The following is a 115,343-nucleotide window of genomic DNA, read 5'->3' on the forward strand; positions in this document are numbered from 1 at the left end:
GCGATCCCATGGAGGATCTCGGCTGGGTCTGTGTGAACTCCTGGCGCTTCGGCGAGATCGACAAGCCCGTCGGCGGTTTTGGCACACGCGAAGAGCTGTTCGCCGGTTACGAGGCCGCGGGCCGCAAGGTCGATCCGGCGCGTGTGAAGTTCTGGGAGGTGATGGGCACGCTGCGCTGGGGCATCATGTGCGGCGGCATGATGCAGCGGTTCCGCGAGGGGCCCGACCATTCGATGGAGCGCGCCATGATCGGCCGCCGCGCCAGCGAGACCGAGATCGATCTGTTGCGGCTCTTGGCGCCGCGCGGGAGCTGACACATGCAGGACGAGCCGACCCCGATCGAGCTGACCAAGTCCGTCGCCGATTTCCTTCGCAGCGACATCACGCCGCTGATCTCCGGTCACCAAGCCTTCAAGCTGCGCGTCGCCATCAACATCCTCGATCTCGTGACGCGGCAGCTGACGCGGGAGCAGGGCAGCGACGCTGCGGAAGTCGAACGGCTGCGCGCGCTGCTCGGCGAGGACGGTTCGGTCACCGAGCTCAATCGCGCGCTGGCCGAGCGGATCGCCAAAGGCGAAATGGATATCGCAACGCCGGGTCTTGCCGAGCATCTCTGGGCGACCACGATAGACAAGCTCGCCGTCGACCAGCCGAACTATGCATCGTACAAGCGCGAGCTGGGGCGCAATTCGTAGGATGGGTAGAGCGCAGCGAAACCCATCATCTCACATCTCGCTTCACCATTGATGGGTTTCGCTGCGCTCTACCCATCCTACGCGCTCCCTCCGCCGTCATTCCGGGACGTCGCGAAGCGGCGAGCCCGGAATCCATCTATCCATTGTCTCTGACGCTTAATGGATTCCGGGCTTGCGCTCCAAGCGGGGCGCGCCCCGGAATGACCACGCAGAGCGCGGTCACTTCCCCAGCCATTTCGGCGGCCGCTTCTCCGAGAACGCCTTCGGGCCTTCGATGTAGTCCTGCGAGGCCACCATCGCCTGCACCGCCGGATAGTCCCGCTGCTCGGCGATCGCCTGCTCCAGCGAGACGCCGAGGCCTTTCTGAATCGCCTGCTTGGACGCCCGGATCGACATCGGCGAGTTCTTGGCGATCATCTCCGCCCAGCGCAGCGCGGCCGAAAGCGCCTCACCCTGCGGCACCACCTCGTTGACGAAGCCGAGCTCAAGCCCTTCCTTGGCGCTGACGTGACGCGCGGTCAGGATCATGCCCATGGCGCGCTTCAGCCCGATCTGCCGCGGCAGCCGATGCAGGCCGCCAGCGAGCGCGGCAAGACCGACGCGCGGCTCGGGCAGGGCGAAGGTGGCATTCTCCGAGGCGATGATGAGGTCGCAGGCGAGCGCGATCTCGAAGCCGCCGCCCATGGCGACGCCGTTCACCGCCGCGATAACAGGCTTGTCGCAGTCGAATCGCGCCGTGAGGCCGGCAAAGCCGCCCTTGTCCCAGCCCCGCTTGCCGCCGGCCGCCTGCCATTTCAGATCGTTGCCGGCGCAGAACGCCTTGTCGCCGCTGCCGGTGACGATCGCGATCCACTGCTCGGAATCGCCGGAGAAATCGTCGAACACCTTTTGCAGCTCGAAATGCGCATCGGTGTGCAGCGCGTTGTAGACCTCGGGCCGCGACAGCGTCACGATCGTGATCGGTCCCTTGCGTTCCACCTTGGAAAATTTCAGCTCCATCCCGTGCTCCCTGCATTTTCTCGTGAAGGAAAATTGGCGTCATACTACCGCGCCTCAGTGCCCCGGCACCATCGAATTGCGCTGGTGCGCCTTGCGTAGCCGTCACGTCTCGCCTTGCTTGACTTGCACGCGGTCTTCTCCGCTTAATCGCGCGAAGCAAGAATGCGCCCAGCGCCTTAACGCAAAACGATAAAATCAATCCGGGAGAGAACCTGTGGATTTCTCATTGCCTGCCGATCTCGTCGCCTATCTCGCGGAGCTCGACCGTTTCATCGCGCGCGAGATCAAGCCGCTGGAGCAAGCCGACGACAACATCCGCTTCTTCGACCATCGCCGCGAATGGGCACGTACCGACTTCGAGAACGGCGGGCTGCCGCGGCATGAATGGGAAACGCTGCTGCGCAAGGCCAAGGATCTCGCCGACGCCGCCGGCCATCTGCGCTTTCCGGTGCCGAGGCAATACGGCGGCAAGGACGGCTCCAACCTCTGGATGGCCGTGATCCGCGAGCACTTCGCCGCGCAAGGCCTCGGCCTGCACAACGACCTCCAGAACGAGCACTCCATCGTCGGCAACTTCCCCGTCGTCACCATGCTCGACCGTTACGGCCGCGACGACCAGAAGGCGATGATCGACGGCTCGATCAGGGGCAAGTATCGCATCACCTTCGGCCTGACCGAGCCGCACCACGGCTCGGATGCGACGCACATGGAGACGCGCGCCGTGCCCGCCACGCGCGACAACGTCAAGGGCTGGATCATCAACGGCGAGAAGATGTGGACCACCGGCATGCATGTCGCGACGCACTGCGCGCTGTTCGCGCGCACGTCCGACAATGACGGCGATGCCCGCGGCATCACCTGCTTCCTGGTGCCGGCCAAGAGCCACGGCGTCAAGGTCGAGGAATACATGTGGACCTTCAACATGCCGACCGATCATCCCCGCGTCAGCTTCACCGACGTGTTCGTGCCGGAGGATGCGTTGTTCGGCGAGGTCGGCCGCGGCCTGTCGCTGGCACAGTGCTTCGTGCACCAGAACCGCATCCGGCAGGCAGCGAGCTCGCTTGGCGCCGCCGTTTACTGCATCAACGAGAGCGTCAAATACGCGCGCGAGCGAAAACCGTTCGGCAGGGCGCTCGCCGAGAACCAGGCGATCCAGTTCCCGCTGGTTGAGCTCGCCACGCAGGCCGAGATGCTGCGGCTTCTGATCCGCAAGACCGCCTGGGAGATGGACCAGCTCACCGAGGAGCAGATCGAGCGCACGCTCTCAGACCGCGTCTCGATGTGCAACTACTGGGCAAACCGCCTCTGCTGCGAATCCGCCGACCGCGCCATGCAGGTCCACGGCGGCATGGGCTATTCACGCCACAAGCCGTTCGAGCACATCTACCGCCATCATCGCCGCTACCGCATCACCGAAGGCAGCGAGGAGATCCAGATGCGCAAGGTGGCGGGATTCCTGTTCGGCTATATGGGGCCGGGGAAGCATTAGCGGCTTGCACGACTGTCGTAGGGTGGGTTAGCCGTAGGCGTAACCCACCTCTTTCGCTTCCACGTGGAGGGAGGTTGGTGGGTTACGCGCCACATCGCGCTTCGCGCAATCGCAGCGCTAACCCACCCTACGGCACCGCGGATCAATTCACCCGCCGGTCCTTCCCCGCCCAATACGGCTCGCGCAATTGCCGCCGCAGAATCTTGCCTGAGGGATTCCTTGGCAGCGCCGGCAGGAACTCGACGCTCTTCGGCGTCTTGTAGCCGGCGATGCGGGTCCGGGTGAAGTTGATGATGTCGGTGGCGGTCGCCTGCTTGCCCGGCTTCATCACCACCACCGCCTTCACCGCCTCGCCCCATTTGTCGTCGGGCACGCCGATCACCGCAGCTTCCGCGACATCAGGGTGATCGCACAGCGCGCTCTCGACCTCGGCCGGGTAGATGTTCTCGCCGCCGGAGATGATCATGTCCTTGATGCGATCATGGATGTAGAGGTAGCCGTCCTCGTCCATGTAGCCGGCATCGCCGGTGCGCAGCCAGCCGTCGCCGCGCAGCGTCGCGGCGGTGGCCTCAGGCAGGTTCCAGTAGCCCGCCATGTTCGAGCCCGATCGCGTCGCGATCTCGCCGACCTGGCGCGGCGGCAACGGCTTGCCGTCAACGTCCAGGATCGCGATCTCGACGCCCGGCAGCGCCTTGCCGGCCGAGCGCATCCGCTCCAGTCCCTCGACGTGATCCTCCGGCGGCAGCGCGACGATGGTGCCCGTCGTCTCCGTCATGCCGTAGAGCTGCACGAAGCCGCACTTGAACACCTCGATGCATTCCTTCAGCAGCGCAGCGGGAATCGGCGAAGCTCCATACAGCATGTATTTCAGCCTGGAGAAATCCACCGTCCTGGCGCGCGGCTGCCGCACCACGAACTGCATCGCCGCCGGCACCATGAACAGTTTGGTGATGCCCGATTGCTCGAAGAAGTCCAGCACCCTGGTCGGATCGAACTCGCGTGCGATCACGCCGCGGGCGCCGTGATAGAGGCCCATCACGCCCCAGCCCGAACCGCCGATGTGGAACACCGGCATCGCCACCAGCGAGACGTCGTCGTGCGACCACCGGTTCCACTCCGGCTTGTCCTCGGCGTTGCCGGATTGCACCAGGTTGAGGAAGTTGGCGTGGCTCAGCATCGCGCCCTTGGGCTTGCCTGTCGTGCCCGACGTGTAGAGCTGGATCGCGACGTCTTTTGGGTCGATCGGCAGCTTCGGATCGTCGCCGCTCTGCGCATCGCGCCAGACCGTAAAGTCCGGCCATTCCGGCGCGCCGCCCTCGGTGGTGACGATGGTGCGCACGCCGGGAATCTGGTCCCTGATCTGGCGGACCTGCGTGAGGAACTCCGGTCCGACGAACAGCACCGGCGCCTTGCAATCCGAAACGATGAAGGCGACCTCGGGTCCCGCCAGCCGCCAGTTCACCGGCGCCATCACGACGCCGGCCTTCATGGCGCCCATCAGCAGCTCGAAATAGAGGTCGCTGTTCTTGCCGAGATAGGCGATGCGGTCGCCCTTCTTCACGCCCATCGCGATCAGGGCATTGGCGACCTTATTGGTCTTGATGTCGAACTCGGCAAAGCTGGTGGTGCGGCCCTCGAACTCGTAGGCGACGGCATCGCCGCGGCTCTTGGCGCGTTCGCGCACCATGTCGGCGAGGTTGGCCAGTTTCTGTGTGGACATGCTTCTCCCGTGGCGTTTTGTTTTTATGCGGGGGAGTGTGGCGTCATCCGCGTGGGATGACAAGACGATAGGCAATCGAGGGTTCGTGTCCCGGGCGCGCTGCAGCGCTTGCGCTGCTGCGCAGAACCGGGACCCATTCTATCCACGTGCAAGAATCTGGGCCCCGGCTCAGCAGCGCACCGCGTCGCGCTGCGCTGCGTCCGGGGCACGAGACTACCCCCGCTTGGCGCGGTCCTTCTCGTTCTGCGCCATGATGCTCCCGCGAGCGGTCTTCCAGTCGTCGTCGCTCCAGTCGCGGAGCTGGTAGAAATTGCCGCCCATCGCCAGCGCCTGGGCGCCGTCCATCGCGATGGTCTCGCCGTTGATCCAGTCGCAGCCGCCGGAGATCAGGAACACGGCAAGGTTCTGCAATTCCTCCATGGTGCCGACGCGGCCCATCGGGTTCCACGCCTTGGTGCGCGCGCCGGCCTCGTCGCCGGGCTTGATGCGCTTGCTCATGCCCTCGGTCGGGATCTCGCCCGGCGCGATGGTGTTGAGGCGGATGCCGTAGCGGCCCCATTCGGTGGCGAGCGACATCGTCATGGCGTGGATCGCCGATTTGCTCATCGCCGAGGGCACCACGTAAGGCGAGCCGTTGCGCACCCAGGTCACCGTGATCGAGACGACGTTGCCGGGTTGCTTGTCCGCGATCCAGCGCTTGCCGACCGCATGGGTCACGTAGAACGTGCCGTGCATGACGATGTTGGCGACCGCATCGAAGCCGCGCGGCGACAGCTCCTCGGTCCGCGAGATGAAATTGCCGGCGGCGTTGTTGATGAGGTCGGTGAGACCGCCGTCGCGAAAGATGTTCTCCACCATCTCGTCGACCGCGAGCGCGTTGCGGATGTCGACGCCGTGGCTGGTGACGCGGCCGCCGTACTCGGCCATCAACTCGGTCGCCGTCTCGTCGCACACGATCTTGCGGCGACCGCAGATGTGCACCTCGGCGCCGAGCTGGAGGAAGCGCGCCGCCATCGACTTGCCGAGACCGGTGCCGCCGCCGGTCACGAGAATGCGCCGACCGGCGAGAAGATTTTCCTTGAACATGGCTGTTTCCCCCGTAGGGATTGTCAGTTAATTGGTCGATTGACTAAATCCGGCTGCCAGCGTCCTGTAAAGCGGCAACCGGTCAAGAACAGGGGAGAATTCGTCCATGGAAGAGCGCGTCTCGATCTCGATCTCGGAAGGCGTCGCCGACGTGCGCCTGGTGCGCGCCGACAAGATGAACGCGCTGGATCAGGCCATGTTCGAGGCGCTTGTCGCCGCAACCGAGCGGCTTTCGAAGGAGAAAGGCCTGCGCGCCGTCGTGCTCTCCGGCGAGGGCCGCGCCTTCTGCGCCGGGCTGGACATGGGACGTTTTGCCGCCATGAAGGAGAAGGGCGGCAACGGAATTCCGGGTGGCGAAAATCGCGATCTCACCAAGCGTACGCACGGCCAGGCGAACTTTGCGCAACAGGCGGTGTGGGGCTGGCGCCAGCTTCCCGTGCCTGTGATCGCGGCCGTGCACGGCGTTGCCTTCGGCGGCGGCTTCCAGCTCTCGCTCGGCGCCGACATGCGCTTTCTGTCGGCGGATGCGCGGATGTCGATCATGGAGATCAAATGGGGCCTCGTGCCTGATATGGCGGGCACGCCGATCCTGGCCAGCCTCGTGCGCGACGACATCCTGCGTGATCTCACCTATACCGGCCGCATCTTCTCCGCGCAGGAGGCGATGACATACGGCCTCGCCACGCGCATCTGCGACGATCCGCGGGCGACAGCGCTCGAGGCCGCGCGCGAGATCGCGGGAAAAAGCCCCGACGCGATCCGCGCCGCCAAGCGGATGCTGAACAATCTGTCGGTGGATCCGGGTCCGGCGCTGCTCGCCGAGTCCGTCGAGCAGCAGAAGCTGATCGGCAGCCCGAACCAGACCGAGGCGGTGCGGTCCAATCTGGAGAAGCGCGCGGCGAAGTTTGCGGATTAGCAATTCCCGTCATTCCGGGTCGATGCGAAGCATCGAGCCCGGAATCCATAACCACGATCGTGAGTATGGATTCCGGGCCTGCGCCTACGGCGCATCCCGGAATGACGAGCGAGCTTGTGCCCTGACTGGTCAACCCGACGAAAGATCGGAAAAACAACAATGAGAGAAACGTCTGACTTCCTCGGCATCGTCTCCGGCGACCGCCGACGCACCCACACCGAGGTCGCCGTCCGCGCCGACCGCATCGCCTCCGGCCTCGCCAAGATCGGCGTCCGCCCAGGCGATTGCGTCTGCATGCTGATGCGCAACGACATCGCCTTCCTGGAGGCCGCCTATGCCACGATGCGGCTGGGTGCCTATGGCGTGCCGATCAACTGGCACTTCAAGCCAGAGGAGATCAACTACATCCTGAATGACACCGGCACGTCCGTCCTGATCGGACATGCCGACATGCTGCACGCCCTGCGCGACGCGATTCCTGCGGGCGTCACCGTGCTCAGCGTGCCGACCCCGCCGGAGATCCTGTCCAGCTACAAGATCGATCCCGATCGTCTGAGGACGCCGGACTTCGCGACCGACTTCGAATCCTGGCTCGCGCAGCACCCGCCCTATGACGGGCCTGTCGTGCCGCAGCCGATGAACATGATCTATACGTCAGGCACCACAGGCCATCCCAAAGGGGTGCGGCGCAACGCCCCGACGCCGGAGCAGCAGGCGGCCGGCGAGCGCATGCGCGCGATGATCTACGGGCTCAAGCCGGGCGCGCGTGCTCTGCTGCCGGGCCCGCTCTATCATTCCGCGCCGAACTCGTTCGGCATCCGCGCCGGCAAGCTCGGCGGGGCTCTGGTGCTGATGCCGCGCTTCGAAGCGGAGGAATTCCTGGAGGCGATCGAGCGATACAAAATCGACACCATCTTCATGGTGCCGACCATGTTCATCCGCCTGATGAAGCTGCCGGAAGAGGTGCGCAGGAAATACGACGTCTCTTCGCTGCGCCACGTCATTCACGCCGCAGCTCCCTGTCCAGCCGACGTCAAGCGCGCCATGATCGAATGGTGGGGGCCGGTGATCTACGAATTCTACGGCTCGACCGAATCCAGTGCCGTCACCTTTGCGACCTCGGAGGACGCTCTGAGGAAACCCGGCACGGTCGGCAGGATCTCGCCCGGCGCCGAGCTGCTCTTTCTGGGCGAGGACGGCCGCGTGCTGGGCGTCGGCGAGATCGGCGAGATCTATTCCCGCATGAGCGAGCTCGCCGATTTCACCTATCACAACAAGCCAGAGAAGCGCGCCGAGATCGATCGCGAAGGCTTCATCACCTCCGGCGACGTCGGCTATATCGACGAGGACGGCTACGTCTTCATCTGCGACCGCAAGCGCGACATGGTGATCTCGGGCGGCGTCAACATCTATCCGGCCGAAATCGAATCCGTTCTGCATGCGGTGCCGGGTGTGCACGACTGCGCCGTGTTCGGCATCCCCGATGCCGAGTTCGGCGAGGCGCTGATGGCCGTGGTCGAGCCGCAAGCCGGCGTCACGCTCGAGGCCGCCGATGTCCGCGCCGCGCTGAAGGCGCATCTGGCCGACTACAAGGTGCCCAAGCACATCGAGATCCGCTCCTCGCTGCCGCGCGAAGATTCCGGCAAGATCTTCAAGCGCCGCCTGCGCGATCCCTATTGGGAGCAGGCGGGGCGGAAGATTTGAGCGCCTTGTAGCCCGGATGGAGCGAAGCGAAATCCGGGGCGGTGCTTTGCGGTCGAAACCCCGGATTGCGCTTCGCTCCATCCGGGCTACGAACACAGGGATGGAATGATCATGACCGACGCCGCCAACGAAGTCCTCTACACAATCGCCGACCACATCGCGACCATCACGCTCAATGCGCCGGAGCGCATGAATACCATCTCCGGCCGGATGCTGAACGATTTGGCCCGACTGCTGACCGAAGCCAACGAGGACAAGAACGTCCGCGTCGTGATCCTCACCGGCAAGGGCAGGGCGTTCTGCGCCGGGCTCGATCTGCGCAAAGAGCGCGACGGCAACGGCCTGAGCGCCGCGTCGTCGCCAACCACGATCAACCTCCGCAACACGCCGCCGACAGTGCTGCAGGCGATGGACAAGCCGACCATCTGCGCCGTCAACGGCGGCGCCGCCGGCTACGGCATGGACACCGCGCTCGGCTGCGACATCCGCATCATGGCGGAGTCAGCCAAGCTCGCCGCCGCCTTCGTCAAGCGCGGCGTGGTGCCGGAATCCGGCGGCACCTGGCTGCTGCCGCGCATGCTCGGCTGGGCCAAGGCCTCCGAGCTGATCTTCACCGGCCGCACGCTCAGCGCGCGGGAATGCCTGGACTGGGGCCTTGCCAACGAGGTCGTACCGGATGCCGAGCTGATGAATCGCGCCATGGCCGTCGCGCGCGAGATCGCCGCCAACGCGCCGCTCGCGGTGCAAGCCTCGAAGCGCATGATGCGGATGGGCCTGAACGAGAATTTCCATGACCATGTCCACCACGTCTATCTTCAGCTCCTGCCGCTGTTCAGAACCGCGGACATGGCCGAGGGCATGAAGGCGTTCATGGAGAAGCGCGAGCCGAAGTTCGAGGGAAGGTAGCGGGTTGCCCGTAGCCCAGAGCAATCGCATGTGGGAGCGATTTCGCCTGCGGCCATCCTTCGAGACGCCCGCCGTCGGCGGGCCCTCAGGATGAGGAGCCGGTGTGCGGTATCAGTTTCGACTTGCGTCAATGCTGCTTAGCCTCATCCTGAGGAGACCGCGAAGCGGTCGTCTCGAAGGACGAGGCGCGCGCTCCGCTCGCGGAAAATGCGATATGCGCTCAATCCGGCTACGCCATCTTAGCACAGACAGATTTCGTGCCTATATAGACCGGGTCATCCACCTGCGGATCATCCCATGACCCCCGTCTCCATGCTCCTCAACATCCTCTGGATCCTCTTCGGCGGCGCCTGGATGGCGTTCGGCTGGGTGATCGCCGCGGTCATCATGGCCATCACCATCATCGGGCTGCCTTGGGCGCGGGCGGCGTTCAACATCGCCGTCTACACGCTGCTGCCGTTCGGCTCGCGGGCAGTCAACCGCTACGACGTCACCGGCGTCGAGGATATCGGTACCGGCCCGCTCGGGGTGATCGGCAACATCATCTGGTTCGTGCTCGCCGGCTGGTGGCTGGCGCTCGGCCACCTCCTGACCGCGCTGGCGCTCGCGATCACCATCATTGGCATCCCCTTCGCCTGGGCCCATCTCAAGCTCGCCGGCATCGCGCTGTGGCCGATCGGCAAGGTGATCGTGCCGGCGTGATACGACCTCGTAGGATGGGTAGAGCGCCAGCGAAACCCATCACCGTCCGCCGATGACGATGCATGATGGGTTTCGCAACGGCTCACCCCATCCTACGCGTGCTGGTTCGTGCTTGCCGGCTGGTGGCTGGCGCTCGGCTGCCCCGGTGCTTGCGGTCACCATCAATCGGTCTTCCCTTCGCCTGAGCGCATCTCAAGCTCGCCGGCATCGCGCTCTGGCCGATCGGCGAGGTGATCGTGCCGGCTTAAGAGCCATCCCAGTCTCAGCGGTTGCTGGTAGGTAGAGCCCAATCGAATTGATCTTTCGGATGCTGACAAGACATGATGAGTTCCGCAAGGACTCAACCGGTTCTGCGCGGTGTGCGGAAAGGAAGCAGGTCTCGCTCCTTGTTCACATCGCCCGAAAAACCACAGGCGCGTTTGAGGAGTCTTCCCGAAGAGTGCAGTTGATTAATACAACTACAAAGTGTTAATTTCAGCGCGTTTCATCACTTTTGGAGGCGAATAGATGCGCAAACTACTCGTTCTTCTCTTCCTTTGCTTGACCGCCAGCTCAGCACTCGCGGCACCGATGTCGAAGAAATCAATCGTTTGTCCCTTTGGCTATAGCGCTTGCATCGGTGCCTGTGGCCAAACTTGCTACAAGCCCTCGGCCGGCGAGAGTTGTTCGAACGGGCAGGTCTGCTCGTTTGGTTATACTCAATGCGGCTGTAGTTGTTACAGGCCGTCTGCTGGTGAAACTTGTCACCGTGGAAAAGTGGTCTTTCCCCAATAGAGCCGTGACTTCTTCCCAGGCGGCTCGCCACTGGCGAGCCGCTCCGTACCTTACGGAGTGCGTGCAAAGCAGGCCAGAGCTTGATCTTTTGCTATTGCCCGATAGCGAGCAAGTCTACATGCTTCGTGTAGGCAAGGGCAGCGCATTGCACAAGCGAGCACCCTCACGCCCAATCTCGTGCTACCCGTCGGGCAAAACACGCCATATGCAGGTCAAGGGACAGAGCTGTAAATATTCTGATTGACCGAATTCTTAGTTTCGGCTAAACCGCATTCCATTCCGGCCCGTCGAAGGGGCGTTTCGCGATCGTCACGATACGTAGGCCGGGATGCGATGGACGCGGCAGCGCCGGCGCGTGAGGTGATGGCAGGGCGGGCAAACCCGTGAGCCATCACGATCCGCGGCACGACACGGCGCGGTCACAGCGTTTCTTTTCGGCATCGGGGGCGAGCACGCGCGAGCTTCTGGCTGTCCGGGGAGGGACGTCCGCGGACGGCAAAAGCGTGTGGTCCTGACGCCCGGGGTCTGTGCGTCAAGGCTTGCGGTGGTGAAGCGGCCCGACCGGGTGCGCGCATCAGTGATCCGCAAGGCGACGGGGGCAATAGTGCATCGCTCCCCGGGGAGAGCGCGCCATAAGCCGTAACACCATTGCGCAGGGAAGGCCGGGCGTTCGGCATCACCTGTGGTCAACCCCGCGTGCGTCTTGTCGCGTGCGGACCCTGGGTGCCTGCCGGCGCCCGGCCTTCCCTGCGCCCTTTCTTCTCGATGAGGGCGAAACGGACAGCAAAGCTCGGGCGGAGCACGCCGCGAGATCGTGAAGGTATGTTTACAGAGATAGACCGGGCAGCTCTCGTGCCCCGGACGCAGCGCAGCGCTCTCCCGGCGATGCGCAGCATCGTCCGGTTAGCGGTGCGCTGCAGAGCCGGGGCCCATATCACGGCGTGTACCCGGTGGCTTCCTGGATCCCGGCTCTGCGCAGCAACGCTCAGCAGCGTTGCTGCTTGTCCGGGACACGCACCCGGGAGCAGTGTGCACCGCCACCAACTTCATCTTGCGCTGCGGTAGAAAAATATCGCACACTCGGCTGTGCCGGGCATCCAAGCGAGCTCGAACCAAGGAGCGAGCCATGTCCCTCCAGACCGTATCATCCGACGGCACCGATCGCGCCAACCGCCCTGACGACGTCCAGGTCACGGAAGCCGAGGCGCGGCTGCGGGACGACATCCGCCTGCTCGGGCGCATCCTCGGCGACACCGTGCGCGACCAGGAGGGCGCCGAATTGTTCGACCTGGTCGAGCGCATCCGCCAGACCTCGATCCGCTTTCACCGCGACGAGGACCGCCTCGCTCGCCGCGAGCTCGAGCAGATCCTCGACAGCATGTCGACGTCGGAAACGGTGCGCATCGTCCGCGCCTTCAGCTATTTCTCCCACCTCGCCAACATCGCCGAGGACCAGAACAACATCCGCCAGATGCGCGCCCGCAGCGCCGGCAATGGCGGCAGCTCCGGCATGCTGGCGGAAACGCTGGCCCACGCCAAGGCGGCGGGCATCAGCGCCGACGGCTTGCGCGACTTTTTCAAGACCGCCCTGGTCAGCCCAGTGTTGACCGCGCATCCCACCGAGGTGCGCCGCAAGAGCACCATGGACCGCGAGATGGAGGTCGCGCACCTGCTCGACCGCCGCGAGCGCGTGGCGCTGACCGCGGAGGAGGCGGAAGCCAGCGACGAGCAGCTTCGCCGCGAGGTGCTGACACTGTGGCAGACCAATCTGTTGCGCCGGACCAAGCTCACCGTGCTCGACGAGGTCGCCAACGGCCTGTCGTTCTACGATTACACCTTCCTGCGCGAAGTGCCGCGGCTGATCAACGCGCTGGAAGACCGGCTGGAGCAGGGCGGCGAGCAGGCCGCCGGCGAGCTCGCCTCGTTCCTGCGCATGGGCAGCTGGATCGGCGGCGACCGCGACGGCAATCCCTTCGTCACCGCCGACGTGATGCGCGGCACGCTGCGGCTGCAGTCGAGCCGGGTGATGCAGTTCTATCTGGAAGAGCTGCATGTGCTCGGGTCGGAATTGTCGATCGCGGCGCATCTGGCCGACGTCTCGGAGGAGCTGCGCAACCTGGCGGAGCGCTCGCCGGACACCTCGCCGCACCGGAGCGGCGAGCCTTATCGCCTCGCGGTCTCCGGCATCTATGCGCGCCTGACCGCGACGGCCGAGAAGCTCGAGGTCGAGATCACCCGCCGGCCGGTCGGCAAGGGTGCGCCTTACGCCAGCGTCAAGGAGCTGCAGGCCGATCTCGACGTGCTGCACCGTTCGCTGATCTCCAACAACGCGCGCGTCATCGCCCGTGGCCGGCTGCGGCTGCTCCGCCGCGCGGTCGATTGCTTCGGCTTCCACCTCGCTCGGCTCGACATTCGCCAGAACTCGGCGGTGCACGAGCGCACCATCGCCGAGCTGATGGACGCCGCCAATCCCGGCATGTCCTATCTCGCGCTCGGCGAGGATGCGCGCATTTCGCTGCTCACCAATGAGTTGCGCTCGACGCGCGCGCTGGTCTCGCCCTTCGTCAAGTACAGCGACGAGACCATGGGCGAGCTCAACGTGTTCCATGCCGCAGCGGAGGCACATGCGAAGTTCGGCTCGGACGCCATTCCCCAATGCATCATCTCGATGTGCAAGGGCATGTCGGACATGCTGGAGGTGGCGGTGCTTCTGAAGGAGGTCGGCCTCGTCCATCCCTCCGGCCGCAGCGCCATCAACATCGTGCCGCTGTTCGAGACCATCGAGGACCTGCAGGCCTCGTCCGGCATCATGGATCGCATGCTGTCGCTGCACGATTACCGGCGTCTCGTCGACAGCCGCGGCAGCGTGCAGGAGGTCATGCTCGGCTATTCGGACTCGAACAAGGACGGCGGCTTCGTCACCTCGGGCTGGGAGCTCTACAAGGCCGAGATCAACCTCGTCGAGGTGTTCGAGCGCCACCACGTGCGCTTACGCCTGTTTCACGGCCGCGGCGGCTCGGTGGGGCGCGGCGGCGGGCCGAGCTACGACGCCATCATCGCGCAGCCCGGCGGCGCGGTGAACGGCCAGATCCGCATCACCGAGCAGGGCGAGATCATCTCGTCGAAATATTCCAACGCGGAAGTAGGTCGCAACAACCTGGAGATCCTCGCCGCGGCGACGCTGGAAGCGAGCCTGTTGCATCCGCGCCGGAGCGCGCCGCGCCGCGAATATCTGACCGCGATGGACGAATTGTCGAACCTCGCCTTCAAGGCTTATCGCGGCCTCGTCTACGAGACCGAGGGCTTCGTCGATTACTTCTGGTCATCGACCGTCATCAACGAGATCGCGACGCTGAACATCGGCAGCCGCCCGGCCTCGCGCAAGAAGACCCGCGCCATCGAGGATCTGCGCGCGATCCCCTGGGTGTTCTCCTGGGCGCAATGCCGGCTGATGCTGCCGGGCTGGTACGGCTTTGGCAGCGCGGTCGAGCAGTGGATCGCCGCGCACCCCGACAAGGGCATGCCGTTCCTGAAAGAGCTCTACAGGGAATGGCCGTTCTTTCGCATGCTGCTGTCGAACATGGACATGGTGCTGGCGAAGAGCTCGATCGCGATCGCCTCGCGCTATGCCGAGCTCGTGCCCGACGAAGCGCTGCGGGAGAAGATCTTCGGCCGCATCCGCCGCGAATGGCACGCCTCGATCGAGAGCCTGCTCGACATCATGGGCCAGGACCGGCTGCTGCAGGGCAATCCGCTCTTGGAGCGCTCCGTGCGCCACCGCTTCCCCTATCTCGACCCGCTCAACCACGTGCAGGTCGAGCTCCTGAAGGAGCATCGCGCGCAGAACCCCGACGAGCAGGTGCTGCGGGGCATTCAGCTGACGATCAACGGGATCTCGGCGGGGTTGCGGAATACGGGGTAGGCGACGCCGTCGCCACATCCTCAGTCGTCATGGCCGGGCTTGTCCCCCCCATCCACGTCTTACCCCGCAGCACCAAGAACGTGGATGCCCGGGACAAGCCCGGGCATGACGAGGAACTGCGCATGACCTCAACAGAAATGGGCGCCCTGCGTCTCCACATAGACCGCATACAGCGATTGGCTCGCGGTCATGAACAGGCGGTTGCGCTTTTTGCCACCGAAGCAGACGTTGGCACAGGTCTCCGGCAACAGGATCTGCCCGATCCGCGCCCCGTCGCTCGGTGCGAACACCTGCACGCCGTCGTAGCCGGGACCGACCCAGCCGGCGCCGACCCAGATGTTGCCCTCGGTGTCGACGCGCAGGCCGTCGGGGAAGCCCGATTTGCCGTCGAGCTTCATGTCGATCAGCTTCTTCGGGTTCGACAGCTTCGCTCCGTCGATGTCGTAAGACCACACCACATTCTCCGCTTGCGGATAATGCGTAACCCCGGTGTCGCAGACATAGAGCTTCTTGTAATCCTGGCTGAAAGCGATGCCGTTCGGCTTGAACGGCTCGTCGGCGACCTTCGCGACCTGCCCGGTCTGGGTGTCCAGCCGATACACGGCTTCCTTCTGATGCGGCTGCGGCGAGCCGGTCTTGGCAAGCTTGCCTTCATAGATGCTGATCGCGCCATAGCCGGGATCGGTGAACCAGATCGCCTTGTCGTTGGGATGCACGACCATGTCGTTCGGCCCATTGAGCGGCTTGCCATTGGCCTGTTCCGCCAGCGTCGTCAACGAGCCGTCATGCTCAAAGCGGACGAGGCGGGTGCGCTCGGCGGTGAGCTGGCGCCCCTCGGTATCGAACGAGTTGCCGTTCGACTCGTTCGAGGGCTTGCGGAACTGCTCGGAGATGTGGCCGTCGTCATCGAGATAACGGAGTTGCCGGTTGGCGGGGATGTCGCTCCAGACGAGATATTGTCCCTGTGCGTTCCATGCCGGCCCCTCCGCCCACAGGCAGCCGGTGTAGAGCCGCTTGATCGCGGTGTTGCCGACCTTGGCCTTGAAGCGCTTGGGGTCGATCACGACGATGTCGGGGTCGGGATAGCGCTGCGGCTCGGCATTGGCGCCGAAGTCGCGGGCGTCGGCCTGTGATGCCAGGAAGGTCGAGGTGGCGAGTGCCGCCGCGCCCTTGAGGAGCGTGCGGCGGCCAAGGCCGTCGCCGACAGTCGTGTCGTCGGAGTTGGTCAGTATCCTTGTCATGGTTTCCTCCCAAAGTTTCGTTGGAAGGCGACCATCCGCCCGTATTCGGGCGTAAACCGGGGCGATCTCTGGCTGAGACAACCAGAGATCGCAGGGCAGGGATGCCGGAAATGCGGCTCGACGAAACCCCCTTACACCGGGTCCCAGGTGAAGATGTCGGCGGAGCGGTCGAGCTTGTAGAACGAGCCCGCCAGCGCCGGCATGCCGTGCTCGGCGATCGATTGCGGCGTCCAGCCTTCGCTCCGCTGCACCGAGCGGATCGGACGGTTCTGGCTGAACAGGAAGATCTCGTTCATGCGCACGCCGAAGATCTGCCCGGTGACGTCCTTGGCGGAATCTCCGAGCAGATAGCCGCAGAGCGGGGCGATCTTCTCAGGCCCCATCTGCTTGATCTTCTCGACGCGCGCCTTCTCGGCCTCGGTCTCGGTCGGGATGGTGCCGATCATGCGGGTCCAGGCGAACGGCGAGACGCAGTTGGAGCGGACGTTGAAGCGTCCCATGTCGAGCGCGATCGACTTCGAAAGACCGACGATGCCGAGCTTGGCGGCCGCGTAGTTGGCTTGTCCAAAATTGCCGATCAGTCCCGAGGTCGAGGTGAAGTGCACGAAGGAGCCCGACTCCTGCTCGCGGAAGATCCGTGCCGCGGCGTGGCTGACATAGAACGAGCCCATCAGATGCACCTTGATGACGGCCTCGAACGCCTCCACGCTCATCTTGTGGAAGATCATGTCGCGCAGGATGCCGGCATTGTTGACGACGCCGTCGAGCCGGCCGAAATGATCGGTCGCGGTCTTCACGATCTTGCTCGCCGGAATCGCTTCCGCGACGCTCTCGAAGTTCGCAACGGCCGTGCCGCCGCGCTTCTTGATCTCCTCGACCACCTCCTCGGCGGGCGCCGCGTTCGAGCCGGCGCCGTCGGACGCTCCGCCGGGATCGTTGACCACGACCTTGGCGCCTTCGCCGGCGCACAGCAGCGCGATCTCGCGCCCGATGCCGCGGCCTGCGCCGGTGACGATGATGACCTTGTCCTGCAGTGATTTGCTCATGGGGATTCTCCTGTTGTCCGTCATTCCGGGATGGTGCGAAGCACCAGACCCGGAATCTCGAGATTCCGGGTTCGCGCTGCGCGCGCCCCGGAATGACGGTTAGCTACCTCTCGTTCGTAAACACGATCGTGCCACTTGCCGCGAACATGCCGCCGACGCCGTGGCATACCGAAATCTTCGCGTTGGCTACCTGCGCCGGCGCAATCCCGCGCATCTGCCGCACGCTCTCCTGCAGCGCGTACATGCCGTACATGCCCGAATGCATGTAGCTCAATCCGCCGCCATTGGTGTTGAGCGGCAGCTTGCCTCCGGGCCGCGTATTGCCGTCCGCGATGAACTTTCCGGTCTCCTCATAGGGCATGAAGCCGAGGTCGCCGAGGCCGAACAGCGGCAGATGCGCAAACGCATCATAGATCATGAGATGGTCGACGTCCTCATGCGCGATGCCGGCCTCCTTGAAGGCCAGGGACCCCGCGGTCTTGAACGCGCGCGAGGAGTTGAAGGTCTCCATCTGGCTGACCATCGGCGTCTCCACGCTCTCGCCGGTGCCCATGATGTAGACCGGTTTCCGCGGAAAATCCCTGGCGCGGTCGGCCGAGGTCAGGATCAGCGCGCCGCCGCCGTCGGTGACGAGGCAGCATTGCAGCAGGCGGAACGGGTAGGCGATCATGCGCGAATTCAGGACGTCGGCGACCGTGATCGGGTCCTTCATCATCGCGCGCGGATTCTTCGCCGCCCATTCCCGCTGCACCACCGCCACCGAAGCAAGCTGCTCGTGGGTGATGCCGTAGGTCTTCATGAAGCGCAGCACGGGGATCGGGAACATGCTGGGCGGGCCGTAGACGCCGAAAGGCGCCTCGAACTGGCCGTTGAGGCTGTCGGCCGGCGTCGAGCGCGGCAATTTGCCGATCATCGACTTGCCGCTCTCGGCATGGGTGATCAGCACGGTCTTGCACAGGCCGGCCTCGATCGCGGCGGCGGCGTGGCGGACATGCAGCATGAAGGAGCAGCCGCCGACGGAGGTGCCGTCGACCCAGGTCGGCTTGATGCCGAGATAATGGCAGACCTGCTGCGGCGTTTCGACCGCGGTGGCAAAGCCGTCGATGTCGGAGAGCTTCAGCCCGGCATCGGCGATGGCGTTGAGCGCGGCATCCGCGTGCAGCTGCAGCTGCGAGGCGTTGGGGATTACCCCGAGCTCGGTTGTCTCGGCCGCGCCGACGACGGCAACCTGGTTCCTGCGCATGGCCTACCCCTTCGCCGGACGGAAGACGGGAAGGGTGATCTTGTCGTCGAGCGCCTCGAAGGCGACCTCGAGCTTCATGTCGAGCTCGAGCGCTTCGGGGGTCTGCGGGCAGTCGATGATGTTGCTCATCATCCGCGGGCCCTCGTCGAGCTCGACCACGGCGATCGCGTAAGGCGGCGTGAAGCCGGGCGCAGCGGGACGGTGGTTGATCACGTAGCTGTAGAGGAAGCCCTTGCCGCTCGCCTTGAAGATACTGACCTTGCGCGAGGCGCAGGACGGGCAGAACGGGCGCGGCGGGAAGTAGACATGCGCGCAGGCGTCGCAGCGCTGCAGGCGCAATTCGCCGGCTTTGGTGCCGTCCCAGAAATGCTGGGTCTCCGGCGTCGGTTTCGGTCGCGCGCGCTGCGGTTCGGCCATTTGGCGGCTCCTCCAAGACGGGCTTGGCGCCCGCCTGTTTCGATCTTGATGCGACAATCGACCATGGTGCGTCAACGGTCCAGCAATACGCATGCATGCCATCATGCGCACAATGCTTGTGTCGAACTGAGCCAGCGCTATAGATTGCGCGCGCCAATATTCCGTGAGACAGACATGCCCGATTTTCCGACACTGGCGAAGCTCGCCGAGGACCTCGAAAGCGGCCGCACCACCGCCCGCAAGCTGGTCGAGGCATGCATCGCCAGGATCGCCGATCCCGCAGGCGAAGGCCAGCGCACCTTCCTCCATGTCGACAAGGACGCCGCGCTCGCGGCTGCGGACGCGATGGACGGCCTGCGCAAGGTGAAGGCCGCGCCGTCGCGCTACGCCGGCATCCCGGTCTCGATCAAGGATCTCTTCGACATCAAGGGCCAGGTGACGCGCGCCGGCTCCCGCGCCCTCGACGATTCCCCGCCGGCCGAGCAGGACGCGGCGACGGTGGCGCGGCTGCGCAAGGCCGGCTTCGTCGTGATCGGCCGCACCAACATGACCGAGTTCGCTTATTCCGGCATCGGCATCAATCCACACTACGGCACGCCGAAGGGGGCCTGGAACCGGGCCGAGGGACACGTGCCCGGCGGCTCCTCCTCGGGCGCGGCGGTGTCCGTGCTCGACGGCATGGCGCATGGTGCGCTCGGCACCGACACCGGCGGCTCCTGCCGGATTCCGGCGGCCTATAACGGCATCGTCGGCTACAAGCCGACGCAGCGTCGCGTGCCGCTCGACGGCTCGGTGCCGCTGTCGTTCTCGCTCGACAGCATCGGGCCGCTGGCGCGATCGGTCAGCTGCTGTGCCATTCTCGATGCCGTGCTCGCGAACGAGCCGATCGCCGCGCTGAAGCCGCGTCCCGTGAAGGGCATGCGGCTGGCGGTGCCGACCACGATCGCGCTCGACGATCTCGACGCAGCGGTCACTGAAACCTTCGAGCGCGCGCTGAAGTCGCTGGCCGATCACGGCGCTATCATCGAGCGCATCGAGATGGCCGAATTCCACGAGATCGGCCCGATGAACGCCAAGGGCGGCTTTGCCGCATCCGAGAGCTACGCCTGGCATCGCTATCTCATCATCGCCAAGGGCGACGTCTACGACCCCCGCGTCTCCGTTCGCATCATGCGCGGCGAGGCGCAGAGCGCGGCCGACTACATCGATCTCCTCAACGAGCGTCGCTCGCTGATTGCCCGCGTCAATGCGCGCATCGCGCCTTATGACGCGCTGGTGCTGCCGACCACCGCGAACACGCCGCCGAAGATCGCCGACCTCGCCGACGACAAGGCCTTCACCACGCAGAACCTGCGCGCGCTGCGCAACTGCACCCTGATCAACATGATCGACGGCTGCGCCATCTCGATCCCTGCGCATCGCCAGGGCGACGTTCCGGTCGGCCTGATGCTGGCGGGCGCGGGCGGGTCGGACCGCCGCATCTTCGAACTTGCCGCCGGCATGGAGGCCGTCATTCGTGTTTGACCTCACTTTCACCGTCGATGCCCAGGACACCACCACGCCGCTGACGCTGCCGATCGACCAGATGGTCATCGCCGGCTGGACCGGCCGCGATCCCATCGCGCGCGACAAGCACATCAAAGAGCTGCAGGAGATGGGCATCGCCCCGCCGGCCTCGACCCCGATCTACTACCGCGCCTCGGCGCGGCGGCTGACCCAGGACGACAGCATCGAATGCACCGGCGGCGATTCCAGCGGCGAGGTCGAGTTCGTGCTGATCGGCTGGCAGGGCCGCATCTTCGTCGGTTGCGGCTCCGACCACACCGACCGCAAGGTGGAGGCCTATAACGTCACCGTGTCCAAGCAGATGTGCGACAAGCCGATCGCCTCGACGCTGTGGGAGCTGGAGGACGTGATCGGGCACTGGGACAAGATGATCCTGCGCTCCTACGCCACCATCAAGGGCGAGCGCGTGCTCTACCAGGAGGGCACGCTGGACGCGATGCTGCCGGTCACTGAGCTCATCGCGCGCGGCTTTGACGGCGGCAAGTTCCCCGACGGCTGCGCCATGTTCGGCGGCACCTTCGCCGCCAAAGGCGGCATCCGCCCCGCCGACCGCTTCGACTTCGAGCTGGAAGACCCCGTGCTGAAGCGCACGATCAGGCACGGCTATGACGTGACAACGCTGCCGGTGAGGGGCTGACCGGCGCAGTCATGGATTGATCGGCTGGGATTGTGCGCCCGGCATGTCCGTGAGGGGCAGCGGCCGGCCTTTCGCCGCTGCAGCCTGCGCCTCGTCGATCAATCCGGCCGTCTGCATGCGATCGATGACGTAGTCTCGGGAGCGCGTGTCGAAATATCGGCTCGGGTACGGTAGTCGCGCGCGCAGCAAGAGGAACGCGATTTCGTCGACATCGAGCTCCGCGAGCGGCTTGCCAAAGTAGGCCTCCGCTCCGGCTGCCACGCCGTAGGCGCCACGACCGAGGTAGCTCTCATTGAGATAGATCTCGAGGATCCTATCCCGGGGCAGGCTGTGGGTGACGCGCTGCATGAAGAGGATCGAGGCGATGGGGTCGATCTGCCGGTTCAACCCAGGTGAAAGAGACAGCAGGCAGCGCCCGACAGATTGCGTCAAGCCGCCCGCTCCGGGGCGACGGCCGGTGATCAGGGCAGATGCGATCACCACAACCGGATTCAACGACCAGGCTTCGTAGAAGTCGGGTTGCTCATAAGCAATCGCGGCGTCCCGGAGCAGGGGCGGGATTGTCGCGAGAGGCATGATGGCCTGCTTGGAATCGGTCCTGCACGCCGGGCCCGTCGGCGAAATCGCCGCGAGCTGGGCTTGAGTCGGAAGTCCGATGCCATATTCATAGTGCCAGACCAGCCAGCCGGCGAAGACGAACAGGCCTATGCCCGCAAGCGAGAGCACAGCCAGTACGGTCTTGGCAGTAACGGCGAGGAATTTGCGCATCAGGCCGTCTGAAGGTGCGGGGCGCGACAACCTCGCGTTGGAACCGGACGAAATTGGGGCCGTTGGCCCGCACGGAAATCGGGTGGCGCCCAGCGCGCTCCGGAGCGAAAATCCGTCCATGACAGCAATCGCCAAGACCGCCGCCCGTGCGGCAGCTCCCGACGTCGCCGCCCACGTCGACGCCCTCGACTGGCCGCAGATCACCGCCGAGCTCGATGCGCAGGGCTGCGCCGTCCTGAACAACCTGCTGACGCCGGACCAATGCCGCGCCGTCGCCGCGCTCTACCCGGACGATGCGCACTTCCGCAGCCGCATCGTCATGGGCCGCCATGGCTTCGGCCGCGGCGAGTACAAATATTTCGCTTATCCGCTGCCCGATCTGATCGCGCAATTGCGGCCGGCCCTGTACGCACATCTTCAATCCGTCGCCAATCGCTGGAACGAGGCAATGGGGATCGACATCCGCTATCCTGACAGCCATGCTTCGTTCCTGAAGCGCTGCCACGAGGCGGGGCAGGCGCGGCCGACGCCGCTGCTGCTGCAATACGAGGCGGGCGACTACAATTGCCTGCATCAGGACCTCTACGGCGAGCACGTGTTTCCGATTCAGGTCGCGATCCTGCTTTCTGAGCCCGGCCGCGATTTCACCGGCGGCGAGTTCGTGCTGACCGAGCAGCGACCGCGCATGCAATCGCGCGCCGAGGTCGTGCCGCTGGCGCAGGGCGATGCCGTCGCCTTCGCCGTGCACCATCGCCCGGTGCAGGGGACGCGCGGCATCTATCGCGTTAATCTGCGTCATGGTGTCAGCCGCATCAGGTCCGGCCAACGCCACACGCTGGGTGTGATCTTTCATGATGCGAAATGAGCGCAGGCCTTGACGTCTGATCTGTTCGACAGCGCCGCCGAGGCGCAGCCGTCGCGCGAGGAGATCGCCGACGGCGCCGTGCTGCTGCGCGGCTTCGTCGCGCCGATCGAGCGCGAGCTGATCGACGCCGTGCGCGCCATCGTGGCGCAATCTCCGTTCCGCCGGATGACCACGCCCGGCGGACACCTGATGTCGGTGGCGATGACCAATTGCGGCGAGCGCGGCTGGATCACCGATCACACCGGCTACCGCTATGATCCCGTCGATCCGCGCACCGGCGCGCGCTGGCCGGCGATGCCGCCTGTCTTCCGGGATCTCGCCCGCCGTGCGGCGGAGCAGGGTGGCTTCCAGGACTTCGCGCCCGACGCCTGCCTCGTCAACCGCTATGAGCCCGGCACCCGATTGTCGCTGCACCAGGACAAGGACGAGCTGGACTATTCGGCGCCGATCGTCTCGGTCTCGCTCGGCCTGCCCGCGACCTTTCTGTTCGGCGGAATGGCCCGCAGCGACAAGCCGCGCCGTTTCCGCCTGGTCCACGGCGACGTCGTGGTCTGGGGCGGGCCGAGCAGGCTCGCCTATCACGGCGTGGCGCCGCTCGCCGAAGGCGAGCACGCGCTGCTCGGACGGCGGCGGATCAATCTGACCTTCCGCAAGGTGCTCTGAGCCATTCCCAAGAGGCATCGCTGTCGTCTAAGCTTCCGCGAGGGGGGCGGCGACATGACGACTGCACAGGTCTCGAGCGGGGCGAGCACGAGCGCATCGCGCACCGGGGTCTATCTGGCCGTGCTGCAACTCCTGTTCACGCTGGGCTGGACCACCTATGTCGTCTACCTGCCGAAGCTCGCCGCCGAGGTCGGCATCGCGCCATCAGCCGTGATCCTCATCCTGATGCTGGACCAGGCGATCTTCACCATCGCCGATACCGCGATGGGGATCGCAGCCGACAAGCTCGCACCCGTCATCGGCAGGCTCGGCCTGTTCGTCGGTGTGCTGGCGGCGATCTCTTGTGCCGCCTTCGTCGCGCTGCCCTTCGTCGCCGGCATCGGTGCAGGCGCACAGGTCTGGTTCATCGTGCTGATCGTGGTCTGGTCAATCGCATCGTCCGCGCTGCGCGCGCCGCCGCTGACCCTGCTCGGCAAATACCGCGCCAAGCCGCAGGTGCCGTTCCTCGCAGCGCTGGCGATGCTCGGCTACGGCGTCGCCGGCGCGGTCTCGCCCTATCTTGGCGTCGTGCTGCGCGAGCACGATGCGCGGTTGCCGTTCGTGATCTCGAGCGTGGTGCTGCTGTTGACGGCGCTCGGCCTGTCCCGCATCGAGCATGACGTGGCGCGCGATACCGCGCCGCCGAAGCCGGACGAGGCGGCAAAGCCGCTTGGCCTCGTTCCGATCGCCTTCATCGTCGCGATGGTCGCGCTCGCCCTCGGCTACCAGCTGCACTTCGCCGTGAACAGCGGGCCGTCCTATCTGCGGTTCGTCGCCCCCGCTGAATTGCAATGGCTGATGCCGGTGTTCTGGATCGGCTTCAACATTGCGATGTTTCCGGCGAGCCTCGTCGTCAGGCATCGCGGCGGCCTGATCGTGATGGGCGCCGCCGGATTGCTCGGTGCGGTCGCGGTCGCGGCGGCGGAGCTTGCCGGCAGCCTCAACACGCTGATCGCGGCGCAGTTTCTCGCCGGCGCCGCCTGGGGCTGCATGCTCATGAGCGCGGTCTCGGCGGCGCTCGCGATCGGCTCGACCGGCGCGGAAGGCAAGGTCACCGGGCTGGTCTTCTCCGCGCTCGCGCTCGGCACGTTTGCGCGCATGGCGGCCGTCGCCGGCGGTCTGCAGAAGATGCCGGAATATGCCCCGTTGCTGCACTGGACGCCGGTCGCCTGCTGGTCGGTCGCAGGCGCCGGCCTGCTGGTGATCGCAGCGGCGCGACTGCAGGGCCGGTCCGGTCTCAAGGCTTCGGCGGGTGGATGAACGCCCAGGGACTGACTTCCGAATCCCGCGGCACTTCCACCGAGATCAGATACGGTCCGCCGTGGCCGAGCGCCTTCTCCAGCACGGCCTTGAACTGATCCGGCGCGGTGACGCGCGCAGCCGCAACGCCGAACGATTCCGCGAGCTTGACGAAATCCGGATTGACGAGGTCGGACGCCACCACGCGGCCGTCGAAGCGTTCGCGCTGGTCGCGGCGGACATTGCCGTAGGCGTTGTTGTTGAACACCAGCGTCACCACGCCGATATTGAACTGCACGGCGGTCGACAGCTCCTGCACGCCGAACATGAAGCCGCCGTCGCCGGTGATGGCGACCACGGGCTTGTCGGGATTGGCGACTTTCGCGCCGAGTGCGGTTGGAAAGCCCGAGCCGAGCGTGCCCTGGTAGCCCGAGGTGATGAAGGTCCGCGGCTGGTAGACCGGAAACCCGTACCAGGAAGCGAAACCGACCTGCGACAGTTCGTCGGTCACGATCGCATTCGCCGGCAGCACCTCGCGCAGGATGTCGAGATACGCCATCTGCGGCTGGATGCGCTGGATCTCGGCTTGCGCGGTCGCGGTCGCCTCGCGGATCGCCTCCCGCCGGCCCCGGGTCCGCGCGCAGCCGGCCTTTTTCACCGCCGTGACGAGATCTGCCGTTCCGGCCTTGGCATCGCCGACGATGGCGGCATCGACCACGACCCGGCGCATCTCGACCGGGTCGATATCGATCCGAATGGATTTCAGCCCACTCGGCTGGTAGGGCCAGCGGAAACCGGATGCCGGCAGCTCGGCGCGGGTGCCGATTGCGATCATCAAATCTGTTGCCGGCCAGAGCTTGTAGGCCGCGGCCATGGTCAGGCCGAGCTCGTGCGCGTTGGAGACGATGCCCCGCCCGCTGCGGAAGGCCACGACGGGCGCGTCGATCATCTCGGCGAGCTCGAGGATCTCCTCGCCGGCCTCGATCGCGCCGCTGCCGACGAAGATCATCGGCGCCTTGCTGGCCTTGATCAGCGCGGCCGCCTGCTTCACCAGATCGGGGTCAGGTTGCGGGGCGGGCAGAGGCTCCAGCACCTGCGCAGCGCCGGTGTCCGCGCGCTGGGTAAATACGTCCCAGGGCATCTCGACCGAGGCGGGGCCGCGCCGTCCCGACATCATCTCCTGGAACGCGCGCGCGACGATTGTCGGCGCGTTGCCGGGATATTCGATCCGGTCGGCCCATTTCACATAGGTGCGCAAGGTCGCGAGCTGATCCGGCATCTCGTGCAGATGGCCGCGGCCCTTGCCCAGAAACTGCGTCGGCACCTGGCCGGTGACGCACAGCACCGGCTCGTTGCAGCCGAACGCGGTCAGCATCGCCGCGCTGGCGTTGAGCACGCCGGGGCCGGGCACCACGCTGAACACGCCGGGCCTGCCGCTGGAGCGCGCATAGCCGAACGCCATGTAGCCGCAGGCCTGCTCGTGCCGTGCACCGATCACCTTGAGCTGGGCCTGGTGGAAGGCGTCGAACAGGCCGTAGACCTGCGCGCCGGGCAGGCCGAACACGGTATCGACGCCATGGGCGACCAGGCCGCTTACGATTGCTTCGCCGCCGGTGAGGGTGGTCATTGCGCTCATCCACTTCAATTGAGGTTCAGGAATCCTCGCCGCCGCCAGTTTGGCAGAACTCGCCCGCGGCTTCGAGCAACATCAGCCCGCCTGGGCTTCCGCCTTCAGAGCGTCGTGAATGTTGTTCCGCTTCCAGCTGGTATCCTTGTCGTTGATCTGCATGTCGAACGACAGGGCGAACTTGCCGGCGGCAAAGACCGGATCGAGATGGCGGGAAAGCGCCTGGAAAACGTGCTCGCCGGCCTGTTGCCGCGTCTTGAGATCGCGGCCCTCGCCGATGCGCAGCACCATGTCGAGAAAGGCGTAGTTCTGCCTGCCGTCGGCGACCGCATAATGCTCGCAGCGGATGGCGCGCACGCGGATGCCGCCGAGCGGGAAGATGCCGGTCTCGCTGGCTGCCTTGCGCACGACTTCACACACCAGCTTCATGTCGAGACGGCCGTCGAGATTGGCCGAATATTCGATCGTGAAATGCGGCATCGCGGTTTCCTCGTTATGCCTCTTAAGCGAAGTAGCAGCTGACCGAGCCGTAGGCGCCATAATCGGCCTGAATTGTGTCGCCCTTGCGGGTCTCGATCGGACGGATGAAGGAGCCCGCAAGCACGACCTGACCTGGTTCGAGCGCCAGCCCGAGCGGCGCGATCTTGTTGGCGAGCCAGGCGACCGCGGTCGCGGGATGATTGAGCACGCCGGCGGCGAGGCCGGTTTCCTCGAGCTGACCGTTCTTGAAACACAGCGCCCCGATCCAGCGCAGGTCTGCCTCGAGCGGGCGGATCGGTCGGCCCCCGAGCACGATGCCGGCATTCGCCGCGTTGTCGGCGATGGTGTCGAAAATCTTCCGCGTCGCCTTCGTCTTGGGATCGACGCGCTCGATCCGCGTGTCCAGGATTTCCAGTGCCGGCACGACGAAGTCGGTGGCGTTGAGCACGTCGAACAGCGTGCAGTCCGGGCCTGAAAGGCGCTTGCTCATGACGAAGGCGAGCTCGGCTTCGACCCGCGTCGCGATGAAGCGCCCGGTCGGAACGATCCCGCCGTCGGCAAAGAACATGTCGTCGAGCAGCACGCCGGAATCCGGTTCGTCGATGTTGAGCGCGCTCTGCATCGCCTTCGAGGTCAGGCCGATCTTGTGGCCCCTGACGATCCGCCCCTCCGCGATCTTGACGTCGACCCAGGCCTTCTGAATCGCGTAGGCGTCGGCGATGGTGATATCAGGGAAATCCTGTGAGAGCTGCCGGATCTGCGTGCGGGTGCGCTCCGCCTGGTGCAGACGCCTCGCGCAAGCTTGGATATCGTCGTCGGAAAGCGCCATTGCCATCTCACAAATTGGGATGCGGGGAGATGCTTAACATGTTAAATGAATGCGTCAAACCCCGTTCCGGTTTGCTGCACCGCAAACTTGCCGCGGTTTGAAAGGGCACCATGGTGAAAAAGCCGGTTGATCCAGCGAGCGGAAGCGCGCCCGCCGCACGACAGGTGCCGATGCGCGATTTCTCGCGCTCGCTGCCGATGTCGCTGCTGCGAGCCCGCGAGGCCGTGATGCGCCAGTTTCGCCCCTCGCTGCGCCAGCACGGCTTGACCGAGCAGCAATGGCGTATCCTGCGCGCGCTGGCGGCGATCGAAGCGGTGGAGGTCACGGAACTCGCGCGGACGGCGTTCCTGCTCGGACCGAGCCTGTCGCGCATCCTGCGCGATCTCGAAGCGCGTCATCTGATCGAGCGCAAGACGGCGAAAGCGGACCAGCGCCGCAGCATGGTCTCGATCTCGAAAGAGGGGGTGAAGCTGATGGCCGCGGTGGCGCCGAACTCGGAGGCGATCTACGCCGAGATCACGCGACGCTTTGGGGCACACAAGCTCGCCGAATTGCAGGACATGCTGGGCGAGCTCGAACAGAGTCTTGCCGGGCTCGGAAGCGCGGACGATACCCTCGCGGAGGGATGACCCCAGATATGCGTGCGTGCGCGGCGAGAGCCATGGACATTCACGCTTTTTTTCGCTCAAAGTGCGGCCCAACCCGATCGGGCGCAACAGGGAAGGAAAGGCAACGTGGCGAACAAGGTCAAAGAAATCTGGAAGTCGGGCAAGGCGGTCGTCAACGCTTGGCTTGCGATTCCCTCCGGCTTCTCGGCCGAGATGATCGCGCAATGCGGCTTCGACAGCGTCACCGTCGACATGCAGCATGGCGTGCAGGATTATCTGTCCATGGTGCAGTGCTTCCAGGCGATGGACAAGCATCCGGTCACGCCGATGGTCCGCGTACCCTGGAACGAGCCCGGCATCATCGGCAAGGTGCTCGACGGCGGCGCCTATGGCGTGATCTGCCCGATGGTCAACACGCCGCAGGAAGCCAGAAACCTCGTTTCCTATGCCAAATATCCGCCGAAGGGCGTGCGCTCCAACGGTCCGATCCGCGCCGGCATGTACGGCACCGCCGGCTCCTACCAGAAGACGGCCAACGACGAGATCGTGCTGCTGCCGATGATGGAGACGCGGACCGCGGTCGAGAACATGGAAGCGATCCTCGATGTCGAGGGCATCGACGGCGTCTACATCGGCCCGTCCGATCTCGGCTTCTCCTACGGCCTCGAGCCCAAGCTCGACCGCAGCGAGCCCGAGATCCTCGCGATCTACGAGAAGATCATCAAGGAATGCGGCAAGCGCGGCCTCAACCCCGGCATCCATTGCAGCGGCGCCGAAGGTGCAGCGCGCGCCATCAACATGGGCTTCAAGCTGGTGACGCTCTCAAACGAGGTCGGCCTGATGACGACCTACGCCAAGATGCAGGTCAATGCGACCCGCAAGGATGCGGGCGGCAAGGCCTGATCTCTCGTGTCCCCGGACGCGATGCAGCGCGTAGCGCTGCTTCGCAGAGCCGGGACCCAGCTGCTTGCCTAACACGTGGGCCCCGGATCTGCAGCGCACCGCTACCGCGCTGCGCAGCGTCCGGGGCACGATACTTTCAAGACCCAAGGAGACCCGCCATGACCATCAGTCCCGTCATCCGCCTGCATCCCGATGATGGCGTGGTGATCGCGCGCGCCAGCCTGCCGCCGGGAACGATGGTGGCCGACGGTGTGACCACGGTCGAGCGCATTCCCTCCGGCCACAAGGTCGCGATCAAGCCGATCGCAACGGGCGAGCCGGTCAAGCGCTACGGCCAGATCATCGGCTTTGCCACGCAGGCCATCGCGCCGGGCCAGCACGTGCACGTGCAGAATTGCGGCATGGGCGATTTCCCCAAGGACTACGCCTATTGCGTCGACGTCAAGCCGACGCCGAATTTCGACCTGCCGGCGACGTTCGAAGGCATCCGCCGCCCGGACGGCCGCGTCGCCACGCGCAATTATATCGGCATCCTCACCTCGGTGAATTGCAGCGCGCATGTCGCAAGCCTGGTCGCCGACGTCTTCAAGAAGAATCCCTTCACCGGCGGCAACCCGCTGGCCGATTTCCCCAATGTCGATGGCGTGGTCGCGCTGACCCACAAGACCGGCTGCGGCATGACGCAGAACGAGCCGCTGACGCTGCTCCGCCGCACGCTCGGCGGCTATGCGCGCCACGTCAATTTCTCTCACGTCATCGTGCTCGGCCTCGGCTGCGAGGTGAACCAGATCGGCGGTCTGATGGAAGAGCAGAAGCTCGCCGGCCGCCTGCGCGCGATGGACATCCAGGAGGTCGGCGGCACCCGCAAGACCGTCGAAGCCGGCATCGCCTTCGTGCGCGAGGCGCTGGCCGATTCCAACAAGGTCAAGCGCGAAACCGTGCCGGCGAGCGAGCTCACCGTGGCCCTGCAATGCGGCGGCTCGGACGGCTATTCCGGCGTGTCGGCCAATCCTGCGCTCGGCGCCGCCAGCGATCTCATCGTCCGTCACGGCGGCACCGTGATCCTGTCGGAGACACCGGAGACCTACGGCGCCGAGCATCTCTTGACGCGCCGCGCCGTCAGCCGCGAGGTCGGCGAGAAGCTGGTCGATCTGATGCGCTGGTGGGACGAATACACGGCGCGCGAAGGCGCCGAGATGAACGCCAATCCGAGTCCCGGCAACAAGGCCGGCGGCCTCACCACCATTCTGGAGAAGTCGCTCGGCGCGATGGCCAAGGCCGGCACCACCAACCTCGTCGAGGTGCTGCGCTACGCCGAGCCCATCACCAAGAAGGGCTTCGTGTTCATGGACACGCCCGGCTACGATCCGGTCGCCGCCACCGGCCAGGTCGCAGGCGGGGCCAATCTGGTCTGCTTCACCACGGGCCGCGGCAGCGTGTTCGGCTGCAAGCCGGCGCCCTCGATCAAGCTCGCCACCAACACGCCCATGTACAAGCGCATGGAAGAGGACATGGACGTCAATTGCGGCACCATCCTCGAAGGCGAGGAGAGCGTCGAGCAATGCGGTCGGCGCATTTTCGATCTCATCCTCGAGACGGCTTCGGGGCGGCCGACCAAGAGCGAGAGCTTCGATTTCGGCGGCGCCGAGTTCGCGCCCTGGGTGCTTGGCGCGACGATGTAATCGCGCCGGGCGTGCCGCGCGGCGCCGACGCAATCACAAGATGCAGGCGGACGTTCGCGACGGCTTCAGCAACGCGTGTGGTTGTCGGTATTGTAATGACGCTAAGTAATGATCCGGAGGCAGAAGACTTTCCCGGCTCACATCTGGTTAACATTGTTGGCCTAGACAGGAGGCGATGCGGTTCCACAACGTGGTGGGGCCCGCCTTTTGTCGAGGATCGAAGTGATGCAGGCGATACGTCCTACTGGGGTGGAACATCTCCTCGGTGAGGAGGAACTGATCGTATCGAAGACCGACCTCAAAGGCCGCATCACCTACGCCAATGACGTCTTTCTCCGCATGGCAAAATACCCCTGGAAGGAGCTGATGGGTGCGCCCCACAGCCTGATCCGCCATCCGGACATGCCGCGCTGCGTGTTCAAGCTGCTGTGGGACACGCTCCAGGCCAAGCAGGAAATCTTCGCCTACGTCGTCAATCTCGCCGGGGACGGCAGCCATTATTGGGTGTTCGCCCACGTCACCCCGACCTTCGACGATCGCGGCAACATCATCGGATATCATTCCAATCGACGCAGGCCCGATCCGGCGCCGGTCGAGAAAATCAAGCCGATCTACAAGGCGCTCTGTGCGGAAGAGGCGCGCCACGCCAATGCCAAGGACGGCATGCGTGCGAGCTTCGACATGATGGTCGGCCTGCTCAAGCAAAACGGTGTCGCCTACGATGAATTTGTGCTCTCTCTCTAAGGCGCAGGGAGCGACCGCGCTCGCCTGTGTTGTTGCCGCCGTCGCGTTCATCGTCTCGCTGCTCGGTTGGAACGGAATCACCAGTGCCGCGCTGCTTGGCGCGACGCTCGCGCTGCTGGGCTACGCCCTCTGGTGCCAGCATCGCGCCGCGGTGGCCGTCGATGAGGTCGCCGATGTCTGCCGCAAGGCGGCGCGCGGCGATCTCGAAGCGCGGATCCTGAGCGAGCGGCAGGCCGGGCGGATCGGCGCCATCCAGAAGTCGGTCAACGACATGCTCGACATCACCGACGCCTTCGTCCGCGAGGCTTCGGCATCGATGGACTATGCCAGCCGCGGCAAGTATTTCCGCAAGATCCTCGCGCGCGGATTGCCCGGCTCGTTCCGCCGCTCGGCCACCGTGATCAATGCCGGCACCGACAGCCTCGGCCGCCGCGTCGTCGAGATCGCCGGTCTCGCCAATCAGTTCGGCACGCATCTCGACGAGGTTGCCGGCAGCCTCATGAGCGCCGCGACCGATCTGGAATCCGACGCCGGCCAGATGGCGGCCGCGGCGGAGGTGACCAGCCGCCAGACCTCCGGCATGCGCAGCGCGTCCGAGCAGGCCTCGAGCAACGTTGCGACCGTGGCGAGCGCCGCGGAGCAGCTCGCATCTTCGATCGCGGAGATCAGCCGCCAGGTGGCCGGCTCGACCGCGAGCACCGGTCGCGCCGTCGAGGAAGCCAATCGTGCCGGCAACGAGATTCGCTCCCTCGCGGAGGCCGCGCTGCGGATCGGCGATGTCGTCAAGCTGATCAGCGAGATCGCCTCGCAGACCAACCTTCTGGCGCTCAACGCCACGATCGAGGCGGCGCGGGCAGGCGAGGCCGGCCGTGGCTTCGCGGTCGTCGCCTCTGAGGTCAAGAGTCTCGCCAACCAGACCGCGAAGGCGACCGAGGAGATCAGCGCCAAGGTCGGCGAGATGCAGCAATCGACGACCAACTCGGTCGCGGCCGTCGAGGCGATCGCCCAGACCATCGCCGAGATCGACGGCATCACCGCGAGCATTGCGGCCTCCATCCAACAGCAGGGCTCCGCGACCCGCGAGATCGCCCGCAGCGTCCACGAGGCCTCCACCGGCACCTCGCAGGTCTCCTCCAACGTGTCGGGCATCAGCGAAGCCGCCGCCGATACCGGACGCGTCGCCGCCCGAGTCAACAGCGCCTCCGATCGCGTCCACGGCGAAGTCGAGACGCTCCGCCGCGAGGTGACGCAGTTCCTGCAGCGGTTGACCTCGGCGGCGTAGCATTCCGCAAGTAAGGTCGTCATGCCCGGGCTTGTCCCGGGCATCCACGTCTTTCGTGCTGCGGCAAAGGGCGTGGATGGTCGGGACAAGCCCGGCCATGACGCCGTGGAAGCATCACCGCGCTAACTCTAACGTCGAATGCAATCGCTTCCACGGTGAAGAGGATACTTCCTAGGCAAGCGCTGCCCGTTGTTAGTGCTTGATCGCACTCACATCAGGTGTTCTGCTCAAAAAAGCTGCTGGAGCACCGCACCCCGTGTCGATCTACGTCGCTTTGCATCACGTCACGCACTACAAATACGACCGTCCGATCGACCTCGGTCCGCAGACCATCCGCCTGCGCCCGGCGCCGCATACGCGCACGCCGGTCCTGAGCTATTCGCTCAAGGTCACGCCCTCCAATCATTTCGTGAACTGGCAGCAGGATCCGCAAGGCAACTGGCTCGCCCGCTACGTCTTCCCCGAGAAGACCACAGAATTGAAGATCGAGGTCGACTTCACCGCGCAGATGACGGTGGTCAATCCGTTCGACTTCTTCGTCGAGCCGTACGCCGACAGCTTTCCGTTCGAGTACCCGAAGGATCTCAAGACCGAGCTCGCGCCGTATCTCGAGACGGTGAAGCCCGATCGCCTGTTTGCGAAATATCTGGACTCGATCCCGCAGGAGGCTCCGAACACCGTCAACTTCCTGGTCGAGCTCAATCGCGAGCTGCAGAAGAAGATCCGCTACATCATCCGGATGGAGCCGGGCGTGCAGACGCCGGAGGAGACGCTGGCCTCGTCCGCCGGATCGTGCCGCGATTCCGCCTGGCTGCTGATCCAGACCTTCCGTCATCTCGGGCTCGCCGCGCGCTTCGTCTCCGGCTATCTCGTCCAGATTCGCCCCGACATCGATCCGATCGAGGGGCCGCCGGAAGTGGAGAACGACTTCACCGACCTGCACGCCTGGGCCGAGGTCTATCTGCCCGGCGCCGGCTGGATCGGCTTCGACGCGACCTCCGGCATGCTCGCGGGCGAGGGCCACATCCCGGTCGCCGCCACGCCGCATTATCGCTCGGCCGCGCCGATCTCCGGTGGCGCCGGCTTTGCCGAGGTCGAGTTCGCCTTCGACATGAGCGTGAAGCGCATCCGCGAGGCGCCGCGCATCACCAAGCCTTTCTCCGACGAATCCTGGGCGCGGCTGGACGATCTCGGCGAGCAGGTCGACGGCGACCTCGCGAGCGCGGACGTACGGCTCACCATGGGCGGCGAGCCGACTTTCGTCTCGGTCGACGATCTCGAAGCGGCGGAGTGGAACACGGAAGCCGTCGGCCCGACCAAGCGCGCGCTTAGCGACGATCTGATCCGCCGCCTGCGCGCGCGCTTCGGCTCCGGCGGTCTTCTGCACTATGGCCAGGGCAAATGGTACCCGGGCGAGAGCCTGCCGCGTTGGGCCTTTGGCTTGTACTGGCGCAAGGACGGCGTGCCGATCTGGAACAACGCCGACCTGATCGCCAGCATCGAAAATCCGCGGCGCGCCGAAATGAGGCAAGCCGCAACCTTCATGGAGGCCACCGCAGCACGGCTCGGGCTGGATCCGGGCTACATCATCCCGGCTTACGAAGACACGGCCTACTGGCTCCAGAAGGAAGCCGAGCTTCCCGTCAACGTCGATCCCACCGATTCCAAGTTATCGGATCCGGAAGCCCGCGCGCGGATGGCGCGCGTGTTCGACGAAGGTCTCGGCACACCGCGCGGCTTCGTGCTGCCGGTGCAGCGCTGGAACGCGCCGCCGCGCTGGCGCAGCGAGCGCTGGCAACTTCGGCGCAGTCATCTGTTCCTGATGCCGGGCGATTCTCCTCTCGGTTTGCGCCTGCCGATCGGCTCGCTCGGTTACGTCCCGCCCAACCAATATCCCTACATCGTCGAACAGGACCCGATGGAGGCGCGGGACAAGCTGCCCGTGTTCACGCTTCCCGCACGTCCGCAATCGCCGGTGCGGACCGCGCCCGAGCAGCTCAACACGTCCGTCCCGGTGCGCACGGCGATGTCGGTCGAGATCCGCGACGGCGTGATCTGCGCCTTCATGCCGCCGGTCGAGCGCATCGAGGATTATCTCGAGCTGGTGGCCGTGCTCGAAGCCACCGCGGAGGAGATGCAGCTCCCCGTCCATGTCGAGGGCTACCCGCCGCCGTTCGATCCGCGCATCGAGGTGATCAAGGTGACGCCCGATCCCGGTGTTATCGAGATCAACATCCAGCCGGCGAAGAGCTGGCGCGAGGCGGTCGAGATCACCACCGGTCTCTACGAGGATGCCGGCAAGGTGCGCCTCGGCGCCAACCGCTTCCTGGTCGACGGCCGCCACACCGGCACCGGCGGCGGCAACCACGTCGTGGTCGGCGGCTCGAGCCCGCAGGACTCCCCGTTCCTGCGCCGGCCGGATCTGCTCAAGAGCCTCGTGCTGTATTGGCAGCGGCATCCCTCGCTGTCCTACTTCTTCTCCGGCCTGTTCATCGGCCCGACCAGCCAGGCGCCGCGCATCGACGAAGCCCGGCACGACAGCATCTACGAGCTCGAGGTCGCGCTCTCGCATGTGCCGCCGCCGGACACGCAGGCGCCGCTGTGGCTGGTCGACCGCCTGTTCCGGCATCTGCTCGTCGACATCACCGGCAATACCCACCGCGCCGAGATCTGCATCGACAAGCTTTATTCGCCGGAGGGGCCGACCGGCCGGCTCGGCCTCGTCGAATTCCGCGCGCTCGAAATGCCGCCGGACCCGCGCATGTCGCTGGCGCAGCAGCTCTTGATCCGCGCGCTGATCGCAAAATTCTGGCGCGAGCCGCAACACGGCAAGTTCGTGCGCTGGGGCACCGCGCTGCATGACCGCTTCATGCTGCCGCATTTCATCTGGGACGATTTTCTGGACGTGCTCTCCGAGCTCAGGCAGTTCGGTTACCCCTTCGAGCCGGAATGGTATCTGGCGCAGCTCGAATTCCGCTTTCCCGCCTTCGGCCGCGTCCATCATGGCGGCGTGACGCTGGAGCTGCGCCAGGCGCTGGAGCCCTGGCACGTGCTGGGCGAGGAGGGCTCGGCCGGCGGCACCGTGCGCTATGTCGATAGCTCGGTCGAGCGGCTCCAGGTCAAGGCGGAGGGGTTCGTCGAGGGCCGCCACATCATCTCCTGCAACGGCCGCCGCCTGCCGATGACCTCGACCGGCCGCTCGGCCGAGGCCGTGGCCGGCGTCCGCTTCAAGGCCTGGCAGCCGGCTTCCGGTCTGCATCCGACCATTCCGGTCCACGCGCCGCTGACCTTCGACCTGATCGACAGCTGGAACGGCCGCTCGCTCGGCGGCTGCGTCTACCATGTCGCCCATCCGGGCGGGCGCAGCTACGACACCAAGCCGGTCAACACCTATGAGGCCGAGGCGCGGCGTCTGGCGCGCTTCCAGGACCACGGCCACACGCCGGGGCCCATCCAGCCGCCGCCGGAGGAGCGCACAAATGAGTTCCCCCTGACCCTCGACTTGCGGACCCCGCTCCTGCAATGAGTATGATGGTGGGGCAGGGAGAGGCGGATGGCCGAGGGCGCAGCCGAACAGGACGACAAGGCGGGTAGGGCGCCAGGACCTCGTGAGGGCCAGCGCCGCTTCGCGCAATGGGTCCGCGACTATCGCCGCCTGCCCGGCATTCCCGACGAGTTCTTAGGGCCCGACGGCGCCCCGCGCGCGGTCTGGAGCCGCTTCTTCGAGGCCTTCGGCGCGCTCGCGCCCGACGAGATCGAGCGGCGATTCGGCATGGCCGACCGCCACCTCCGCGAGGCCGGCGTCACCTACCGGGCCCCCGGCGACAGCGCCGACCGGCCCTGGTCGATCAGCCACCTGCCGCTTTTGATCGACGAGGCCGACTGGCAGCAGCTCTGCGCCGGCATCAGCCAGCGCGCCGAGCTGCTCGAACGCGTGCTGCGCGACCTCTATGGCGAGGGACGCTTGGTCGCCGAGGGCGCGCTGCCCGCGGCCGCGATCGCCGGCAGCCCCGAATACCTCCGTCCCGTCTGCGGGGTGCCGCCGCCGGGCGGGCGCTATCTGTCGCTCTATGCCGCCGATGTCGGCCGCGGGCCCGACGGCCGCTGGTGGGTGCTCGGCGACCGCACCCAGGCGCCGTCGGGCGCGGGCTACGCGCTGGAGAACCGCCTGGTGCTCTCGCGCGCCTTTTCCGATCTCTACAAGTCGATGAACGTGCCGCGTGTCGCACCGTTCTTCGAAGCCTTTCGCGACAGTCTTCGCGCGCGTGCCGACCGTGACGAGCCGCGCATCGGCGTGCTGACGCCGGGCAGCTTCAGCGAGACCTATTTCGAGCATGCGACGCTGGCGCGCTATCTCGGCTTCCTGCTGGTCGAGGGCGACGATCTCGCCGTCAGCGACAACCGCATCCACATCCGCACCGTCGCCGGACTCAAGCGGCTCGACGTGCTGCTGCGCCGGGTCGATTCCAACTCGCTCGATCCGCTCGAGCTCGATGCGTCCTCGCATCTCGGCGTGCCCGGCCTGATCGACGTGCTGCGCAAGGACGGCGTCGTCGTCGCCAACATGCCCGGCTCCGGCGTCCTGGAGGCCCGGGCGCTGCTCGGCTTCCTGCCGGCGCTCAGCCGCCGCCTGCTCGGCGAGGAGCTGAAGATGCCGCATATCGCGACCTGGTGGTGCGGCCAGCGCGTCGCGCGCGAGGAGGTGCTGGCGCGGCTCGACGAGGTCGCGATCGAAGGCGCCTATGGGCGCGGCGTGCCCGGCTTCGACCAGAGCGGTCCGGTGCTCGCGAGCGAGCTCGATGCGAGCGGCCGCCAGCGCCTGATCGATGCCATCACCGCGCGCGGCATGGATTATGTCGGCCAGGAGGTGGTGCGGCTCTCGACCATGCCGGTGTGGGAGCAGGGCCAGATCACGCCGCGTCCCTTCGTGCTGCGCGTGTTCGCTGCGGCGACGCCGGACGGCTGGGCCATCATGCCCGGCGGCTTCTGCCGCATCGCCGAGCAGCCGGACGCGCGCGCGGTATCGATGGGCGACGGTGCCCGTGCCGCCGACGTCTGGGTCGTCTCCGACAAGCAGGTCCCGACCGCGACCTTGCTGCCGGCGACCGACAAGGTCCGCATCCGCCGCATCGCCGGCGTGCTGCCGAGCCGCGCCGCCGACAATCTGTTCTGGCTCGGCCGTTATCTCGAACGCGCCGAGGCGACGCTGCGCCTCGTGCGCGCTTTGGGCTCGCCGAGCGGGCCCAACAAGGGCACGGCGGCCTCGGTGCAATCGGCCGAACGCATCCAGCGCCTGCTGGTGGCCTGGGGCGCGGTCTCGCAGACCTCGCGCGCGGCCGCAGGGCGCATCGTGGCCGAAGCGCTGCAGAGCGAGGCGCGTTTCGGCTCGGCGCTGTCGCTGGTGCGCGCGGCGCAGCGCACGGCGACATCCTTGCGCGAGCGGCTATCGCCGGATGCCTGGCAGGTCATCACCGAGATGGCCGAGCGCCTTGCCTACGAGGTCGAGGACGACGACAGCGTGCTGAGCGCGGCCGAGCTGACCTTGCAGGAGCTGGCGAGCTTCGCGGGCCTGGCGCAGGAGAACATGAACCGCGCCGCCGGCTGGCGCTTCCTCGACATCGGCCGCCGCATCGAGCGCGCCATCAACACCACGCGCTTCACGCGCCAGTTCGCCTATGACGAGGCCGGCGACGAGGATCTCGACATCCTGCTGACGCTGGTGGATTGCCAGATCACCTATCGCTCGCGCTATCTGCTGGCGCCGATCCTGGCGCCGGTGCGCGACCTCGCCGTGCTCGATCCCTTTAATCCGCGCTCGGTGGCGTTCCAGGTGGCGACGCTGAACGAGCACATTGAAGCGCTGCCGAGCCTGAAGGAGCACGGCCTGATCGAGAAGCCGCAGCGGCTCGCGATAGCGATGCAGGCGATGCTCGCGACCGCGGAGGCCGAGAAGCTCGAGGTCAAGATGCTGTTTGCGCTGGAGCAGGACCTGCTCGGCCTCGCGGATGCGATCGGGCAGCACTACTTCCCGCATGGCCCCAATGCTGCCCGGCCGGAAAAGCTGACGGGGCTGGCGTGATCTACGACATCCGTCACGTCACCACCTACGAATATGAGAGTCCCGTCAGCTTCGCCCGCTGCACGCTGCGGCTGGAGCCGCGCAGCGGCGGCGGCCAGGAGCTGATCTCGCACAAGGTCGAGATCCGTCCGCGCCCTGCCGAGCGCAATGCGCGGCACGATTTCTTCGGCACGCTGACCGAGAGCATCGTGATCCAGGCCGCGCATCGCAACTTACGGATCGATTCGCGCTCGCGCGTCTCGGTGTCGCGTCAGCCGCCGCCGCGCGATGCCGCGAGCCCGCCCTGGGAGAGCGTTCGCGACATTGCCTTCGAAGCGACGAGCCTCGGGCCGGCCTCGCCGATCGGTTATGTCTTTGCCAGTCCGCTGGTGCCGGTGTTGCGCCCGGTCAGCGCCTATGCTGCCGAGAGCTTTCCACCGGGCGCTGGCGTCCTCAAAGGTGCGGTCGACCTCATGCATCGTATCCGCAACCAGTTTCGCTACGACGCCAAGGCAACGGTGATCTCGACGCCGCTGAACGAGGTGTTCGACAACCGCCACGGCGTCTGCCAGGACTTCGCCCATGTGATGATCGCAGGGCTGCGCGGGCTCGGCCTGCCCGCGGCCTATGTCAGCGGATACTTGCGCACCATTCCGCCGGCAGGCCAGCCGCGCCTGCAGGGCGCCGATGCCACCCATGCCTGGGTCTCGCTGTGGTGCGGGGCGGAGCTCGGCTGGGTCGATTTCGACCCGACCAACGACCTGCTGATCGGCAACGACCACATCGTGCTCGCGGTCGGGCGCGACTTTTCCGACGTCTCGCCGATCGACGGCATCATCGTCGGCTCGCCCAAGCAGAAGCTCGGCGTCGCCGTCGACGTGCTGCTGGTGGAGTAGGGCGTGTCCTCATAGGCGTCGGCTTGCCGACGCAACGCGGAAGTCTGCCAGCTAAAATGTGGTCGGCAGCTTGTGACCCCGAAGCGGACCTCAGACTGGAGCATTGTAGCGATTTCTCTTAGCAGTAGGGCGGCGCGCCATGGCTTTTCGCCGCGCTAGCGTGTCTGCCGCGAAGATACTCGATGGAGCGAAACCGCCTAACTTGTCACCGAGGAAACGCGTGTGTTGACCTCGGGCCTTCGGCGCATATCCAGTGACGTCGCGGGACACCATCGATGTCAATCTAGGAGAGGAAACGTTCAGAACACTCTCCCCTATGTGGCGGAAGCCTTGTCCGCCAGGCGGACATCCCAGGATACGTCCTTCTTCTTCCATTCCAAGGCCAGCTAAGTGGCGTTGACGGGCCAATAAGCGCCTGAGGGGAAACGGAGGAGAGTCGATGACGGACGGCATCCTAGGCGAGAACAAGCGTTCTGAGTCCCGAGACTTGGCGCCGGCCAAACCGCTTGCTTTGGGTTGGCTGATCGTCGTGGCGAGCATGTCGGGCCTGATGGTCGGATCCGCTGCCATCAACACCTTTGGATTTTCCGTGTTGCTGAAGCCGCTTTCGGCCCAGCTGGGAATGAGCCGAGGCGACCTGTCCCTCGGTGTCGCAATCAGCCATACGCTTACGGCGATTTCCAGCCTGTTTATCGGCTGTCTCATGGATCGGTACGGCATTCGGCGCGTCATGGTGCCGGGCATCTTCTTATTTGCCGTCGCTACCGCATCTTACGGGATCGTGACTGCCGATCACGCATCCTGGATCTATCTCGTCTTCTTCTTCAGCGGATTATTCACCGCCGCCCAGCAGCCTATCGGCTACGTGAAGATCGTCTCTCTTTGGTTCGACGATCGGCGCGGCTTGGCCCTTGGATTTGCCCTTGCGGGCGTGGGACTCGGAACGCTGCTCATGCCGCAGCTCGCCGGTTTCGTCGATCGACAATACGGGACACAGGCTGCCTTCGCCGCTCTGGCGCTCGCTGTATTGTTGTTCGCTCTAGTGCCCGTGTCGGTCCTTTTCCGCGAACCTTCCGCCCGACGAAACGCCGTCGCATCTACGTCCACCGCTTCCTCCCCGACCGAAGGTTTCGGTCTAAAGCAGGCGGTGAAAGACACGACATTCTGGCGCCTGAATGCTGCGCTTCTGCTGGCGGTCTGCGCGATCAACGGAACATTGACCCATCTGGTGCCGATGCTCACGGACAGAGGGCTCTCGCCGCAGGATGCGACGAACGTGCTTTCCGCCGCCGGCATATTCATTACAGTTGGACGAATTCTCGCGGGGTGGTGTCTGGACAATTTCCGAGGGCAGTATGTAGCTGCGTTCTTCGTGGTCGCTCCGATGGCCGGCATCGGGATGCTTCTCTCCGGAGCGGCCGGTATTATCCCCGTGTTTGGCGCCATACTTTGCGGGCTCGGCGTGGGAGCCGAAGTCGATCTCATTGCCTTCTTCTTAGGGCGTTATTTCGGAGTGCGTGTCATTGCCTCGCTGTTCGGCGTTTCCGCGGCGGTTCTTTCGCTCGCGACGGCTGCCGGTCCGTACATCATGGGGCGAGTGTTCGATGCGACGAATACGTATTCTTCGGCTTTGATCGCCTTTGAAGCCCTATTGCTGCTCGCCCTCGTCTTGTTCTCCACCCTGGGACCGTACCGGTTCAAGAGCAATCATCATTGATACCAATAAAAAAGGGAGCCCACGATGCGTGTCATTACGCTTGAGGATCATTTCTCCACGGAGAGCAACAACAAGAGCCTGCCGGACCCGGGTAGCGTGGCGGGACCTTACGAGCGCGTTCGTTGGGCAGAGCAGCGATCGAGGCAGCTGGGCCATGACATCAACAGCGCTCTCTTCGATCTGGGCGCTGGCCGCATCAAGGCGATGGACGAGGCGGGCATCGACGTCCAGATAATGTCGCTCACGACACCCGGATGCCAGGGCGCCAAACCGGAATTCGCGGCTCAATTGGCGCGAGAGACGAATGATCTCATGCAAGAGGCGATCTCAAAGTTTCCGAAGCGCCTGTCCGGCTTTGCGGCCATCCCGACATCTGAGCCGTCCGCCGCAGTGGAAGAGCTCAATCGGGGCGTAAAGAGCCTCGGACTGAAAGGAGCGCTGATCACCGGGCATACCCAAGGCCAATTCCTGGACGACAAGCGCTTTTGGCCGATCTTCGAGGCCGCCCAGGCATTGGACGTCCCGATCTATCTGCATCCGGGCACGCCTCACCCGATGACGATGCAATCCTATTTCAAAGGCTACGAAGATCTTGCGCGGCCCGCGTGGGGGTTTGCGATGGACGCGAGCACGCACTTTCTCAGAATCGTCTTCAGCGGAGCGTTCGACAATTTCCCGAAACTAAAGTTCATCCTCGGCCATTTGGGCGAAGGTCTTCCGTTCGGCCTGACGCGGCTGAACGATCATACTTTGAATGCGGCCAGAAATCGCGGGCTGAAGAAGGAGCCGAAGGCCTACATCAGGGAAAACCTGGTTGTGACCACCAGTGGAAACTTCTGTCACTCGGCATTGAAGTGCACCATCGAAATGCTCGGCATCGACAATGTCATGTTCTCGGTGGACTGGCCCTACGAATCGAACAAGGTGGGCACGAGGTTCCTTCAGGATGCTCCTTTGAAGGACGAAGAGAAGGAAAAGCTGGCGTTCCGGAATGCCGAGAGGATTCTGCGCCTAGGATGAGCTTGCCTTTCAGCCTCCTGCTCTAGACGCAGGAGGCTGCCGTCTGGCGTACCGGTTTCTTTTCGCCGTTAGTCGGCTTTCCGATGGCCCTCGGGGATGAGGCCTGTCTCTTGGATCGGAAAATCTCATGAAGATAGATGTCTCTGGCTGGCCTGTGGGGAGGACTGCGCATGTGGGATTTCGATACAGCACCCTCCTCACACAGAGGCGCAGCAGGACCTGCAAGAAGTGCAGCGCGGGTTTATGCGTACACGCCCGCGGTCACCGCACCATGGTCTCGCGATCCCAGGCCTTGTAGTCGGGCGAACCCTGGGTGCGGATGGGACCATCGTAGCCGTATTCCACCATGTGGACGGTGACATAATCCTCGCCGAGGAATGCGACGCCGTAGGATTGCGGTAGGTCGCAGGCGCTCAGCAGCTTGGTCTCGGAGAACAGCGGATAGCTCGCATGGTTGGTGCCGCGCAGCGACGAGACTGGGACGCCGGCAATCGAGCCGGCCAGAGGCAAGTGACAATGCCCGAAGAAGACGTGGCGGATCTTGGCGCGATGGCGATTGACGAGGTCGCGAAAGGCAGCCTCGTCGAGCAGGCCGATCTGGTCGAACGGGACCAGATGCACCGGCATCGGATTATGGTGCATGAAGAGCAGGAACGGCCCGTCATGCTCGGCAAGCCGGGCCTCGAGCCAGCCAAGACGATCCTCGCAATAACGGCCGGCATGGGTTTCCGGATGGGCGGTGTCGAGAAACAGGCAGCGGCCGGCGGCAGTATCGTGCACGCCCTGGACGAAGCCGTTGTCGTCGGCGAGATCGGGGAACACGCTCAGGAAGGCGGCGCGGCGGTCGTGGTTGCCGATGCACAGCCGCACCGGCAGCGGATATGCGTCGAGGCGCTGCTTGAGCCATTGATAGTCGGCGAGATCGCCCCAGTCCGAGAGGTCGCCGGTGATGACCATCAATTCGGCGTCATGATGGTCTTCCAGGGCATGCGCCAGTGCGCGCTCGAAATTGGCGCGCGGATCGCGGCCGCCGATGGTCGCGCCGGGCGCCGTCAGGTGAATGTCGCTCAGATGCAGCAGTTTCATGGTTTCTTCCCCTCGTGCGGCACGGGGCGCCGGCGGCGCCCCGTGTTCTAGCGATTGTCGGGACGCTCAGCGCGCCGCGCCGGTGGTCTTCGGCAGCAGCTTCTGCACGTCCGCCGTCATGTCGGCGAGAACCGCCTCGGGCTCCTTGGCGCGCGCGCCCGAGATGATCGCGTTGAGATGATCCTTGATCACGTCGGTGATCTTCAGGCCGTTGTCGCCGGGGAAGGCGTACCATTTGGTGAGCAGCGCGAGCTGGCTGACCGCAGTGTAGTTGTTGGGGTTCTTGACGTAGAAGTCCTTCAGGTAGACGTCGTTGGCGACCTTGTTCGGCGGCATGTAACCGGTGGTCTCCGCCATGATCGCGGCGCCCTTGGGGCCGGTCCAGAACTTCACCGCTTCCCAGGCGGCGTCGCGCTTGGCCTTGTCCTTGGCGAGGATCAGCACGACATTGCCGCCGGCCGGCAGCCTGCCGTTCGGAGAGACGACGTCCGGGAACGGAATCGTCTTCAACGCGAACTTGCCACCGGTCATCTGCGTGACCTTGTTGAGGTCCGAGGTCGAGGTGATGTGGAAGCCGGTCTTGCCGGCCGCGAACGCCGCGCGCATCGACGGCTGGTCGAGATTGGGCATGCCGCCCTCGTTGACGAGCCGCGCGATCGTGTTGATGGCGAACTTGCCCTCCACGCCGTCGAACGCGACCTTGGTCTCGTCGGCATTGAGCATGGTGCCGCCGCGCGCGAACACCGGCGCCTGCCACAGCCAGTTGCCGGTGATGTCCCAGGCATAGGTGACGCCGTTGGTGTCGTTGCCGAGCGCCTTGATCTTCTTGGCGAGCGTGAGCAGCTCGTCCCAGGTCTTCGGCAGGTTGTTCACGTCGCCGCCGGCCTGCTTCACCAGGTCGAGATTGACGTAGACGATGGGCAGGGAGATCGCGAAGGGCAACGCGTAGACCTTGCCGCCGGCGGTGCCGATGTCGTACATCGCCTGATGGAAACCCTGCTTGTCGAAATCCTTTTCGGCCGCGATGTAACCATCAAGCGGGGCCGGGATGTTCTTGTCGACCAGGACGCGGATGCGGTTCAGGCCCTGGAAGGACACGTCGGGCATCTGGTTGGTCACGGCCTCGCGCAGCACCTTCTGGGTGGCGTCCTCGTAGGATTCGTAGGGCGCGCGCATCGTGACCTTGATCTCCGGGTGCACCTTGGCGAATTCCTCGGCGATGCGCTTGTGGGTCTCGGTGAACAGCTCCGGATAGGGATACTGCATCACGATCTCGGTCTTTGTCTGCGCGAGCGCAGATCCGGCCACGAGCGACAGAGCCGCCGCGGCGATGATGGACTTCAGCATGAATAGACTCCTGTTTGGGGTGGTTCAGTTACTTGATGCCGGTGAGGGTGATGCCCTCGATGAAACGGCGCTGGGCGAAGAGGAAAGCGATGACGAGCGGCGCGATGATCACCATCGCCGCGGCCATCAGCGGGCCGTAGCTGGTGCCGGCCTCGCTGTTGCGGAAATGGGCGACCGCGAGCGGGGGCGTGCGCAAGTGCTCGCTGTTGAGCACGATCAGCGGCCAGAAATAATCGTTCCAATGCGCGACCACGGAGAAGATGCCGAAGGCGGTGACGGCCGGGATCGCGGCCGGCAGCATCACCCGCCAGACGATGCCGAATTCGGAGATGCCGTCCATGCGCGCGGCGTCGACAAGATCGTCCGGCACCGTCTTGAAGAACTGGCGCATCAGGAAGATGCCGAACACCGAGATGGTGAAGGGCAGCACCAGCGCGGCATAGCTGTCGAGCAGCCCGGCCTTGTGCAGCAGCAGGAAGACGGGGACCGCGGTCGCCTGCGGCGGGATCAGGATTCCGAACAGCACGAGCGCGAACAGCGTCTCGCGGCCGAGAAAGCGGAGCTTTGCGAGCGCGTAAGCCGCCGGCAGTGCCACCATGACCTGCAGCACGAAGATCGAGACTGTGACGATGACGCCGTTGAGCAGGAAGCGCAGCAGATTGGCCTTGGCGAAGGCCTCGCGCAGGTTCTCCGCCAGCGCGAACCGGTAGGGGATCAGGTGCAGCTCGCTGGAGAAGATCTCGGTCTGCGGCTTGGACGCGGTCGAGATCATCCAGATGAAGGGCGCCAGCATGATTGCGGCGCCTGCGATGAGCAGCACGTGGCGCAGGATCGCGCGGAACGGGATCGGATGTGCGTTGCTCATGTGTAGTGCACCCCGCGATCGGTGAGCCGCGATTTGATCAGGGTGAGCAGAAGAACGAACACCAGGAACACGACGGTGATCGCCGCGGCGTAGCCTGAGCGGAAGAATTCGAAGCCTTCCGTGTACATGGTGTGGATCAGCACCTCGGTGGATTTCGACGGGCCGCCTTTGGTCAAGACGTGCACGGTGTCGAACACCTGGAACGAGCGGATGCCGGAGATCACGACGACGAAAGTCGTCACCGGCCCCAGCATCGGCCAGGTGACGAGGCGGAAGCGCGCCCAGCCGCTCGAGGCGCCGTCGATTTCGGCCGCCTCGTAGAGCTGCTTGGGGATGGAGACGAGGCCGGCGAGGAACAGCACCATGTTGAAGCCGACCGCCTGCCAGATGCCGATCGCGCACAGCGCATAGAGCGCGGTGCTGCGGTCCTGAAGCCAGGCGAAGGCGGGCAGGCCGGCGCCGCGCAGCAGCCCGTTCACCAGGCCGAATTGCGGATGCAGCATGAACTCCCAGACCACGGCCATAGCGATCAGGGTCGCCATCACGGGCAGGAAGTAGATCGTCCGGTAGAAGCTGCGCAGGCTGGTGCCGCTCTGGATCAGCAGCGCGATCGCAAGGCCTGCGATCACGGCGCCGGGCACCACGATCACGACGTAGGTCAGCGTGTTGCGCAGCGCGGTCCAGAACACCTTGTCGGCGAACAGGTCCTGGTAATTGGCAAGGCCGATCCAGGCGAAATGCGGCGCGCCGAGCTGATAATCGGTGAAGGAGAGGACGATCACGCCGGCGAGCGGGCCAAGCAGCATAAGCAGCATCAGAGCTGCTGCCGGCGTCACCAGGACGTAGGCGGAATATGTGCGCCGGCTGCCATGCGCCGGTAACACTCGCCTCGTGGCGGCGGCTGGGACGATCGCCGCGTCAAGGGTCATGGAGCCGTCAGACATGGGCGACCTCGCGGATGCGCTCGGCCTGCTCCGCTCTCGGCTCGATCCGCTTCCCGGCCGAATCGAACAGCCGCACCGCGTCGGGGGCGAAACCGAACGCGACGGGACTGCCCATCGCAGGCAAGTGCCTGACGTCGGCGAGCCGCGCGATCAGGCGCAAGCCGGCGCCTTCGATCGCAAGGTGGACGAAAGCCTCCGCGCCGAGGTTTTCCAGATGAACGACGCTTCCGGAAAATGGCCCCGCGCCGAGGTCGATCCGCTCCGGGCGCACGCCGACGCGGCAGTCGCCCGCGGCGGCGCCGCAGGCAAGCCGCAGAGCGACCCCCAGCACGTCGATGCCGCCGTCCTTCCTGACACGGCCGGGAAGGATATTGATCTTGGGGCTGCCGATGAATTCGGCAACGCGGATGTCGCCGGGATCGTTGTAGATCTCCGCGGGCGTGCCGGCCTGAATCAGTTCGCCGCCCATCATGACCGCGATCCGGCTCGACATGGTCATCGCCTCGGCCTGGTCGTGCGTGACATAGATGAAGGTCGCCTTGAGACGGCGATGCAGCTCGGCGAGCTCGGCGCGCATATGGACGCGCAGCTTGGCGTCGAGATTGGAGAGCGGCTCGTCGAACAGGAAGGCACGGGGCTCGCGCACCATGGCGCGTCCGACAGCAACGCGTTGCCGTTGTCCACCGGACAATTGCCCGGGCTTGCGCCGCAGCAGCGGCGCGATATCGAGCTGCTCGGCGATGGCCGCGATGTCGGCGCGGATGACGCGTTCCTTGGCGCGCCGGCCCGGCAGCAGCGCCCCCAGCAGCGGCAGCCGTTCGATCGCCGAGAGGCGCCGCATCCGCAACGGTACCGCAATGTTGTCGAAGGTACTCAAATGCGGATAGAGCGCGTAGGACTGAAACACCATCGCGAGGTTGCGCGCGCTCGGGCGAATGTGGTCTACGCCGCCGCCGTCGATGCGGACCTGCCCGGAATTCTGCTGCTCCAGCCCGGCGATGATCCGGAGCAGGGTCGACTTGCCGCAGCCGGAAGGACCGACCAGCGAGATGAACTCGCCATCCTCGATCCGGAAATCGATGCCTTTCAGGACGTCGGTCCCGTCGAAGGATTTGCGGATTGCGGAAAGTTCGATTTGCGCCATGCGCGCTGATCCCCTGCTGGCCCGTTGCGGCGCACGAGGAGTAGGAAGCGCATCTGACATTCACATAACGGTCAATGGCCAGGCTTATGGTCGCCCCAGGTTTTGCTTTCGGGGCCGGAAGACGGGGAATATCGATCTTGGGTTGCTTGTCGTGGCGTTGACCTCCTCGCGCGTCCGGGCGGTCAATGCGGTGTTCGAGACCGGCAGCTTTGCCGCTGCGGCGAGGCGGCTCGGCGTGTCGCAGCCGGCGGTGGCGCAGCTCGTGCGCGACCTCGAAGCCGAGTTTGCGGTTGCGCTGTTCGACCGGCACGCCCAGACGCTGATCGCGACGCCGTTGTGCCGGCGCCTCTACGCCGCAACGAACCGGATGCAGGCACTCGAGGCGGATGCGCTGGCGATCCTCCAGCAGCGCGATGAGCTGACGGGGGGCGAGCTGCGCATCGGGCTCGGCAACGCCATGCCGGGCATGGCGCTGATCGCGGCCTTTCGCAACATGTATCCGAAGATCCAGATCAACATCGAGATCGGGAGCTGGTCGGCGATCATGGCGGCGGTGGTCGATCAGCGTGTCGACGTTGCCGTGCTGCCGGAGGTGCCGCAGGACAACCGCTTCCGTCGCGAACCCTGCGTGCAGCAGCGCGTCGTCGCGATCTGCCATCCCGTTCACGACCTCAGCCGGGAATCGCGCGTGTCCGCCGTCAGCTTGATGCAATATCCGCTGGTGTTTCGGACCCGGGATTCCGCGACCCAGCGCGTCGTGGACCGGGCCTTCCGCGCCGTCAATCTGCGTGCGAGTCCGGCGATCGTCGTCAACACGCGCGAGGGAATGCTGGAGGCCGTCGCCAACCGGCTCGGTGTCGGCTTCGTCTGGGAGCACGGCTCGAGCCGTATCGACCGCATCGCCAAGGTGGCGATCGCGGAAATGGAGGCGGAATCGCCCGAATATATCTTCTCGCTGGCCGGCAAACGCGGCAAGCTGGTCGAGCTGTTCTATTTGGCCAGAAGCCTTTCGCGCTCGGCGGATGGCGCCGACATCTTGTCCGCCCCGTAAAGCGGTCGTCGGGGCCCGGGTCTTTCGGGCGCCGTCGCCTTCAGGCTGTAGCCGGGCGTGACCGCAACCGTGATGTTGCGCAGCGGGAATATAACATAATTACGAATTTTTGATGCTGAGTTTGGTCAGCCGGCCCAAGATGGGCTATGCTGGTGCTGCGTCGAGAACAACACAGAGACGTCGGGAGAGAGCGTGGGACACCAGCGGCGGACGGGGCTGCATCCATGATAACCTTACCGAGACTGGCGGCCGAATCTCTCGAGAAGTTGCTCGGTACGTTCATGCGTCGCCGGTACGACGAGACCTCTGCAAGCATCGTCGAGAGCGCGACCCGCACCGCGATGGAATGCATCGGCAACAGCGATGCGCTCTATCACAATATCGAGCATACGATGCTGGTGACGCTGGCCGGCCATTCCATCCTCAGTGGCCGGAGCCTCCACACGCATCTGTCGGCCGCGGACTACGTCCATGTCCTGATCGCCTGCCTCGCCCACGACATCGGCTATGTCCGCGGGCTGTTCGAGGAGGACGATGCCGACGGCTTCGTCATCGACGCGGCCGATACCAAGATCTCTTTGCCGCGCGGTGCATCGGACGCGAGCCTGATGATGTATCACGTCGATCGCTCCAAACTGTATGTCACACGGCGGCTGCGGCATATTCCCGGCCTGGATCCGGAGCGCATTGCCCGCGCCATCGAGGGCACGCGCTTCCCGGCCCGCCAGGGCCAGGATTATGACGACGAGGCCTCGATCCTGCGCGCCGCCGACTTCATCGGCCAGCTCGGCGATCCCAATTATCTGCGCAAGGCCAATGCGCTCTACTACGAATTCGAGGAGGTCGGCATGAATCGCCAGCTCGGCTACGATTCGCCGGCCGATATCGTGAACCGCTATCCGCAGTTCTACTGGAACAGCGTCGCACCGCACATCCAGACCGAGATCGGCTATCTCAACAAGACCGAGATCGGCCGGCAATGGATCGCCAATCTCTACAGCAACGTGTTCCGCGCCGAGCGCGACATCTCGCTGTCGGGGCCGCAGAAATAGGCTGCGCCTTGTAGCCCGGATGGAGCGCAAGCGAAATCCGGGATTCGCAGATGCTGGCGTTCCCGGATTGCGCTGCGCTCCATCCGGGCTACAAGGTCTCTGCGCAACGAGATCATCCGTGAGCCAACCATGCAACAAAAAACCATCAGCACGGACATCCTCGACATCGCCTATCGCGAATACGGCGCGCCGGACGGCTGGCCCTGCATCATGGGCCACGGCTTTCCCTACGACGTGAACGCCTATGCCGAGACCGCGCCTGCTATCGCCGAGGCCGGTGCGCGCGTGCTGGTGCCCTGGCTGCGCGGCTACGGGCCGACGCGCTTCCGCAGCGCCTCGACCTTGCGCTCCGGCGAACAGGCGGCACTTGGCGCCGATCTCCTGGCTTTCATGGACGCGCTTGATATCCAGCGCGCGGTGGTCGGCGGCTATGATTGGGGCGGGCGCGCGGCCTGCGTGGTCGCAGCGCTTCATCCGGAGCGCGTGATCGGCCTCGTCTCCGGCAATTCCTACAACATCCAGAACATCGCACGTGCCATGGAGCCGGCCTCGCCGCCGGAGGAGGCGGCGCTCTGGTATCAATATCTGTTCCACAACGAGCGCGGCCGCCGCGCGCTGGAGCGCAACCGGCGCGGCTTCGCGCGCCAGCTCTGGGCGATGTGGTCGCCGAAATGGGCGTTCGACGACGCAACGTTCGAGCGGAGCGCGGTGTCGTTCGACAACCCTGATTTCGTCGATGTCGTGATCCACTCCTACCGCCACCGCTACGCGCTGGTCGCGGGCGACCCCGCTTATGCGGAGATCGAGGCGCGGCTCGCCAGCCAGCCGCACATCCGCGTCCCGACCATTGCGATCGACGGCGACAGCGACGGCGTCAATCCCGGTACCGCGCATCACGCGCGCAAGTTCGAGGGCTTCTTCGAGCGGCGCGTCTTCATCGATGCCGGTCACAATCTACCGCAGGAGCGGCCGGCCGAATGGGCGCAGGCCGTGATCGACGTGCGGAAGGCGGCGCTACCGCCAGCCTGAGCCCTCATCCCCCAAATTTCCCTGGTCTGCGGGAACCTTTTCCGATCGCAGCCGTCCAAGCTGTGGGGCCGCGTCTGGATGTGGGCTCTTGCAGGGGAGGATCTCGATGAAGTCGCACGTGCGTAAGCTCGAACGTGTCGCGGTGGCGCAGGCGCCGGTCGAACGGCCCGACAGGGCGGAGGTCGAGCAGGCGATCCGGACCATGATCCGCTGGGCCGGCGATGATCCCGGGCGCGACGGCCTGCGCGACACGCCGGACCGGGTCGCCCGTGCCTTCCAGGAGTATTTTTCCGGATACGCGCAGGATCCGACCGAGATCCTGCAAAAGACCTTCGAGGAGATCGAAGGCTATGACGAGATGATCGTGCTGCGCGGCGTTCGCTTCGAGAGCCATTGCGAGCACCACATGGCGCCGATCGTCGGCCGCGCCTGGGTCGCCTATATTCCGCAAGGGCGCGTCGTCGGCATCTCCAAGCTTGCGCGCGTGGTGGACGTCTACGCCAAACGGCTCCAGATCCAGGAGAAGATGACGGCGCAGATCGCCAACACCATCAACGACGTGCTCAAGCCCGAAGGCGTCGGCGTCATCATCAAGGCGACGCATCATTGCATGACCACGCGCGGTGCGCACAAGCCCGGGACTGATCTCGTCACCAGCCGCATGCTCGGCGTGTTCCGCGACAATGCGCTGACGCGCCAGGAGCTGCTGGGCCTCGCCAATTCGGACGATTGACCTGTGCTTGGCGCTCACCCGCCGCATTCGATCTTGACTTACGTCAAGGGTGCGGCAGGCGAGGTCTGATCTGCTGGGTGTAGTCCCTGTCAGGTGCGTGCTATCATGGCGTGTGCCCGGGGGCTCGCATGCAGGAGTGGCTCATGACAACTGCGTCAGATACGTCTCATCCGTCCAGTCTCGGCTCGGGTATCTCTGCGCTCCAAGCCAAATGGGGCTGGATCGTCGCGCTCGGCGTCGTCTACGTGATTGCCGGTTTCGTCGCGCTCGGCAGCATGGTGATGGCAACGGTGGCGAGCGTGATCGTCGTCGGCGCGATGATGATCGTCGCCGGCGTCACCGAGGTGATCGGCGCATTCCAGATGAAGAGCTGGGGAAAATTCCTGATCTGGGCCTTGCTCGGCGCGCTCTACATCGTCGCCGGCTTCCTCACCTTCCAGAACCCGCTCTTCGCCGCGGTTCTGCTCACGCTGTTCCTCGGCGCCTCGCTGCTGGCCTCCGGCGCGGTCAGGCTGTTTCTCGCCTTCAGTATGAAGCGCGAAAGCCCGTGGGTCTGGGTCGCGGTGTCGGCCGTCGTCACGTTGCTGCTCGGGCTGCTGATCCTGCTGCGCTGGCCGGTGAACAGCGTCTACATCCTCGGCCTGTTCCTCGGCATCGACCTGATCATGGCCGGTGCCGGATGGGTCAGCTTGGGCTTGGCCTTGAAGCGGCGCGGCTAAAGCATGATCCGGAAACGTGCGAAGCGGTGCTCCGAAAGGATCATGCGCCAACACCAACCGAAAGCGCGATGACGATTCGTCCAGATCTCGTCGTGCTTTAGGTGATGCTATCAGCAACTCGACGCAAGACCATCTCGTTGAACTCCGCTGTGCTGACGCGCTGACAAAAAAGCAGCGCGCCGCGCGTTCACGCATGACGCCGCGGCGATAATCATCGGGAGAAACCATGAAAGCCGCTTTGGTCCTGGCCGCAGCTCTGGCTGCCGCCTGCCTGTCGACCCCAGTCTCCGCGCAGAAATCCTACGGTCCCGGCGTCAGCGACACCGAGATCAAGATCGGCAACACCATGCCCTATAGCGGGCCGGCTTCGCCGCTCAGCATCACGGGCAAGGTGATCGCGGCCTATTTCGACGAGGTCAACGAGAAGGGCGGCGTCAACGGCCGTAAGCTCAACCTGATCTCGCTGGACGACGCGTTCTCGCCGCCCAAGACCATGGAGGCGGCGCGGCGCCTCGTCGAAGGCGACGGCGTTGCCTTCATCTTCGCCACCATGGGCACGGCGCCGAGCTCGGCGATCGCGAAGTACCTCAACAGCAACAAGGTGCCGCAGCTATTCCTGATCAGCTCGGCCTCGAAGTGGAACGATCCGGCCAACATGCCGTGGTCGATGGCGCTGCCCTGGGCGCCGAACTACACCAGCGAGGCCGCGATCGACGTCGCCTATGCCCGCGCCAAGAACCCGAATGCGCGCTTTGCGGTGCTCTATCAGAACGACGACGCCGGCAAGGAATATTTACGCGGCGTCAAGGAGGCGCTCGGCACTGAGGCCGACAAGGCGATCGCGATGGCCTCGAGCTTCGAGGTCGCCGACCCCACGGTCGATTCCCAGGTGCTGACGCTGGCGAACACGAAAGCCGACGTCTTCCTGATCTATTCGGTGACGCCGCGCGCCTGCGCGCAGGCGATCCGCAAGGCGCACGAGGTCGGCTGGCAGCCGACGCGCTTCATCGCGAGCGGCTGCGCCAACAAGGCCACGGTCATGGTGCCGGCGGGCGTCGAAGCCGGCAAGGGCGTGCTCTCGCTTGGCGCGCTGAAGCCGTTCGTCGAGACGCCAAAGAATGATCCGGCGATGACGGCCTATATCGACTTCATGAAGAAGCGCCTGCCCAACGCCGACGTCAACAACGTCGCCGGCCTCTACGGCTACACCGTCGCCGAGGCCCTGGTCGTGCTGCTGAAGCAGTGCAAGGACAATCTGACGCGCGAGAACATCATGGCGCAGGCCGCGAACCTGAAGAACGTGCCGCTGTCGCTGCTGCTGCCCGGCATCACCCTGAACACCACGCCGCAGGATTTCCGCCCGATCAAGGACGGCTACATGCTGCAATTCGACGGCAACGACTGGGTGGTGGCGAGCGAATTGCTGAAGGGGACGTGAGCGGGCAACGTCGCGGCCGCGTAGACGGTCCACCCTCTCTCCTTGTGGGAGAGGGTGGATGCACGAAGCGCAGCCGGGTGAGGGGTCTCTATCCTCACGAACGGTGTTGCCGGCGGAGAGAACCCCTCATCCGGCGCTTCGCGCCACCTTCTCCCACAAGGGGGGAAGGAAGAAGGAGACCGCCATGGACTTTCAACACTCGGCCCGTTCGCTCGAGCTTCAGGAGCGCGTCCGCCAGTTCATGCGCACGCATGTCGAGCCGGTCGAGGAGCTCTATTACGAGCAGGTGAAGCCGGAAGCGGCGCGCTACAGGACGCCGCCCGTGCTGCAGGACCTGAAGAAGATGGCGCGGGAGCAGGGGCTCTGGAACCTGTTTCTCTCCGGCGAGCACGGACCGGGTCTGTCCAATCTCGACTACGCGCCCGTGAAGGAGATCATGGGCCGCATCCTCTGGGCGCCGGAGGTCTTCAACTGCTCGGCGCCTGATGTCGGCAACATGGAGGTGCTGGCGAATTACGGCACCAGGGCGCAGCAGGAGCGCTGGCTGAAGCCGCTGCTGGAAGGGCGCATCCGTTCCGGCTTCTCGATGACGGAGCCGCAGGTCGCCTCCAGCGACGCCACCAACATCCAGTGCGCCATCACGCGCGAGGGCAACGACTACGTCATCAACGGGCGGAAGTGGTTCACCTCGGGCGCGATGAACGAGGATTGCGAGATCCTGATCGTGATGGGCAAGACCGCGCCCGACGATCCCGACCGCCACCGCCAGCAATCCATGATCCTGGTGCCCAGGAACACGCCCGGCGTGCGCATCGTCCGCGACATGCTGACCTACGGCTATGACGACGCCCCGGCCGGCCACCCCGAGATCGTCTACGACAACGTCCGCGTGCCCGCCGAAAACATCCTGCTCGGCGAAGGGCGCGGCTTCGAGATCGCGCAGGGGCGGCTCGGTCCGGGCCGGATCCATCATTGCATGCGGCTGATCGGCTGCGCTCAGCGCGCGCTCGAACTGATGTGCCAGCGTGCGGTGTCCCGCGTTGCCTTCGGCAAGCCGCTGGCCGAGCAGGGCTCGGTGCGCGAGGACATCGCGCACTCCTTCTGCGAGATCGCGCAGGCCCGCCTGCTGACGCTGCAGGCCGCCGACAAGATGGACCGGGAAGGCAACAAGGCCGCGCGCGACCTGATCGCCGCCGCGAAAATCGTGGTGCCTAGCATGGCCGCCCGCGTCATCGACCGCGCCATCCAGATCCACGGCGCCGCCGGCGTCTCCCAGGACACCTTCCTCGCCCGCGCCTACGTCTACGCCCGCTTCATCCGCATCGGCGACGGACCGGACCAGGTGCACCTCGCTGCGTTGGGAAAGGAGCTGATCCGGCGCGGCGGGGTGATGGGGTAGGGCGTTGGCTCCATTGCCGGCGCCTTCGATGCAGTCGTGACGATCTCTCGTGCCGGTTGCCGTCCCGACGTTCAATTCGCGAGGCTGACTTTGGCTCACACCTATGTCAGGTCGAGTGCGACGACCGCCATCCCGAACGCAGGTACAAGCCGCGATAACCTTGGGGCCTTCTCTTAAGCCGCCAATAACTTCTGTACCTCGGCGACGGTCGGAATGCGCCCGCTGCTGACCAGCTTTTCGTTGACCACAAGACCTGGCGTGGACAACACGTCATAGGCCATGATGTCCTTCATTTCGGTGACCTTGACGAATTCGGCTGGAATGTTGGCGCGGCTGGCGGCTTCGCGCGCAACAGCTTCGAGTTTCTTGCAGTTGGCGCAGCCAGGGCCGAGGATCTTGACAATTATCATGCTCATCTTCTCCTTCCATCGTGTGAACGTGCTACGCGGGAGCGGCCGCGCGCTGGCGCTGCCGTAGCCAGACCAGCGAGCCGCCTATTGCAGCCACGATGAACGCCAGCGTGAGAGCCAGTGGTGCCCAACCCATGCCGTCGACCCACGCGCCGTAGATCAGGCCTGCGGTGATGCTGAACAACGCCACGGCCCCCACATAGGCGGCAGTCTTGGCGCGGCCGATCACGACCGCCACCATCAACATGCTTTGAAGACTCAATTCGGGGTCCGCCATCAGGTAGGCCAGCAGCGGACCGGGATGCATACCGAGATCGAGGAACATGCGTGCCACCGGCACTTCCACCAGCGTTGGAAAGTACATGAAGACGCCAAAGCCCACCCCCAGTGCATTGGCGAGCAGGGTGTTGCTGCCGGCAAGGCTCTCGATCCATTCCGGTCGAATGACCTGACGAACCATGCCGACCAAGAACACGCCCACCAGGAGCAGCGCAAAAATCTGCTTCACGAAGCGCCAGGACTCCCACAGCCACGACCGCCAATCATCGGCAGCGAGCTTGCTCGCGAAGTGCCACACCGCCCACATGCTGAGGGCAACCGCCAGCACGCGTCCCGTCAGTCCCACCTCAAGTCCGCCCGGCTCGGGCGTCAGGCGCGCGGCGGCCACCAGCAAGGTGGTGGCGGAGAGGCCAAGTGCCAGCCAGGTCCAGAGATTGGCGCCTTCGATGATGTTCTCCATCCCTTTCCACACGGTCGCGGCAATGAGCAACAGCAAGACAATCAGAACGGATCCGTGAAAGCCGACACCTTCCTCGCCTTTGCCAACGTCGTATGGCATCCATTGAAACAGCAAGGTCTGCCAGGCCTCGGCCCATGGCAAGGGCAGATGAACGGTCGCCATCGTGGCCGTGAACGGCCACAATTTAATGGTGCCGGCAATCAACACCGCTACAAGCGACAACAGCACGCCCAGTGCGGCCGGGGAAACGGCAGCCTGCTCGGCGAACAGGGCGTCGGTCTGGGCGTCATGGCCGACATCGTCGCGCCAGAACAGCAGTGCCATCAGCAGGCCGATTCCAATGCCGAACAGCAGGCACATCACCACGCGGGCGACAGCAAACTCCAGTCCCAGTATGCTGCCGGTGTAGGTCAACGCCATGATGTTGCCTGCAGGCGCAAAGAACAGGAAAGCGATTGCCGGGCCGATTCCCGCGCCTTTCCGGTAGATGCCTGCAAACAACGGCACGATGGTGCAGGAGCACACGGCCAGCACGGAGCCGGCTGCGGCAGCCGCCGGGTAGGATACATAGGCCGGCGTGCTGCGTCCCAGCCAGCGCGTAATGCTGGCCTTGGGGATCAGCGCCACCATTGCCCCGGCGATGAAGAAGGCCGGCAACAAGCACAGCAAGACATGCGCCGCCAAATAGGAAGCAAGACTGCCCGTGCCGCCGATGAGCAATTTGATCGCGAGTTCCATGATGGTGCCATCAGACCGGAACGCGCAAGCGCGGCATTGACCTGGGTCAACACAAACCGTCCCAGGCCGAATGCCGATTTCATGCCGGCGAATTGCTCAGGCGAACGCTGTGGTCCGATTGCGCGGTCATCCCGCCTTGGCGATGCGCCCGTCTTCCGACCCCGCACGCAAATTCTGGAAGAATTTCTCCACCTCGCGCGACAGCGTGTCCGCGGTCTCGGCCACGCTGCCCGCCGCACTCAGCACCGAGGCTGCGGCCGTGTCGGTCTCGCCGATGGCGTCGCGCAGCGAGGTGATGTTGGCGACCAGCGTCGCGTTGCCTTGCGCTGCGCTCTGCGCGTTGGACGAGATCTCGCGCGTGGCGGCGTCCTGCTGACCGACGGCGCCGGCGATCGCCGAGGTGACCTCGTTGATCTCGCGCACCGCGCCGCCGATCTCGCGCACGGCGTCGACCGCGTTGCGGGTCGAGGACTGGATCATCGCGACGTTCTCGCTGATCTCGGCGGTGGCCTTGGCGGTCTGGCCCGCGAGTGCCTTCACTTCATGGGCGACCACGGCAAAGCCGCGGCCGGCATCGCCGGCGCGCGCGGCTTCGATGGTGGCGTTGAGCGCCAGCAGGTTGGTCTGCTCGGCGATGGCCTGGATCAGGTTGAGCACGCCGTCGATGCGCTGCGTGGCCGCGGCGAGGCTCTCGATCTCGGAGATCGACTTCTCGGTGCGCTGGCCGGTCTGCTCGACCGCGCCGGCGCTCTGCCGCACCTGGCGGCCGATCTCCACCACCGAGGCGGACAGTTCCTCTGCCGCGCCCGCCACCGCGGTGACGTTGTGCGCGGCTTGCGCGGTGGCGTTGGCCGCCGTGCCGGCGCGGCTGTTCGCATCCGCGGTGACGCGGGTGATGGTCTGCGCGGTCTGGCGCATGACGGAGGCGTTGTCGCTGAGGCCGCGCATGATCGCGCCGATCGCCTCGCGAAACTGCTCGAAGGATCGTTCGATGTGGCGGGCGCGCTCCTCGCGGGCGGCGGAGTCCTGCGAGACCTGAGAGGCGAGGTTGCGGTTGCGGCGCATGGCTTCCTGAAAGACCTGGATCGCGCGGGCGAGCGCGCCGATCTCGTCGGCGCGGCCACTGTGCGGCACCACGACGTCGTCGGTGCCATCGGCGACCTGCTTGATCGTCGCGGTGATCGCGGCGAGCGGCCGGGCGATCGAGCGCGCGATGATGACGATGCCGATCACGACCAGGGCCAGCGCCACGCCGCCGAGGCAGGTCAGCACCAAGGACAATCCGTGGTTGGCCTCGGTCTGCTGCGCGATCTGCCTGGCGCGCTCGGCATAGACCTTGGACAGCGCCTCGAGATCCTTGTTCAGCGCCGAGCGCACGGCGCGGTTGGCGTCGTTGTCGCCCCATTCGCGCCCCGCGGCCGCATTGATCTCGACGCCGCGCCGCACCAGTTCCTTGCGGAACTCGACGAATTGCTCGATGCGCTTCTTGAAGGTGGCGAACTGCTCGGCATCGTCGGCCTTGACGATGGTCTCCCAGCGCTTCACGACGTCCAGAATCTGCGCGTTGAACTTGAGCAGGCCATCGCCGTATTTCTTCACCACGGCGGGCTCGGTCGACATGTAGACGCCGCGCGATTCCATCACGACCGCATAGACCAGCGAGTTGACCCGCTCGACGTTCAGCGCGGCGGCATTCGCCGTCTCGATCGCGTTGGTCAGGTCGGTGCTGCGGCGGCTGTTGTAGTCGGACAGCACGGCGATCGCCGCCGTGAGCAGCGCGAACAGCGCGAAGATCGCGTAGAGCTTGGTGGCAAGCGTGAAACGGCCCGCCAGCTTGGCGGCATTCCCAGATCGGTCTGATGTCATGGTACTCAGGGGGCCCGGAATGGCCTGAAACGGCCGGTGAACGAGGGCGTGCAGAATTGATGCAAAACTATGCAGGACGAAGATGGACGCCGCGTTAACACGCCGGTCGGCCCTGTTGGCCATTGGTCGAAGGAAAGCTAAGATATTTCAGTGTCTTGATCCGAAGATATAGTCTCCGGATCGTCTTGGACTCGGCCAGCGGCCGACGAACTCCGGAGAGGGCCTTGGCCTACCGCCACACCATCGACGCCACGACCCACACGTTTCCGGACCTGCGCGATCTCCTGGCCAAGGCGACCCCGCCGCGCTCCGGCGACCGGCTGGCCGGGATCGCCGCCGACAGCGCCGAGCAGATGATCGCGGCCCGGATGGCGCTGGCCGACGTCCCGCTCGCCCGATTCCTGCAGGAGGCGGTCATCCCCTATGAGGCCGACGAGGTCACCCGCCTCGTCATCGACAGCCATGATGCGACGGCCTTCGCGCCGGTGGCATCCCTGACGGTTGGGGCCTTCCGCGACTGGCTGTTGTCGGATGCCGCAACGCCCGAGGTCCTGCGCAGGCTGGCGGGCGGCATCACGCCGGAGATGGCGGCGGCAGTGTCGAAGCTGATGCGCAACCAGGATCTGATCCTGGCGGCGCGCAAATGCGAGGTCACCACCGCCTTCCGCAACACCATCGGCCTGAAGGGGCGGATGAGCACGCGGCTGCAGCCCAACCATCCGTTCGACGATGCCAGGGGCATCACCGCCTCGATCCTCGACGGCATCCTGCTCGGGGCGGGCGATGCCTGCATCGGCATCAATCCGGCCAGCGATGATCCGGCTGTGATCGCGCGATTGCTGCGCCTGCTCGACGAGATCATCGCGCGGCTGGCGATTCCGACGCAAGGTTGCGTGCTGACCCACGTCACCACGACGCTGTCGCTGATCGGGCAGGGCGTGCCGGTCGATCTCGTTTTCCAGTCGGTCGCCGGCACCGAGGCCGCCAACCGCAGCTTCGGCGTCGACCTTGCGCTGCTGAAGGAGGCGCAGCAGGCCGGCCTGTCGCTGAGGCGCGGCACCGTCGGTCAGAACGTGATGTATTTCGAGACCGGCCAGGGCTCGGCGCTGTCGGCGGGCGCCCATCATGGCGTCGACCAGCAGACCTGCGAGGCACGCGCCTATGCGGTCGCCCGCGCCTTTGCCCCGCTCCTGGTCAACAGCGTGGTCGGCTTCATCGGCCCGGAATATCTCTATGACGGCAAGGAGATCATCCGCGCCGGGCTGGAGGATCATTTCTGCGGCAAGCTGCTCGGCCTGCCGCTCGGGGTCGACATCTGCTACACCAACCACGCCGAGGCGGACCAGGACGACATGGACAACCTGCTGACGCTGCTCGCCACTGCCGGCGTCACCTTCATCATGGGCGTCCCCGGCGCCGACGACGTCATGCTGAACTACCAGTCGACGTCTTTTCACGACGCGCTCTATGTCCGAGACGTCTTCGGTCTGCGCCGCGCGCCGGAATTCGACGATTGGCTGGCGCGGTCGGGCATCACCGGCGCCGATTTCCGGATTGCCGGCGATGCGGGCCTGCTGCCCGATTTTGCCTCGCGCCTGATCGCGTAAGGCGGCGCGAAGCGCCAAACTTGCTGCGCCAGGAAACCATCGGCGCTCCCAGGAATTATGCTTATGCCACAATATTGAGAAATTCCGGCTGCAGCATTACGCTATGTGTCTGGCTGGCAATTTCCGCAACCAGGTCGTGGCGGGGGAGCTTAGATGCGAGCTGAAAGTAACGGAACGTCCCGGCGGATCCTCTGTGTATTTCCGCGCTACACCTCGTCCTTCGGTACGTTCGAGCATTCCTATCCCCTGACCGATGGCGTCCGAGCCTTCATGCCGCCGCAGGGACTGCTGCTGATCTCCGCTTACCTTCCGAAAGAGTGGCAGGTCAGATTCGTTGACGAGAATCTCCGCCGCACGACCAGGGAGGAGTTCGAATGGGCCGAGGCGGTCTTCGTCAGCGGCATGCACATCCAGCGCCAGCAGATGAACGACATCTGCCGCCGCGCGCATGAATTCGACCTTCCGGTCGCGCTTGGCGGCCCCTCCGTCAGCGCCTGCCCGGATTATTATCCCTCGTTCGATTATCTCCATGTCGGCGAACTCGGCGATGCCACCAACCAGCTGATCGAGATCCTGTCGCGCGACACCTCTCGTCCCGAGAGCCAGGTCGTGCTGACCACCAAGGATCGCGTGCCGATGACGGAGTTTCCGATCCCTGCCTACGAGCTTGCCGACGTGAAGAAGTATTTTCTCGGCAGCATCCAATATTCCAGTGGCTGTCCCTATCAGTGCGAGTTCTGCGACATCCCCGGCCTCTACGGTCGCAACCCGCGCATCAAGACGCCGCAGCAGATCATCGCCGAGCTCGACCGCCTGCGCGAATGCGGCATGACCGACACGGTCTATTTCGTCGACGACAATTTCATCGGCAACCGCAAGGCGGCGCTGGACCTGTTGCCTCATCTGGTCGAATGGCAGAAGCGGACCGGCTACGTGGTCCGGCTCGCCTGCGAGGCGACGCTCAACATCGCCAAGCGGCCCGAGATCCTCGAGAAGATGCGCGAAGCCTATTTCGTCACCATCTTCTGCGGCATCGAGACGCCGGATCCCGATGCGCTGAAGGCGATGCAGAAGGACCACAACATGATGGTCCCGATCCTGGAGGGCGTGCGCACCATCAACTCCTATGGCATGGAGGTCGTGTCCGGCATCATCATGGGGCTCGACACCGACAAGCCGAATACGTCGGAGGCGCTGCTCGCCTTCGTCGAGGAGTCCCGGATTCCGCTGCTCACCATCAACCTGCTGCAGGCGCTGCCGAAGACGCCGCTGTGGGACCGGCTCGAGCGCGAGGGCCGCCTGATCCACGACGACGGCCGCGATTCCAACGTCGACTTCCTGCTGCCCTATGACGAGGTCGTCGCGTCCTGGAAGCAGGCCATGGCTGTCGCCTACGCGCCGGACAAGGTCTACGCTCGCTACCAGCATCAGTGCGATCATGTTTACACGAACCGTCTCAAGGTGCCGGTGTCGGACGAGATGAAGACCTGGCCCAACATCCGTCGCGGTCTCGTCATGCTGCGCAACATCTTCTGGAAGGTCGGCGTGCTCGGCGACTACAGGCGCGTGTTCTGGAAGTTCGCACTGGGACGCATCATGCGCGGTGATCTCGAAGGCCTGATCGGATGCACGCTGGTCGCGCATCATCTCATCACCTTTGCGCGCGCGGCCTCCAGCGGCAGGCAGAACGCCTCGAACTATTCGATCCGGCTGCGCGAGGCCGCCGTTCCGGCCGAATGAGCGACCCGTCGGTTCCGGCCCGCCCAACCATCGACCTCAGGTCGTTCACGCCTGCGCGCGTCGCGCTGGGCCGCACCGGTGCAAGCGTGCCGACCAGGGCGCTGCTCGATTTCACGCTCGACCATGCCCGCGCCCGCGATGCCGTGCATGCCGCCTTCGATGCGTCGGGGCTGGTTGCCGATCTTCGTGGCCTCGGCCTCGACGTCACCGAGGCGAGGAGCCAGGCGGTCGACCGCAGGGATTATCTGCGGCGGCCGGATCTGGGGCGACGGCTCGAGCCCGGCTCGGTCGAGGTGTTGAAGCGAGCGGCTTCCGCGCCATGCCAGCTTGCGCTGGTGATCGGCGACGGGCTGTCCGCGGCGGCGGTTCACGCCCATGCGGCGGCCCTAGTGGGGCGCCTGCTGCCGTTGCTCGCGGAAGCCGATGCCGTCGTCGTCAGCCAAGTCGTCGTCGCCTCAGGCGCGCGCGTTGCGCTCGGCGACGAGATCGGCGCTATTCTCGGCGCGCGCATGGTCGTGATGCTGATCGGCGAGCGGCCCGGACTGTCGGCGCCGGACAGTCTCGGCGCCTATCTGACCTTCGCGCCGAAGCCCGGCCGCAGCGATGCCGAGCGCAATTGCGTCTCGAATATCCACCACGCCGGGCTCAGCTATGACGAGGCCGCCTTCAAGATCGCCTGGCTGGTCCGCGAGGGGCTGGCCCGGCGGGTCAGCGGCGTGGCGCTGAAGGACGAGAGCGCGGACCGCGCGCCGCGTCGAATTGGCACATTCTCGCCCGGGTGACCCGCGGCAAGGGCCCGAAATCGCCGCATCTTGATCGATTCGCCCACACTTCGCTGGCTTGCGAGAGGGGCAATTGACCTGCTAAACCCCTCGCGGCGATTTTCCGCGCATTTTCAAAGGGCAAGCCTCCCATTGGTATGGCGTTTTCAAGCCGCTCGCGGAGCGCAATAAGCTCTCAAGACCGATGATTTAGGAACTGGACAAGGCATGCTCGAAAAGCACAGCGAGAATGAGGTTCATGTCGACAAGGTCGAGCAGGGACCTACGTCCTCGATCGCCTTCGGGCTGGAGCGGCTCGGACTGATCGCCGTCCGGGCGCCGATCGTCTCCTGCATCGTCCTGGTCGCGCTGATCATCGGCGCCGTGTTCGGCATCCACCGGATCAAGATCGACGATTCGCTGTCGCAGCTGTTTCGCTCCGATACCCGCGAATTCAAACAGTATGAAGAGGTGACGAAGAAGTTCCCGGCCGAGGAATTCGACGTCCTTGTCGTGGTCGAGGGCAAGAACCTGCTGGCGCGCGACAATTTGGAGAAGCTGCGCGACTTCGTCACCGACTTGCAGCTGGTCGACGGCACGCGCGGGCTGGTCTCGCTGTTCTCGGCGCGCCAGGCGCCGGCCCCGGGCAAGCTGCCGGCGGCTTTGTTCCCGGCCGGGCTGCCCGAAGGCGCCGACTACGACAAGTTCATCGAGACGGTCAAGAACAACGAGATCATCCGCGGCAAGCTGTTGTCGGAAGACGGGACGCTGGCGCTCATCGTGCTGTCGCTCGATCCGGAGGTCGTCGCCTCCAACAAGCTGACCAAGACCGTGGCCGACATCCGTGCGCTGATGAAGGAGAGTCTCGGCGACACCGGGCTCAACGTGCAGCTCTCCGGCGTTCCGGTGATGCAGCTCGAGATCCGCAACGCGGTCGAGCGCGACGGGCTGACCTACAACATCCTCGGCATTCTCGCCGGCTGCATCATAGCCATCATCTTCTTCCGCAAGGTCTCTTTCATGATCGCGGCGGCGTTCCCGCCGATGATCGCGATCCTGCTGGCGCTCGGCGCGCTCGGCTGGGCCAATTTCAACCTCAACATGTTCCTGAACGTGATGACGCCGCTCATCATGGTGATCAGCTTCTCGGACTCGATGCAGCTCACCTTCGCCGCGCGTGACCGGCTGATCGCGGGCCAGGACAAGTTCACCGCCTTCAAGAACGCCGTGCTGGTGGTGGGACCCGCCTGCGTGCTGACGCACGGCACCGCCGGCATTTCCTTCATCGCGCTGCAATTCTCCGACTCCGACCTGATCCGCAAGTTCGGCGAGGCCGGGCTCGCCGCCACCATCATCGCGCTGGTCGCGGTGCTGTCGCTGGTGCCGGTGTTCGGCGTGCTGTTCGTGCGCAACGAGAAGGTGTTTGCGGTCAAGTTCCAGGGCGCGGATGCCGGCGTCCAGGCGCTGCGCAATTTCTGCTACTGGATCGCCGTGCGCATGGTGGGCCGGCCCGGCCTGTTCAGCCTGATCGCCGTGCTGTTCGTCGGCGGCCTCGGCGTCATCTACGCCAATCTGGAGCCGCGCTACCGGCTCGCCGACCAGGTGCCGGACAAGCGCCAGGCGGTCGCCGCCAGCGACCGGCTGGACGCCAAGCTCACCGGCGCCAATCCGGTCAACGTGCTGATCGCGTTTCCGAAGGGGCAATCGCTCTATTCGCCGGAAACGCTTCAGACCATCGCGGAGGTGCACGCGACGGTCGAGAAATCCGCCGGGGTCGGCAACGTGTGGTCGCTGGAGACGCTGCGCCGCTGGCTGGCGGAAAAGGCCGGCAGCGGCGACGTCGCGACGCTGAAGGAATATGTCAGCGTCATCCCCGAGCATCTGGTGCGGCGCTTCATCGACGCCGAGCAGGACGCCGTCGTGGTCGCCGGCCGCGTGCCGGACAAGGATTCCAGCCAGCTGCTGCCGATCGTCGACAAGCTCGACAGCGAGCTCGACGCCGTCCGCAAGAAGCATCCCGGCTACGAAATTGCGGTGACGGGCCTGGCTGCGATTGCGGCCCGCAACTCGGCCAGCATGATCGAGAAGCTGAACCATGGCCTCACGATCGAGTTCGCGCTGGTCGCTATCTTCATCGGCCTCGCGTTCCGCTCCTGGGTGGTGACGCTCGCCTGCATCCTGCCGGGCATCTTCCCCGTGGTGATGTCGGGCACGGTGCTGTGGGCGATGGGCGAGGGGCTGCAATTCGCCAGCGTCGTGGCGCTCACGGTCTCGTTCGGCCTCGGCCTCAGTGCCACCATCCACTTCCTCAACCGCCTGCGCCTGGAGAACCGGCCGGGGGTCGGCTCTGCGCTCGCGGTGGAGCGGGCGACCGTGCTGGTCGGACCGGCGCTGATCCTGACCACGGTGGTGCTGGCCTGCGGCCTCGTCGTCACCGTGTTCTCCGACCTGCCGTCGCTGCGGCTGTTCGGCTGGCTCAGCGCCTTCTCGATGGTGATGGCCCTCGTCGCCGACCTCTTCATCCTCAGGCCGACGGCGATGTGGCTGATCAATCTGCACGCCAGGCTGCAGGGGGCCGACAAGCCCGCGATCTGATCGTCATCGCGTCTTCACTACGGCGGCGCCGTGCTCAATGGCGGCAACGTGGTCTTGCAGGTCCCGGTCGGCTGGCTTGCGGATCGGCTTCCGCGACGGCGCGTGCTCTTTGGACTTGCGGCCGCGACCGCGGCAGGCGCCGTCTTGCTCGCCATTGCCGTGCAGCAGGGATCGCTCGTGCTGTTTGCGTTGTTGTTTGTCTGAGGCGCGGGCGCCTACGGACTGCTGGTCGCAATGGTCCCGCTCACGCGTCGATCCGCACGACCCCATACGGATTGAACTTGAAGTCGCCCTCGGCGTAACGATGTCAGCAAAAAGCCCCCGGGTCGCGAGAGCCGGGGGCCGTATCCTTTCGCAAGCCGGACGGGATCAGCTCTTCGTCATGGTGATGTTGACGCCGCGGATCTCGCCCTTGGAGGAGATCTGCACGGTTTGCTTGGTGCCGTTGGTGCGGAGGGAGAGGTTGGCGGCAAAGCCGTTGGCCTCGACGAACACCTCGATCTGGCCGCCGCCGGCGGTGCCCTGGAGATTGCCGAAGATGTTGCGGCTGGACTCGCTCCAATTGCCCGAGATGCGCTCGCCCTGGCTCGTCACGTCGCTGGTGAGGTCGAACTTGTAGCTGTCGGAAGCGCAGTGCAGGGCCTGCTTCAGGTTGAGGCCGCTACCGGCGACCTTGTAGTCGGCCTTGCAGCGAATGCGCTCGGTGGAGCCGTCGGACAGCGACACCGTGCCGGTGCCGCTCCATGCGCCGTCGAAACCGGCAAACGGGCCGGACGACTGAGCGTGGCCTGCCGAAACCGAGAAGAGCAGCGCCGCCCCGATGCCGGCCGCCTTGATTGCCAGTCCAGATCGCCCAAAGAATGTCATCTCGAATATCCCGTTTTAGAATGACGCCCGCTTGCGCGTGATAACGTCTCGCCACATCGAAAGTTTAGTGCTCCGAGCCAGTGGCAGGTTCAAAGCCTGGCCGCCAGAGATGGCCATTCACGACGCCTCGCGCCAGCCCGGGAGCCGCCGATTTGCGCTGTTTCGGCATGTTTCCGGCGGCAAAGGCGGGATGCAGAGATGCAGCTCTGCAACAGGTCTGCACTAAAACACCGCAGCCTTGAATTATGACGTAGTATCAATCCCTTACATCTGTCAATCAAGGCCGAGGGAAGACCTGATTTGGTGGGCGCGGCGCCAATTTGGCCGCATTTGCCAGTGCTTGTGCCTTCTCTGAAAGCCGCTATGTCCGCGGCGATTTGCCATCAGAACAAGCCGTTCCGGTCGTCCGCCCTGTGCAGTCCGGGTCCGGTGCGATTCTGCCGCCAGAATGAAGGAATACAATGCGTAAGCTACTCGTCGCTCTCACCCTGCTGTCGGCTTCCCTTTCGACCGCGGCATTTGCCCAGGCAGGACGCGGCACGGACGCCGAGCAGAAGGCCTGCACCCGCGACGTGCAGAAGTTCTGCCGTCCGGTCATCGACCAGGGCGATTTCACCATCCTGGCCTGCCTCAAGGAGAACCGCTCCAAGATCTCGCAGGCCTGCGACCAGGTCCTGAAGAACCACAACCAGTAAGCTCGGCCACTGGCCCACAAAAGGCGGCCCCGGGGCCGCCTTTTCGGGCCCTTTTCACCAAGGGCAGCCATCGAGAGACAGGATTGGTTTTGCGGCCGTATTCCCCTATATGGGGGCCGCGGCGGATCGCCGGCACGAGCCCGCGAGCGAACAAGCCCTTTCCATCCAGACGATTGTAAGCCAGCCCTCGATGACCTCTGCGAGCGAATTGCGATCCGGCAAGGGAGACCGCGACGAGAATTTTCCCGTCGCGTCCTGGATCATTCATCCGCGTCATCGCGCCCTGATCCTGGCCTATTACAATTTCGTCCGCACCGCCGACGACATCGCCGACCATGCGACGCTCGCGCCGGACCAGAAGCTTGCCTATCTCGACCTGCTCGAGGCCGAGCTGCTCGGCAAAGGCGATAGCCAGGCCGAGGCCGTCGCCTTGCGGCGGGCGCTTGCCGAGCGCGGCATGGCGCCGCGCCATGCGCTGGACGTGCTGACCGCGTTCCGCATGGACGTGACCAAGCTGCGTTACGAGACCTGGGACGAGGTCATCCACTATTGCCGTTATTCGGCGATGCCGGTCGGCCGCTTCATGCTCGACGTCCACGGCGAGAGCACCTCGACCTGGGCCGCATCGGATGCGCTCTGCGCAGGGCTCCAGATCAACAACCACCTGCAGGATTGCGGCAAGGATTTCCGCGAGCTCAACCGCGTCTATCTGCCGCGCGATGCGCTGGCCGCACACGGTGCCTCGGCCGAGCAGCTCGGGCTGTCGCAGTCGCCGCCGGCGATGCTGGCCTGCCTGCACGGGCTTGCCGCGCGCAACGAAGCGCTGCTCGACGAGGGCAGGTCGCTGGCTGCCGAGATCCGGGATTTCCGCCTCGGCGTCGACGTCGCGGTGATCCAGGCCTATGCCGACCGCATCGTGCGCCTCTTGAAGGTGCGCGATCCCCTGCGCGAGCGGGTGCATCTGAACAAGTTCGAGCTGCTCGTCTTCAGCCTTGCCGGGATGATCGGTGAGGCCGGCCGCCGCGCGATGGGACGCAAGGCCATGTCCAGACCGGGGACCGCACATGACGCTTGAGGCGACCTCGCCCGGCGCCGATTATGGCTCGACCGCATCCGGCAGCTCGTTCTACGCCGCGATGCGCATCCTGCCGCATGACCAGCGCGAAGCGATGTTCCAGATCTACAGCTTCTGTCGCCAGGTCGACGACATCGCCGATTCCGACGGTCCGCGCGAGGAGCGGCTCGCCGCGCTGCAAGAGTGGCGCAACGACATCGACGCGCTCTATCAGGGCAATCCGCCGCCGCGGCTGAAGGATTACGTCGCCTCGGTGAAGACCTTCGGCCTCAAGCGCGAGGACTTCCTGGCGATCGTCGACGGCATGGAGATGGACGTGCCGCAGGACATCCGCGCGCCCGACATGGCGACGCTGGATCTGTATTGCGATCGCGTCGCCAGCGCGGTGGGACGGCTGTCGGTGCGGGTCTTTGGCCTGCCCGAGGACGACGGCATCCAGCTCGCCTATCACCTGGGCCGTGCGCTTCAGCTCACCAACATCCTGCGTGACATCGACGAGGACGCCGGCCTCGGCCGGCTCTATCTGCCGCGCGAGGCGCTGCTGCATGCCGGCATCACCTCCGATGATCCGAACCGCGTGATCGCCGAGCGCGCGCTGCCGAAGGCCTGCCTGCCGCTGACGCAGCGTGCGAAGGCGCATTTCGAGAAGTCGGACGAGATCATGAACCGCAACAAGCGCCGCGTCGTGCGCGCGCCGCGGATCATGTCGAAATATTACCATTCCATTCTGGATCTGCTGATCGCGCGCGGTTTCAACGCGCCGCGCCAGCCGGTGCGCGTGTCGAAGGTCACACGCATCGCGATCCTGCTCCGTTACGCTTTCATCTGATGCAAAAGACAGCTCACATCATCGGTGCCGGGATTTCCGGCCTCTCCGCCGCCGTGCGGCTCGCCAATGCCGGCTTCAAGGTCGCCGTGCACGAGGCGACGCACCAGGCCGGCGGCCGCTGTCGCTCCTATTTCGACGGCGCCACCAACCTCACCATCGACAACGGCAATCATCTGCTGCTGTCGGGCAACAGCCATGCGCGGGCCTATGCGCGCGCGATCGGCACCGAGGCGGGCCTGGTCGGGCCGGAGAGCGCGCAGTTTCCGTTCGTCGACATCAAGACCGGGCAGCGCTGGCAGATCGATCTCGGCAGCGGCCGGCTGCCGACCTGGGTGCTCGACGAGAGCCGCCGCGTGCCCGACACGGGCCTTGCCGATTACCTGAAGCTGGCGCCGCTGATCTGGGCGTCGGAACAGACATTGGTCGGCAAGTCGATTCCTTGCGAAGGCGTGCTCTACCAGCGCCTGGTGCAGCCGCTGCTGCTCGCAGCCCTCAACGTCGATCCGCCCGAGGGCTCGGCGGGGCTGGCCGGCGCGATCGTGCGCGAGACGCTGCTGGCCGGCGGGCAGGCCTGCCGTCCGCTGATCGCGCGCGACGGTCTCAGCGCCGTGCTGATCGAGCCCGCGGTGAAGTTTTTGCAGGAACGCGGCCACATTGTTCAGCTCGGCCATGAGCTGCGTTCGTTTGCGAGCAACAACGGCAAGGCCAGCGCGCTGAATTTCGGCGGCGAGGATGTGATTCAGATCGGCGAGGGCGATGTCGTGGTGATGGCGGTGCCGCCGCGCGCGGCCGCCAGCCTGCTGCCGGGCCTGAAGACGCCGACCGAGTTCCGCGCCATCGTCAATGCGCATTTCCGCATCACGCCGCCGCCGGGTTCGGCGCCGATCCTCGGCGTGATCGGCGGAATCGTGGAATGGCTGTTCGCGTTCCCGAACCGGTTGTCCGTCACCATCAGCAATGGCGACCGTCTGGTCGACATGCCGCGCGAGGAGCTCGCGCAGGCGGTGTGGAACGACGTCTGCAAGGCCGGCGGCGTGTCCGGCGAGCTGCCACCGTGGCAGATCGTGCGGGAGCGCCGCGCCACATTTGCGGCGACGCCGGCGCAGAACGCCCTGCGCCCGGGGCCGGTCACCGCGCTGAAAAACCTGTTCCTTGCCGGGGATTGGACTGCTACGGGATTGCCTGCAACCATCGAGGGATCGGTCCGGTCCGGAGATCGCGCCGCCGATCTGGTTCTGGCCGCCAAAGCATCCTGAAAGGCGGCCCCGACGGGCAAACGTCCCGGCCAATTTCGATCCACTATCGGAGCAATCGAGCGAGATGGATTCCGTGAACGCGACCAGCCGCGAAGCCCTGAAGCCGGGGACCTTGCAACCGGGCATCCTGGAATCGAGCATTGCGTCGGCGACGCAGGGCGTCCTCGATTTCCAGCAGGCGGACGGCCATTGGGTGTTCGAGCTCGAGGCCGACTGCACCATTCCGGCGGAATACGTCCTGTTGCGCCACTATCTCGCCGAGCCGGTCGACGCCGTGCTCGAAGCCAAGATCGCCAATTATCTTCGCCGCATCCAGGGCGCCCATGGCGGCTGGCCGCTGGTGCATGACGGCGAGTTCGACATGAGCGCCAGCGTGAAGGCCTACTTCGCGCTGAAGATGATCGGCGATTCCGTCGACGCCCCGCACATGGTGCGTGCGCGCGAGGCGATCCACGCGCGCGGTGGCGCGATTCACAGCAACGTCTTCACCCGTTTCCTGCTTGCGATGTACGGCGTGGTGACCTGGCGCGCGGTGCCGGTGCTGCCGATCGAGATCGTGCTGCTGCCGTTCTGGTCGCCGTTCCACCTCAACAAGATCTCCTATTGGGCGCGCACCACCATGGTGCCCTTGATGGTGCTCGCGGCGCTGAAGCCGCGCGCGAAGAATCCGCTCGGGATCGGCATCGACGAACTGTTCCTGCAGGATCCGCGCTCGATCGGCATGACCGCCAAGGCGCCGCATCAGAGCCTGGCTTGGTTCCTGCTCTTTCGTTCGCTCGACGCGATCCTGCGCGTGATCGAGCCGCTGTTTCCCAAGAGCCTGCGCAAGCGCGCCATCGACGCCGCGCTCGCCTTCACCGAGGAGCGCCTCAACGGCGAGGACGGCATGGGCGCGATCTATCCGCCCATGGCCAACATCGTGATGATGTACGACGCGCTCGGCAAGGATGAGAATTATCCGCCGCGCGCGGTCACGCGGCGGGGCATCGACAAGCTGCTCGTGATCCACGACGACGAGGCCTATTGCCAGCCCTGCGTCTCCCCGGTCTGGGATACGACGCTGACGGCGCATGCGCTGCTGGAGGCCGGCGGCGACAAGGCGGTGCCGGCGGCCAAGCAGGGCCTGGACTGGCTGATCCCGAGGCAGGAGCTCGAGCTGAAGGGCGACTGGGCGGTGAAGCGGCCCGACGTGCGCCCGGGCGGCTGGGCGTTCCAGTATAACAACGCGCATTACCCCGACCTCGACGACACCGCCGTGGTGGTGATGTCGATGGACCGCATGCGCCGGGAGCACGGCGCCACCGGCTACGACGCCGCGATTGCCCGGGGCCGGGAGTGGATCGAGGGCATGCAGAGCGACGACGGCGGCTGGGCCGCCTTCGACGTCAACAATCTCGAATATTACCTCAACAACATCCCGTTCTCCGACCATGGCGCGCTGCTCGATCCGCCGACCGAGGACGTCACGGCGCGCTGCATCTCGATGCTGGCCCAGCTCGGCGAGACCGCGGCGACCAGCAAGCACGTGGCCGACGGCGTCGCCTATCTGCGCAAGACCCAGCACCCCGAAGGGTCCTGGTACGGCCGCTGGGGCATGAACTTCATCTATGGAACCTGGTCGGTGCTCTGTGCCCTCAACATGGCCGGCGTCGACCACGGGGATCCCATGATTCGCAAAGCCGCTGCCTGGCTCACCTCGATCCAGAACAAGGACGGCGGCTGGGGCGAGGACGCCGTCAGCTACCGGCTGGACTACAAGGGCTGGGAGGCCGCCCCCTCGACCGCCTCGCAAACGGCATGGGCCTTGCTTGCCCTCATGGCGGCAGGCGAGGTTGATCACCCGGCCGTCGCCCGCGGGGCGGAGTACCTGATTGCAACACAAAACAAAAAAGGACTGTGGGACGAGCAGCGGTACACCGCCACAGGCTTCCCCCGCGTGTTCTATCTGCGGTATCATGGTTACCCAAAGTTCTTTCCGCTGTGGGCGTTGGCGCGGTATCGGAACTTGCGGAACACCAACAGCAGGGTGGTAGGGGTCGGAATGTGACTTTGGGGACGGGGGACTATTTTACCGTGGGTCAGGCCATCGACCCGCGGCCGATACTGATCGTGACCGGATTGGTGCAGGAGGCCCGCATTGCGGCCGGGCCGGGAATGGCGGTCATCTGTTCATCCAGCAGCCCGACTCAGTTGCGGGCGCTTCTGACCGTCGTGGACCCCGAGACGATTCGCGGCGTGATCTCGTTCGGCGTCGCCGGCGGGCTCGACCCGAGCCTGCGCTCCGGCGACGTCGTGCTGGCGACCGAGGTGCTCTCCGGCGACACCCGCTGGGCCGCGGGGCTCTCGCTCGGCGACGATTTGATTGAGCGCCTGACGTCGGGACGCCGCCGCGTCGTGCGTGGCAGCCTCGCCGGCGCCGAGGAGGTGGTCACCAAGCGCGCCTGCAAGGCGGCACTGCATTCGGAGACGGGCGCCGCCGCGGTCGACATGGAAAGCCACATCGCCGCCGCCTACGCCACTGAGGCCGGGCTGCCCTTTGCCGCGGTTCGCGTCATCAGCGACCCCGCCCATCGCGCGCTGCCGGCGATCGCCCGCGCCGCCATCAAGCCGAACGGCCAGATCGACCTCGCCGCCGTGCTGCGCGGCATCGCGCGCAACCCGACGACCCTGCACGCGCTGGTCTCGACCGGCATTGACTTCAACCGCGCGCTACGAAGCTTGCGCGGCTGCCGCGATTACCTGATCGGGACCGAACTGATCGAGAGCGAGGAGCTGGTGTCGAAGGCGGCGTGAAGCGGGCCTTTCGACAAGCTGAGATAGAAAAGGCCCGGTCGTTTGACCGGGCCTTTGTTTTGAGCTGCGAGATCGTCCTCACAGGCGGCCCTCGGAGCGAGGCGGCGTCGTCGGCAGAGCCGCGGCTTGAATCCAACTCCATCCGCCCCTATCTTACGTTTGTCTTACCTCGGAAGGGTCGGGCCATGGCCGATACGGATAAGCTCACCACTGTCGTTTCCACCAAGGGGCAGGTCATCCTGCCCAGCGTCATTCGCAAGGCGCGTGACTGGAAGGCCGGAACGCGGCTGACGGTGGAGGAGACTTCGGAGGGCGTCCTGTTGAAGCCTGCGCCGACCTTTGTGGCGACGCGGCCGGAAGAGGTGTTCGGCGTCTTGAATTATCGAGGTAGGCCGAAGACGCTCGAAGAAATGGACGCAAGCGTGCTTGCTGAAGCCAGGCGGCGGTATGATCGCGATTGATACCAATCTGATCGTTCGCTACCTGACCGGGGATCACGTCGGCCAATCCGCGCGAGCCCGCGCCTTGATCGATGCCGAGAGCGTCTTTGTTCCCATCACGGTGCTGCTCGAAGTCGAATGGGTGCTGCGAAGCGCGTACGGCTATCGGGCCGCGGACGTTGTGCACGCGCTTCGTGCCTTCGCCGGACTTCCGACCGTCACCGTCGAGGACGGCGCGACGATTGCGGTGGCGCTCGACCTTGCCGAAACAGGAATGGATTTCGCCGATGCGCTGCATCTGGCGAGATCCGGACATTGCGAGGCCTTTGTTACTTTCGATCGCAAACTCGTCAAGGCGGCGAAACATGCCGGCTATGAGGGGGTGGAGCTACGGTGACGCAATCACGGTGGCGGCCAGCTTGTTAGAGAGTTCAATCATCCTACCGGCTTTGGTGAAGCGAAAAATCAGTAGTGTCTCACCTTGAAATTTGCCCCGATTGACGCGCGTGTCGCATTCCGACGCCGCCTTCTATATGCTTAGCGCTATGGATCGCCAAATTACCCCCGTTCTGCATCTTGATGAGTTGCAAGCATATGATGCGATGGTGGAGTTTCTTGACGCCTATTGGCGCCGTGGCGGAATGCATTCTGACGACATCGCCATACTACTTGGCGGCCTTTCAAGGTCCACCTGGACCGACAAGTCTCCGAGCGATCCAGCAATGTGGGAAGACTGGTTGAGGGCTGTTGGCAAGGTGAAAGGAGCTAGCTCCAATGCCAACCGAACCTAAAGGAATTACGGTGACAGTGCTAGACTGCACCTTTTAAGTGAGACACGGCAATTTTCGTGGGATGGGTCGAGCCCTTGCGAAACCGTCCTGATCACCGCTCTCCGTAATCGCGGCCATCGTCCGCCAGATCGCCGGTCCAATCGAGAGGATAGTTACCAAGCTCCACGTGATGATGAAACGGGGGCGGCGCCTAGTCGCAGACCCGGTCGACGAGCCTCTGCTTGACCAGATTGATATAAACATAGTCGACAGGCCGGGCGAAGTCGGTTTCGTCCACGCGAGGCGTCGGGCAAAACACCCTAAACCCCGTCAACCCCTCCTTGCAAAAATATTCTACTTTACCGAATTTCGGATTTGTGGCATAGAGCGCTCATCCCGGCCCTGCCAGAGGGGCGCTTCGCGATCGTCACGAGATGCGGGTCGGGGTGCGGTGGACGCGGTAGCGCCGGCGCGAGAGGCGGTGACGGGGACGGGCGACCGTTGAGTCATGCGCGGCGCGCTACGACACGGCGCGGTCACAGCGGTCTTGTTGATGGTCGGGGGCGCGCACATCGGGCCCCGGATGCTGAGGCAGGGACGTCCGCGGACGGAGAAGTCGTGTGGTCCCGACGCCCGGGGTTCTGGCGTCAAACCTCGCCGTGATGCGGCAGCCAACCGGCATGTGCATCGATCGGCGGCGAGGTGACGGGGGCAATAGTGCAACGCTCCCCGAGGAGAGCACGAAGGACACCGTTAAAACCATCCGCGCAGGGAAGGCCGGGCGGCCGGCACACCTGTGATCCACCCCCGTGTGCATTTTCCTTGTGCACGGATCTGCGGGTGCCGCCGGCGCCCGGCCTTCCCTGCGCCTTCTGGTCTTTCGAGGGCGCGAACGAACAGCAAAGCTCGGGCGAATGCGTCGCGAGAACGGGAAGGCGTGTCTGCGATGAGGGCGCCGATGGAAAGAGCAAGCCGGTGCCGCCCACTCCGTCATTGCGAGCGCAGCGACTTGTCCGCCGAAGCCGGAAGCAATCCAGGATATTTCCGTGGTGACAGTCTGGATTGCTTCGTCGCATCAGCGCAAGATTGCTCCGCAGTTTTGTCGCGTGCTCCTCGCAATGACGACGTGGAGAGAGCGATACACTCACGACTCGTGCCCCGGACGCAGCGCAGCGCGCACTTGCGCGGTGCGCTGCAGAGCCGGGGCCCATGCATCGATACGGCGCGCGGCTGCTGGGTCCCGGCTCTGCGCCGCAGCGTTGCACGCTGCAGCGCGTCCGGGACACCGAGACCCATCCTTGCGGCTTTGCCCGTACAAAGCAAAAGGCCCGGTCGCGATCGCGGCCGGGTCTTTGTCGTGAGATTGAGTGCGTCCGCGCTTACGCCGCGGTCGAAGCCTTCTGCGCGGCCTTCGCCTGCGCGGCCTCGGCTTCGTCCTTGCGGATCTCGGACAGCTTCTTCTGGACCTGCTCGGAGAAGATGTACTGCGCCGGGCGCTGCTTGCTCATGTCGATCTCCGGCGCCATCGGGCCCGAGGTCTTGATGCCGCGCAGCGACACCCACATTGCCTTCAGCGGGTTGTTGAGGGCGGCGGTCGCCGCGGTCGGCTCGTAGCCGCAATGGGCCATGCAGTCGGCGCACTTCTCGTAGCGGCCGGTGCCGTAGCTGTCCCAGTCGGTGGTCTCCATCAGCTCCTTGAAGGTCTTGGCGTAGCCTTCACCGAGCAGATAGCAGGGCTTCTGCCAGCCGAAGATGTTGCGCGCGGGCATGCCCCACGGCGTGCACTCGTATTCCTGGTTGCCGGCGAGGAAGTCGAGGAACAGGCCGGAATGCATGAAGTTCCACTTCTTGCCCTTGCCCATGGCGAAGACGTCGCGGAACAGCTTCTTGGTCTTGGTGCGGTTGAGGAAGTGCTCCTGGTCCGGCGCGCGCTCATAGGCATAGCCCGGCGACATCGAGACGCCGACGCCGAGCTCGACGGTGAGGTCCAGGAACTTGGCGATCTCCTCGGCCGGATGGCCGTCGAAGATGGTGGCGTTGACGTTGACGGTGAAGCCGCGCGCCTTGGCCGCCTTGATCGCGGAGACGGCGCGGTCGAACACGCCCTTCTGCGACACCGCCTTGTCGTGGTGGTCGCGCAGGCCGTCGAGATGCACCGAGAAGAACAGGTAAGGCGAGGGCTCGAACAGATCGAGCTTCTTCTCGAGCAGCAGCGCGTTGGTGCACAGCGAGACGAACTTCTTGCGGGCGACGAGGCCGCGCACGATCTCGCCGATCTCCTTGTGGATCAGCGGCTCGCCGCCGGGAATCGCGACCATCGGCGCGCCGCACTCGTCGGCGGCGTCCCAGCACTCCTGCGCGGTCATGCGGCGGTTGAGGATCGCATCCGGATAATCGATCTTGCCGCAACCGACGCAGGCGAGGTTGCAGCGAAACAGCGGCTCCAGCATCAGCACGAGCGGGTAGCGCTTGCGGCCAAGCAGTTTCTGCTTGAGCAAATAGCCGCCGATACGCATTTCCTTGAAGAACGGGATAGCCATTACAAGTTTCTTTCTGGGCTTTTGAATTCGGGTGGGTCAGCTCGCGGCCAGTTGGGCCGGAAGCCGGAATTCGATGTTTTCCTCGCGGCCCGGCAACACCTGGACCTTCACCGGTCCGATCCGCCGCATCGCTTCGATGACGTCATCCACGAGTACCTCGGGCGCCGAAGCGCCGGCCGTGATGCCCACGGTCCTCGCATTCTTCAGCCACTCCGGATCGAGCTCGCTGCCGTCGGCAATCAGATAACTCGCGACGCCGGCCTCGGTGCCGATTTCGCGAAGCCGGTTCGAGTTCGAGCTGTTGGCGGCGCCCACCACCAGGATCACGTCGACCAGCTTGCTCAAGTCCCTTACCGCAGATTGGCGGTTCTGTGTCGCATAGCAGATATCCCGGATATCCGGACCTTGAATATCTGTAAAGCGGGCCTGAAGGGCCGCAATGATGTCCTTGGTATCGTCGACCGAGAGGGTGGTCTGGGTGATGTAGGCCACTGGCGTATCCGCCGGCAGCGTCAGGGCTTTAACCTCTTGAACGCTTTGAACAAGCAGCACGGGGGCGGGAACCTGCCCCATCGTGCCCTCGACCTCGGGGTGTCCGGCATGACCGATCAGGATCAGCGTGCGGCCCTTGGTGATGTAGCGCTTCCCCTGATTGTGAACTTTCGTGACCAGGGGGCAGGTGGCGTTGAGCACCGGGAGGTCGCGCGCGGCGGCCTCTTCCTCGACGCTGCGGGCGACGCCGTGGGCGCTGAACACCGTGACCGACTTCGGCGGGACCTCGGACAGCTCCTCGACGAAGATTGCCCCTTTGTTCTTCAGGCTCTCGACGACGTGCTTGTTGTGCACGATCTCGTGGCGCACGTAGACGGGCGGGCCGTACTTCTCCAGCGCCCGTTCCACGATCTCGATCGCACGCACCACGCCCGCGCAGAAGCCGCGCGGCTGCGCCAGATAAACTTCCATGGGTTGCCCATCACGCAAGTTGCACCAATCCGCTTCAAAGTCCCCGGCGGCATGCCGATACTTACCAATGAGTTGCAATATCCGCACCATTGGTTCGCGCACGCGGTAGCCGCCCACCCCCCTCGGGGCTCCGGCGCATGGAGGCGCAAGACTTTGTGTCAAAAAATCGGCAGCAAGGAAAGGTCAAATGAAACCTCCGGCCACGCTCGAGTCCCGACAGAGGTATTATAATACGTAAACTTCCCCCAGTGCCAAGCGTGTCGAAAGTGCCCAGTCTTTCGTCACTTTCCCGCCTCAACTCCCCGGCTATACCGGCTGCCCCCGCATGATTTTGCCCGGTCTCCGCCGTTTACTTCGAACCTCGTTGCGGCGAGAACCACCCAAAACAGCAATAGGTTTCGCCTGGGAACTCCGATAAACAGCGGGCGTTTCCGGCAAGCTGTTAACCGCAGAAAGAAAAGAAGTGCTGCAAAGCGTCGTCGTTGCCATCGTCAGGGCCTGCACCCGGTTTGCCTCCCTCGTCGTCGTTATCGGGCTCCTGCTCTCGGTGGGCGCGGGCTATTACGCGTCCCGGCACTTCGCCATCAACACCGACATCAATTCGCTGATTTCTCAAAACCTCGACTGGCGCAAGCGTGACCAGCAATTTGACAAGGCGTTCGACCAGAATGAGCTGATCCTGGCCGTGGTCGAAGCCCGAACGCCCGAGATGGCGCGCGCAGCGTCGGACGCGCTCTATGCGAGGCTGAAGGGCGACAAGACCAACTTCCACTCGATGCAGCAGCTGGGCGGCGGCGAGTTCTTCGAGAAGAACGGCCTGTTGTTCCTGCCGACCGAAGAGGTCGGCAAGATCACCGGCCAGTTCGAAGCCGCCGCGCCCCTGATCGAGATCATGGCCGGCGATCCCTCGATCCGTGGCCTGACCGGCGCGCTGGAGACCGGACTTGCGGGCGTCAAGCGCGGCCAGGTCAAGCTCGACAACACCGAGCGGCCCTTCAACCTGATCGCGCAGACGGTCGAGACCGTGCTCAACAAGGGCGATGCGAGCTTCTCCTGGCGCGAGCTCGTCAGCGACGAGCCGCTGAAGGACAGCGACAAGCGCGCCTTCATCGAGTTCAAGCCGATCCTCGACTACAACGCATTGGAGCCCGGCAAGGATGCCACCGATGCGATTCGCAAGGCCGCTGCGGATCTGGATTTTCCGGCCAAGTACCAGGCGCGGGTGCGGCTGACCGGACCGGTCCCGATCGCCAACGAGGAATACGCCACCGTCCAGGAAGGCGCCGTCATCAACGGCATCGGCACGGTTCTCGTCGTGCTGGTCATTCTCTGGCTCGCGCTGCATTCGTCGAAGATCATCTTCGCCGTGTTCGTCAATCTGTTCGTCGGCCTTGCGCTCACGACGGCGGCAGGCCTGATGATGGTCGGATCGTTCAATCTGCTGTCGATCGCGTTCGCGGTGCTGTTCGTCGGCCTCGGCGTCGATTTCGGCATCCAGTACAGCGTCCGCTACCGCTCGGAGCGCTACAAGCACAACGATCTCTCGGGCGCGCTGGTGCTGGCGGCCAAGCGCTCGGCGGTGCCGCTGTCGCTCGCGGCGATGGCGACCGCCGCCGGATTCCTCTGCTTCATGCCGACCGACTACCAGGGCATCGCGGAGCTCGGCCAGATCGCCGGGGTCGGCATGCTGGTGGCGTTCATCTCGTCGATCACCGTTCTGCCGGCCATGCTGAAGCTGCTGAACCCGCCGGGCGAGAAAGAGCCGGTCGGCTACGCCTTCCTGGCGCCGCTCGACCACTTCCTGGAGAAGCATCGCGTGCTGATCGTCGGCGGCACGCTGCTGCTGGCGCTCGGCGGCCTGCCGCTGCTCTATTTCATGAAGTTCGACTTCAACCCGATGAACCTGCGCAATCCGAAGGCCGAATCGATCGCGACCTTCCTCGATCTGCGCAAGGATCCCAACACCGGCGCCAATGCCATCAACGTGATGGCCACGTCCGAGGAGCAGGCGCGACAGATCGAGGCGAAGCTGGAGAAGGTGCCCGAGGTGCTCAGGGTGATGTCGCTCAACAGCTTCGTGCCGCAGGACCAGCCGCCGAAGCTGAAGCTGCTCGCGCAGGGCGCCAAGGTGCTGAACCCCGCGCTCAACCCCGATCAGATCGATGCGGCGCCGTCGGACCAGGAGAACGTCGAGGCGCTGAAATCCTCCGTCGACAATCTGCGCCGGACCGCGGGCGACGCCAAGGGACCGGGTGCGGTCGCCTCGCGCCGCCTGGCGGACGCGCTCGAAAAGCTCGCCAATGGCGACGAGGCCACGCGCAACAAGGCGCAGGACGTGTTCGTCACGCCGATGAAGATCGTGTTCGACCAGCTCAAGAACGCGATGCAGGCCGAGCCCGTCACCCTGAAATCGCTACCGCCCGACCTCGTCAGTGCCTGGAAGAGCAAGGACGGCGTCATCCGCGTCGAGGCGCTGCCCAAGGGCGATCCCAACGACAACGACACGCTGCGCAAATTTGCGGCGGCGGTGCTCGTTGCCGAGCCGACCGCGATCGGCGGGCCGGTCTCGATCCTGAAATCCGGCGACACCGTGGTGCGGGCGTTCATCCATGCCGGCATCTATGCGCTGCTGGTGATCGGCCTGTTGCTCTGGATCACGCTGCGCCGCTTCGTCGACGTGCTGATGACCTTGGTGCCGCTCCTGGTTGCCGGCGCGGTCACGCTCGAGATCTGCGTCTTGATCGGCCTGCCGCTCAACTTCGCCAACATCGTCGCATTCCCGCTGCTGCTCGGCGTCGGCGTCGCCTTCAAGATCTACTACGTCGTGGCCTGGCGCTCGGGCAGGACCAATTTGCTCCAGACCAGCCTGACACGCGCGATCTTCTTCAGCGCGCTGACGACGGCGACCGCGTTCGGCAGCCTGTGGCTGTCGAGCCATCCCGGCACGTCCAGCATGGGCAAGCTGCTGGCGCTTTCGCTGGTGACGACGCTCGCGGCCGTGCTGCTGTTCCAGCCGGCCCTAATGGGCAAACCCCGCAATCTCAGGGAGTAGGCAGATGTCGCCGACCGGATCGGTGGCGCTCTTCTGACCGGGTTTGGCTGCGCCGGCGGGCTTCGGGACCGCGGGCGCAGGCGCTGGCGCGGCGGCAACCGTCGTACCTGCGGCTTTCGGCGCCGCGCCGGTGGGCTTTGGCGCGCCCTTGGCCATGGCATTGGCGGTGCTCGAGGGGATCGGCGGGCCAACCCGGGTCCAGGTCTCGCCTCCGCACAGGAAGCCCATCACGCAGCCCTTGATTTCGAGCTGGTCGGTGCCGGCAGGCGTGATGGTCGCGCTGTAGATCTGGCCGTCCTGGGCGTTATAGACTTGGCCCTCCCACTGCTCGGCGCCCGCCTTCTTCTTCATGTCGATCAGCGTCACCATGCCCAGCGTCGGCCTGTTCTTTTTCGAGACATCCGGATTGTTCTCGTCGCGCCCGCCGGGCTTCTTTTCCCAGGCCACGGCGCCCCACATGCTGCCATTGCATTGGGCGACGCGGATGTTGGCGACGCCGTCGGCGACCCGCCAGTCGCCGGTGGGATCGGCGGCGAGCGCCGGTGTCAGGCAGGTGTAACCGCCGGCCAGTATGAGACCGGTGTAAAGGGCTAAACGCATGGTAGTTCCTCGGCAGTGCAACATGGTTTAAAGCTGTGCTTGGAAAGTGGTCCGAAAAAGGGCAAAAGGCCGCACAGACCGTTTTCAGTGACGGTCCCTTTTCAGTTGACGAGCCGGCCCTCAACCGAAGTATGTAACGGATGCACAGCCCAAATCCAGACATGTCTCAGCTATTCGCGGACCGTCAGGCCCAGCGCAGCACCCTGCATAATCGGTATCTGAACGAGCAGTTCGTTCGGGTCCTCAAGACCATCGGCTACGACGTCGGCTTCCAGAAGGGGCAGGGGCAGTATCTCTACGATCGCGACGGCGCCCGCTATCTCGACCTGTTGTCCGGCTTTGGCGTGTTTGCGATCGGGCGCAATCATCCGGTCATGCGCGACGCGCTCAAGAGCGTGCTCGATGCCGACCTGCCCAACCTCGTCCAGTTCGACGTCTCGACGCTCGCCGGCGTGCTGGCCGAGCGGCTGCTGAAATACGTGCCCTATCTCGACAAGGTGTTCTTCGCCAATTCCGGCGCCGAATGCGTCGAAGCCGCGATCAAATTCGCGCGTGGCGCGACGGGGCGTCCCGGCATCGTCTATTGCGCGCACGGCTATCACGGCCTGACCTATGGCGCGCTGTCGCTCACCGGCGATTCGAATTTCCGCACCGGCTTCGAGCCGCTGCTGCCGGGCTGCACCCCGGTCCCGTTCAACGATCTGGCCGCGCTGGAAAAGGCGCTGGCCTCGCGCGAGGTCGCCGCCTTCGTCGTCGAGCCGATCCAGGGCAAGGGCGTCAACATGCCCACCGACGAGTTCCTGCCCGGCGCGGCGGCGCTCTGCAAGAAATACGGCACGCTGTTCGTCGCCGACGAGATCCAGACCGGCATGGGCCGCACCGGCCGCTTCCTCGCGGTCGAGCACTGGAACGTCGAGCCCGACATGGTGCTGCTGTCGAAGTCGCTGTCGGGCGGCCACGTGCCGGTCGGCGCGGTGCTGACGCGCAAGGCCATCTTCGACAAGATCTTCAACCAGATGGACCGCGCCGTGGTGCACGGCTCCACTTTCTCCAAGAACGACCTCGCGATGGCCGCCGGTATCGCCACGCTCGATGTCATGGAATCCGAGAAGCTGATCGAGTCCGCCGCCAAGCGCGGTGCCGAGCTGCGCCTCGCGCTGACGCGCATGGTCCCGGGTTACGAGCTGATGAAGGAAGTCCGCGGCAAGGGCCTGATGATCGGCGTCGAGTTCGGTCCGCCGAAATCGCTGCGCCTGCGCGCCTCATGGAACGTGCTGGAGACCGCCAACAAGGGCCTGTTCTGCCAGCTCATCACCGTGCCGCTGTTCAAGGACCACAAGATCCTCACGCAGGTCGCCGGCCACGGCAGCCACACCATCAAGCTGCTGCCGCCGCTCACCATTACCGAGGAAGACTGCAGCTGGATCGAAAAGTCGTTCGACGACGTCATCGCCGGCAGCCACAAGGTCCCCGGCGCGATCTGGTCGCTCGGCAAGACGCTGGTGGACAACGCGGTGAGAAGGTCGGCCTAGCGCAGGACGCGCCTGTGAATATGCGCGTCAGTCGGCAAACACCGTATTGAACATCGCTGCGGCATCGCCGTCCTTTGCGATGGCGAGGATTGCGCGGCGTTCCGTGCCGTAGAAGAGCGGAATGTCGATCCAGTCCCTGCTCCTGATCAGGCGCCGGTTTGCCGATGCGTTCTGCGCGACGCCGGACATGCCAATCAGAAAGTGCGTGTCGTCGATTTTTACGGACAGCGCGTCGATCGGAACGCCTTTGGCCTGCTCACTTGTTTTCAGCATCAGGCCCATCACCTGCTTGATGCGGCCGCCCGCGAAGTCGAGAGGCGGGGTGAAGTCGACCTGGACTGTGTGGCTGGCGGAGAGTGACGAATCGAAGTTGCGGCGAAAAGAGACTGTCATCCGCACACCTCGGGAAGGGATGACGACGTCGCCCCGTATGATGATGTCGCCGGGCGGCGCCGAAGGATCGGCCGTCCGCTCTGTCCGCCAAGTCACCTGGCCTTCAGCCTTGTCGCCCTGTCCTGCGCCTTCTTCGTAGAGGACAGCTTGCCGTGCGACGTCCCGTGTAGCTGCTTGCGCCAGCGCCGTAGCAGCCCAGGTCAGAGCGACAGCAAAAACCAGAATTCGTTTCATGACCTTGTAATTAGCAACGTGCGCCGGTGGATGCAACCGGGAGCTGTGTCGCCGCGGGGCCGCATTGCATGCCGCAGCGCGTCGAGACCTATTTCGTGAATTCCCGCACTGCCTGCACGACGGCACCCGGCCTTTCCTGCGCGACGCAGTGTCCGGCGTTGTCGAAAACCAACTCGCTCGCGCGCGGCATCAGCGACACGGCACGGCGCGCCATCTCCCAGTAGATAGGCCACGAATTCGCAGCGGTCGTGACGCGCACCGGGCAGTCGATTTCGGTGAGCGAGCCGAACGGATTGCCGCGGGTATCGCCGAGATAAACCTGCGTCATCGCCTCGTAGATCGGGCGCAGCATCGCCGCCTCGATCTCCGGTGTGCAGCAGAGCCGGACCCGGCCATCGTCGAGCGGCACGAAGCCGTGGCGCACATACGCCCATAGCGAGGTCTCGGTCCAGTCCGCAAACGCTGGCGATGTGCGGTAGCGCTCGTAGACGGCGGCGGCACTCTCGAACTCGACGCGCCGGCGCCGCGCGCCTTGCACGCGTGACAGGGAGTCTTCGTCCAATCCTCCGGAGCGTGCCGCCCTCGGGTCCATGACGGTCGGCTCCATCACGAACAGGCGCGTGAAACGGCCCGGCCGAAGCTTCGCTGCGAGCAACAAGTCCGTCGCGCCCGCGCTGTGACCGATGCCGTAGGCGTCACGCAGATCAAGCGTGTCGATCACCCGACAAACGTCTTCCGCAAAGTCCAGGAAATGAAAGGAAGCGGGCTTGTGGCTTGCGCCATGACCGCGGCGGTCGAGGGCATAGACGGTGTAGGTCGATGCAAGCCCGCGCGCGACCTCGTCCCAGACGTCCGCAACGAAACCGGTGCCATGGACGAGCAGGGCAGGCGGCTTGCCGCGCTCGCCCCATTGCAGCATGGCGATCTCTGCGTCGGCGGGACCGATTGAAAAGCGCTTACCAATCATGATGGCTGAATGCTACTTCGCATCTTCCAGGATCATCGTCGCACCCTTCTCCGCGATCATCGCCGTCGGCGTGTTGGTGTTGCCCGAGGTGATGGTCGGCATGATCGAGGCATCGACGATGCGCAAGCCTGCGAGCCCGTAGAAGCGCAGGCGCTCGTCGACGACCGCCAGGGGATCGCTGACCGCGCCCATCTTCGCCGTGCCGACGGGATGGAAGATGGTGGTGCCGATATCGCCGGCGGCTTTGGCCAGCGAGGCATCGTCGTCACCGACGGTGGGGCCGGGCAAATATTCGCTCGGGCGATATTTGGCGAGCGCCTTCTGCTGCATCAGGCGGCGCGTGGTGCGGATGGCGTCGGCGGCGACCTGGCGGTCGTCGCCGGTCGACAGATAATTCGGCGCGATGATGGGCTTCTCGTCCGGGCTCGCCGAGCGCAGCCGCACGGTGCCGCGCGAGGTCGGCTGGAGATTGCAGGCGCTCACGGTGATGGCGGGGAAGCGGTGCAGGGGATCGCCGAACTTGTCGAGCGACAGCGGCTGCACGTGGAACTGGATATTGGCGCGGGCGCGCGTCGCATCGGAGCGCGTGAAGATGCCGAGCTGCGAGGGTGCCATGGTCAGCGGGCCGCGGCGGCGGAAGGCGTAGTCGAGGCCCATCAACCCGCGGCGGAACAGATTGTAATAGGTCTCGTTCAGCGTGCGCACGCCCTCGACCTTGTAGATCGCACGCTGCTGCAGGTGATCCTGAAGATTGCGACCCACCCCGGGCCTGTCCATGACGATGTCGATGCCGAGCGGCGACAGCCAGTCGGCGGGCCCGATGCCGGAGCGATGCAGCACCTGCACCGAGCCGATCGAGCCGGCCGAGAGAATCACCTCGCGTTTCGCGCGCGCCTCGATCATCTCGCCGTTCTGGATGAAGCGCACGCCGACGGCGTGGCCCTGCTCGATGATCAGGCGGTCGACCAGCACATGCTTCTCGAGCCGCAGGTTCGCCCGCCTCAGGGCCGGCTTGAGGAAGCCGCGCGCCGAGGACCAGCGCCGGCCGCGCTTCTGGTTGACGTGGAAATAGCTGGTGCCTTCGTTGTCGCCGGTGTTGAAATCCGGGATGCGCTTGATGCCCATCTCCTCGGCGGCGTCCCCGACCGCATCGAGAATGTCCCATGACAGCCGCGGCGCTTCGATGCGCCAGCCGCCGCCGGCGCCGTGATGCTCGCTCGCGCCCAGAAAATGATCTTCGAGCTTCCTGAACAGCGGCAGCACGTCGTCGTAGCCCCAGCCGGTCAGCCCAAGCTGGCGCCAGTGATCGTAATCGGCAGCCTGTCCGCGCATCGAGATCATGGCGTTGATCGCCGAGCAGCCGCCGATCACCTTGCCGCGGGGATAGGCGAGCGCGCGGCCGTTCAGCCCGGGCTCGGCCTCGGTCTTGAACATCCAGTCCGAGCGCGGATTGCCGATCGCGAAGAGATAGCCGACCGGGATATGGAACCAGATCCAGTTGTCGTCGCCGCCGGCTTCGAGGATGAGGACGCGGTTCTTGGGCTCGGCCGAGAGCCGGTTGGCGACGATGCAGCCGGCGGTGCCGGCCCCGACGACAATGTAGTCAAACTCACCTTCGAGCCGCCTTGGCATTCTGCTTCCACCCAAACAGGCGTCACGCCAGGCTGGTCCCGGACATCCACGCGCTTTCTGTCCTAATAGTCGGACGTGGATGGCCAAGACAAGCTCAAGACAAGCTCAAGACAAGTTGGAGACGAGCTCGCCGCTAGCCCGGCCATGACGAGAGGACAGGGCTACCCTCGATCTGCGGGAGTTAGCTGGACTGACGCTTGCATGGTAGACAGTCCTGCATTTCAACAACGCTCGAGACCTCCATGCCCATCGTCAACCGCGTCGCCGACCTCCAATCCGACATTCAGGCCTGGCGCCGGGACATCCACCAGCATCCCGAGCTGCTGTACGACGTTCATCGCACCGCAGCATTCGTAGCGGACCGGCTGCGCGAGTTCGGCTGCGATGAGGTCGTGACCGGCCTCGGCCAGACCGGCGTGGTCGGCGTCATCAAGGGCAGCAAGCCGGCCGGCGAAGGTCTCAAGGTGATCGGCATGCGTGCCGACATGGACGCGCTGCCCGTCGACGAGCAGACCAACCTGCCTTACGCCTCCAAGATTCCGGGCAAGATGCACGCCTGCGGCCATGACGGTCACACCGCGATGCTGCTCGGGGCAGCCCGATACCTCGCCGAGACCCGTAATTTCGCCGGCGATGCCGTGGTGATCTTCCAGCCGGCGGAGGAGGGCGGCGCCGGCGGCGCGGCCATGGTCAAGGACGGCCTGATGGAGCGCTTCGGCATCGAGCAGGTCTACGGCATGCACAACGGCCCGGGCATCCCGGTCGGCTCGTTCGCAATCCGGCCTGGTCCGATCATGGCGGCGACCGACGAGGTCGACATCATGATCGAGGGTCTCGGCGGCCATGCCGCGCGTCCGCACAAATGCATCGATTCCGTGCTGGTTGGCGCGCAGGTGATCACCGCCCTGCAAACGATCGTCGCGCGCAGCGTCGATCCCCTGGAATCGGCAGTGATCTCGATCTGCGAATTCCATGCCGGCAACGCCCGCAACGTCATTCCGCAGACCGCGACTCTGCGGGGCACCATCCGCACGCTCTCGCCCGAGGTGCGCAAGCTGGTCGAGAAGCGCGTGCACGAGGTCGTGGCTGGCGTGGCGCAGATCACCGGCGCCAAGATCGACCTGCATTACAAGCGCAACTATCCCGTCGTGAACAACCACGCCGCCGAGACCGAGGTGGCGCGCCGCATCGCCAAGCAGGTTGCGGGCGACGCCAATGTGCACGAGATGCCGCCGCTGATGGGCGGCGAGGATTTCGCCTACATGCTGGAAGCGCGGCCCGGCGCCTTCATCTTCTGTGGCAACGGCGACAGCGCCGGGCTGCATCACCCCGCCTACAATTTCAACGACGAGGCGATCGTCTACGGCACGTCCTATTGGGTGAAGCTGGTCGAGGAACAGCTGGCGGCGTCGTAATTCACGCGGCGTGGGCAGCCTTCCTCTGCAGGGTCGCGGCGATTTTCAAGTCTTCGACAAAGCGCCGATATTCCAGCGCCTTGGCGTCCGGATCAGGCAGCCGCAGCAGATAGGACGGATGCACCGTGACCAGCGCTTTTCGTCCCTCGGGAAGCTCGATGAGGCGGCCGCGGGTCTTGCCGATCGGGGTGATCTTGCCGAACACGCTTTGCGCGGCGGTCGCGCCCATCGCCACGATGAGATCGGGCTGGATCGCCGCAACTTCCCGCTCGTACCATTGCCGGCAGGCGCGGATCTCGGGCGTGTTCGGCTTCTGGTGCAGGCGGATCTTTCCGCGCGGCACGAATTTGAAGTGCTTGACCGCGTTGGTGACATAGACTTTCTTGCGGTCGACGCCGGCCTCCTCCAGCGCACGGTCCAGCATCTGGCCGGCCGGCCCGACGAAGGGATGGCCGGCGAGGTCTTCCTTGTCGCCGGGCTGCTCGCCGACCAGCATGATGTTGGCGGACTTCGGGCCTTCGCCGAACACGGTCTGGGTCGCGTCCTTGTAGAGATGGCAGGCGCGGCAATGCGCGGCTTCCTCGCGGAGCGCCTCGAGATCGTCGGCAGCGGGCTTGCGTTTCATCGGAGCCTCCGGCCGCTTCTGGGGCTTGTGCGGATCGGTTGCGGCATTGGCGATCATAGCACCGGTCATGCGCTCGGCGTCCTCGATCAGGGGCTTAATGATCGAAGCCTCGGGCAGGTTCCTCCAGTATTTCTTCGGCATCTCGGCCTGCATTGCCTTCACCTTGAGCCGGGCCGGATTGAAGATGCTGGCGTAGTAGCGCCGCCAGGTTTCCTCGAGCCGGTCTTCGCTTGGCGCTTCGCTCTTGCTGACGCCCGGCGTGAACGAAAGCGAATGGCCATTCCAATGCGCGCAGAGGTCCGGGGTCAGGATCGACCAGGGCATGTCGGCAAAGCGCTTTGCGAAGAACGGCGCGGCGAGCTCGACGATGTGATGCTCCGGCTCGAACCAGGCGACGTAATGCGCCTCGCGTTCCCTGCCGATTTCGCGGAAACGCACGAAGGCATGCATCTTGTGCTCGTCGCGATGGACCGCTCTCGCCATGGCGGTGACTTGCGCCACGTCAGGATCGGTCGCGACCTCGATGAGGTCGTGATTGTCCTTCAGCCGGAACAGCAGGCGATAGAGGATGGCGAAGCGCTGGGGATCGCGGTGCAGGATCGCTGCCTTGGCGAGCTCGATGAATTTGCCTGACACGTTGAAGGTGCCGTCGTTCACCTCGAAGATCGGTGATGGCGTGGGCGGTGCGAACAAGTCCGCTTCACCGCCTTGCACGGTCCAGGTGACATCGGCCGGCTGGACGTGATGAAGCACGAGGCTGCGTGCGGCTTTGCGCCAGCCGTCGAAATCGGTTTCGGTGTCGAGGATGATGTATTGCATCAGAAGCCAAACCCCAGTTGCGTTGCCTTCGGTTTGAATCGTTCGATCAGTTGCGCGTCGTCGAGACGGTGTGGCGACGGCCGGTGATCGCTGAGGACGATGAACGGCATCGCCTTGTTGCGGGGCACATGCAGCCGCGCGAGATCGGCGAGGCGAATCGTGGTGGTGCGCCGCGCCGCGATGATGCGTTCGACCGCCTTGGTGCCGAAGCCCGGCACGCGCAGCAGCTCCTCACGGCTGGCACGGTTGACGTCGAGCGGGAAGCGGTCGCGGTGACGCAGCGCCCAGGCGAGCTTGGGATCGATCTCGAGCGGCAGCATCGCGCTGTCGTCAACGATCTCGCCGACATCGAAGCCGTAGAACCGCATCAGCCAGTCGGCCTGGTAGAGCCGGTGCTCGCGCAGCAGCGGCGGCTGCACCAGTGGCAAGGCGCGGCTGGCGTCGGGGATCGGGCTGAAGGCGGAATAGTAGACCCGCCTCAACTTGTATGAGCCGTAGAGATTTGAACTGGTGTGGAGAATGGTGTGGTCGGAGGCCGCGTCGGCGCCGACGATCATCTGCGTGCTCTGGCCGGCCGGCGCGAAGCGTTGCGGCTTGACCTTCGTTTTCGCTGCGCGGTTCTCCGCGGCCTCGTCGAGCTTCAGCCGCAGCCGGCCCATGGTGCGGCGGATCGCGCGCACGTCCTTCTCGGGCGCGAATTGCTGCAGGCTGGTTTCCTGCGGCATCTCGATGTTGATGGAGAGACGGTCGGCATATTTGCCGGCCTCCGCGATCAGGGCGTCGTCGGCCTCGGGAATGGTCTTCAGGTGAATGTAGCCGCGGAAGTGATGCTCCTCGCGCAGCTTTCGCGCGACGCTCACCACTTGCTCCATGGTGTAGTCGGGGCTGCGGATGATGCCGGAGGAGAGGAATAGGCCCTCGATGTAATTGCGCCGGTAGAAGTCGAGCGTCAGCTTGACCACCTCCTCGATGGTGAAGCGGGCGCGCGGCACGTTCGAGGAGGCGCGGTTGACGCAATAGAGGCAATCGTAATTGCAGGCGTTGGTCAGCAGCACCTTGAGCAGCGAGATGCAGCGTCCGTCCGGCGCATAGGAATGGCAGATGCCCATGCCGGGCGCGGTCGAGCCCATGCCCTTGCCGTCGCTGGAATCCCGCTTTTCGGTGCCGCTGGAGGCGCAGGACGCGTCGTACTTGGCGGCATCGGCCAGGATCTCCAGCTTACGTTGTACGTCCATGTCAAAATCCCATTGATTCCGCTGATGAATCCGCAAGCGCGCCAATTCGATTGACTCTCCGCGCGCCGTTAGCTTTATATTAGAACATATCATGAACAAATGAGCCAGCCGCTGGTTCTTCTTTTGAAGACCACGGCATCAATCTCTGAAGGAGCGGCGAGCATGAGCGGCGCACGTGGAAGCGCGCTTGCGATCTTGCGCGGCCAGATCGAGCGCATCGAGACGGCGGAGATCGTGCATCAGCACGATCGGGTGGCGCTCGGCCACAGCGGGATCGACGACGCGCTGAAGGGCGGGCTCGCGCGTGCGGCGATCCACGAGGTGTTTTGCGAGGGGCGCCAGGGCGTGGCCGCAACGGGCTTTGTCATGGGACTTGCGGGGCGCGTGACGGCACGCAAGCCGCTGCTGTGGGTGCGGCAGGACTTTTCGGAAGTGGAAACCGGCGCGCTGTCGATGAGCGGGCTGAAAGAGCTCGGCCTCGATCCGCGCCGCGTGGTGATGGTTCGCGCCGCCGATGTCGAGAGCGCGCTGCGCACCTCGGCCGATGCGCTCGCCTGCGACGCGCTGGGCGCCGTCGTGCTCGAGCTCTGGGGCGAGACCAGGCAGTTCGATCTGGTGGCGAGCCGCAAGCTGACGCTGGCCGCGCAAGGCTCCGGCGTCACCGGCCTGATGCTGCGCATGGCCGCGCAACCTTTGCCGTCGACCGCGGAGACACGATGGATGCTGCGCGCGGCGCATTCGCCGCCGGGACCTGTGTGGAGCGTTTGGGGCGCGCCGCGCTTCGATGCCGAGCTCTTGCGCAATCGTCATGGCCCCTGCGGCCGGTGGATCATGGAATGGAATTGTGATGAGTGCCAGTTCAGCGAGCCGTCGACGTATTCTCAGCCTGTGGCTGCCGCGCCTGCCCATCGACCGGATTCAGCGGTTCCTTGGGATCGCCGGGCTGGGTAAATCCGCTCATCCGAGCATCGTCGTCATCAAGGACAACAATGCGCTGGTGATCCATGCGCTGGACGAGGCCGCCGAGCGCCTCGGCCTGTACATCGGCCAACCCTTGGCCAATGCACGGGCGATGTGTCCGGATCTGAAAGTGTTCGACGCCGATGTCGCGGCCGATGCGAAGACGCTCAGCGATATCGCCGATTGGTGCGACCGCTTCACGCCGCTGGTGGCGCTCGATCCGCCGCACGGGCTGTTCCTCGACATCACCGGCTGCGCGCATCTGTTCGGCGGCGAGGCTGCGCTGCTCACGACGCTGGTTCGTGCGCTCGGCCGGCAGGGCTTTGCCGTCGGTGCGGCGATCGCCGGCACGTCGGTCTGCGCGCGTACGTTGACGCGGCAGGCTTCCGGCAGCATCGTCGCCGATGGCGGCGAGGCGGCGGCGATCAGCGCATTTCCGGTGTCCGCGCTCGGTGCAAGCGAAGCCATCACCACTGGCTTGCGCCGCGCCGGCCTGAAGACCATCGGCGACGTCGCCTCGCGCACACGAAGCGAGATCACGGCGCGGTTCGGCGCCCGGTTCTCCACGCTGCTCGCGCATGCGCTGGGGCAGGGCGATGCGCCGATCAGCCCGCGCAAGCCGCTGCCCGACTACATCGTCGAGAAGCGTTTCGCCGAGCCGATCGCGACCGACACCATGATTGCGATGACGTTGTCGCGGCTGGCCGACACGCTGATCGCCTCGATGGAGAAGCAGGGCAAAGGCGCGCGCCGGCTGGAGGCCGCCTTCTTCCGCACCGACGGCGTGGTGCGCGCGATCATGGTCGAGACCGGACGTCCCGTGACGAAAAGCGCGGTAATCGACCGCCTGTTCCGCGAGCGTCTCGATGCGCTCGCCGATCCGCTCGATCCCGGCTTCGGCTTCGACATGGTGCGTCTGTCGGCGAGCCGCACCGAGATCGTGGTGCAGGAGCAGCGCGATCTCGACGCCCATGTCCACGACAATGACGAACTCGCCGCGCTGATCGACCGCATCGCCGCGCGCATCGGGGGAAAACGCGTCGTCGTGCACCTGCCTGAGGATACCCATATTCCCGAATGTGCAGTGATGGCCGCCCCGGCGCAGCATCATCTTGCTGCCGCCATGCAGGCCGAATGGCCCGCGCGGGTCGAGAGCGAGCCGCCGCTGCGTCCCTTAAGGCTGTTCGACAAGCCGGAGCCGATCAAGGTGCCGTTCGCCGCCGTGCCGGATGGTCCGCCGCATCAATTCACCTGGCGCCGCGCGCTGCATGCCGTGGTGCGGGTGGAGGGGCCCGAGCGGATCGCGATGGAATGGTGGCGGCAGGACGGCAAGCAGCTGACCCGGGATTATTTTCGCATCGAGGATGCCGAGGGCCTGCGCTTCTGGATCTTTCGCGACGGTCTTTACGAGGGGGAAGTGTTCGACGGCGACGGCAAGCCCGCCTCGCCCGGCTGGTATGTGCACGGTCTCTTCGCATGAATATGCCCGTTTATGCCGAGATCGGCATCACCACCAATTTCTCCTTCCTGCGCGGCGGCTCGGATCCGCGCGCCTATGTGCATCAGGCCAGCGCGCTCGGCATTCCCGCGATCGGCATCGCCGATCACAACACGCTGGCCGGTGTGGTGCGGGCCTACAAGGAGCTCGACAATGACAAGGTGCTGCACAAGCCGAAGCTGCTGATCGGTGCGCGCATCGTCTTCATCGATGGCACGCCCGACATCTTGGTCTATCCGCGCGACCGCGCCGCCTATGGCCGGCTGTGCCAGCTCCTGACCCGGGGCAAGCGCGGCGACGACATCACGCGGATCGAGAAGGGCGAGTGCCGTCTCAGCCTCGCCGATCTGCTGGAATTTTCCGAAGGCCAGCTCCTGATCGTGACGCTGCCGCATCGCTTCGACCCGGCCCAGGCGCTGGACGTTCTGGCGCAGCTGAAGGCGGGCCGCGCCGAAGGCGTGTGGCTGGCGGCGAGCCTGGTCTATCGCGGCGACGACCGGCGCCGGCTGGCGCGGCTCGATGATCTCGCGATGAAGGCAAAGGTGCCGCTGCTCGCGACCAACGAGGTGCTCTATCACGATCCCGGCCGCCGTCCGCTGCAGGATGTGCTGACCTGTATCCGGGAAAAGACCACGATCGAGGCTGTGGGGCGGAAGCTGGAAGCCAATGCCGAGCGGTTCTTGAAGACACCGCGCGAGATGGCGCGTCTGTTCCGCGATTTTCCCGATGCGATCGCGGAGACCATGCGGTTTGCGGACGCCATCGAGTTTTCCCTCGATCAGCTCAAATACCAATATCCTGACGAGCCGGTGCCGCCGGGCAAGTCCGCACAGGGGCATCTGGAGGATCTGACCTGGGCGGGTGTCGAGAAGTATTTCGACGGCAAGATCGACGACAAGCTGCGGGCGACGCTCAACAAGGAGCTCGCGCTGATCGCCGAGCTGAAATACGCGCATTATTTCCTCACCGTGCACGACATCGTGCACTATGCGCGCAGCCAGAACATTCTGTGCCAGGGGCGGGGATCGGCGGCGAATTCGGCCGTGTGCTACGTGCTCGGCATCACCTCGGTCGATCCGACCAAGGTCGATCTGTTGTTCGAACGCTTCATCTCCAAGGAGCGGCTGGAGCCGCCCGACATCGACGTCGATTTCGAGCATTCGCGGCGCGAGGAGGTGATGCAATATGTCTATCGCCGCTACGGTCGCCACCGCGCCGCGATCATCGCGACCGTCATCCATTATCGCCCGCGCAGCGCCATTCGCGACGTCGGCAAGGCGCTGGGCCTGACCGAGGACGTCACCGCCGCGCTCGCCGACACCGTCTGGGGCAGCTGGGGCAAGGGCCTCAACGAGATGCAGGTCCGGCAGGCCGGGTTAGATCCGCAAAATCCCATGATCAACCTCGCGGTCGAGCTCGCAACCGAGCTGATCGAATTCCCGCGCCATCTGTCCCAGCATGTCGGTGGCTATGTGCTGACCCAGGACCGGCTCGACACCTATGTGCCGATCGGCAACGCCGCAATGGACGACCGCACCTTCATCGAATGGGACAAGGACGACGTCGATGCGCTCAGCATGATGAAGGTCGACGTGCTGGCGCTGGGCATGCTGACCTGCATCAGGAAGTGCTTCGATCTGATCGAGCAGCACAAGGGCGAGCGTTTCGTGCTGGCGAGCGTCCCGCAGGACGATCCCAGGGTTTACGACATGCTGTGTGCCGGGGAGTCGCTCGGCGTGTTCCAGGTCGAGAGCCGCGCGCAGATGAACATGCTGCCTCGGTTGAGGCCGCGGACCTTCTACGATCTCGTCATCGAAGTCGCGATCGTGCGCCCCGGACCGATCCAGGGCGACATGGTGCATCCTTACTTAAGGCGGCGGAACGGGCTGGAGAATGTGAGCTATCCCTCGCCGTCGCCGGAGCATGGCGACAGGGACGAGCTCTACAAGGTGCTGCACAAGACGCTCGGCGTGCCCCTGTTCCAGGAGCAGGCGATGCGGATTGCGATCGAAGCGGCACATTTCACCTCCGAGGAAGCCAATGGCCTGCGCCGCTCGATGGCGACCTTCCGCAATGTCGGCACCATCGGCCAATACGAGGAAAAGCTGATCGGCAACATGGTGGCGCGCGGCTACGATCCCAACTTCGCCAGAAGCTGCTTCGACCAGATCAAGGGGTTCGGCTCCTACGGCTTCCCGGAAAGCCACGCCGCGAGCTTTGCGCAGCTCGTCTACATCTCGTCGTGGCTGAAGCACTATCACCCGGATGCCTTCTGCTGCGGCCTGTTGAACTCGCAGCCGATGGGCTTCTATGCCCCGGCACAGATCGTCGGCGACGCCCGCAAGAACGGCGTCGAGGTGCGCGACATCGACGTGTCCTACAGCTTTGCGCAGAACACGCTGGAGGAGGGGAGCGGCAAATACTGTGCCGTGCGCCTTGGCTTCCGCCAGATCGACGGCTTCCACTGGCTGGATGAAGACGAGGAGCGGCTGAAACGCTCCCAGCTGTCATTCCGGGATGGTGCGTTAGCACCAGACCCGGAATCTCGAGATCCTCAGAGGCGCAATTGCCCACCAGAGTTCACGCTTCGCGCGCCCCGGAATGACAACATGGATAGAGTGCCCGACTGGGCCGACCGCATCATTGCCGCCCGCACCCGCCGTCCCTTCACCTCGCTGGAAGATTTTGCCCGCGACACCGGCCTGCCCAAGCGCGCGCTGATCCTGCTGGCGGATGCCGACGCGTTCCGCTCGCTCGGGCTCGATCGCCGCGAGGCGCTATGGCAGGTGCGGCGGCTGCCCGACGACGTGCCGCTGCCGCTGTTCGAGGCGGCGACCGCGCGCGAGCAACCGGACGAAGGCGCAAGGCCGCTGCCGCTAATGCCGCGCGCCGAGCAGGTGGTCGCGGACTACCAGACCATCCGGCTGTCGCTGAAGGGCCATCCGATGGAGTTCTTGCGCGAGATGTTTACGCGTGAGCGGATCGTCTCCTGCAAGGAGATCAATCATGAGAACGAGCGGCGCCGCGTCCGCTGCGCCGGCGTGGTGCTGGTGCGGCAACGTCCGGGCAGCGCCAGCGGCGTCGTGTTCATGACGCTGGAGGACGAAACCGGCATCGCCAATGTCGTGGTCTGGCCCAAGATCATGGAGCAATACCGGAAGGAAGTCATGGGCGCGCGGCTCATCGAGGTCCAGGGCTATATCCAGAGCAGCCCCGAAAAGGTGACGCATCTCATCGCCCAGCGCATGATCGACCGCTCGCACGATCTGGTCGGCCTCGCCAACGACGCTTTGAGCCGCCAGCATGCGGTGCCGGCAGGCGCCACATTGGTCGAGCCGCTCAACGAAGACCCTCGCGCGCTCGCGGACATGCCGGCGCAAAAGATCCGCCACCCCCGCAACGTCCGCATCCTGCCGCCGTCGCGGGACTTTCATTGAGGTGAGTGGCGCCGGATGCCGCCTCGAGTTTGCTTGCAACGACGGCGTGCGTCATTCTCGGTCGTCATGCCCGGGCTTGACCCGGGCATCCACGTCTTTCCGCGTGCTCCCGCACGACGTGGATGGCCGGGTCAAGCCCGGCCATGACGATGGAGGGAGTCGCGCAAGTCATGCTCGATTCAAAAATTCACCCGGTTCGAGATCGCGCCGTCCACCACGAGATTCGATCCCGTCGTGAACCCCGACACCGGGCTCGCCAGAAACACCGCCGCGTTCGCGATCTCCTGCGGCGTTGCCATGCGACCGGTCGGATTGCGCTTCATCGCGTCGTTGTAACGCTCCGGCATGTTCTTCTCGATCATCTCCCAGACGCCGCCCTTGAAATAGACGGTGCCCGGCGACACCACATTCACGCGGATCTTCTTCTTGGCGTATTGCCGCGCCAGGCCCTTGGCCATGTGGATCAGCGCCGCCTTGATCGGGCCGTAGGAGCTGGCCGTGTCGGCCTGCGCCGCCGAGATCGAGGAGATGATGACGACGGCGGCATCGCCGCTTCTCTCGCCGCTGGCTTCGAGAAACGGCCGCGCGGCGTCGAAGGCGTGCACAGCGCCGAGAACGTCGAGCCGGAAATTCTGCTCCCACGACGCGGCGTCGTGGCCCTGCGCCATTGCGCCGGCATTGGAGAACAGCAGGTCGATGCCGCCGAGCTCCTTCGCCGCGCCTTCGATCCACGATTTCAACGCCGCGCCGTCGGTGACGTCGACGGGGCCGCCGCTGGCTTTGACGCCGCTCGCCTTCAGTTCAACGACGGTGGCCGCAACCTGCTCCGCATTGCGTGCGCACACCGCGACATTGGCGCCTTCACCGGCGAGCGTCGCCGCAATCGCCCGCCCGATGCCGCGCGTGCCGCCGAGGACGATGGCGTTCTTTCCCTTGAGACCGAGATCCATTGTTATGTCCTTCTTGTTGGTGCAGAGAGAGTAGCTGTTTTGATAGGAATGCTGAACTATCAATTCGTCATTGCGAGCGCAGCGAAGCAATCCAGAAATGCTTCTGCGGCGACAGTCTGGATTGCTTCGTCGCAAGAGCTCCTCGCAATGACGTGGAGAGAGACCTCGCCCACCTCATTCCGGCGCCGCTCCCACCGGCGGGCCGCCGGGCGGGCGGTGCAGGAACGTCAGCGACGCATAGGCGCCGGTCCAGGAGCCGATTGCCGCGAAGGCGACGTAGAATGCGTTTTCGGTGTAACTGATCACGGCATAAGAGGAGAGCAGGTACCAGACCGCGCTCCAGTTCGCCGCCGGAATGCGCTTGCGCGCGATCACGGCCGAGGTGAACATGACGTAGACAGCGTCGGTGGCCGCCGTCGCGATGAACACGGCAGCTGCGATGAGGGGATCGATGGCGGCCATTGCATTCCCTTATGTGCTGATGGATGGTCGTAAAAATACAGCATGATCCGGAAAAGTGTGCAGCGGTTTTCCGAAAGATCATGCTCAACTGCAAGGGAGAGAAGCAGCCATGCAAAGCCCCGCCGATATCCTCAAGGATATCTGGACCTCCGCCGGCGGAGATCCGGCCGCGCTCGAACGCGTGCGGCTGACCGGCGAGGAGCCGCAGATTCCCTCTTCATTTCGCGTGGCCGTCGCCGGCCAGACCACCATCGCCGCCGCCGGCCTCGCCGCGGCCGAGATCTGGCGGCTGCGCAGCGGGCAGATGCAAGACGTCTCCGTCGACATGCGCCACGCCGTCGCCGAATGCCGCTCCGAGCGCTATCTGCGTCTCGACGACAAGCCGCCGCCGCCGGCCTGGGACGCGATTGCCGGCGTCTACAGGACCGGCGATGGCCGCTTCGTTCGCTGCCACACCAATTTCCCGCATCATCGCAAGGCCGTCTGCGAGGTGCTCGGTTGCGAGCCGGAGCGCGACAAGGTGCAGGCTGCGCTGATGCAATGGAGTGGCGAGGATTTCGAGACGGCAGCTTACGCGGCGGGCGGCGTGGTTGCGCTGATGCGGAGCTACGACGAATGGTCGGCATTGCCGCAGGCGCGCGCGCTCGCGCAATTGCCGCTGATTTCGATCGAGAAGATCGGCGAAGCCCCGCCAAAGCCGTGGCCAAAAGGCGATCGTCCGCTCGAAGGTCTTCGCGTGCTCGATCTCTCCCGCGTCATCGCAGGCCCCGTCGCCGGCCGCACGCTCGCCGCGCACGGCGCCGATGTGCTGCTCGTGTCGGGGCCGGCGCTGCCGGCCATCGATTGGCTCACCATCGATACCGGCCGCGGCAAGCTCAGCACCTTCATCGAGCTGAAGACCGACACGGGCAAGGCGCAATTGCGCGAGCTGCTGGAGGACGCCGACATTTTCTCGCAAGGCTATCGCCCGGGTGCGCTTGCCGCGCTCGGCTTTTCGCCGGAGGATGCAGCGAGGATCAATCCGGGCATCGTCTATGTGACGCTGTCGGCCTATGGCCATGCCGGGCCCTGGGCCGCGCGCCGCGGCTTCGATTCCCTGGTGCAGACCACGACCGGATTCAATCACGCCGAGGGCCGAGCCGCCGGCCTCGATGCTCCCAAGGAATTGCCGGCGCAGATACTCGACCACGCCACCGGCTATCTGATGGCGTTCGGCGCGATGATGGCCAAGATGCGCCAGGCCCGCGACGGCGGCAGTTGGCACGTGCGTGTATCGCTGGCGCAGACCGGGCGCTGGCTCTGGAATCTCGGTCGGCTCGAAGGCGGACTGAATACCCCGGATCTTACGGGCGAGGCCGTACATGCTGCGTTCATCGAGAGCATGCCATCCGGATTCGGCATGCTGAAGGCGGTGCGCCATTCGGCGCTGCTGTCGGCGACGCCGGCGCAATGGTCTCGTCCGGCGATGCCGCTCGGCTCTCATCCGGCACATTGGCCGGCGCGAAGCTGACATGAAGCTGACAGGTCGCGATATTTTTTACGCAAACCGAAGGGCGCCAGCGTTTTTTAGGTTGTTTGAAATTCCAGTTCGGCACTATTAGCGCAACCGACAAGGCAGACATCTGCCGAGATCGTCGCAGACACGGCCGGGCTCCATGGTGGTTGAAAATACCAAGCGACTGCTGGTGTTCAGACAGCGGCTGATCACGTCCGTAGTTTTACTAGCTTTCGCCGCCGCCGCTGCCTACGGCTTCCTCGCTATGGGGCCGAAGCAAAAGAAGCACTCCGAAATCTCCAGCCAGTCGCGCAGGAATGCGCAGACCTTCACGCCGACGCCGTCCGAATGGGCGACGCTGACGATCGAGCCGGTCAAGGCGCGCGCCTTCCGCGCCGAATACGTCACCGAAGGCAAGGTCGCCGTCGATGAGGACCGGTCGACGCCGGTGTTCTCGCCCTATGCCGGCCGCGTCACCAAGCTGCTCGCCAAGCCGGGCGAGATGCTGAAGCAAGGCCAACCGCTGTTTACGATCGAGGCCGCCGACACCGTGCAGGCCCAGAACGACTTCATCGCGGCGATGACCTCGCAGAACAAGGCGAAGTCGGCGCTCGAGCTCTCCGACATCCAGTTCAAGCGCGCCAAGGATCTCTATGAGGGCCATGCCATCCCGCTGAAGGATTATCAGCAGGCGGAAGCGACGCAGGTTCAGGCGCAGAATGACATGCGCTCCTCAGCGACGGCGCTGGAAGCGGCGCGCAACAAGCTGCGCATCCTCGGCTTCACCGACGAGGCCATCAAGGCGTTCCGGGAAAAAGGCGTCATCGATCGGGAGATCACGATCTATTCGCCGATCTCCGGCACCGTCGTGCAGCGCAAGATCGGCCCCGGCCAATACGTCAACTCTGGCGCCAGCGATCCGGTCTTCGTGATCGGCGACCTCTCCACCGTCTGGCTCACCGCCTTCGTGCGCGAGAGCGATGCGGCTGCGGTCTGCATCGGACAGGACGTCACCGTCAACGTGATGGCGCTGCCGGGCCGTCCGCTCACCGCGAAGATCAACTATGTCGCCGCCGCAATCGACCCCAGCACTCGCCGTCTGTTGGTCCGCGCCACCATCGACAACAAGGACGGCTTGCTCAAGCCGGAGATGTTCGCCAACGTCACGATCTACTCGGCAGGCGACCGCGCCGCACCGGCGGTGCCGAAACAGGCCCTGATCTACGAGGCCGACAAGGTTCGTGTCTGGGTCGCACGCGAGGACAAATCGGTCGAGCTGCGCCAGATCAAGATCGGCCTCGTCAACGGCAACCTCGTCGAGGTCACCGGCAACCTGAAGCCCGGCGAGCAGATCGTCACCAAAGGCAGCCTGTTCATCGACCGCGCGGCGTCCGGCAGCTGACGACGACCCAAGAAATTGAAGACCTGAATGGATCGTCTCGTCGCTCTTGCCGTCAACCGGCGCTTCCTGATGGTCGGCATGTTCGCCGCCGTGCTGATCGGCGGCCTGATCGCGTTCAACCAGCTCAACATCGAGGCCTATCCCGATCCGACCCCGCCGATGGTCGATATCGTGACGCAGAGCCCGGGACTGTCGGCGGAGGAGATCGAGCGCTACATCACGATCCCGATCGAGACCCAGGTCGCTGGCCTGAAGAACATCACGACCATCCGCACCATCTCGCTCTACGGTCTCTCCGACGTCAAAATTCAGTTCTCCTTCGCCTACACCTATGACGAGGCGTTGCAGCAGGTGTTGAACCGCCTGGCGCAGCTTGCGCCGCTGCCGGGCAACGTGCAGCCGCAGATTTCGCCGCTGAGCCCGATCGGCGAGATCTTCCGCTACCGTCTCGTGGGTCCGCCGAACTACAGCGTGCTCGACCTCAAGACCATTCAGGACTGGATCCTGCAGCGCCGCTTCCGCGCCGTGCCGGGAGTCATCGACGTCACCGGCTGGGGCGGCAAGAGCAAGACGTACGAGCTCCAGGTCGACTTCAACAAGCTGGTCGCCAATGGGCTGACGCTGCCGCAATTGCTGCAGGCGGTCGGCAATTCCAACGTCAATGTCGGCGGCAACACCGTCAATATCGGCCAGCAATCGGCCGTGGTGCGCGGCGTCGGCCTGATCCGCTCGATCGACGATCTCGCCAACACCATGGTGGCGCAGACCGGCGGCAATCCGGTGCTGGTCAAGGACGTCGCCACCGTCACCGTCGGCCAGAAGCCGCGCCTCGGCATTGCCGGCCTCGACGATTCCGACGACATCGTGCAGGGCATCGTGTTGATGCGGCGCGGCGAGCAGAGCTCGCCGACCATCAAGCGTGTCCACCAGCTGGTCCAGCAAATCAACAGTTCCAGCATCTTGCCGCCCGGCGTGCGCATCGAACGCATCTACGACCGCGGCGACCTGATCGAGCTCACCACCCACACGGTGCTGCACAACATGGTGGTCGGCATTGTCCTGATCGTGCTGTTGCAGTGGATCTTCCTCGGTGATCTCCGCAGCGCGCTGATCGTCGGCGCCACCATTCCGTTCGCGCTGTTCTTCGCGGTCATCATCCTGGTGCTGCGCGGTGAATCGGCCAATTTGCTGTCGGTCGGCGCGATCGATTTCGGCCTGATCGTCGATGCCACCGTGATCATGGTCGAGGCGATCTTCCGCCGCCTGACGCACACGACGCCGATCTCGGAAGCCGGGCTTATGTCGCCCGAGACGACGTTCGGCATGAAGAGCCACGCCATCCTCAGCGCGGCCGCCGACGTCTCGCGCTCGATCTTCTTCGCCGCGGCGATCATCATCGCGGCGTTCCTGCCGTTGTTCACGCTGTCGGGCGTCGAGGGCAACATTTTCGGGCCGATGGCGCGCACCTATGCCTATGCGCTGGCCGGTGGGCTGCTTGCGACGTTCACCGTCACGCCGGCCTTGTCCGCGATCATCCTGCCGGCGCATGTCGAGGAAACCGAGACCAGGGTCATGCTGATCCTGCACCGCTTGTACTCGCCGCTGCTGCAATGGGCGGTCGCCAATCGCAACATCGTGCTCGGCGGCGCGGCCGGCCTGGTGCTGATGACGGTGGCGCTCAGCCGGCTGCTCGGCCTCGAATTCCTGCCGAAGCTGGAAGAGGGCAATCTCTGGATCCGCGCCACGCTGCCGCCGACCATCTCGCTCCAGGAAGGCAATTCCTACGTCAACGAGATGCGCAAGGTGATCCGCGCCCGGCCTGAGGTCGAATCCGTCGTATCGCAGCACGGCCGTCCCGACGACGGCACCGATGCCGCCGGCTTCTTCAACGCCGAGTTCTTCGCGCCGCTCAAGCCCGTGAACCAGTGGCCCGGCACCCGCGACAAGGAAGAGCTGACCGCGCAGCTGCTCAAGCAGCTCGACGATCGCTTCCCCGGCGTCGAATTCAACTTCTCGCAATATCTCCAGGACAACGTCTCCGAAGCCGTCTCCGGCGTGAAGGGCGAGAACTCGATCAAGCTGTTCGGCAGCGACCTCCAGGCGCTCACTGACACCGCGAACAAGATCAAGCAGGTGCTGGCCACCGTGCAGGGCGTCACCGACCTTGCGGTATTCACCTCGCTCGGGCAGCCGACCATCCAGATCGACATCAACCGTGCCAAGGCCGCGCGCTACGGCCTTGCGCCGGGCGACATCAATGCCACGATCAAGGTCGCGGTCGGCGGCGACACCGCGGGAGACCTCTACGAGCCCGGCAGCGATCGTCACTTCCCGATCATTGTCCGCCTCGCGCCGGAATATCGCAGGAGCGCGGAGGCGATCCAGAATTTGCGGATCGGCGCGCCCGGGCCGAACGGCAGCGTCACCCAGATTCCCCTCAGCGAGGTCGCCGACATCAGCCTCGTCTCGGGCGCGGCCTACATCTATCGCGAGCAGCAGGAACGCTATCTGCCGATCAAGTTCTCGGTGCGCGAGCGCGACCTCGGCAGCGCGATTAGCGAGGCCCAGCAGAAGATCGCGGAGCAGGTGCAGCTGCCGCCCGGCTCGCACATGGAATGGGTCGGGGAGTTCGGCAATCTCCAGGACGCGATCCGGCGGCTGTCGATCGTGGTGCCGATCTCGCTGGCGCTGATCGGCGTGCTGCTCTGGTTCAATTTCGGCTCGATGACCGACACGCTGCTCGCGATGAGCGTAATCCCGATGGCGATTTTTGGCGGCGTGCTCGGCCTGTTGATTTCGGGCACGGCCTTCAGCGTCTCCGCAGCGATCGGCTTCATCGCGTTGTTCGGCATCGCCGTGATGGACGGCATCATCATCCTGTCGCAGTTCAACCAGCTGATCGAAGAAGGCATGGAGCGCATGACCGCGGTGGTGCGCACCGGAGAGTTGCAGCTGCGGCCGGTGCTGATGACCTGCATCGTCGCCGGCGTCGGCCTGCTGCCGGCGGCGCTGTCGGAGGGGATCGGCTCGCAGGTGCAGAAGCCGCTCGCGGTCGTCGTCGTCACCGGCATGATGCTGGCGCCGGTCGTGATCCTCGTGACCTTGCCGGTCCTGATCTCGTTCTTCTCGCGCCGCGGGCGCTGAGCGTCAGAACCCGTACAGCCGCGCCGGGTTGTCGACCAGGATCTTCTTGCGTACCTCCGCATCCGGCGCCCACACCGGAAGCTGGTTGAGCAGGCGTCCGTCATCGATCTGGTAGAGCGGCGCGATGTCGGTTGCCTTGCGCCCCTCGACCCGGCTGGAATCCGGATGCGGCCAGTCGGTGCCCCAGACGATGCGCTCCGCATTGGCCGCGATCAGCGCCCGGGCATAGGGCACCATGTCCTGGTAGTCGGGTGCGAGCTTCGAGGAGCGATAGGCGCCGGAGATTTTCACATAGGCCTTGCCGGACTTGACGAGCGCGATCAGGTCGGAAAATCCGGGTTGCTCCAGCCCGAGCGAAGCCTCGAGCCCGCCGAAATGGTCGAACACGACCGGCACCGGCGCCGCGTCGACGAGGTCCTTGATCGCCGAGATCATGGCCAGCGTGGTGTAGAGCTGCACGTGCCAGCCGCGTGCCTTCATGCGCTCGACGGCGGCGGTGAAGCGAGGCCGGCCGACATTGGGATCGTTGACGCCGCCCGTCGCCAGATTGAGGCGGATGCCACGGAAGCCATCTTGATGCATCGCATCGAGCTGTGCCTCAGTGATCTTGTCGTCGATCACGGCGACCCCGCGCGCGGTCGCGCCGCGTGCCTTCATGCCGAACAGGGAGGAGGAATTGTCGGTGCCGTAGACGCTCGGGGTGACGATCACCACGCGCTCGATATGCAGCGCCTTGTGCAGCGCGGCCATTTCTTCAGGGCTTGCCGGCTCTGGCGTATAGACGCGGCCTGCGAAGAACGGGAATTTTTCGACATCGCCATGGATGTGGGTGTGGCAGTCGCAGGCATGCGCGGGGACGTCGAAATTGACCGGCGTCGCGGGCTGCGCGGCACGCGCATGGGCTCTGCTGGTCATGGCGGCTCCGGCGGCAAGGGAGGCAAGCACGACGCTGCGTCGGTTGAGCACGGGTTCTCTCCCTGTTCGATTTTCTTGAAGTTGTACGGGACAGTATCACATCAGCCTGGCAGCTGCCGCTGCGCTTCGCTGCATAGCTGCTCGACAAGGCCCGCAAGCGGGCGCGAGCCGTCGATGCGCACCACCGGGCAGGGCAGGCCCGCGAGCCAGGCCTCGTGTTCGGCTAGATTGCGGCCCTCGCGATCTCCGGCCTCGTAGTGGGAGGCCCAATCGACAAAGGACTCGGTCTCGTCGTGGCGCCAGCCACCCTGCGCGACGGCGTCGGCGCCGAAATGGGCCGCCTCGCGTGCGCGCAAGCGCTGCAGCCGGATCTCGCGCGGCGTGGTCACGAAGACCACGAGATCGAACAATGGAACAAGCTCGTCGCCCCAGCCGGTGACGGATCCGCTCAGCACCCAATCCAGGCGCGGCAGGAACATCTCGTGCATCAATCGCAGACGCTCGGATGGCGGACGCGTGGTCCGGTAAGGCGGCACGGTCGGCAGCCAGAAATAATCGTCGGTGTCGTGATGCGGCAGCGCAAGCCGGCCCGCAAGCGCCCGACCGAGCGTCGTCACGCCGGAGCCCGAAGCTCCCATCAGATGGATGCGGCGGCTTTGCATCGGCTCCGCCTGGATGAGTTGAGCCTATTGCCCCGACGGCGTGCGCAGGCCGTGCCAGGCGTCGCGGACCTGGTGATAATGCACCTCGGGCAGGTAGTCCGGCGTGTTCAGGTTCAGCGTCTTGACGTCGAGATGGCCGATGGCGCTGAGCAGCGTGTAGGAGGCGATGACGCGGTCGCGCTGCGCGCCGATCAGGCGGGCCTTGGCCTGGATCAGGTCGGCCTGCGAGTTCAGCACGTCGACCGTCGTGCGCTGTCCGCCGGCGGCCTCGCGCTGCACGCCCTGCAGCGCGACGGTCGCGGCCTTCACCTCGGACTCCGAGGCCGAGACCGCGACCTTGGCGCCTTCGTTGGCAACCCAGGCGCTGACCGCCGCCGTGCGCGCCTGGTTGCGAATCTGGTCGAGCACGAGCCGGCTCTGCGCCGTGATCTCCTTGGCCTGCCGGGTCTGCGCGGCGGCCTGGCCGCCGTCATAGATCGGGGCCGTGACGTTGGCGACGATCGAGGCCTGGTCCTCGGCAAAGGTTCCGAGCGTCGGGTCGTTGTTGCGGCTCTTGCTGGCGCTGCCCTGGATGGTGGCGCTCGGCAGCAACACGCCTTCGGCGATGCGGATGTTGGTGGAGGCGACGTCGACGTCGAAGCTGGCGGCCATCACCGCCGGATGCTGGCGGATCGCCATCGTCATGGCGTCTTCGCGGCTCTTCGGCAGATAACGGTCGACGGCCTCGGCGGCCCGAAGCTGCGACGGTGAATTGCCGATGACCTGCGCATAGGTTGCCTGGCTGACGGCAAGCGCGACCTCGGCGGCGTTGAGATCGGCAAGGCCGCGATTGAGGCGCGCCTCGGCCTGCGCGCTGTCGGTCGGCGTGACATCGCCGGCGTTGAGGCGGCGCTGGGTGACGGCGAGCGTCTCGCGCAGGAAGGCCACGTTGGAACGCTGCGCCTCGACCAGTGACTGGTTGGCGAGCACGTTGGTGTAGGCGGTGACGGCGTCGAGCAGCACCCCCTGGCCGACATTGCGCAGCGCCTCGCGGCCCGACTGCACCTGGAGCTCGGCGGCCCGCACGCTGTTGGCGGTCCGGAAGCCGTTGAACAGGGTCTGCGTCACGGTGACGCCGATGATCCACGGCTTCAGGTTGCCGGTCTGGATGGTGTTGTCGGGCAACAGATTGCGCACTGATTGCAGGCCGGCGCTGAGGCTCGCCACGATCTGCGGCCGGTAACCGGCGAGGGCCTGCGGCACGTTCTCGTCCGTGGCGCGTTGTCGCGCCCGTTCGGCATTGAGCTGCGGATTGGTCTGGTAGGCCTTGGCGAGCGCCTCCGGCAGGGCCTCGGCCCAGGCGGCGGAGGGCAGGGCGCCACAGAGCGCCAGCGCGGCCCATGTGGCAAGCACGGAACCTGCGCCCGGTCGGCGCCGCGTCATTACGCGACCAGCTCTGGCGGCACGCCCAATCATGTAATCTCGCTTAATCCCGGCTGTCCGCCCCCGCCGACGGTGGCCTCTTAGCTGTTTAACCAGCCGAGGTCCCGCAGGCAAACTGCCGCGGGGAAAACCCCCATGAAATCCGTGCTTGTTGCAGCTTCGTCACAGGGATCCCGTGTAACGTGGCGAGCCTTACGACAGCCTGACCGTTCGGCGCCGTTACCGGTTCTTGTTCACCGGCTTGCGCTTCTCGATGAACGCCGCCATGCCCTCGGAGCGGTCCTCCAGCGCGAAGGTCGCGTGGAACAGGTTGCGCTCGACGCTCATGCCTTCGGCAAGCGTGGTCTCGAAGGCGCGGTTCACCGCTTCCTTGGCCATCGCGGCGGCAGGGCGCGACATCGCGGCGATCTTCTCTGCCGCCGCCATCACCTCGTCCATCAGCTTGTCAGCGGGCACGATGCGGCTGACGAGGCCGCTTCGCTCGGCTTCCGCCGCGTCCATCATGCGGCCGGTGAGGCACAGGTCCATGGCCTTGGACTTGCCGATCGCGCGCGTCAGGCGCTGGGTCCCGCCGATGCCGGGAATGGTGCCGAGCGTGATCTCGGGTTGACCGAACTTTGCGGTGTCGGCGGCGATGATGATGTCGCACATCATGGCGAGCTCACAGCCGCCGCCGAGCGCATACCCGGCAACCGCCGCAATCGTCGGCTTGCGGCAACGTGCGACGCGGTCGCCGCCGATCGCGGCAAAATCCTCCGAGAACATGTCGATGAAGGCCTTCGGCTGCATCTCCTTGATGTCGGCGCCGGCGGCAAAGGCCTTCTCGCTGCCGGTCACGACGATGCAGCCGATGGCATCGTCCGCCTCGAGATCATCGACCGCGGCGGCGATCTCGCGGAAGACGCCGAAGGAGAGCGCGTTGAGCATTTTCGGCCGGTTCAGCTTGATGATGCCGACCGCGCCTTTGCTCTCGACGATGATGTGTTCGAACGTGCTCATGCTCCACCCACGCGTTTGATTGAGCGGGCAATGTGCCCGCTGGCGCGGATGGCTTCAAGAGGGCCGCAGATGCCAGGACGCGCGGGGCCGCGCGTCCCTTGGGAACCGCGATCAGGCCATGAACATGCGCGCGGCGGACGCAAGCGTGAGCAGCGTGCCGACACCGATGAAGATCTTACCGATCAGGGAGCTCTGGTCCCAGGCCGAGCTCTGCTGGCTGCTTGCCATCACCGGCGCCGGCCGGGGCTGGGCCTCGGTTGCGGCAATGACCGCCTTCTGTGCCGGCGGATCGTCCTGTTGCGCGGCGCGGTCGATGTCGTTGAGCTGATCGGGTGCGACGACCTGGCTCTCGGCGTTCGGGGCGCTGGTATTGTCGGCCGCGGCCTGGACATTGTCGTTGGCACGGTCCGTCATCGCGGAGGCCGCAGCCGAGGTCGGCGTGTCGGTGGCGGCAAGCTGCGCGTTGGCATTGGCAACTGCCGGCGGCATCTGGCTTGAGGCCGGCAGGTCGTTGTCGGCCGCTTTGTTGTCGGCCGCCTTGCTCTCAGGCTTACTCTCAGGCTTGCTGTCGGACTTGGCCTCGTCGGCCTTTGCTTGAGGATCAGCCTTGTCGTCCGGTTTCTGTGCCGTCTTGCCGGTGCTGGTGCGGCGAGACTCGTGGCGCCGATGCTTGCCCGGCTTGGCCGCGTCGGCCTGCTTGCCCGCACTGTCCGATTTGCTCGCAGCTGAGCTTGGCTCCGCCCGTGCAGAGCCTCCGAACAGCAACAAAAGCCCGGCCACAACAATCAGGGCCGCGCGCCCGCTGGCTTTCATCATGTGATGATCTCCCCAATTCCGCCCGTCCCGGAAGCGAACAGAGACCCTGGGGCGTGACGACAGCGGGGCGGAAAATGGGAATCTTCGGGCACCACCGGGCAAAAACGGGGCAAACCGTCCCTGTGCCGCCGGGCGCCGGGTGCGGGCCGGGGCGATCGGTGTTATGAGCCGTCGCGGAGATCGACGGCCGTATCGGTCGCGAGGCCCGGCCAATGATCACGAATTCGTGATCTTTGCCGCCTCGCGTAACAAATTGATCGAACGGCCGAATTGCATGGTGAGGGGCGCGCGTGCGCGGACGTGAGGACGAATGGACCGGCCTGATGCGGTCGGCCATGGCAGGCGATGATGCGGCGTATCATCGCCTGTTGAAGGCGGTCACGCCGGTGCTGCGCGCTGCGGCGAGGCGTGGCCTGGCGCGGGCCGGGCAGCCTCCCGATCAGGCCGAGGATATCGTGCAGGAGATTTTGTTGGCGGTGCACCTGAAGCGGCACACCTGGGACAGCGAAGCCCCCTTCGCGCCCTGGCTGTTCGCGATCGCCCGCAACAAGCTGATCGATGCGCTCAGGCGGCGCGGAAGGCGCATCTTCGTCAACATCGACGATTTCGCCGAGACGCTGCCGGGCGAGGCGCCGCAAGAGACGGCCTCGGCTGGCGAAGTCGCGGCGCAACTGGGCACGCTGCCGCAGCGCCAGCGCGACGTGCTGCAGTCGATCGCGGTCGAAAGCGCCTCGATCAAGGACACGGCGTCGAAGTATTCGATGAGCGAAGGCGCGGTGCGGGTCGCCCTGCATCGCGGACTTGCGGCACTGACTGCCAAATTGCGGGACCACTAGTCATGGATACCGACCAACTGATCCGCTCGCTCGCAGCCGACAACGCTCACCGCGTGCCGCGCGTCGGGACCGTGTTGACGATGGCGCTGCTGGTGGCCGCGCCGCTGTCGATCCTGATTTTCGCGACCTTCCTCGGCATGCGGCCGGACGTGATGACGGCCATGCGCAATCCGTTCTTCGACATGAAGTTCGCGGTCACATTGTCGCTCGCGATCCCCGCGATCATCGTCAGCCTGCATCTGTCGCGTCCCGAAGCCTTGATGCGCGGCTGGGGCTGGCTGCTGCTGCTCCCCGTAGGGTTGCTGGCGGTCGCGATCGGCAGCGAGGCGATGATGGCGCCGGCGATGCCGATGACGATGCGGCTGATGGGCAAGAACTCCAGGGTGTGCCTGGTCGCCATCCCCGCGATGTCGCTGCCGCTGCTCGCAGGTGCGCTGTTCGGCCTGCGACATGGTGCGCCCTCGCATCCGGCGCTTGCAGGCGCGCTCGCCGGCCTGGTCTCGGCCGGCCTCGCCGCGACGCTCTACGCCTCGCATTGCACCGACGATTCCCCCCTGTTCGTCGCGACCTGGTACACGCTCGCGACCGCGCTGGTGACGGCGATCGGCGCGGCGGTGGGATCCAAAGTCCTAAGATACTAGAGCGTCAGCTTCACGCCGCCGGAATCGTGCTCTGCTGCATGCGATGGAAGCGCAGCACCTGCTGCGCGGTCGACGAGCGCAGCGCTTCGTAGGTGTCGCGTAGCGTCAGCATGTCGGTCTGCGGGCCGCCCGAGAGCTTCTCGCGCATGGCGATGATGGCGCGCACGCTCGGCCAGGACATGCCCGCGACCTTGGCGAGGATCATCACGCCTTCGGTGCGGCTTTCGATCATCATGGTCTCGGCGGTCTCGACCGCGACGCCCGCGAGCGCGGCGAGCCCTGCATTGGTCTCGTCGAACTTGCCCTGCTCGGCGAAAGCGGTGAGCTGGAATTCGTCGAGGCGGCCGTCCTCGTGCAGCGATTTCACCAGCGCGCGCGCCATCTCGGTCTGCTTGTTCATGGTGGCGGCGCGCATCCTCTGGGCAACTTCCTGGACCACGCTCGACACCTCGTCCGTGAACTCCGGATGCGCCGCCTCGAGCTTCCTGCGCACGCTCAAGGACGCCTTGGCGACCAGCTTCAGATAGTAATGGCGCGGCAGGTCGGGCCGCAAGCCGATGCAGGTCGCGAGGTCGTCGTCGCGTTCGGCGCGGGTGACGAGGTCGGTGAGGCTTCCCTCCGAGAGCCGCGCGCCCGGATTATTGACGGTCGACTGCACCACGTCGGCGTTGCCGCGCGTCACCAGCACGTCGGTCAGCGCCTCCGACAGCACGCGCCGGAGCGAGATCGCCTTGAGATGCGCCTGGCCTCTCGTGCGCGCGATCTCGATCAGGGTCGTCTCGTCCAGCCGTTCCGATTTCGTCAGCACGGGCCCGGAGACCTCGATGACCTCGTCGAGCGCGAGCGTGCGGATGATTTGCGGCGGCGCGGCCGCGATCGGTGCGAGGCGGTCGGCAAGCAGCGCCTTGGCCGACGTCTCGATCTGTTCGACCAGGCACTGGAACACGTCGTCGAACAGGCGGATGTGGTCGTCGGAATAGTCGACCGCGTTGCCCACGAAGAGATCGGTGACGCGGCGCAGCGTCTCGACCCGGCGCGCCACGGTGCCGTGCGAGAGCGCAGTCTGCAATTCCTCGAGCAGGTTCTCGGATGATTTTATGGATTTGGATATCATTGCCCTGTCCTGGAGCGTTCGGTCCGGCGGCTTCTGTCGCGCCGGAATCAAATGGATTGGTCAGCTGATTGCAATGCAGTTGCGCCCTTGCGCCTTGGCGGAATAGAGCGCGCGATCGGCGCGGGCGAGAAACGTGTCGGCAGTATCGAGGTCGCGCAGCGTCACGACGCCGGCAGAAAGGGTCACGCGCATGCCTGGGGAGAATGCGTGCCAATCGAGATCGGCGACGATGCTGCGCAGGCGATCGAGCATGCGCTGCGCGGCATCGCCCGACGTGTCCGGCAGCAGCAGCAAAAATTCCTCGCCACCGTAACGGCCAAAGCTGTCGGACGGGCGGATATTGGCGAAAATGGTGATCGCGAAGGTGCGCAGCACCTCGTCGCCGACGGGATGGCCGTGGGCGTCGTTGATGCGCTTAAACCAGTCGAGATCGATCAGCGCGATCGCGCAGGGAGCCGAGGTCTGTCGCGACTTCTCGATCTCGACGTCGAGAAGGCGCATGATGCAGCGGCGGTTGTAGGAGCCGGTGAGCTCGTCGAGCTCGGCCAGCTCCTCGATGCGCCGATAGGCGGCCTTCAGCTCGATGCTGCGCCGGTACAGGATCTTGCGCAGGGTTGCGCCGAACAGACCGAGGAAGGCGCACTGACCGATCACCAGCACGAAGCACAGCATCGAGGCGGTTCGCTCCAGGCGGGTGGCGACCGGCATTCCGATCGGCAGGTCCGTGCCCAGGAAGACGAAGCCAAGCCCGCAGGTGGAAAGGCCCCAGGTGACCATCGCCTGGCGCGAGGTCATGCGCAGCGTGCCGAACGCGAAGATCAGAAACAGCACGGCGACGAACGCGACCCCGATCGTCGGCACGGCGAGCAGGAACAGCAGCTGCAGCGCCATATGCGCCGAGATCTGGAACACGGTGAGGTAATGATCCTCAAACCGGTCGCCGAAGCCGGCCTCCGACAGCACGGTGAAGGTCCCGATGATCAGGAGGCCGCCGAGCCAGAACAGCGACGGAACGGCCATGTCGACCGTGCCGCCGTAGGCGTAGAGCAGCAGGACGGAGGCGCCCAGCGAATAGCTCGCGACCTGGCCGATATACATCTGGCGGCGCTGCCGGGCCCGCCGCGCCCGGACTTCGGGGGCCGCAGCCTCGGGGGCGAGGACGATATCCGCGACCTCAGCAGCATTCCTCTCGGGAAATGACGTCGCGGCCGTGCCCATGATCCCGCCAAAGGTGGATGTCAGCGCAAAAATCTACGTGGCAAGCCTTTAGGTTTGGTATCCTTTGAAACCGAATCCGAACCGTGCAGCACGGAACAAGGTGATGGGCCGGCGAAAGAATTTTTTGCCGGCGGTCAGGCATCGGTGCGGTGTGATCGAGCCTAAATTGGGCTTGGCGAGACAGATGTCGTGCGGCGCTGCTATGGAACCGGACGAGGCCGGGCCGCCTGTGCCGGACAGGCATTCCGTAAGGAAGTATCTCAGTATTATGTTACCAATCTGGATTGTGGCGGCCGACGGCTGCGAGCGGGACAGGAAAAAAGCGCGTATGTGGGGTGGATCACACCGGCGCCCGTACGAGTGCGGTAAATTGAACAATTTTGCACCCCCAGTCGAACCGTCTGCTGCGCCGACCCGACCAACCTTGCGAGACGGCCTTTGAGCGTGACACAGGCGGCTTCGGACGAGGTCCTGATCGCCAGGATCGCCCAGGGTGACCGGCTCGCCATGCAGGTGCTGTACGGGCGGCACCATGTCAGGGTCTACAGGTTCGGGCTCAGGCTCGTGCGGGACGAGCAGGCGGCGGAAGACCTCATCAGCGAGGTGTTTCTCGACGTCTGGCGTCAGGCCGGCAAGTTCGAGGGCCGATCCGCCGTTTCCACCTGGCTGTTGGCCATTACCCGATTCAAGGCCCTGTCTGCGCTCCGGCGCAGGAAGGATTTCGAGCTGGACGAAGACGCCGCGAACGCGATCGAGGACACGTCCGACGATCCGGAAACGGTGGTGCAGAAGAAGGATACCAGTGCAGCGTTGCGGGGGTGTCTGACGGGCCTCTCGCCGGAACACCGGGAAATCGTCGATCTCGTCTACTACCACGAGAAGTCCGTGGAAGAGGTGGCCGAAATCGTCGGGATACCGGAGAACACTGTGAAGACGCGCTTGTTCTATGCGCGCAAGAAACTGGCCGAACTGCTGAAGGCAGCCGGCGTTGAGCGAGGCTGGCCATGATGGCTTTGAGCAAGAAGATGCTGGAGCAAGAGCCCGGTGAAATTGAACTGCTGCTGCCGTGGCACGCTGCCGGCACGCTGAACGCGCGCGATGCGCGCCGGGTCGAGGAAGCGCTGGCGCGCGATCCCGAACTGGCCAGGCAATATGCCGCGATCCGCGGCGAATACGAAGAGACCATTCATCTGAACGAGAGCTTGGGGGCTCCCTCGGCACGCGCGATGCAGAAGCTGTTCGCCGCGATCGACGCCGAGCCGGCGCGGGCGACCGGCTCGCTGCCGCTGTCGGCGCGCATCGCGACCTTCTTTGCGAGCCTGTCGCCGCGCACGCTGGCGTGGTCGGCGGGCCTTGGCGCCGTCGCGCTCGTGCTGCAGGCCGGCGTGATCGGCGCCGTGCTGATGAAGAACCAGCCCGCGACCTTCCAGACCGCTTCGCTCTCGACCAGCGCGCCGATCACGCGCGAGCTCGGCAGCGCCGCCGCGCCGGCACGCGCCCTGGTGCGCTTCACGCCCGAGGCGCGCATTGCCGACATCACTGCGCTGCTCGACAGCTACCACGCCTCGATCATCGACGGCGCCAGGGGCGGCATGTTCCGGCTCCAGTTCGACAAGGCCATGAGCCAGGACGAGCTGGCTTCGCTGCTCGGCAAGATGCAGCGCGAGAAGTTCGTCAACCTCGCCGTCGCGGCGCCCTGAAGCATGATCCGGAAAAGTGCGCAGCGGTTTTCCGTAAAGATCATGCTTGAACGGCAAGCGGTCGGCGCGGCGCTTCTGATCGCCGCCTGCCTCGGCGTCGAGGTCGCACAGGCGCAGGCGATCATGCGCACTCCCACGATCAGCGTGCCCTCGCGAACGCCGACCGTCTCGCCGAGCATCACCCCGCGGGTCAGCCCCAGTATCGCCGCGCGGGCCGTCAACGTCGGCCCGGGCCCGCGGACGATCGCGACCTTTCCCCACACCACGACGTCGCGGATCCGGCCGCCGACGACGGTGCTGCCCCATACGCGCTACTCGCCGAACCTGTATCAGGCCTGCACCGCGCCCTATCGCGATGCCGATGGCGAATGCCTGGCGCAGCCGAGTGCGGGCGGCGGTGGCGCAGCCAAGTCCGGCAAGAAGAGCGCCGGCAAGGGCCGCGGCGACGCCACGCCGGCCGCCGCCGCCAATCTGCGCAGCTTCGCCAATGAATTCGTGGCGGAGATCGATGGAACGCTGTCGCCCGGCGATGCCGACGCACTTGCCCGCCGGCACGGCTTGACGCGCATCTCGTCGGAGAATTTCCCGCTGATCGGGGCCACCTTCGGTCTGTTCCGCATCACCGATGGCCGTCCGTACGAGACGGTGCGGCGCGAATTCGCGGCCGACGGCAGCGTGCGCTCGGTCCAGCCGAACTTCCGTTATGCGCTCCAGGACCAGAAATCGACGATCCCGAGCGGGGGCGATCCCGCCCAATATGCCCTGGCCAAGCTCCGCCTGCCGCAGGCGCATAAGCTGGCGCAGGGCGCCAACGTCACCATCGCCGTGATCGATTCCGGCATCGATGCCCGGCATCCCGAGCTCGCCAATTCCGTCGCCGACAATTTCGATGCGCTCGGCAGCACCGAGGGCCCGCACGTCCACGGCACCGGCATCGCCGGCGCGATCGTGGCGCATGCCCGGCTGATGGGCAGCGCGCCCGAAGCGCGCATCATCGCGATCCGTGCCTTTGGCGGGGCCAACGGCGGCACCGAAAGCTCGTCCTACATCATCCTGCGCTCGCTCAATTACGCCGCCGAGCACGGCGCGCAGATCGTCAATATGAGCTTTGCCGGTCCCAAGGACGCGGTGATCGAGCGCGCCATCGCGGCCACCGCCGCGCGCGGCCTCGTGCTGATCGCGGCCGCCGGCAAT

Annotated in this window: 95 protein-coding genes and 1 pseudogene (2 of these 96 cut by a window edge); 59 read left to right on the forward strand and 37 right to left on the reverse strand. The window is 65.2% G+C overall.

What is annotated here, in order from left to right:
* Both K410_RS0113015 and K410_RS0113020 read left to right on the forward strand, forming a co-directional pair.
* On the forward strand, positions 1-314 hold the end of the coding sequence (locus tag K410_RS0113015; RefSeq protein ID WP_028135271.1) for a phosphotransferase family protein. Its footprint begins 673 nt before the window's first position; 314 of the gene's 987 nt are visible here — the last part of the coding sequence; its start codon lies off the left edge, out of view; the stop codon is at positions 312-314.
* Between the two features lie 3 nt (positions 315-317).
* Positions 318-695 carry a DUF6285 domain-containing protein gene (locus tag K410_RS0113020; RefSeq protein ID WP_028135272.1) on the forward strand — a complete coding sequence of 126 codons (378 nt, stop codon included), beginning with the start codon at positions 318-320 and terminating at the stop codon, positions 693-695.
* A gap of 219 nt (positions 696-914) precedes the next feature.
* Here the strand turns inward: K410_RS0113020 and K410_RS0113025 are convergent, their stop codons facing one another.
* On the reverse strand, positions 915-1,694 hold the full coding sequence (locus tag K410_RS0113025) for an enoyl-CoA hydratase-related protein (protein WP_028135273.1): 780 nt from the start codon (positions 1,692-1,694) through the stop codon (positions 915-917).
* Positions 1,695-1,908: 214 nt separating this feature from the next.
* Between K410_RS0113025 and K410_RS0113030 the strand changes: the two genes are divergently transcribed.
* Positions 1,909-3,183, forward strand: a complete 1,275-nt coding sequence (locus K410_RS0113030; RefSeq protein WP_028135274.1) for an acyl-CoA dehydrogenase family protein — start codon at positions 1,909-1,911, stop codon at positions 3,181-3,183.
* Between the two features lie 142 nt (positions 3,184-3,325).
* On the opposite strand, the gene K410_RS0113035 is transcribed toward K410_RS0113030, so the two are convergent.
* Both K410_RS0113035 and K410_RS0113040 read right to left on the reverse strand, forming a co-directional pair.
* Positions 3,326-4,903, reverse strand: coding sequence for a fatty acid--CoA ligase (locus K410_RS0113035; protein WP_028135275.1), 1,578 nt, complete (start codon positions 4,901-4,903; stop codon positions 3,326-3,328).
* Positions 4,904-5,116: 213 nt separating this feature from the next.
* A complete protein-coding gene (locus K410_RS0113040) occupies positions 5,117-5,989 on the reverse strand; it encodes an SDR family oxidoreductase (RefSeq protein ID WP_028135276.1) in 873 nt (290 codons plus the stop codon).
* 106 nt (positions 5,990-6,095) lie between these two features.
* Here K410_RS0113040 and K410_RS0113045 point away from each other — a divergent pair, with 106 nt between their 5' ends.
* The 6 genes and pseudogenes from K410_RS0113045 (at position 6,096) to ppc (ending at position 14,913) form a co-directional block, all read left to right on the forward strand.
* Positions 6,096-6,905 carry a crotonase/enoyl-CoA hydratase family protein gene (locus K410_RS0113045; protein WP_028135277.1) on the forward strand — a complete coding sequence of 270 codons (810 nt, stop codon included), beginning with the start codon at positions 6,096-6,098 and terminating at the stop codon, positions 6,903-6,905.
* A gap of 159 nt (positions 6,906-7,064) precedes the next feature.
* On the forward strand, positions 7,065-8,609 hold the full coding sequence (locus tag K410_RS0113050; RefSeq protein WP_028135278.1) for an acyl-CoA synthetase: 1,545 nt from the start codon (positions 7,065-7,067) through the stop codon (positions 8,607-8,609).
* Between the two features lie 111 nt (positions 8,610-8,720).
* Positions 8,721-9,515, forward strand: a complete 795-nt coding sequence (locus K410_RS0113055) for an enoyl-CoA hydratase/isomerase family protein (protein ID WP_028135279.1) — start codon at positions 8,721-8,723, stop codon at positions 9,513-9,515.
* A gap of 297 nt (positions 9,516-9,812) precedes the next feature.
* Positions 9,813-10,217 (forward strand): YccF domain-containing protein, encoded by a 405-nt coding sequence (locus K410_RS0113060; RefSeq protein ID WP_028135280.1) that lies wholly within the window; start codon positions 9,813-9,815, stop codon positions 10,215-10,217.
* Between the two features lie 102 nt (positions 10,218-10,319).
* A pseudogene (locus K410_RS41425) lies at positions 10,320-10,465 on the forward strand (YccF domain-containing protein); the annotation flags it as partial.
* A gap of 1,652 nt (positions 10,466-12,117) precedes the next feature.
* Entirely contained in the window at positions 12,118-14,913 is a 2,796-nt protein-coding gene (ppc, locus tag K410_RS0113065) for a phosphoenolpyruvate carboxylase (RefSeq protein WP_028135281.1), read from the forward strand.
* Positions 14,914-15,041: 128 nt separating this feature from the next.
* On the opposite strand, the gene K410_RS0113070 is transcribed toward ppc, so the two are convergent.
* The 4 genes from K410_RS0113070 to K410_RS0113085 form a co-directional block, all read right to left on the reverse strand.
* Positions 15,042-16,154, reverse strand: coding sequence for an SMP-30/gluconolactonase/LRE family protein (locus K410_RS0113070; RefSeq protein WP_028135282.1), 1,113 nt, complete (start codon positions 16,152-16,154; stop codon positions 15,042-15,044).
* A gap of 131 nt (positions 16,155-16,285) precedes the next feature.
* Positions 16,286-17,200 (reverse strand): SDR family NAD(P)-dependent oxidoreductase, encoded by a 915-nt coding sequence (locus K410_RS0113075; RefSeq protein ID WP_028135283.1) that lies wholly within the window; start codon positions 17,198-17,200, stop codon positions 16,286-16,288.
* 103 nt (positions 17,201-17,303) lie between these two features.
* A complete protein-coding gene (locus K410_RS0113080) occupies positions 17,304-18,443 on the reverse strand; it encodes a thiolase C-terminal domain-containing protein (protein WP_028135284.1) in 1,140 nt (379 codons plus the stop codon).
* A gap of 3 nt (positions 18,444-18,446) precedes the next feature.
* On the reverse strand, positions 18,447-18,860 hold the full coding sequence (locus tag K410_RS0113085; RefSeq protein ID WP_015687523.1) for a Zn-ribbon domain-containing OB-fold protein: 414 nt from the start codon (positions 18,858-18,860) through the stop codon (positions 18,447-18,449).
* A 174-nt stretch (positions 18,861-19,034) separates the two neighbouring features.
* On the opposite strand from K410_RS0113085, the gene K410_RS0113090 reads away from it, so the two are divergent.
* Together K410_RS0113090 and K410_RS0113095 are read left to right on the forward strand one after the other, a co-directional pair.
* Positions 19,035-20,384: an amidase gene (locus tag K410_RS0113090; RefSeq protein ID WP_028135285.1), complete on the forward strand. Its 1,350-nt coding sequence runs from the start codon at positions 19,035-19,037 to the stop codon at positions 20,382-20,384.
* Positions 20,377-21,063, forward strand: coding sequence for a DUF2848 domain-containing protein (locus K410_RS0113095; RefSeq protein WP_028135286.1), 687 nt, complete (start codon positions 20,377-20,379; stop codon positions 21,061-21,063). Before K410_RS0113090 ends, K410_RS0113095 begins: the two co-directional genes overlap by 8 nt.
* A gap of 9 nt (positions 21,064-21,072) precedes the next feature.
* On the opposite strand, the gene K410_RS0113100 is transcribed toward K410_RS0113095, so the two are convergent.
* Positions 21,073-21,831, reverse strand: a complete 759-nt coding sequence (locus tag K410_RS0113100) for a transglycosylase domain-containing protein (protein ID WP_028135287.1) — start codon at positions 21,829-21,831, stop codon at positions 21,073-21,075.
* A gap of 118 nt (positions 21,832-21,949) precedes the next feature.
* Here K410_RS0113100 and K410_RS0113105 point away from each other — a divergent pair, with 118 nt between their 5' ends.
* From K410_RS0113105 to K410_RS0113115, 3 genes are read left to right on the forward strand one after another with little or no spacing between them, the layout of a single operon-like run.
* The gene (locus K410_RS0113105; RefSeq protein WP_028135288.1) at positions 21,950-22,696 is read left to right on the forward strand and encodes a 2OG-Fe(II) oxygenase; all 747 of its coding nucleotides are present in this window, start codon (positions 21,950-21,952) and stop codon (positions 22,694-22,696) included.
* 9 nt (positions 22,697-22,705) lie between these two features.
* Positions 22,706-23,359, forward strand: a complete 654-nt coding sequence (alkB, locus tag K410_RS0113110; RefSeq protein WP_028135289.1) for a DNA oxidative demethylase AlkB — start codon at positions 22,706-22,708, stop codon at positions 23,357-23,359.
* A gap of 54 nt (positions 23,360-23,413) precedes the next feature.
* On the forward strand, positions 23,414-24,658 hold the full coding sequence (locus K410_RS0113115) for an MFS transporter (protein ID WP_028135290.1): 1,245 nt from the start codon (positions 23,414-23,416) through the stop codon (positions 24,656-24,658).
* On the opposite strand, the gene K410_RS0113120 is transcribed toward K410_RS0113115, so the two are convergent.
* The 3 genes from K410_RS0113120 to hpaH form a co-directional block, all read right to left on the reverse strand.
* Positions 24,636-26,264, reverse strand: a complete 1,629-nt coding sequence (locus K410_RS0113120) for a thiamine pyrophosphate-dependent enzyme (RefSeq protein WP_028135291.1) — start codon at positions 26,262-26,264, stop codon at positions 24,636-24,638. The genes K410_RS0113115 and K410_RS0113120 overlap by 23 nt on opposite strands.
* 81 nt (positions 26,265-26,345) lie before the next feature.
* A complete protein-coding gene (locus K410_RS0113125; RefSeq protein ID WP_028135292.1) occupies positions 26,346-26,744 on the reverse strand; it encodes a 5-carboxymethyl-2-hydroxymuconate Delta-isomerase in 399 nt (132 codons plus the stop codon).
* Positions 26,745-26,766: 22 nt separating this feature from the next.
* A complete protein-coding gene (gene hpaH, locus K410_RS0113130) occupies positions 26,767-27,573 on the reverse strand; it encodes a 2-oxo-hept-4-ene-1,7-dioate hydratase (RefSeq protein ID WP_028135293.1) in 807 nt (268 codons plus the stop codon).
* Between the two features lie 110 nt (positions 27,574-27,683).
* Here hpaH and hpaR point away from each other — a divergent pair, with 110 nt between their 5' ends.
* From hpaR to K410_RS0113180, 10 genes are all read left to right on the forward strand, one after another.
* Positions 27,684-28,202, forward strand: coding sequence for a homoprotocatechuate degradation operon regulator HpaR (gene hpaR / locus K410_RS0113135; RefSeq protein WP_028135294.1), 519 nt, complete (start codon positions 27,684-27,686; stop codon positions 28,200-28,202).
* A 105-nt stretch (positions 28,203-28,307) separates the two neighbouring features.
* Positions 28,308-29,084, forward strand: a complete 777-nt coding sequence (locus K410_RS0113140; RefSeq protein WP_028135295.1) for an HpcH/HpaI aldolase family protein — start codon at positions 28,308-28,310, stop codon at positions 29,082-29,084.
* Between the two features lie 158 nt (positions 29,085-29,242).
* Entirely contained in the window at positions 29,243-30,766 is a 1,524-nt protein-coding gene (locus tag K410_RS0113145; protein WP_028135296.1) for a UxaA family hydrolase, read from the forward strand.
* A gap of 222 nt (positions 30,767-30,988) precedes the next feature.
* Positions 30,989-31,510, forward strand: a complete 522-nt coding sequence (locus K410_RS0113150) for a PAS domain-containing protein (RefSeq protein WP_028135297.1) — start codon at positions 30,989-30,991, stop codon at positions 31,508-31,510.
* Positions 31,488-32,792 (forward strand): methyl-accepting chemotaxis protein, encoded by a 1,305-nt coding sequence (locus tag K410_RS0113155; protein WP_028135298.1) that lies wholly within the window; start codon positions 31,488-31,490, stop codon positions 32,790-32,792. Before K410_RS0113150 ends, K410_RS0113155 begins: the two co-directional genes overlap by 23 nt.
* Before the next feature lie 256 nt (positions 32,793-33,048).
* On the forward strand, positions 33,049-36,318 hold the full coding sequence (locus tag K410_RS0113160; RefSeq protein WP_028135299.1) for a transglutaminase family protein: 3,270 nt from the start codon (positions 33,049-33,051) through the stop codon (positions 36,316-36,318).
* Between the two features lie 27 nt (positions 36,319-36,345).
* Positions 36,346-38,871: a circularly permuted type 2 ATP-grasp protein gene (locus K410_RS0113165; protein ID WP_028135300.1), complete on the forward strand. Its 2,526-nt coding sequence runs from the start codon at positions 36,346-36,348 to the stop codon at positions 38,869-38,871.
* Positions 38,868-39,746, forward strand: coding sequence for a transglutaminase family protein (locus K410_RS0113170; protein WP_028135301.1), 879 nt, complete (start codon positions 38,868-38,870; stop codon positions 39,744-39,746). Before K410_RS0113165 ends, K410_RS0113170 begins: the two co-directional genes overlap by 4 nt.
* 439 nt (positions 39,747-40,185) lie before the next feature.
* Positions 40,186-41,463 carry an MFS transporter gene (locus tag K410_RS36805; RefSeq protein ID WP_049820029.1) on the forward strand — a complete coding sequence of 426 codons (1,278 nt, stop codon included), beginning with the start codon at positions 40,186-40,188 and terminating at the stop codon, positions 41,461-41,463.
* Positions 41,464-41,487: 24 nt separating this feature from the next.
* Complete coding sequence (locus tag K410_RS0113180) at positions 41,488-42,483, forward strand: amidohydrolase family protein (protein WP_028135302.1); 996 nt, start codon at positions 41,488-41,490, stop codon at positions 42,481-42,483.
* Positions 42,484-42,744: 261 nt separating this feature from the next.
* Here K410_RS0113180 and K410_RS0113185 read toward each other — a convergent pair whose 3' ends face one another.
* The 5 genes from K410_RS0113185 to K410_RS0113205 all read right to left on the reverse strand — a co-directional run bounded on the left by K410_RS0113185 (position 42,745) and on the right by K410_RS0113205 (position 47,869).
* The gene (locus tag K410_RS0113185; RefSeq protein ID WP_028135303.1) at positions 42,745-43,569 is read right to left on the reverse strand and encodes a phosphodiesterase; all 825 of its coding nucleotides are present in this window, start codon (positions 43,567-43,569) and stop codon (positions 42,745-42,747) included.
* Between the two features lie 66 nt (positions 43,570-43,635).
* Complete coding sequence (locus tag K410_RS0113190) at positions 43,636-44,916, reverse strand: ABC transporter substrate-binding protein (protein WP_028135304.1); 1,281 nt, start codon at positions 44,914-44,916, stop codon at positions 43,636-43,638.
* 28 nt (positions 44,917-44,944) lie between these two features.
* Entirely contained in the window at positions 44,945-45,781 is an 837-nt protein-coding gene (locus K410_RS0113195) for a carbohydrate ABC transporter permease (protein ID WP_028135305.1), read from the reverse strand.
* Positions 45,778-46,725, reverse strand: a complete 948-nt coding sequence (locus tag K410_RS0113200; protein WP_028135306.1) for a carbohydrate ABC transporter permease — start codon at positions 46,723-46,725, stop codon at positions 45,778-45,780. Before K410_RS0113200 ends, K410_RS0113195 begins: the two co-directional genes overlap by 4 nt.
* A complete protein-coding gene (locus K410_RS0113205) occupies positions 46,718-47,869 on the reverse strand; it encodes an ABC transporter ATP-binding protein (protein ID WP_028135307.1) in 1,152 nt (383 codons plus the stop codon). Before K410_RS0113205 ends, K410_RS0113200 begins: the two co-directional genes overlap by 8 nt.
* Before the next feature lie 151 nt (positions 47,870-48,020).
* Between K410_RS0113205 and K410_RS0113210 the strand changes: the two genes are divergently transcribed.
* The 7 genes from K410_RS0113210 to K410_RS0113240 all read left to right on the forward strand — a co-directional run bounded on the left by K410_RS0113210 (position 48,021) and on the right by K410_RS0113240 (position 55,290).
* Positions 48,021-48,920, forward strand: coding sequence for a LysR family transcriptional regulator (locus K410_RS0113210; protein ID WP_049820255.1), 900 nt, complete (start codon positions 48,021-48,023; stop codon positions 48,918-48,920).
* A 224-nt stretch (positions 48,921-49,144) separates the two neighbouring features.
* Positions 49,145-49,972, forward strand: coding sequence for a metal-dependent phosphohydrolase (locus K410_RS0113215; RefSeq protein WP_028135309.1), 828 nt, complete (start codon positions 49,145-49,147; stop codon positions 49,970-49,972).
* A 129-nt stretch (positions 49,973-50,101) separates the two neighbouring features.
* Entirely contained in the window at positions 50,102-51,001 is a 900-nt protein-coding gene (locus K410_RS0113220; RefSeq protein WP_028135310.1) for an alpha/beta fold hydrolase, read from the forward strand.
* Positions 51,002-51,107: 106 nt separating this feature from the next.
* Positions 51,108-51,734, forward strand: coding sequence for a GTP cyclohydrolase I FolE (folE, locus tag K410_RS0113225; RefSeq protein WP_028135311.1), 627 nt, complete (start codon positions 51,108-51,110; stop codon positions 51,732-51,734).
* Positions 51,735-51,877: 143 nt separating this feature from the next.
* Positions 51,878-52,453, forward strand: coding sequence for an HdeD family acid-resistance protein (locus tag K410_RS0113230; RefSeq protein WP_028135312.1), 576 nt, complete (start codon positions 51,878-51,880; stop codon positions 52,451-52,453).
* A gap of 226 nt (positions 52,454-52,679) precedes the next feature.
* Complete coding sequence (locus tag K410_RS0113235; protein ID WP_028135313.1) at positions 52,680-53,891, forward strand: ABC transporter substrate-binding protein; 1,212 nt, start codon at positions 52,680-52,682, stop codon at positions 53,889-53,891.
* 184 nt (positions 53,892-54,075) lie between these two features.
* Complete coding sequence (locus K410_RS0113240; protein WP_028135314.1) at positions 54,076-55,290, forward strand: acyl-CoA dehydrogenase family protein; 1,215 nt, start codon at positions 54,076-54,078, stop codon at positions 55,288-55,290.
* Between the two features lie 173 nt (positions 55,291-55,463).
* Here K410_RS0113240 and K410_RS0113245 read toward each other — a convergent pair whose 3' ends face one another.
* The 3 genes from K410_RS0113245 to K410_RS0113255 form a co-directional block, all read right to left on the reverse strand.
* On the reverse strand, positions 55,464-55,700 hold the full coding sequence (locus tag K410_RS0113245; RefSeq protein ID WP_028135315.1) for a thioredoxin family protein: 237 nt from the start codon (positions 55,698-55,700) through the stop codon (positions 55,464-55,466).
* A 31-nt stretch (positions 55,701-55,731) separates the two neighbouring features.
* Positions 55,732-57,177: a permease gene (locus K410_RS0113250; RefSeq protein WP_028135316.1), complete on the reverse strand. Its 1,446-nt coding sequence runs from the start codon at positions 57,175-57,177 to the stop codon at positions 55,732-55,734.
* Positions 57,178-57,303: 126 nt separating this feature from the next.
* Positions 57,304-59,043: a methyl-accepting chemotaxis protein gene (locus K410_RS0113255; RefSeq protein WP_028135317.1), complete on the reverse strand. Its 1,740-nt coding sequence runs from the start codon at positions 59,041-59,043 to the stop codon at positions 57,304-57,306.
* A 224-nt stretch (positions 59,044-59,267) separates the two neighbouring features.
* Here K410_RS0113255 and K410_RS0113260 point away from each other — a divergent pair, with 224 nt between their 5' ends.
* The 5 genes from K410_RS0113260 (at position 59,268) to K410_RS39475 (ending at position 65,950) form a co-directional block, all read left to right on the forward strand.
* Positions 59,268-60,650 (forward strand): ethanolamine ammonia-lyase subunit EutB, encoded by a 1,383-nt coding sequence (locus K410_RS0113260; protein WP_028135318.1) that lies wholly within the window; start codon positions 59,268-59,270, stop codon positions 60,648-60,650.
* A 153-nt stretch (positions 60,651-60,803) separates the two neighbouring features.
* A complete protein-coding gene (locus tag K410_RS0113265) occupies positions 60,804-62,390 on the forward strand; it encodes a B12-binding domain-containing radical SAM protein (RefSeq protein WP_028135319.1) in 1,587 nt (528 codons plus the stop codon).
* Positions 62,387-63,172, forward strand: coding sequence for an ethanolamine ammonia-lyase subunit EutC (gene eutC / locus K410_RS0113270; protein WP_028135320.1), 786 nt, complete (start codon positions 62,387-62,389; stop codon positions 63,170-63,172). The genes K410_RS0113265 and eutC overlap by 4 nt, the downstream gene beginning before the upstream one ends.
* Positions 63,173-63,379: 207 nt before the next feature.
* Positions 63,380-65,746: an efflux RND transporter permease subunit gene (locus tag K410_RS0113275; protein ID WP_028135321.1), complete on the forward strand. Its 2,367-nt coding sequence runs from the start codon at positions 63,380-63,382 to the stop codon at positions 65,744-65,746.
* A gap of 30 nt (positions 65,747-65,776) precedes the next feature.
* Positions 65,777-65,950: a hypothetical protein gene (locus K410_RS39475; protein WP_155253377.1), complete on the forward strand. Its 174-nt coding sequence runs from the start codon at positions 65,777-65,779 to the stop codon at positions 65,948-65,950.
* A 165-nt stretch (positions 65,951-66,115) separates the two neighbouring features.
* On the opposite strand, the gene K410_RS0113285 is transcribed toward K410_RS39475, so the two are convergent.
* Positions 66,116-66,613, reverse strand: a complete 498-nt coding sequence (locus K410_RS0113285) for a hypothetical protein (protein WP_028135322.1) — start codon at positions 66,611-66,613, stop codon at positions 66,116-66,118.
* Positions 66,614-67,074: 461 nt separating this feature from the next.
* Between K410_RS0113285 and K410_RS0113290 the strand changes: the two genes are divergently transcribed.
* From K410_RS0113290 to K410_RS0113330, 9 genes are all read left to right on the forward strand, one after another.
* Positions 67,075-67,308 carry a hypothetical protein gene (locus K410_RS0113290; RefSeq protein ID WP_028135323.1) on the forward strand — a complete coding sequence of 78 codons (234 nt, stop codon included), beginning with the start codon at positions 67,075-67,077 and terminating at the stop codon, positions 67,306-67,308.
* A gap of 190 nt (positions 67,309-67,498) precedes the next feature.
* Complete coding sequence (gene hpnC / locus K410_RS0113295; protein ID WP_028135324.1) at positions 67,499-68,383, forward strand: squalene synthase HpnC; 885 nt, start codon at positions 67,499-67,501, stop codon at positions 68,381-68,383.
* Entirely contained in the window at positions 68,373-69,212 is an 840-nt protein-coding gene (gene hpnD, locus K410_RS0113300; protein ID WP_028135325.1) for a presqualene diphosphate synthase HpnD, read from the forward strand. The genes hpnC and hpnD overlap by 11 nt, the downstream gene beginning before the upstream one ends.
* Positions 69,212-70,468 carry a hydroxysqualene dehydroxylase HpnE gene (gene hpnE, locus K410_RS0113305; protein ID WP_028135326.1) on the forward strand — a complete coding sequence of 419 codons (1,257 nt, stop codon included), beginning with the start codon at positions 69,212-69,214 and terminating at the stop codon, positions 70,466-70,468. Before hpnD ends, hpnE begins: the two co-directional genes overlap by 1 nt.
* A gap of 64 nt (positions 70,469-70,532) precedes the next feature.
* On the forward strand, positions 70,533-72,515 hold the full coding sequence (gene shc / locus K410_RS0113310) for a squalene--hopene cyclase (RefSeq protein WP_028135327.1): 1,983 nt from the start codon (positions 70,533-70,535) through the stop codon (positions 72,513-72,515).
* Entirely contained in the window at positions 72,449-73,261 is an 813-nt protein-coding gene (locus K410_RS0113315; protein WP_155253378.1) for a phosphorylase, read from the forward strand. The genes shc and K410_RS0113315 overlap by 67 nt, the downstream gene beginning before the upstream one ends.
* Before the next feature lie 185 nt (positions 73,262-73,446).
* Entirely contained in the window at positions 73,447-73,722 is a 276-nt protein-coding gene (locus K410_RS0113320) for an AbrB/MazE/SpoVT family DNA-binding domain-containing protein (RefSeq protein ID WP_028135329.1), read from the forward strand.
* On the forward strand, positions 73,709-74,098 hold the full coding sequence (locus K410_RS0113325) for a type II toxin-antitoxin system VapC family toxin (protein ID WP_028135330.1): 390 nt from the start codon (positions 73,709-73,711) through the stop codon (positions 74,096-74,098). The genes K410_RS0113320 and K410_RS0113325 overlap by 14 nt, the downstream gene beginning before the upstream one ends.
* Positions 74,099-74,207: 109 nt before the next feature.
* Complete coding sequence (locus K410_RS0113330; protein ID WP_155253379.1) at positions 74,208-74,492, forward strand: hypothetical protein; 285 nt, start codon at positions 74,208-74,210, stop codon at positions 74,490-74,492.
* Positions 74,493-75,850: 1,358 nt separating this feature from the next.
* Here K410_RS0113330 and hpnH read toward each other — a convergent pair.
* Both hpnH and ispH read right to left on the reverse strand, forming a co-directional pair.
* A complete protein-coding gene (hpnH, locus tag K410_RS0113340; protein ID WP_028135332.1) occupies positions 75,851-77,011 on the reverse strand; it encodes an adenosyl-hopene transferase HpnH in 1,161 nt (386 codons plus the stop codon).
* Between the two features lie 36 nt (positions 77,012-77,047).
* On the reverse strand, positions 77,048-77,974 hold the full coding sequence (gene ispH, locus K410_RS0113345) for a 4-hydroxy-3-methylbut-2-enyl diphosphate reductase (RefSeq protein ID WP_028135333.1): 927 nt from the start codon (positions 77,972-77,974) through the stop codon (positions 77,048-77,050).
* 463 nt (positions 77,975-78,437) lie between these two features.
* Here ispH and hpnN point away from each other — a divergent pair, with 463 nt between their 5' ends.
* A complete protein-coding gene (gene hpnN, locus K410_RS0113350) occupies positions 78,438-81,026 on the forward strand; it encodes a hopanoid transporter HpnN (RefSeq protein WP_028135334.1) in 2,589 nt (862 codons plus the stop codon).
* Here hpnN and K410_RS0113355 read toward each other — a convergent pair.
* Positions 80,994-81,626 (reverse strand): DUF2147 domain-containing protein, encoded by a 633-nt coding sequence (locus tag K410_RS0113355; RefSeq protein WP_028135335.1) that lies wholly within the window; start codon positions 81,624-81,626, stop codon positions 80,994-80,996. The two genes, hpnN and K410_RS0113355, sit on opposite strands and share 33 nt — an antisense overlap.
* 140 nt (positions 81,627-81,766) lie before the next feature.
* On the opposite strand from K410_RS0113355, the gene hpnO reads away from it, so the two are divergent.
* Positions 81,767-83,158: an aminobacteriohopanetriol synthase HpnO gene (gene hpnO / locus K410_RS0113360; protein WP_028135336.1), complete on the forward strand. Its 1,392-nt coding sequence runs from the start codon at positions 81,767-81,769 to the stop codon at positions 83,156-83,158.
* A gap of 27 nt (positions 83,159-83,185) precedes the next feature.
* Here the strand turns inward: hpnO and K410_RS39480 are convergent, their stop codons facing one another.
* The 3 genes from K410_RS39480 to K410_RS0113375 all read right to left on the reverse strand — a co-directional run bounded on the left by K410_RS39480 (position 83,186) and on the right by K410_RS0113375 (position 86,384).
* A complete protein-coding gene (locus K410_RS39480) occupies positions 83,186-83,785 on the reverse strand; it encodes a hypothetical protein (protein ID WP_155253381.1) in 600 nt (199 codons plus the stop codon).
* Positions 83,786-83,873: 88 nt separating this feature from the next.
* Positions 83,874-84,704 (reverse strand): alpha/beta fold hydrolase, encoded by an 831-nt coding sequence (locus K410_RS0113370; protein WP_245269371.1) that lies wholly within the window; start codon positions 84,702-84,704, stop codon positions 83,874-83,876.
* A 60-nt stretch (positions 84,705-84,764) separates the two neighbouring features.
* Positions 84,765-86,384 (reverse strand): GMC family oxidoreductase, encoded by a 1,620-nt coding sequence (locus K410_RS0113375; RefSeq protein ID WP_028135339.1) that lies wholly within the window; start codon positions 86,382-86,384, stop codon positions 84,765-84,767.
* Between the two features lie 242 nt (positions 86,385-86,626).
* Here K410_RS0113375 and K410_RS0113380 point away from each other — a divergent pair, with 242 nt between their 5' ends.
* Positions 86,627-87,799 (forward strand): M20 aminoacylase family protein, encoded by a 1,173-nt coding sequence (locus K410_RS0113380; protein ID WP_028135340.1) that lies wholly within the window; start codon positions 86,627-86,629, stop codon positions 87,797-87,799.
* 1 nt (position 87,800) lies between these two features.
* Here the strand turns inward: K410_RS0113380 and K410_RS0113385 are convergent, their stop codons facing one another.
* Together K410_RS0113385 and K410_RS0113390 are read right to left on the reverse strand one after the other, a co-directional pair.
* The gene (locus K410_RS0113385; protein WP_028135341.1) at positions 87,801-89,243 is read right to left on the reverse strand and encodes a UdgX family uracil-DNA binding protein; all 1,443 of its coding nucleotides are present in this window, start codon (positions 89,241-89,243) and stop codon (positions 87,801-87,803) included.
* Positions 89,243-90,478, reverse strand: a complete 1,236-nt coding sequence (locus tag K410_RS0113390; protein ID WP_028135342.1) for a putative DNA modification/repair radical SAM protein — start codon at positions 90,476-90,478, stop codon at positions 89,243-89,245. The genes K410_RS0113385 and K410_RS0113390 overlap by 1 nt, the downstream gene beginning before the upstream one ends.
* Positions 90,479-90,640: 162 nt before the next feature.
* Between K410_RS0113390 and K410_RS0113395 the strand changes: the two genes are divergently transcribed.
* Genes K410_RS0113395 through K410_RS0113405 form a run of 3 tightly spaced genes read left to right on the forward strand, consistent with a single transcriptional unit; the run spans position 90,641 to position 96,373 of the window.
* Positions 90,641-91,429 carry an ImuA family protein gene (locus tag K410_RS0113395; RefSeq protein WP_028135343.1) on the forward strand — a complete coding sequence of 263 codons (789 nt, stop codon included), beginning with the start codon at positions 90,641-90,643 and terminating at the stop codon, positions 91,427-91,429.
* Positions 91,326-92,918: a Y-family DNA polymerase gene (locus K410_RS0113400; RefSeq protein WP_049820033.1), complete on the forward strand. Its 1,593-nt coding sequence runs from the start codon at positions 91,326-91,328 to the stop codon at positions 92,916-92,918. Before K410_RS0113395 ends, K410_RS0113400 begins: the two co-directional genes overlap by 104 nt.
* A complete protein-coding gene (locus K410_RS0113405) occupies positions 92,915-96,373 on the forward strand; it encodes an error-prone DNA polymerase (protein WP_028135345.1) in 3,459 nt (1,152 codons plus the stop codon). Before K410_RS0113400 ends, K410_RS0113405 begins: the two co-directional genes overlap by 4 nt.
* A gap of 179 nt (positions 96,374-96,552) precedes the next feature.
* On the opposite strand, the gene K410_RS0113410 is transcribed toward K410_RS0113405, so the two are convergent.
* Positions 96,553-97,323 carry an SDR family NAD(P)-dependent oxidoreductase gene (locus K410_RS0113410; RefSeq protein ID WP_028135346.1) on the reverse strand — a complete coding sequence of 257 codons (771 nt, stop codon included), beginning with the start codon at positions 97,321-97,323 and terminating at the stop codon, positions 96,553-96,555.
* 174 nt (positions 97,324-97,497) lie between these two features.
* Positions 97,498-97,785, reverse strand: a complete 288-nt coding sequence (locus tag K410_RS0113415; RefSeq protein WP_028135347.1) for a hypothetical protein — start codon at positions 97,783-97,785, stop codon at positions 97,498-97,500.
* Positions 97,786-97,894: 109 nt separating this feature from the next.
* On the opposite strand from K410_RS0113415, the gene K410_RS0113420 reads away from it, so the two are divergent.
* The 3 genes from K410_RS0113420 (at position 97,895) to K410_RS0113430 (ending at position 103,826) form a co-directional block, all read left to right on the forward strand.
* Positions 97,895-99,295: a CoA transferase gene (locus K410_RS0113420; protein WP_028135348.1), complete on the forward strand. Its 1,401-nt coding sequence runs from the start codon at positions 97,895-97,897 to the stop codon at positions 99,293-99,295.
* 145 nt (positions 99,296-99,440) lie between these two features.
* Positions 99,441-100,682, forward strand: a complete 1,242-nt coding sequence (locus tag K410_RS0113425; RefSeq protein WP_028135349.1) for an efflux RND transporter periplasmic adaptor subunit — start codon at positions 99,441-99,443, stop codon at positions 100,680-100,682.
* Between the two features lie 27 nt (positions 100,683-100,709).
* Positions 100,710-103,826: an efflux RND transporter permease subunit gene (locus K410_RS0113430; RefSeq protein ID WP_028135350.1), complete on the forward strand. Its 3,117-nt coding sequence runs from the start codon at positions 100,710-100,712 to the stop codon at positions 103,824-103,826.
* Positions 103,827-103,829: 3 nt separating this feature from the next.
* Here K410_RS0113430 and K410_RS0113435 read toward each other — a convergent pair whose 3' ends face one another.
* The 5 genes from K410_RS0113435 to K410_RS0113455 form a co-directional block, all read right to left on the reverse strand.
* A complete protein-coding gene (locus K410_RS0113435) occupies positions 103,830-104,792 on the reverse strand; it encodes an amidohydrolase family protein (RefSeq protein WP_028135351.1) in 963 nt (320 codons plus the stop codon).
* A 50-nt stretch (positions 104,793-104,842) separates the two neighbouring features.
* Positions 104,843-105,403, reverse strand: a complete 561-nt coding sequence (locus K410_RS0113440) for a P-loop NTPase family protein (RefSeq protein WP_028135352.1) — start codon at positions 105,401-105,403, stop codon at positions 104,843-104,845.
* 24 nt (positions 105,404-105,427) lie between these two features.
* On the reverse strand, positions 105,428-106,858 hold the full coding sequence (locus K410_RS0113445) for a TolC family outer membrane protein (protein WP_028135353.1): 1,431 nt from the start codon (positions 106,856-106,858) through the stop codon (positions 105,428-105,430).
* A 186-nt stretch (positions 106,859-107,044) separates the two neighbouring features.
* A complete protein-coding gene (locus tag K410_RS0113450; RefSeq protein ID WP_028135354.1) occupies positions 107,045-107,824 on the reverse strand; it encodes an enoyl-CoA hydratase in 780 nt (259 codons plus the stop codon).
* A 111-nt stretch (positions 107,825-107,935) separates the two neighbouring features.
* Positions 107,936-108,640 (reverse strand): hypothetical protein, encoded by a 705-nt coding sequence (locus K410_RS0113455; RefSeq protein ID WP_028135355.1) that lies wholly within the window; start codon positions 108,638-108,640, stop codon positions 107,936-107,938.
* 290 nt (positions 108,641-108,930) lie between these two features.
* On the opposite strand from K410_RS0113455, the gene K410_RS0113460 reads away from it, so the two are divergent.
* Both K410_RS0113460 and K410_RS0113465 read left to right on the forward strand, forming a co-directional pair.
* Positions 108,931-109,476, forward strand: coding sequence for a sigma-70 family RNA polymerase sigma factor (locus K410_RS0113460; protein WP_028135356.1), 546 nt, complete (start codon positions 108,931-108,933; stop codon positions 109,474-109,476).
* Between the two features lie 2 nt (positions 109,477-109,478).
* Positions 109,479-110,117: an NrsF family protein gene (locus K410_RS0113465; protein ID WP_028135357.1), complete on the forward strand. Its 639-nt coding sequence runs from the start codon at positions 109,479-109,481 to the stop codon at positions 110,115-110,117.
* Between the two features lie 10 nt (positions 110,118-110,127).
* On the opposite strand, the gene K410_RS0113470 is transcribed toward K410_RS0113465, so the two are convergent.
* Complete coding sequence (locus K410_RS0113470; protein ID WP_028135358.1) at positions 110,128-111,231, reverse strand: DUF2336 domain-containing protein; 1,104 nt, start codon at positions 111,229-111,231, stop codon at positions 110,128-110,130.
* A gap of 60 nt (positions 111,232-111,291) precedes the next feature.
* Positions 111,292-112,449 (reverse strand): GGDEF domain-containing protein, encoded by a 1,158-nt coding sequence (locus tag K410_RS0113475; RefSeq protein ID WP_028135359.1) that lies wholly within the window; start codon positions 112,447-112,449, stop codon positions 111,292-111,294.
* A gap of 438 nt (positions 112,450-112,887) precedes the next feature.
* Between K410_RS0113475 and K410_RS0113480 the strand changes: the two genes are divergently transcribed.
* The 3 genes in view from K410_RS0113480 to K410_RS0113490 are tightly spaced (at most 42 nt apart) and all read left to right on the forward strand, a layout consistent with a single transcriptional unit that may run on beyond the window.
* Complete coding sequence (locus tag K410_RS0113480) at positions 112,888-113,457, forward strand: sigma-70 family RNA polymerase sigma factor (RefSeq protein ID WP_028135360.1); 570 nt, start codon at positions 112,888-112,890, stop codon at positions 113,455-113,457.
* On the forward strand, positions 113,454-114,149 hold the full coding sequence (locus K410_RS0113485; protein ID WP_028135361.1) for a hypothetical protein: 696 nt from the start codon (positions 113,454-113,456) through the stop codon (positions 114,147-114,149). The genes K410_RS0113480 and K410_RS0113485 overlap by 4 nt, the downstream gene beginning before the upstream one ends.
* Positions 114,150-114,191: 42 nt before the next feature.
* Positions 114,192-115,343, forward strand: partial view of a S8 family serine peptidase gene (locus K410_RS0113490; RefSeq protein ID WP_155253382.1) — the 5' portion only. It continues 534 nt past the right edge of the window; 1,152 of the gene's 1,686 nt are visible here — the first part of the coding sequence; its start codon is at positions 114,192-114,194; its stop codon lies beyond the right edge, outside the window.

The sequence above is a fragment of the Bradyrhizobium sp. 22 genome (genome assembly GCF_000482425.1).
Classification (GTDB): domain Bacteria; phylum Pseudomonadota; class Alphaproteobacteria; order Rhizobiales; family Xanthobacteraceae; genus Bradyrhizobium; species Bradyrhizobium japonicum_B.

Bases quoted from the DNA above. Each gene is read 5' to 3' on its own strand.
- K410_RS0113200 (WP_028135306.1), bottom strand. From the start codon at position 46,725: ATGTCTGACGGCTCCATGACCCTTGACGCGGCGATCGTCCCAGCCGCC.
- K410_RS0113380 (WP_028135340.1), top strand. From the start codon at position 86,627: ATGCCCATCGTCAACCGCGTCGCCGACCTCCAATCCGACATTCAGGCC.
- K410_RS0113020 (WP_028135272.1), top strand. From the start codon at position 318: ATGCAGGACGAGCCGACCCCGATCGAGCTGACCAAGTCCGTCGCCGAT.
- hpaH (WP_028135293.1), bottom strand. From the start codon at position 27,573: ATGGCGCTTTCCGACGACGATATCCAAGCTTGCGCGAGGCGTCTGCAC.
- K410_RS0113400 (WP_049820033.1), top strand. From the start codon at position 91,326: ATGAGTGCCAGTTCAGCGAGCCGTCGACGTATTCTCAGCCTGTGGCTG.
- hpnO (WP_028135336.1), top strand. From the start codon at position 81,767: ATGCACAGCCCAAATCCAGACATGTCTCAGCTATTCGCGGACCGTCAG.
- K410_RS0113205 (WP_028135307.1), bottom strand. From the start codon at position 47,869: ATGGCGCAAATCGAACTTTCCGCAATCCGCAAATCCTTCGACGGGACC.
- K410_RS0113390 (WP_028135342.1), bottom strand. From the start codon at position 90,478: ATGGACGTACAACGTAAGCTGGAGATCCTGGCCGATGCCGCCAAGTAC.
- K410_RS0113285 (WP_028135322.1), bottom strand. From the start codon at position 66,613: ATGACATTCTTTGGGCGATCTGGACTGGCAATCAAGGCGGCCGGCATC.
- K410_RS0113075 (WP_028135283.1), bottom strand. From the start codon at position 17,200: ATGAGCAAATCACTGCAGGACAAGGTCATCATCGTCACCGGCGCAGGC.
- hpnD (WP_028135325.1), top strand. From the start codon at position 68,373: ATGACGCTTGAGGCGACCTCGCCCGGCGCCGATTATGGCTCGACCGCA.
- K410_RS0113245 (WP_028135315.1), bottom strand. From the start codon at position 55,700: ATGATAATTGTCAAGATCCTCGGCCCTGGCTGCGCCAACTGCAAGAAA.
- hpnH (WP_028135332.1), bottom strand. From the start codon at position 77,011: ATGGCTATCCCGTTCTTCAAGGAAATGCGTATCGGCGGCTATTTGCTC.
- folE (WP_028135311.1), top strand. From the start codon at position 51,108: ATGAAGTCGCACGTGCGTAAGCTCGAACGTGTCGCGGTGGCGCAGGCG.
- K410_RS0113125 (WP_028135292.1), bottom strand. From the start codon at position 26,744: ATGCCGCATTTCACGATCGAATATTCGGCCAATCTCGACGGCCGTCTC.
- K410_RS0113395 (WP_028135343.1), top strand. From the start codon at position 90,641: ATGAGCGGCGCACGTGGAAGCGCGCTTGCGATCTTGCGCGGCCAGATC.
- K410_RS0113450 (WP_028135354.1), bottom strand. From the start codon at position 107,824: ATGAGCACGTTCGAACACATCATCGTCGAGAGCAAAGGCGCGGTCGGC.
- K410_RS0113420 (WP_028135348.1), top strand. From the start codon at position 97,895: ATGCAAAGCCCCGCCGATATCCTCAAGGATATCTGGACCTCCGCCGGC.
- eutC (WP_028135320.1), top strand. From the start codon at position 62,387: ATGAGCGACCCGTCGGTTCCGGCCCGCCCAACCATCGACCTCAGGTCG.
- K410_RS0113430 (WP_028135350.1), top strand. From the start codon at position 100,710: ATGGATCGTCTCGTCGCTCTTGCCGTCAACCGGCGCTTCCTGATGGTC.
- K410_RS0113070 (WP_028135282.1), bottom strand. From the start codon at position 16,154: ATGACAAGGATACTGACCAACTCCGACGACACGACTGTCGGCGACGGC.
- K410_RS0113055 (WP_028135279.1), top strand. From the start codon at position 8,721: ATGACCGACGCCGCCAACGAAGTCCTCTACACAATCGCCGACCACATC.
- K410_RS0113370 (WP_245269371.1), bottom strand. From the start codon at position 84,704: ATGCTGCAATGGGGCGAGCGCGGCAAGCCGCCTGCCCTGCTCGTCCAT.
- K410_RS0113405 (WP_028135345.1), top strand. From the start codon at position 92,915: ATGAATATGCCCGTTTATGCCGAGATCGGCATCACCACCAATTTCTCC.
- ppc (WP_028135281.1), top strand. From the start codon at position 12,118: ATGTCCCTCCAGACCGTATCATCCGACGGCACCGATCGCGCCAACCGC.
- K410_RS0113250 (WP_028135316.1), bottom strand. From the start codon at position 57,177: ATGGAACTCGCGATCAAATTGCTCATCGGCGGCACGGGCAGTCTTGCT.
- K410_RS0113320 (WP_028135329.1), top strand. From the start codon at position 73,447: ATGGCCGATACGGATAAGCTCACCACTGTCGTTTCCACCAAGGGGCAG.
- K410_RS0113085 (WP_015687523.1), bottom strand. From the start codon at position 18,860: ATGGCCGAACCGCAGCGCGCGCGACCGAAACCGACGCCGGAGACCCAG.
- K410_RS0113105 (WP_028135288.1), top strand. From the start codon at position 21,950: ATGACAGCAATCGCCAAGACCGCCGCCCGTGCGGCAGCTCCCGACGTC.
- K410_RS0113090 (WP_028135285.1), top strand. From the start codon at position 19,035: ATGCCCGATTTTCCGACACTGGCGAAGCTCGCCGAGGACCTCGAAAGC.
- hpnE (WP_028135326.1), top strand. From the start codon at position 69,212: ATGCAAAAGACAGCTCACATCATCGGTGCCGGGATTTCCGGCCTCTCC.
- K410_RS0113100 (WP_028135287.1), bottom strand. From the start codon at position 21,831: ATGCGCAAATTCCTCGCCGTTACTGCCAAGACCGTACTGGCTGTGCTC.
- K410_RS0113410 (WP_028135346.1), bottom strand. From the start codon at position 97,323: ATGGATCTCGGTCTCAAGGGAAAGAACGCCATCGTCCTCGGCGGCACG.
- K410_RS39480 (WP_155253381.1), bottom strand. From the start codon at position 83,785: ATGAAACGAATTCTGGTTTTTGCTGTCGCTCTGACCTGGGCTGCTACG.
- K410_RS0113275 (WP_028135321.1), top strand. From the start codon at position 63,380: ATGCTCGAAAAGCACAGCGAGAATGAGGTTCATGTCGACAAGGTCGAG.
- K410_RS0113220 (WP_028135310.1), top strand. From the start codon at position 50,102: ATGCAACAAAAAACCATCAGCACGGACATCCTCGACATCGCCTATCGC.
- K410_RS0113145 (WP_028135296.1), top strand. From the start codon at position 29,243: ATGACCATCAGTCCCGTCATCCGCCTGCATCCCGATGATGGCGTGGTG.
- K410_RS0113375 (WP_028135339.1), bottom strand. From the start codon at position 86,384: ATGCCAAGGCGGCTCGAAGGTGAGTTTGACTACATTGTCGTCGGGGCC.
- K410_RS0113115 (WP_028135290.1), top strand. From the start codon at position 23,414: ATGACGACTGCACAGGTCTCGAGCGGGGCGAGCACGAGCGCATCGCGC.
- K410_RS36805 (WP_049820029.1), top strand. From the start codon at position 40,186: ATGACGGACGGCATCCTAGGCGAGAACAAGCGTTCTGAGTCCCGAGAC.
- hpnC (WP_028135324.1), top strand. From the start codon at position 67,499: ATGACCTCTGCGAGCGAATTGCGATCCGGCAAGGGAGACCGCGACGAG.
- K410_RS0113155 (WP_028135298.1), top strand. From the start codon at position 31,488: ATGAATTTGTGCTCTCTCTCTAAGGCGCAGGGAGCGACCGCGCTCGCC.
- K410_RS0113165 (WP_028135300.1), top strand. From the start codon at position 36,346: ATGGCCGAGGGCGCAGCCGAACAGGACGACAAGGCGGGTAGGGCGCCA.
- K410_RS0113235 (WP_028135313.1), top strand. From the start codon at position 52,680: ATGAAAGCCGCTTTGGTCCTGGCCGCAGCTCTGGCTGCCGCCTGCCTG.
- K410_RS0113080 (WP_028135284.1), bottom strand. From the start codon at position 18,443: ATGCGCAGGAACCAGGTTGCCGTCGTCGGCGCGGCCGAGACAACCGAG.
- K410_RS0113465 (WP_028135357.1), top strand. From the start codon at position 109,479: ATGGATACCGACCAACTGATCCGCTCGCTCGCAGCCGACAACGCTCAC.
- K410_RS0113425 (WP_028135349.1), top strand. From the start codon at position 99,441: ATGGTGGTTGAAAATACCAAGCGACTGCTGGTGTTCAGACAGCGGCTG.
- K410_RS0113190 (WP_028135304.1), bottom strand. From the start codon at position 44,916: ATGCTGAAGTCCATCATCGCCGCGGCGGCTCTGTCGCTCGTGGCCGGA.
- K410_RS0113120 (WP_028135291.1), bottom strand. From the start codon at position 26,264: ATGACCACCCTCACCGGCGGCGAAGCAATCGTAAGCGGCCTGGTCGCC.
- K410_RS0113180 (WP_028135302.1), top strand. From the start codon at position 41,488: ATGCGTGTCATTACGCTTGAGGATCATTTCTCCACGGAGAGCAACAAC.
- K410_RS0113265 (WP_028135319.1), top strand. From the start codon at position 60,804: ATGCGAGCTGAAAGTAACGGAACGTCCCGGCGGATCCTCTGTGTATTT.
- K410_RS0113045 (WP_028135277.1), top strand. From the start codon at position 6,096: ATGGAAGAGCGCGTCTCGATCTCGATCTCGGAAGGCGTCGCCGACGTG.
- K410_RS0113485 (WP_028135361.1), top strand. From the start codon at position 113,454: ATGATGGCTTTGAGCAAGAAGATGCTGGAGCAAGAGCCCGGTGAAATT.
- K410_RS0113255 (WP_028135317.1), bottom strand. From the start codon at position 59,043: ATGACATCAGACCGATCTGGGAATGCCGCCAAGCTGGCGGGCCGTTTC.
- K410_RS0113290 (WP_028135323.1), top strand. From the start codon at position 67,075: ATGCGTAAGCTACTCGTCGCTCTCACCCTGCTGTCGGCTTCCCTTTCG.
- hpaR (WP_028135294.1), top strand. From the start codon at position 27,684: ATGGTGAAAAAGCCGGTTGATCCAGCGAGCGGAAGCGCGCCCGCCGCA.
- K410_RS0113060 (WP_028135280.1), top strand. From the start codon at position 9,813: ATGACCCCCGTCTCCATGCTCCTCAACATCCTCTGGATCCTCTTCGGC.
- K410_RS0113050 (WP_028135278.1), top strand. From the start codon at position 7,065: ATGAGAGAAACGTCTGACTTCCTCGGCATCGTCTCCGGCGACCGCCGA.
- K410_RS0113470 (WP_028135358.1), bottom strand. From the start codon at position 111,231: ATGATATCCAAATCCATAAAATCATCCGAGAACCTGCTCGAGGAATTG.
- K410_RS0113475 (WP_028135359.1), bottom strand. From the start codon at position 112,449: ATGGGCACGGCCGCGACGTCATTTCCCGAGAGGAATGCTGCTGAGGTC.
- K410_RS0113230 (WP_028135312.1), top strand. From the start codon at position 51,878: ATGACAACTGCGTCAGATACGTCTCATCCGTCCAGTCTCGGCTCGGGT.
- K410_RS0113035 (WP_028135275.1), bottom strand. From the start codon at position 4,903: ATGTCCACACAGAAACTGGCCAACCTCGCCGACATGGTGCGCGAACGC.
- K410_RS0113025 (WP_028135273.1), bottom strand. From the start codon at position 1,694: ATGGAGCTGAAATTTTCCAAGGTGGAACGCAAGGGACCGATCACGATC.
- K410_RS0113240 (WP_028135314.1), top strand. From the start codon at position 54,076: ATGGACTTTCAACACTCGGCCCGTTCGCTCGAGCTTCAGGAGCGCGTC.
- K410_RS0113215 (WP_028135309.1), top strand. From the start codon at position 49,145: ATGATAACCTTACCGAGACTGGCGGCCGAATCTCTCGAGAAGTTGCTC.
- K410_RS0113385 (WP_028135341.1), bottom strand. From the start codon at position 89,243: ATGCAATACATCATCCTCGACACCGAAACCGATTTCGACGGCTGGCGC.
- K410_RS0113455 (WP_028135355.1), bottom strand. From the start codon at position 108,640: ATGATGAAAGCCAGCGGGCGCGCGGCCCTGATTGTTGTGGCCGGGCTT.
- K410_RS0113325 (WP_028135330.1), top strand. From the start codon at position 73,709: ATGATCGCGATTGATACCAATCTGATCGTTCGCTACCTGACCGGGGAT.
- K410_RS0113195 (WP_028135305.1), bottom strand. From the start codon at position 45,781: ATGAGCAACGCACATCCGATCCCGTTCCGCGCGATCCTGCGCCACGTG.
- K410_RS0113040 (WP_028135276.1), bottom strand. From the start codon at position 5,989: ATGTTCAAGGAAAATCTTCTCGCCGGTCGGCGCATTCTCGTGACCGGC.
- shc (WP_028135327.1), top strand. From the start codon at position 70,533: ATGGATTCCGTGAACGCGACCAGCCGCGAAGCCCTGAAGCCGGGGACC.
- K410_RS0113185 (WP_028135303.1), bottom strand. From the start codon at position 43,569: ATGAAACTGCTGCATCTGAGCGACATTCACCTGACGGCGCCCGGCGCG.
- K410_RS0113445 (WP_028135353.1), bottom strand. From the start codon at position 106,858: ATGATTGGGCGTGCCGCCAGAGCTGGTCGCGTAATGACGCGGCGCCGA.
- K410_RS0113355 (WP_028135335.1), bottom strand. From the start codon at position 81,626: ATGCGTTTAGCCCTTTACACCGGTCTCATACTGGCCGGCGGTTACACC.
- K410_RS0113415 (WP_028135347.1), bottom strand. From the start codon at position 97,785: ATGGCCGCCATCGATCCCCTCATCGCAGCTGCCGTGTTCATCGCGACG.
- ispH (WP_028135333.1), bottom strand. From the start codon at position 77,974: ATGGAAGTTTATCTGGCGCAGCCGCGCGGCTTCTGCGCGGGCGTGGTG.
- K410_RS0113440 (WP_028135352.1), bottom strand. From the start codon at position 105,403: ATGCAAAGCCGCCGCATCCATCTGATGGGAGCTTCGGGCTCCGGCGTG.